Below are 115,343 nucleotides of genomic sequence, written 5' to 3'. Positions count from 1 at the left end.
CTGCTGCTATCGCATCATCGCTACCAGAAGACTTCATCTCTTTTCGGCGTTGATCGGCAGCTTTCTTGAAGCGATTTTCACGTTCTGCTTTTTCGCGTTCCATACGCGCTTTTTTCTCTTCAAAACGCAGTTTTGCTCGCTCTGCAGCTTCCGCTTCTTGTGCTCTAGTTCTAATTTCTGCTTTCGCTTGGCGGTAGTACTGTACGAGCGGAATTTCACTTGGACATACAAACGCACAAGCGCCGCACTCGATACAATCCTTTAAGTTTAATTCTTCGAGTTTGTCATACTCTTCAGCTTTCGCATGCCATTGCAGTTGTTGAGGCAGCAGCGAAGCAGGGCACGCTTCGGCACATTGGCTACAGCGAATACATTCCATCTCATACTGGTGCGGAGAGATCTCACGACGAGTCGGAGCAAGGATACAGTTTGCTGTCTTGGTAATCGGCACTTGGGAGTGAGGAAGGGTAAAGCCCATCATTGGCCCACCCATAATTAAACGCTGTAACTTCTTATCTGCTTTATAGCCAAACTCATCCAACAGTGCTTGTACTGGTGTCCCTAACAATGCCCAAACGTTGCGTGGTTGTTTGAAGGTTTTACCAGTGAGAGTCACGATGCGCTTTATCATCGGTTCACCGTCGATGACTGCGCGTTTTATAGCGTAAAGAGAACCAACATTCTGAACCAAAATACCAATATCGGCTGGAATCGCGCCACTTGGTACTTCTTTATTGGTTAAAATTTTGATCAGCTGTTTTTCACCGCCAGAAGGGTATTTAGTCGGGATAACGCGAATAACGATATCTTTGTTTATAGCCGCAGCTTCTAGCGCTTTGATTGCTTCTGGCTTGTTGTCTTCAATGCCAATAATCGTGAGCTTTGGTGTCAGGATATGTTCGACAATTTCGATACCTTGAATAAGCTCTTCGGCATGTTCTTGCATGAGCTTGTCATCAGACGTGATGTATGGCTCGCACTCTGCTGCATTAACGATAAGAATCTCGGTACGAGCAAAACCTGATTGGATTTTTTTTGCAGTAGGGAAGCCAGCGCCACCCATACCAGAAATACCAGCGAGACGAATAATATCAATCAGTGCGTCAGGGGTTTCTTGTTGGTAATCTGCGACGGGGTTTCTTTCACACCATGCATCTTTCCCATCAGGCGTGATGACTGCGCACAACTCACTTAACCCAGAAGGGTGCGCGACAGTTCGTGGCTCAATCGCGGTGAGCGTACCTGATGTTGGAGCATGCACTGGAACCGTAAAGCCGGTCTCCGATTGCGTTAATGGCTGACCTTTTAATACGTAGTCACCTTCGGCAACCAATAGGTTACCCGCTTTACCAATGTGCTGTTTTAGCGGCAATACAATTTCTGACGGGATAGCCGCATGAGCGAGTTCAGTTTTGTTGGACTGCTTTTTATTTTCTGCCGGATGCACACCACCTGGGAAATCCCAAAGCGCGCCTGTACGAATTTGTTCAATCAAAGACAACATGTGAAACCTTACTTAATTGAATCTTTCACGTTCGCTGCATTGTCGGCAGCATCCGTAATGTTAAGTACCGGAATGGAGTGAAGTTGCCACTTCCAGCTTTCTGTGGTCGTTGCCACAGGAATCATTTCAATACAATCAGTCGGACATGGGGCAACACACAAGTCACAGCCCGTACATTCGTCTTTGATTACGGTATGGACCGCCTTTGTTCCGCCTACAATTGCATCCACCGGACACGCCTGAATACACTTAGTGCAGCCAATACACATGTCTTCATGAATAAACGCAACGGTTGGAATTTTGCTGTCGAGATCGTGCGCAGATTCTTCTGGCTCAACACCCATTAAGTCGGCGAGCTTTTCGATTGTTGCCTGACCACCAGGGGGACATTTGTTTATGTGGTCGCCATTTGCAATTGCTTCAGCATAAGGGCGGCAACCAGGGTAGCCACATTGACCGCATTGAGTTTGCGGTAAAATGGCGTCGATTTGATCCACAATAGGGTCCGCTTCAACTTTAAAGCGAATAGAAGCAAAACCAAGTATCGCGCCGAAAATCGCAGCCAGAACCGCTAACGCGATAATCGCAATTAAAATCGTACTCATCGCTTACTTCACCAAACCTGTAAAGCCCATAAAGGCGAGTGACATTAAACCTGCTGTAATCATTGCTATTGATGCACCTTTAAAAGGTACAGGAACGTCGGCGGCGGCTATGCGCTCTCGCATGGATGCAAAAAGTATCAACACCAATGAGAAACCAACAGCGGCGCCGAAGCCGTAGATGATCGATTCAATAAAGTTATGGTTTTCATTAATGTTAAGAAGTGCCACGCCCAATACTGCGCAGTTTGTTGTGATCAGCGGTAAGAAAATGCCAAGCAAGCGATAAAGCGTCGGGCTGGTTTTGTGCACAACCATTTCGGTGAACTGCACCACAACGGCTATCACCAAAATAAAACTCATGGTTCGAAGGTACTCAATACCTAGTGGACGAAGGATGTAGCTTTCCACTAAATACGCACACACTGACGCGAGCGTTAGCACAAAAGTTGTCGCTAAGCCCATACCTATTGCTGTTTCCAGTTTTTTGGACACACCCATGAAAGGACATAGGCCCAAAAACTTCACCAGTACAAAGTTGTTCACCAGCACAGTGCCGACCAACAACAAAACATATTCGGTCATAGTTATTACGTTCTTAAAATCCGATCTTGATATTATCGTGTTTTGTGACACCAATAACAACCAGTGAACGATGTGGTTTTACATACACGATGGAAAAATAGTCGTCTAATTGATGTATTTTGATGAATCAATAAGAAATTGAATCGTTTGCTGAATGTATTGTTAGCGAGAGGATACTACCTATTAATTTTCATCTAATGTGTGATTTTAAAAAAAGCCCGCCTCTCCCAGGTAGAAGAGAAGCGGGCAATGCATATTTACAAGCTAATTATTTAAATCTTCTGAGTGCTTGATGGACTATGTTTATATCTTACTTGTGAAAGTACGAGTGATGACGTCTTGCTGTTGCTCTGTCGTTAGAGAGTTAAAACGTACCGCATAACCAGACACTCGAATCGTCAACTGAGGGTATTTCTCTGGATGTTCAACCGCATCCAATAACATCTCTCGGTCTAGAACGTTGACGTTAAGGTGTTGACCACCTTCAATCGCAATGCCCTCGTTGCTTGCTTCGTGATGGAAGTAACCATCCATTAGCGCGGCTAGGTTTTTCTTCTGACTTAATTCATCTTTACCCAATGCGTTCGGCACAATTGAGAAAGTGTAAGAAATACCATCTTTAGCGTAAGCGAACGGTAATTTAGACACCGATGCCAGAGACGCAACCGCCCCTTTTTCATCACGACCGTGCATTGGGTTTGCACCCGGCCCAAAAGGCATACCTGCGCGACGGCCATCAGGTGTATTACCCGTTTTTTTACCGTAAACCACGTTAGATGTGATTGTTAAAATCGATTGAGTTGGCACTGCTTCGCGGTAGGTGTGCATCTTCTGAATTTTCTTCATGAAGCGCTCAACTAGATCACAAGCGATGTCATCAACACGGGCATCATTGTTACCAAATTTTGGATAATCACCTTCGATTTCAAAATCAACGGCGATGCCATCTTCATCACGAACAGGCTTTACCGTTGCGTATTTAATTGCTGCCAAAGAGTCTGCGACAACAGACAGACCTGCAATACCACACGCCATCGTGCGGTGCACGTCGCGATCCATCAGTGCCATCAGTGACGCTTCGTAGCTGTAACGGTCATGTGAGTAATGGATGATGTTCAACGCTGTGACGTATTGCGTTGCTAACCATTCCAACATGTTGTCGAAACGAGGCATCAAAGCGTCAAGGTCGAGAATTTCATCTTGAACTTTGTCCACTACCGGACCCACTTGCGCTTTCGATTTTTCATCGATACCACCATTGATGGTGTAAAGCAGTGCTTTTGCAAGGTTGGCACGTGCACCAAAAAATTGCATGTGCTGACCAACAATCTGCGGGCTCACACAACAGGCAATCGCGTAGTCGTCATTGTCGAAATCAGGACGCATTAGATCGTCGTTTTCGTATTGAACCGAAGAGGTATCAATCGACACTTTTGCAGCATATTGTTTGAACGCTTCAGGCAATTGCTCTGACCAAAGAATCGTCATGTTTGGCTCAGGAGCAGGGCCCATAGTATGTAGCGTATGTAAGTATCGGAATGTCGTTTTAGATACTAGCGTACGGCCATCAACACCCATACCTGCCATGGCTTCTGTTGCCCAGATTGGGTCGCCAGAGAACAATGAATCGTATTCTGGTGTGCGTAGGAAGCGAACCATGCGTAGCTTCATGATGAAGTGGTCAATCATTTCTTGCGCTTGTGATTCATCAATCAAACCGTTTGCGATATCGCGTTCTAGATAGACGTCTAGGAAAGTCGAAGTACGGCCCAGTGACATTGCTGCGCCGTTTTGCGATTTAACCGCCGCTAGGTAGCCAAAGTAGGTAAATTGGATCGCTTCTTGTGCTGTTTTAGCAGGTAGCGACATATTAATGCCGTATTTCAGACCCATTTGACGAATGTCTTCAAGCGCTTGAACTTGATCGGCTATTTCTTCGCGAAGACGAAGTGTTTTCTCAAGATCGTTGCCTTGTTCTAAGAACGTTTGTGTTGAGTTGTATTGTTCTTTTTTGTCTGCTTTTAAGAAGTCGATACCGTATAGGGCGAGACGGCGATAGTCACCAATGATACGACCACGGCCATAGGCATCAGGAAGACCCGTAATGATGCCGGATTTACGACACGCTAGGATTTCTTTGGTGTAAAGGTCGAAACACGCTTTGTTGTGAGTTTTACGGTATTCAGTGAAGATTTTTTCAACCGTTGGATCCAGCTCGCGGCCATAAACTTCGCAAGAGTTTTTGACCATGCGAATCCCGCCATTGGCGATGATTGCACGTTTTAGCGGTTGATCAGTTTGTAAGCCAACGATCTTTTCCAGATCTTTGTTGATGTAGCCTGCATCGTGGGAAGTGATTGTTGAGGGCAAGTCTGTGTCAAAATCAATAGGGGCGTGTGTGCGGCTTTCTTGTTTTATGCCTTCAAGCACTTGGTTCCATAATGCTGAAGTGGATTCGCTAACTTCAGCTAAGAAAGTCTCGTCTCCCTCATAGGGTGTATAGTTTTTTTGGATGAAGTCACGAGTGTTGACAGAGTTTTGCCATTCACCAGCAGTAAATCCAGCCCATGCATCTAGCATGTCAGTTGTCGGAATAGTCATAAGTAAATCCCTAAGTTATTGATAATTAGAATGGAGGCGACGAGTAGGACGGAACCATTCTTAACCCTTTTAATCGTATGGATTTATTTGGTATGAGTAAAATGAATGCTTTTCATTTTTTCAATGATTAAATTGCATTAATAATAGATTCAATTGGTTATGATTGTTTTTTGCTAGAAAAGAGACAGAATTAAATGTGTGGTGCTGTGAGAACACTATCTATGACAATGTTATGAGTTCTGTAATTTGAACTTATTTCGGTGTGATTTTATGGCGCCTAGATTGGCTTAGATTTCCTGGCGATTAAGATACAAAAAAAGCCGTGTCTTGCGACACGGCTTTTCTATAATCTGGCTCCTCCTGCTGGGCTCGAACCAGCGACCTGCGGATTAACAGTCCGTCGCTCTACCAACTGAGCTAAGGAGGAATTGCTTTGTTTGAAAGCGGGACAAATCTTACCGAGCACTCAAACTACTGTCAACAGTAAAAAAATACATTTTTAGCAAAAAATATTGAGTTAAGGGCTTTACTTTTCTGTATGGCTTGCCAGTAAAGGCTCGAGGTTAGTTATCCACTAAATTTGTGGATAAGTATGTTGATGAGATCTGGGTAAAGAAAGTTGATATGCAACTAAGTTTTTATTTAATGAATTTTTAGTCGGCGTTATGCGTAAAATAAGCAAATAAAACAGAGATTTATCGATCTTAATCAAAAGGTATTCAAAGTGGATAAAAATCAATCTTTTGGGGATAAGAAAGTTTTAAGCTAATTTTTGGGGAAAAGTTGTGGAAATTATAATGTGAAGAATGTGTGTAGCTCTTCAACTAGGGCGAAGTACTATATCAGAGTCACTTTTGTATGGCTATAGCATTCTAGACAAACAAGAAAATTTATTAACAATGATGGTTAAATTCTCGATAGACGTAGATTTCATTAGCTAAGGTGTATATATATACAGCCAAAGCGCAGTAAAATTGAGGAAGGGTATGAGTAAAGTCTATGAATTGGTCTCCGATTATCAGCCGTCGGGCGATCAACCAGGAGCGATCAATCAGTTGCTTGAGGGGCTCGATGCTGGGCTAGCACATCAAACATTGTTGGGGGTCACAGGCTCAGGTAAAACCTTCACACTAGCGAATGTGATTGCTCAAGCCCAACGACCTGCAATATTACTTGCGCCAAACAAAACGCTTGCTGCTCAGTTATATGGTGAGATGAAGTCATTCTTTCCTAATAATGCGGTTGAGTATTTTGTTTCTTACTATGATTACTACCAACCTGAAGCATATGTTCCCACAACAGATACTTTCATTGAAAAGGACGCTTCGGTTAACGCCCACATTGAGCAAATGCGACTGTCTGCCACTAAAGCTTTATTGGAACGGAAAGACGCTATTATCGTTGCTTCGGTTTCAGCTATCTATGGTTTGGGTGATCCGGAATCCTACTTACAAATGATGCTTCATTTGCGACGTGGAGATGTGATTGATCAGCGTGATATGCTTCGTCGCCTAGCGGAGCTCCAATACTCACGCAATGATGTTGCTTTTGAGCGAGGACAGTTCCGTGTCCGTGGCGAGGTGATTGATATATTCCCTGCTGAATCAGACCAAGACGCTGTGCGCGTTGAGATGTTTGACGATGAGGTGGATTGCATCAGTGTGTTCGATCCATTGACAGGCGTGGTGAAACAACGAGACTTGCCGCGCTATACCATCTATCCCAAGACGCACTATGTGACGCCAAGAGATCGCATTCTTGAAGCGATTGAAAATATTAAAGTCGAACTAGAAGTGCGCAAAAAGCAGCTTCTAGATAACAACAAGCTACTGGAAGAGCAGCGAATTAGCCAGCGCACTCAATTCGATATCGAAATGATGAATGAGTTGGGCTTTTGCTCCGGTATCGAAAACTATTCTCGTTATCTCAGTGGACGCTCGGAAGGTGAGCCGCCACCAACCCTGTTTGACTACTTACCTCATGATGGCTTGTTGATCATCGATGAATCTCACGTGACAGTACCGCAGATAGGTGCCATGTATAAAGGCGACCGTTCGCGTAAAGAAACGCTGGTGGAGTTTGGTTTCCGGTTACCTTCAGCTTTGGATAATCGTCCACTGAAGTTTGAGGAGTTTGAAGCACTAGCGCCACAAACGATTTTCGTCTCTGCTACTCCTGGAAATTACGAACTAGAAAAATCGGCGGGTGATGTAGCGGATCAAGTCGTTCGTCCTACAGGCTTGCTTGACCCTGAGTTGGAAGTTCGCCCAGTAGCGACCCAAGTCGACGACCTATTGTCTGAGATTCGTATTCGCGCTGCTAAAGATGAGCGAGTTCTGGTTACAACACTGACCAAACGAATGGCTGAAGATCTCACCGAATACCTTCACGAACATGATGTTAAGGTACGTTATTTACACTCAGACATTGATACTGTTGAGCGTGTGGAAATTATCCGTGACCTTCGCCTTGGAGAATTTGACGTGCTGGTGGGAATCAACTTATTGAGAGAGGGCCTGGATATGCCAGAGGTCTCGTTAGTTGCAATTTTGGATGCGGATAAAGAGGGCTTCTTGCGGTCTGAACGCTCACTCATTCAGACCATTGGTCGTGCTGCACGAAACATCGAAGGTAAGGCGATTTTATACGCTGACCGAATCACCAACTCAATGAAAAAGGCGATGGATGAAACTAACCGTCGTCGCGAGAAGCAGGAAGCGTACAACGAAGAAATGGGTATTTCGCCACAAGCGCTCAAACGAAATATCAAAGACATCATGGAACTTGGCGATATCACTAAGTCTAAACGCCAGCGTAACACTAAACAGGTACCATTATCGAAAGTGGCGGAGCCTTCGCAAACTTACGAGGCACTGTCCCCTCAGCAGCTAGAAAAAGAAATCAGTCGACTGGAGGCGGCGATGTATCAGCATGCGCAAGATTTAGAATTTGAGTTAGCGGCACAAAAGCGTGACGAGATTGAAAAACTACGAGCGCAGTTCATCGCAAATAGTTGAACAAACTTACCGATTTAACTATCCAAGCATTTTAGGTCGCTTGTAAAAAAAGAAGCCAATAGGCAGTCGGGTCTATTGGCTTGTTTTGTGAACATATCGTTCACTAACAACGTCAGTTGGCTAGGTGACCCGAGGGGTCACTATCGTTACAGCATGGTTTGTGCCACTTTTTAAATAATTGATATTATTTTTGAATTTTTTCCTTTGCCCATAATTTAGCTAATGTTATTTGCAAAATGCAAAGCGTAATGCGATTATTGTTTAAAACACAACAAAATAATAGCTAGGTTATGCAACAAAAACCCGAAGGCCCAAAGTCTCGTTACCTTTTAATGGTCGAGGACACCGCATCTGTTGCGGCTCTGTACCGCTCATACCTGACACCGCTTGGCATAGATATCAATATTGTCGGCACAGGTAGGGATGCCATTGAGAGCCTAAATCATCGAATTCCAGATCTTATTTTACTCGATCTCCGTCTGCCAGATATGACGGGGATGGACGTTTTACATGCCGTTAAAAAGAGTCATCCCGACGTACCTATAATTTTTATGACCGCTCACGGTTCTATCGATACCGCTGTCGAGGCCATGCGTCATGGCTCACAAGACTTTCTAATTAAACCGTGTGAAGCGGACCGTTTACGTGTCACGGTTAACAATGCAATTCGTAAAGCGACCAAGCTAAAAAATGAAGCCGATAATCCAGGCAATCAGAGCTATCAGGGGTTTATCGGCAGTAGCCAAACCATGCAGCAGGTTTACCGTACGATAGATTCAGCGGCGAGCAGTAAAGCGAGTATTTTTATCACAGGTGAAAGTGGTACTGGTAAAGAGGTATGTGCCGAGGCTATTCACGCAGCAAGTAAACGTGGTGACAAACCTTTTATTGCAATTAACTGTGCTGCAATTCCAAAAGATTTGATTGAGAGTGAACTGTTTGGTCACGTAAAAGGGGCCTTTACTGGCGCTGCGAATGATCGTCAAGGGGCAGCTGAGTTAGCGGATGGCGGCACACTTTTTCTAGATGAGCTTTGTGAGATGGACTTGGATTTACAAACCAAGTTGCTACGATTTATTCAAACGGGCACATTCCAAAAAGTGGGTTCCTCAAAAATGAAGAGCGTGGATGTGCGCTTTGTTTGTGCCACTAACCGTGATCCCTGGAAAGAGGTACAAGAAGGTCGATTCCGTGAAGATTTGTACTATCGTTTGTATGTCATTCCTTTGCATTTACCGCCTTTACGCGAACGAGGCGAAGATGTTATTGAAATTGCATACTCACTGCTAGGTTACATGTCACACGAAGAAGGAAAAAGCTTCATACGTTTTGCGCCTGATGTCATCGAGCGATTCAACAGCTATGAGTGGCCGGGTAACGTTCGTCAGTTACAAAACGTGCTACGCAACATCGTTGTTCTAAACAACGGTAAAGAGATTACGTTGGACATGTTACCGCCACCGTTGAATCAACCGCTTGACCGTCCGTCGTCTGTGGCTAAATTAATTGAGCCGAAAGCGATGACCGCATCTGAGATTATGCCATTATGGATGACGGAAAAAATGGCAATCGAGCAAGCGATTGAAGCATGTGATGGCAATATTCCTCGAGCGGCGGGATATCTTGATGTCAGTCCGTCGACGATTTACCGCAAGTTACAGGCATGGAACGGCAAGGAAGAGCGGCAAAAAGTATGAGTGTAAATGTATTAAATCAGCAAAAAATAGATGAACTGTCGATGGAAATTGGCAGTGACAACGTACCTGTACTGTTCGATATCTTCCTAGGAGAAATGGATACCTATATCGAGAACTTATCCCAACTGCAGGGGGCAGAGCGATTAGCTTACTCAAAAGAAATCAGCCACGCGTTGAAAAGTAGTGCTGCGAGCTTTGGGGCAGATCGCCTTTGTGAACTGGCTATGTCCATAGACAAAAAAGCGAAAGCCGGTGAGTTGACTGCGGAGTCTGAGGAGTTAGAGGCTATGTTCGATCTTTTGCACGAAACTCGAGATGCTTATCGCTCTTGGCGACAGTAGCTATTTTTTCTATTAACAATTTTTTCTTAGTAAACATCTGTTTTTACTGGATGCCTGAACTAAAACCCTTCGATGACAGAAGGGTTTTCATTATCAATAAACACCTTAAAAGAGGGCGCTAGCCAGGTAACGTGCTCTTAAATAGAAAGTTGTAGCTGATTTTCAATCGCTAGTTTGAGCTTGTTTCTATCGTGACGCCAGTCTCGGTTAGAGGAGGCGAGTGACTCCGTCACTACATTCCATTGACTTAAGACGTCTTGCTCGGTTTTCTCTGCTAGAACCACGTCTATTTTTCTTCCTTGACAGGCACGTTCACACCATTCTAATTTTTGAGCCATCGTCATTCGTCCCGCTGGGCCGTATTCTGGACTCAGGTTAGCAACAAAAATGACTTTTGCTTTTGTGTTTGCTGCAATCGCTTTGCCGAGTTCAGGCAGCAATAAAGGAGGCATGATACTAGTTAAAAAACTGCCAGGGCCAAGAATAATCGCGTCAGCTTCCGCCAAAGCTGTGATGGCTTCTTTGGTAGCAGGCACTTCTGGTGAAAGATCCAAACGTCTCAAGTCTGCTTTCATTTCGTCGACATTTGTTTCTCCCGTAACCCACTTCCCATCTACGGATAACGCGGAAAGATCCGAAGGGTGTTCGGACATAGGAAGGATGTTAACGTCGACTTTTAACATATTGCGAATCAGATTAATGGCATCTAAAGGTCTGACCGATAAGTTATCGAGTGCAGTAAGCATCAAGTTACCAAGATTATGACCATCAAGTTCGCCAGTGCCTTTGAAGCGATATTCAAACATCATCGAACTGATTGAAGGCTCTGTAATGAGCTGATTAATACAGTTACGTGTGTCTCCCCAAGCGATTCCTCCTTGGCAGTGACGAATTCTTCCTGTTGAACCACCATTGTCAGTCGTGGCAACAATCCCAGTTGCATTGCTGCCAAAATCTCGTAATGCGGCCAGCATTCGACCTAAGCCATGACCACCGCCAACAGCGACCACTTTTTTATCTGTGTAGATATTCATTATGTTCTTCTAATAATCTAATAAAAAACGGCTACAATTTATCTTAAGGAGTGTCTTAAAGGTACTCACTTAGCGGTAAATTGTGTCTCTAGAGAGTTTTTTATCACTCAAGTCTGGATTCCATTACAAATATTAAGTATTTTACACCGCAAAGCTATCAGAGATTTCATATCTCTGGTTGCCATAACTCCGAGCTCACTATTGCTAAGTCCTTGGATAGGCGTTTTGAGCCAGTGGCATACTGTCACAAGGGCATGATTGGAAATGGCCATGCCTCCCGTGTTTGGAAAGGTGTTCCGTGGCGCAACAATTCGAAGACAAATTTCATCGTAAGTTTTATTACTTGCGTCTGTCTGTGACCGACGTATGTAATTTCAAATGTACCTATTGCCTTCCTGATGGCTATAAGCCTTCGGGCAATAAAAACTCGTCTTTTTTATCTCTCCCTGAAATCAAACGGGTCGTAAAAGCATTCGCTGATTGTGGCACGTCAAAAGTGCGCATCACTGGTGGTGAGCCTAGCTTACGCAAAGATTTTACCGACATTATCCATTCAGTAGCGGCGACGCCTGGCATTCAAAAAGTTGCAACGACAACCAATGGCTATCGCATGGCAAAACAAGTCGCAGATTGGCGTGAAGCGGGTTTAACCCACATTAATGTCAGTGTGGATAGCCTTGACCCGCGTATGTTTCATCAAATCACAGGTGAAAATAAGTTTACTGAAGTCATGAATGGTATCGAACGTGCGTTCGAGGTCGGTTATGAGCAAGTAAAAGTTAATGTGGTGTTGATGAAAGATCTGAACCATCACGAGCTGCCAGCGTTTCTTAACTGGATAAAAGATCGTCCAATCCAACTGCGTTTCATTGAGTTGATGCAAACGGGTGAGATGGATGAGCTATTTAATAAGCACCATGTATCCGGAGTGGCAATTCGTAACCAGCTAATTGCAAATGGTTGGTTGCTGAAAGTGCGCTCGCATAATGATGGTCCTGCGCAAGTATTTGTTCATCCTGATTACAAGGGTGAAATAGGTCTTATCATGCCTTATGAAAAAGACTTTTGTGAAAGCTGCAACCGACTGCGCGTTTCTGCGATGGGTAAGCTGCACCTATGTCTGTTTGGAGAGCACGGTGTAGAATTGCGTGATCTTTTGGAACGTGATGAGCAAGAGAGTGAGCTTATTGAACGTATCCAGGCGCAGTTACAAACCAAGTCGGTAAGCCATTTCTTGCATGATGGCAATACTGGTATGACGCCACACCTCGCGTCTATCGGCGGCTAACTTCATTCAATTTTTAGAGCGAGTTCACTGATAAGCTGGCTCTAACTTTTTCCGAATCGATACCAAGCGTATCAAAGCTAATTAAGAGAATAGGTGAACAAATGGGTCACGCTGAAAGCAAATTCCAACCTGCAAATATTGCCGTTCTAACGGTATCTGACACTCGTACTGAAGAAAACGATACCTCTGGTCGTTACCTTGCTGAACATGCTCAAGAAGCGGGTCACAACGTAGTAGACAAGCAAATTGTTATTGATGATATGTACAAGATCCGCGCGATTGTTTCTCAATGGATTGCTGATGAAAGCGTACAAGCGATCATGATTACTGGCGGTACAGGTTTCACCTCACGTGATAGCACGCCAGAAGCACTTAAGCCTCTATTTGATAAGGAAGTTGAAGGTTTTGGTGAGTTGTTCCGTATGGTGTCGTACGAAGAGATCGGTACGTCTACGATTCAGTCTCGTGCGATTGCAGGTTTTGCTAACCACACCGTGATCTTCGCAATGCCAGGTTCAACTGGTGCGTGCCGCACAGGCTGGACAAAAATTATTAAACAGCAGTTGGATGCAAGTCATCGCCCTTGTAACTTCATGCCACACCTATCTGTATAACCTTTCCTAAAAGCGAAGGAAAAACAATGACCCAATTTACACATATCAATGCTTCTGGCGAAGCAAACATGGTTGACGTGTCAGCAAAAACGGAGACGGTTCGTGAAGCTCGTGCTGAAGCATTTGTTCACATGGCCCCAGAAACACTTCAACTGATTGTCTCTGGCCAGCACCACAAAGGTGATGTATTTGCGACGGCTCGTATTGCTGGTATTCAAGCTGCGAAGAAAACCTGGGATTTGATTCCACTTTGTCATCCGCTACTACTCTCTAAAGTTGAAGTTCAACTGGAAGCTATCGAAGCAGAAAACAAAGTTCGCATCGAATCAGTATGTAAACTTGCGGGTAAAACTGGTGTGGAAATGGAAGCGCTCACGGCAGCTTCCGTTGCTGCTCTAACGATTTACGATATGTGTAAAGCAGTACAAAAAGACATGGTCATTGGTCAAGTTCGTCTACTAGAGAAAACGGGTGGTAAATCTGGTCACTTTAAGGTGGAATCATGATTAAAGTACTTTTCTTTGCTCAAACTCGCGAGCTGATTGGCATCGACAGTGTCGAGTTAGACGGGCCGTTTGAAACGGTTGAATCAATTCGTGCACATCTAGTGGAAGAAGGCACTAAGAAAGATGGCAAGTGGGATTTAGCGCTCGAGCCAGGAAAGCTACTTGCTGCAGTGAACCAATCCATCGTCCCTCTGGATACACAAGTAAAAGCAGGTGACGAAGTTGCGTTTTTCCCGCCGGTAACTGGGGGTTAAGATGGATTCTCGTGTATCTGTACAAATTGAAGACTTTTCGGTTGAGCAAGAATATCAACGTCTATCTGAAGGGACGGCTGCCGGCGCTGTCGTTACATTCGTTGGTAAAGTTCGAGATATGAACCTTGGGGATAATGTCATTGGTTTACATCTAGAGCACTATCCGGAGATGACAGAGAAGAGCTTGAGCGACATTTGCGATCAAGCTGAGTCTCGCTGGCCACTATTAGGTGTACGCGTGATTCATCGTGTCGGAGACATGGATAGCGGTGATCAAATTGTATTTGTGGGCGTTTCCAGTGCGCACCGCGGCGCGGCATTTGATGCGTGCGAGTTCATCATGGATTATCTGAAAACCCAAGCACCATTTTGGAAAAAAGAGCGTACGACGAATGAAGATCGTTGGATTGAGTCGCGCGACACCGATCATCAAGCTGCACAGCGTTGGGAAAAATAGAACTAACCCGCATTCTAGTGAAAAAAGCTAAGTGCTAATGGCACTTAGTTTTTTTTGTATTTATCTTCATTGTATTGCTCACTTTGTTTCGATATTTCCTATCTTTTGTCGGGTGATATTCTTCACAATAAAAGTTTTTTGCCCAATATATAAACAATTATTTGTTAGACTTGATTTGTCATAAATGTTAAATGATGTGTAAATATCTAGCATAAGATGCTAGTAAATGGTTTAAACTCAGATTAATCGAAAGTTTCGCCTGTTAAATGTCGCTTCTGGTCTTTATTTGGCTGGTGAATGCTTTGGGGTTAGAGTTTACTGCTAGATATGTGTGGTTTAGTCAGCATTATTGGTTTTTTTGCTACATTTTTATGGCAAATTACTTCAATGATTGCTAATGTGTGCCGCAGTCTTTGTAAGGTTTTAGACTTTTGTGCTCAGAAAGTGCACTAAAAAAATCTAAAACTCTGACCGTTCCAGGCCCTTACAAAGAAGTCATGGATGCTAACGAAAAAATTTGGAGTTTTACGCATGTATAAGAATAAAATCACGCGCGCTTTATTTATTGGTGCTGGTCTTTCTCTCGCTCTAGCTGGTTGTGGTGAAAAGCCTGCGGAGAAACAAGCTGCTGAGCCTGCTCCGGCTCCAGCCCCTGAAGCTAAATCTGATTCTAAAGAGCCAAAACTTGCTGCTGTTCAAGAATTGGTGCGTGGTAACGGTACAGAAGTTGCGACAATAGACCCTCATAAATCTCAAGGTGTTCCAGAATCCCACGTGATTCGCGATCTTCTTGAAGGCCTTGTAAACCAAGATGCGGACGGTAACACTATCCCTGGTGTTGCAGAATCTTGGGAAACTGAAGACAACAAAACATACACTTTCCACTTACGTGAAGACGCAAAATGGTCAAACGGTGATCCTGTCACTGCAGGTGATTTCGTTTACAGCTTCCAACGTGCAGTCGATCCAGCAACCGCCTCTCCATATGCTTGGTACATGGAATACACCAAGATGAAGAACGCAAAAGACATTGTTGCGGGTAAAAAAGATAAGAGCGAGTTAGGTGTTAAAGCGGTTGACGATCACACGTTAGTGGTTGAGTTAGATACTGCAGTACCATATTTTGTAATGATGATGGGCCACACGACAGTGAAACCTGTTCATCAAGCAACTGTTGAAAAGTTCGGCGATCAATGGACGAAGCCAGAGAACTTTGTAGGTAACGGTGCTTATGTTGTTGACAACTGGGTTGTAAACGAGCGTTTGGTTCTAAAACGTAACGAACAGTACTGGGACAACGAAAACACGACGCTTGACCAAGTTACTTTCCTACCAATCGAGAACCAAGTAGCGGAAATGAACCGCTTCCTAGCGGGTGAAATCGACTTCACAAACGAGCTGCCTACAGAGCACTTCAAGCGTCTGAAGAAAGAGCACCCACAAGAAGTGTCTGTAACCGGTAACTTATGTACTTACTACTACATCTTCAATACGAAGAAAAAGCCGTTTGATGATGTTCGCGTGCGTAAAGCGATTTCTTATGCGATTGACCGTAACATTGTGACTGATGCGATTTTAGGTCAAGGTCAAAAGCCAGCTTACTTCCTAACACCTGAAATTACGGCAGGTTTCAACCCAGAAATCCCTGCATACGGCAAAATGACGCAAGAAGAGCGTAACGCAGAAGCTGCGCGTCTATTGGAAGAAGCGGGTTACGGCGCAGACAACCCTCTTGAATTTAACCTTCTATACAATACATCAGAGAACCACAAGAAACTTGCGGTTGCACTGGGTTCAATGTGGAAGAAGACGCTTGGTCTAGACGTTACGCTAGAAAACCAAGAGTGGAAAACTTACCTATCTACTAAAGATTCTGGCAACTTTGAGGTTGCTCGTGCAGGTTGGTGTGGCGACTACAACGAAGCTTCATCTTTCCTAACGCTGATGATGAGTAATAACACTACTGGTGGTATTCACTACGACAGCAAAGAGTACGATGCGATCATGAACAAAGCATTTGCTTCAACTTCTGACGAAGAGCGCCAAGCACTTTACCTAGAAGCAGAGAAGTTGATGGCAAAAGATATGCCAATCGCACCTATCTACCAGTACGTGAAATCACGTCTACTATCACCGAAAGTTGGTGGCTTCCCAGTAAATAACGCGGAAGACAAGATTTACTCTAAAGATCTCTACATCACAGAGTAATTCGTAACTCGATAGAACTATAAAAATGAGGCCCTACATGTGAGAAATTGCATGTAGCGCCTATCTTTAGTCCAAAAGAATTGGACGACTTCTTTAATTTAACTGTCACAGACTGAAAGAGTGAGTTTATGCTTAAATTCATCGCAAAAAGGATATTTGAGGCGATCCCAACAATGTTGGTTTTGATCACCGTATCTTTCTTTCTTATGCGCTTTGCACCGGGAAACCCTTTCTCGACAGAGCGTCCATTGCCACCCGAAGTAATGGCAAATATCGAAGCTAAATATGGCTTGGATAAACCTGTATTTGAACAATACACCACGTATTTGACCAATGTTATCCAAGGTGATTTCGGACCGTCATTTAAATACCTTGATTACTCAGTAAACGAGCTGATCGCGGTTGCCTTACCTGTTTCGGCTAAAGTGGGCTTCATCGCCTTTATCTTTACTTTGATAATGGGGGTTACCGTCGGTACCATTGCTGCGCTCAAGCAAAATACTTGGATTGATTACACCATTATGTCGACTGCGATGCTTGGTGTCGTAATGCCATCCTTTGTATTAGCGCCTGCGCTTATCTACATATTCTCGCTTCACTGGAATATCTTCCCTGCGGGCGGTTGGCAAGATGGTAGCTGGCAGTATTTAGTGCTTCCTGTTATTGGTATGTCGCTACTGTATGTTGCTACCTTTGCTCGTATCACGCGTGGTTCGATGATCGAAACCCTAAACAGTAACTTTATTCGTACGGCACGTGCTAAAGGTCTAAGTTACCGTTACATCATTATCAAACACGCTCTGAAGCCGGCACTTCTCCCTGTTGTTTCTTACATGGGGCCAGCTTTCGTAGGTATCATCACCGGCTCCGTTGTTATCGAAACCATTTTTGGTCTGCCTGGTATTGGTAAACTATTCGTTAACGCTGCATTTAACCGTGACTACTCGCTAGTAATGGGGGTAACCATTCTGATTGGTTTCCTATTCATTCTATTCAACGCGATTGTAGATATTTTACTTGCAATGATTGACCCGAAAATTCGCTACTAACAGGGACGTTTGGTTATGTTAACGAAAAAAGAAAACCTAGAAGCGATTGAGAAATTCTCCGAAAACTTGGAGATTGAAGGTCGCAGTCTTTGGCAAGATGCTCGTATCCGTTTCATGCGCAACAAAGCGGCGATGGTGAGCTTATTCCTTCTTGTTCTAATGACGTTGGCGGTTATTATTCTGCCAATGATCGCACCGTACACATTTGATGATACTGACTGGTACGCGATGCACGTTGCACCGAATGCTGACCATTGGTTTGGTACTGACAGCTTAGGCCGTGATTTATACGTGCGTACGCTAATTGGAGGTCGTATTTCGTTGATGGTAGGTGTTATGGGTGCATTTGTAGCGGTACTGATTGGTACGCTCTACGGCGCAGCATCTGGTTTCATCGGCGGTAAAGTTGACCGCGTAATGATGCGTATTCTAGAAATTTTATACGCGGTACCGTTTATGTTCCTGGTGATTGTACTGGTAACATTCTTCGGTCGTAACATCATGCTGATCTTCGTTGCGATTGGTGCTATCGCATGGCTAGATATGGCGCGTATCGTACGTGGCCAGACTCTTAGTCTACGTAGCAAGGAGTTTATCGAAGCGGCACATGTGTGTGGTGTAAGCAACTGGAAAATCATTACTCGTCATATCGTACCGAACGTACTGGGTATTGTAGCGGTATACTCTACGCTGCTTATCCCAAGTATGATTCTAACGGAATCATTCCTATCATTCCTTGGTCTTGGTGTTCAGGAACCAATGACAAGTTGGGGCGCTCTTCTACAAGAAGGTGCACAGACAATGGAAGTAGCAATCTGGCAGCTGGCATTCCCAGCAGTGTTCATGGTTGTGACGCTATTCTGCTTCAACTACGTTGGTGACGGCCTGCGCGATGCGCTGGATCCAAAAGACAGATAATTAAAAGATAAGATTAAGGAAGCAATGATGAGCTTATTAGATGTCAAAGATCTGCGCGTCGAATTCACCACGCAAGATGGTATCGTAACCGCAGTAAACGATTTGAACTTCTCTCTCAACCAAGGCGAAACCTTAGGTATCGTTGGAGAGTCGGGATCAGGTAAATCTCAAACCGTATTCGCAATCATGGGCCTTTTGGCTAAGAATGGTATTATTTCTGGTAGCGCAAAGTTTGAAGGCAAAGAAATCCTAAACTTACCAGAAAAAGAACTGAACAAAGTGCGTGCGGAACAGATCGCAATGATCTTCCAAGACCCAATGACATCACTGAACCCTTACATGAAAGTCAGTGATCAGTTGATGGAAGTGCTTATGCTGCACAAAGGCATGGGCAAAGCGGAAGCATTTGAAGAATCAGTACGCATGCTGGAAGCGGTAAAAATCCCTGAAGCGCGTAAGCGTATCACGATGTACCCGCATGAGTTTTCAGGCGGTATGCGTCAGCGTGTAATGATCGCGATGGCGTTGTTATGTCGTCCTAAACTGCTTATAGCCGATGAGCCAACAACAGCACTTGATGTGACGGTACAAGCACAGATCATGGACTTGTTGAATGAGCTGAAATCTGAGTTCAACACAGCGATCATCATGATCACTCACGACCTTGGTGTGGTTGCAGGTTCGTGTGACAAGGTGCTGGTGATGTATGCAGGCCGTACCATGGAGTACGGCAACGTAAACGAAATTTTCTACAATCCAAGCCATCCTTATGCGGAGGGTCTGCTGAAGGCGATTCCTCGCCTCGATACTGAGGGTGAAATTCTGCCGACCATTCCTGGTAATCCACCAAACTTGCTTCGTTTACCGCCGGGCTGCCCTTATCAAGAGCGCTGTCACCGTGTGATGGATCGTTGTAAGCGCGAGGCGCCAATTCTGACACCATTTGGTGATGGTCGTCAGCGTGCATGTTTTTCTGAATGGGAGGCTTGGAACAAATGAACGCAGTAGACAAAAAACTAATTCTGGACATTTCTGAGCTGAAAGTTCACTTCAGCATTGCCTCAAAGTCGGCATGGCCGTGGTCAAAGCCTTCGAGCCTGAAAGCGGTAGATGGCGTGAATGTTCGACTATACGAAGGGGAAACGCTTGGTGTAGTAGGTGAATCAGGTTGTGGTAAATCGACGTTTGCTCGTGCCATCATTGGTCTGGTTGAAGCTACTGACGGCCAAGTAGTGTGGTTGGGTCAAGACCTTACTAAAATGAAAAGCGTTCAGCGCCGTGAGACGCGTAAAGAAATTCAGATGATTTTCCAAGACCCATTGGCATCGCTGAATCCGCGTATGACTGTTGGTGATATCATTGCTGAACCTCTTGAGACATTCTATCCAGAACTGTCTAAGCAGGAAGTGAAAGATCGCGTTAAAGAGATGATGGCGAAAGTTGGCCTATTACCTAACGTGATTAACCGTTACCCACACGAGTTCTCGGGTGGTCAGTGTCAGCGTATCGGGATAGCGCGTGCGCTTATCCTTAAGCCTAAGATGATCATTTGTGACGAGCCAGTATCGGCGCTTGATGTATCTATTCAAGCTCAGGTGGTTAACCTACTTAAAGAGATTCAAAAAGAGTTAGGGCTTTCTCTGGTATTCATTGCGCATGACTTGTCTGTCGTTAAACACATTTCAGATCGCGTTTTAGTTATGTATTTAGGTAATGCCGTTGAGCTTGGCGAGGCCGAGGCTCTGTTTGCTGATCCTAAGCACCCATATACGCGTGCGCTGATGTCTGCGGTTCCGATCCCGGACCCGGATATTGAGCGCAATAAGAAAATCCAAATGCTAGAGGGTGATCTTCCTTCACCTATCAACCCACCGTCGGGTTGTGTATTCCGCACTCGTTGCCCACAAGCAACCGAAGAGTGTGCGAAGACGAAGCCAACCATTTTAGGTAATGACGTTCACGCGGTATCTTGTTTACACGTTAGTGTATAAATTCAGCCTGTGACGGGCTTAAGCGCGACACCTTCATCGGGTCGCGCTTTTTTTATGTGTCTGATTTATACATTCGAATTTCTTGAACATGATGTCCTAAGTTCGATGATTCTCTGTTTGATAGGAAACGCTAATATAAACACAAACAGAACGAGAGGAGAGCAATCATGGGTAAGTTGGTTGAAGGTGTTTGGCAAGATGTCTGGTATGACACAAAATCAAATGGTGGCAAATTTGTGCGCGAAGATGCCGGATTCCGTAACTGGGTTAAAAACGATCCTGATGCGGAGTTTACACCAGAGTCTGGTCGATACCATTTGTATGTCTCTCTTGCTTGTCCTTGGGCACATCGAACCCTCATTTTCCGCAAGCTGAAAGGTTTAGAACCACATATTGATGTCACGGTCGTTTGCCCTGATATGCTCAGCCAAGGTTGGCAAATGGGGCTTCCTGAGCCATTGTTTGGTCACACGCGCATGTACCAAATTTACACGCAGGCCAAACCCGATTACACGGGCCGCGTAACCGTGCCTGTACTTTGGGATAAAAAGACCAATACTATTGTGTCGAACGAGTCGTCAGAGATCATTCGCATGTTCAATTCGGAATTCAATGCGTTAACAGGGAATCACGACGACTACTATCCAGATCATCTAAAACACGTTATTGATGAGTGGAACGATTTTGTTTATCCGAATGTCAACAACGGAGTGTATCGTTGTGGCTTCGCGACTACACAAGAGGCATATGAAGAAGCGTTTGATTCTTTGTTTAATGCGTTAGATAAAATCGATGCTCACTTAGCGACGCATCGTTACTTAGCAGGGAAAACAATTACTGAGGCTGATTGGCGTTTGTTTACGACTCTTATTCGTTTTGATGCGGTGTATGTGGGGCATTTCAAGTGTAACAAGCAGCGCATCGCAGACTACGAAAATATACAAGGCTACTTAAAAGAGTTGTATCAAGTTGAAGGCGTCGAAGACACGACGGATTTCTATCACATTAAACGCCACTACTACTTCAGCCACACTGGGATTAATCCGACGCAAGTTGTACCAAAAGGGCCTGATTTAGACCTAAATACTCCTCATGGAAGAGAAAGTATTGGCTAGTTTGCTGCTTCCATCGCAAATGAAAAAGTACTTAACGGTTAGCAATGCCGTTAAGTACTTTTGTGACATCTAAATACCGGGAGTAGAAAGTTTACTTTTTCATTCATCGCCACCTTACTTAGCGCGTACGATGTCCATCACTAGCTTTCCGTCCACTTTTACAGGACCGTCCTCTTTAGCGCCGAGCGTATACTCAAACACACCAGTCTTCATGCCACCTTGCTCTCCGTGGACCATTAACATCAGCATATCGCCTGATTCTACTGGTTCCATCAAAATTGCATTTACGTTTTCATTCTTTCCCATTTTTAACGGAGCGTAGCCGATAACAGGACCAGGCTTCATTGATTCGTCTGTTCGGTGGACAACCATCCACCCATTGTCATCAGCATGAGCCATTTCAGCGGTCACCGTTCCTCCGGACATATCTTGATCGACGCCTTTAATACTCGGGGCGGAAAAGCTGAATGAAGAAAAACTAATCAGAAACGCAGCTAAACCAAACTTTATCAGTGATGTATTGATGAAATCCTTCATATATATTCCTTAGCAGTCAATGAGTTTGTGCATTGCAGTAGCTTTTACGTATTTCCTAGCAAAAAAGTTTAGCTAAAACGTAAATAATGTCGATAAATTGAACAGGGACCGTGCTGCTTTGGAGCCAATGCATTTTTGGGAGTGGGTCAATCGGTGTAAGAACAAGCACGAGCAATATCGACTAGGTATGGGGGGGCGATAGGGAGAAAAGCTTTGTGCACCAGTAATTATAGGTTGTGCAGTGATTGGTATAAAAAACAAATAAGTGTTCTGGCCAGCAATAGAAAAAGCCCTCGACGAATCGAGGGCTTTGTATCTATATCCAACTGGATGTCAGAAGCGATTATTTAGCTTCTTGGTCTGCTTGGATAGCTGTTAGAGCGATGGTGTACACGATGTCGTCTACTAGCGCGCCACGAGACAAGTCGTTTACAGGCTTACGCATACCTTGCAGCATTGGACCGATAGATACTAGGTCAGCTGAACGTTGTACCGCTTTGTAAGTTGTGTTACCCGTGTTTAGGTCTGGGAATACAAATACTGTCGCTTTACCTGCAACTGGAGAGTTTGGTGCTTTAGAAGCAGCAACGTTTTCCATAATAGCAGCGTCGTACTGTAGAGGACCGTCAATGATAAGATCAGGACGTTTCTCTTGAGCCAGTTTTGTTGCTTCACGTACTTTATCAACGTCTGCACCCTTACCAGATTCACCAGTAGAGTAAGAGATCATTGCAACGCGTGGTTCGATACCAAATGCTGCTGCAGAGTCAGCAGATTGGATAGCGATTTCAGCAAGCTGTTCAGCAGTTGGATCTGGGTTGATTGCACAGTCACCGTAAACCAGTACTTGATCAGGCAGAAGCATGAAGAATACTGAAGATACGATAGACGCATTTGGTGCCGTCTTGATGATTTGGAACGGAGGAACGATAGTGTTCGCCGTAGTGTGAACAGCACCAGAAACTAGGCCGTCAACTTCGTCGTTCTCAAGCATCATTGTGCCTAGGAATACTGAATCTTGTAGCTTCTCACGAGCCACAACTTCAGTCATGCCTTTAGCACCGCGCAACTCAACTAGGCGAGCAACGTAGTTTTCACGAACAGCATCTGCATCAATGATGGTTACACCAGTACCTAGCTCAACGCCTTGTTGAGCCGCTACGCGACGGATTTCATCTGGGTTACCTAGAAGTACACAGTCTGCAATGCCGCGTTCAGCACAGATTGCCGCTGCTTTAACTGTGCGTGGTTCGTCACCTTCTGGAAGAACGATACGCTTACCTGCTTTACGAGCAAGTTCAGTTAGCTGGTAACGGAACGCTGGTGGGCTTAGACGACGAGACTTCTGAGTGCCTTCAGTCATAGACTCGATCCAGTTACCGTCGATGTGGCCAGCAACGTGTTCGTTGATGAACTCGATACGCTCTTTATCGTCTGCAGGTACTTCGATGCTGAAGCTCTGTAGGTTTAGAGACGTTTGCCAAGTGTTACCTTGTGCTTTGAAGATAGGTAGACCAGTGTCGAATGCTGGTTTACATAGGTCTTCGATTTCGCTAGGGATATCGTAACCGCCAGTTAGCAGTACTGCACCAATATCCACACCGTTCATTGCAGCAAGAGAAGCAGCAACGATAACATCAGGACGGTCTGCAGAAGTAACAAGTAGAGAGCCCGGTTTGAAGTGCTCAATCATGTTTGGCAGAGAACGTGCACAGAAAGTGATGCTCTTGATGCGACGAGTGTTGATGTCACCTTCGTTGATGATATCTGCTTTCAGGTGTTTAGCCATGTCGATTGCACGAGTCGCAATCAGATCAATGCTCCATGGCACACAACCTAGTACACGAATTGGAGAAGTGTTAAAAATTTCCATCACTTTCAATTCGTTTTGTTTCGCGCTGTCTGCATCGTCAAAGATTTCAGATAGGTCAGGGCGAGTACGGCCAGCTTCGTCAACAGGAGCGTTTAGCTTGTTGATGATAACACCAGAGATGTTTTTGTTTTTAGTGCCGCCGAAGTTAGAACATGCTACTTCGATACGCTCTTTCAGTTGCGCAGGGTTATCAGTACCTGGAGTCGCAACTAGCACGATTTCTGCACCAAGTGTTGCCGCGATTTCCGCGTTTACTTGGTTTGCAAATGGGTGCTTACGAGTAGGTACAAGACCTTCGATTAGCGTAACGTCTGCGTCTTTGTTGATTTGGTTGTAACGTTCAACAACGGTTTCTAGCAGCTCGTCCATGTTGTCGTTACCGATTAGGCTTTCAGCAACAGACATCGCCATTGGTTCACCGATCTTCATATCGCTGTTACGACCAACGATAGTTGAAGTCAGATCTGGCTGATCACCACCTGAACGTGGCTGACAGATTGGCTTGTAGAAAGAAACTTTAACGCCTTTACGCTCCATAGCGCGAAGAACACCCATGCTAACGCTTGTTAGGCCAACGCCTGCGCTAGTAGGGATAAGCATAATAGTACGAGACATTCGTAGAGTACCTTTAGCTATTTGGGGGATAAAAGCTCAACTCTTATTCCATGAAGCTCGAAGAATAGGAGTTGAGCCCCTAAGAAATTCGTTTGAATGAAAACTGGCTAGCCGAGTGGCTAGCCAGGAATTCAATTAAAGACCTGTCAGGCGAGCAGTGTCTTCAGCGATGACTAGCTCTTCGTTAGTAGAGATAACCATTGCAGGGATACGGCTGTTTTCAGTCGTGATAACGCCTTCGCCGCCGAAGCGAGCTTTAAGGTTAGCTTCGCTATCTACTTCGATACCGAAGATGCCAAGACGGTTTAGAACCATTTCACGGATAGGGCCAGAGTTCTCGCCGATACCGCCAGTGAAAGTGATTGCGTCTAGACGGCCTTCCATTGAAGCAGTGTAGCCAGCAACGTATTTAGCTAGACGGTGGCAGAACACGTCCATTGCGCGTGTTGCTTCTTCTTTTTGACCGTAGTTGTCTTCAACGAAACGACAGTCAGAAGTCACTTCAGTTAGACCTTGAAGACCAGACTCTTTAGTTAGCATCGTGTTGATTTGATCAACAGAGTAACCTAGAGCGTCGTGTAGGTGGAAGACGATAGCAGGGTCGATGTCGCCACAGCGAGTACCCATTACCAGACCTTCAAGTGGAGTAAGACCCATAGAAGTGTCTACAGATTGACCGTTCTTGATCGCACATACAGATGCGCCGTTACCTAGGTGACAGTTGATGATGTTTACTTCTTCAACTGGTTTGTTTAGTAGGCCTGCAACTTCACGAGTGATGAACAAGTGAGAAGTACCGTGCATGCCGTAACGACGGATACCGTGTTCTTTGTATAGGTTGTATGGAAGAGCGTATAGGTAAGACTCTTCAGGCATAGTTTGGTGGAACGCAGTGTCAAATACAGCAACGTTTTTCAGCTCTGGGAAGTTTTTCTTAGCCGCTTCGATACCGATGATGTGAGCAGGGTTATGAAGAGGTGCAAATGTTGCAGCGTCTTGAATACCTTTTAGAACTTCATCAGTAATTAGTGCAGATTGAGTGAACTGCTCGCCGCCGTGAACGATACGGTGACCGATTGCGCCTAGGTTAGCTTTAAGCTCTGGCTTAGAAGCAAGAATAGTTTCTACCATAAACGCTAGTGCTTCTTCGTGAGCTGCACCATTGCCTAGTTGAGCTTCGTGCTTGCCATCAAGTTTCCACTTGATGCGAGCTTCAGGAAGGTGAAGACACTCAGCAAGACCTGACAAGTGCTCGTCGCCGTTCTCGGCATCAACAACGGCAAATTTAAGAGAAGAACTACCGCAGTTTAAAACTAAAACTAGCTTAGACATGTATGACTACCTGTTATTCGTCTGATAAAAAATCAGTTAAAGAATGAAAAATTAATCACAAGAATAGCCGATACCCAGAAGGCTGCGTACTAATCCTGGTCAAAAATTGTTCTAATTCCATATAAAGAAATAGTGATGAACCCTTCCATCACTATGATGCGATCCGTGCAGATAGATATCTCGGAGTTGCTTAAATTGTAAATAACAGCAACAATGAGATTGAGGGTCTGCAAAGGATAGCGATAATAAGCAATGATAACAAAAAAAATTTGAAAGAATATTAACTTTCATCAATTTTTTGTACCTTCAGTTGAAATGTTCAACTATTTTTTAGTGAGAGAGCGGTATGAGTAATAAAGTCGGATTGATCCATAGCCTGAAAGATGGCCAGAATTACATGGAGATCTGGCCAGTTCGTAAAGAGCTAAGCGCCATATTTCCGGAACAGCGTATCATTAAGGCGACTCGCTTTGGCATTAAAGTCATGCCGGCCGTTGCTGCGATCAGCGTACTCACTCAAATGGCATTCAACAATTACCACGCGTTACCTCAATCCATTGTTGTTGCCTTGTTTGCGATTAGCTTGCCACTTCAAGGCATTTGGTGGCTTGGTGCTCGATCCAACACGAAATTGCCGCCTTCTTTGGCATCTTGGTATCGGGAGTTGCATCAAAAAATTGTGGAAACAGGTTTTGCATTAGAGCCTGTCAAAGCTCGCCCTCGTTACAAAGAGCTTGCGATAATATTGAACCGAGCGTTTCGCCAGCTCGATAAATCGTCATTAGAGCGTTGGTTCTAATTTAAATTGTTTGAAATGGAGTGTGCACTGGCCGCTCCATTTTTGATCCTGCCTCTATTACCTACTTTGACGGTCGTTGATGAAGCGAGCGAAGCTTTGTTTACCAAAGATTCTTTCCGGATGAAGAAGTCCCCCCGATCACAAATGTTGCTTTAGTGTTAAATCTTTCTTTTCTTTACTAAGACTTAGTAGTAATAATAAAAACAAGATGCGCAAGAAGTGCACAGTTATACGAACACAACAATACCGCCTTCAAACATTTGAATTCACGAGTCGATACACCTATTGAAAGCTCGTGAAACAAGGACGAAGTCACATCAAGGAGTTATGATGAAAACGAAACGTTTATTAGCCACCGCCGTTCTATCTGCTACTGCTATTTTCTCTTCTACCAATGTACTGGCCGCCACTGCAACTGTCGCAGTTTCACAGATTGTCGAACACCCGGCGTTAGACGCGACGCGCCAAGGATTACTTGATGGTTTGAAAGCGAAAGGCTACGAAGAAGGCAAAAATCTAGAATTTGATTATAAGACCGCACAGGGTAATCCAGCGATTGCGGTGCAAATTGCCCGTCAGTACGTCGGTGAAAATCCTGATGTGTTAGTTGGCATCGCGACACCTTCGGCACAAGCTTTGGTGTCGGCTACTCGCTCTATTCCTGTTGTCTTTACTGCGGTAACAGATCCGGTTGGTGCGAAATTGGTTAAGTCGATGGAACAACCAGGCAAAAACGTAACTGGCCTGTCTGATCTTTCACCCGTTGCTCAGCATGTCGATCTCATCCAAGAAATTCTTCCTCAGGTGAAAAGCATCGGGGTTGTATTTAATCCCGGTGAAGCTAATGCCGTGACTTTGGTTGAATTACTAAAAGAAAGCGCAAAAGCAAAAGGCATACAAGTGGTTGAAGCGACCGCACTAAAAAGTGCTGATGTTCAGTCTGCGACTCAAGCGATTGCAGCGAAATCAGACATTCTTTACGCCCCAACAGACAATACAGTTGCAAGTGCGATTGAAGGAATGATTGTGGCAGCGAATCAAGCGAAGAAACCTGTATTTGGTGGCGCGACGTCATATGTCGAAAAAGGTGCAATTGCAGGCTTAGGTTTTGACTACTACCAGGTCGGTGTACAAACCGCGGATTACGTGGCGGCGATTCTTGATGGTCAAGAACCAGGCAAGCTGGATGTAAAAGTCGCGACGGGCTCTGACCTTGTAATTAATGAAAGCGCAGCATCTAAGCTCGGTATCAAGCTGCCAAATTCTGTGGTTGAACGTGCGACAAGCATGCAATAAGTAACGCTTTTTGGGGTTAAGCCTGTCACGTTGGTTGGTAGACGCTTGCCCCAAAATTGATACTCGCCGGATTTCTCGTGTAGAGCATTCTGCTAGAGAAGAAGGGGAGTATACGTTAGAAGTCTTAAGTTCAGGTTGGTATTAGCCAGCCTGAGCATGCAGAAAGGAGCAGTTATGTCTGCATTTGCTTTTTTTGGTGCACTCGAAATTGGCTTGATTTATGGCCTAGTCGCTCTGGGTGTGTATCTTACGTTCCGTGTTCTCGATTTCCCCGATTTGAGTGTGGATGGCAGCTTTCCAATGGGAGCGGCGGTGGCTGCAACGGCGATTGTCGCAGGTATTAATCCTTGGCTTGCGACAATAATGGCGATGATAGCTGGTAGTATGACGGGGTGGGTAACCGCTTTTCTGGCTGTTCGGTGTGGTATTTTACACCTGTTAGCTTCCATTCTTACCATGATCGCTGCATTTTCAATTAATATTCGTATTATGGGCAAACCTAATATGGCGTTGCTTGGAGAGGATACGATTCTCACTCCGTTTGAAGCATTGGGCGATGCGATGTTTATTCGCCCTCTGGTTGTTGGGGTCTTAGTTCTTCTGTCCGCTTTCTTTGTCATTCGCCTGCTGAACAGCGACTTTGGTCTTGGTTTACGAGCCACGGGTGTGAATGCGCGTATGGTTTCTGCGCAAGGGGCGAGCACTGGCTTTTATACCTACTTTGGCTTGGCTTTATCCAACGGGTTTGTGGGATTCGCAGGCGCGTTGTTTGCACAAACGAACAGCTTTGCGGATGTGACCTCTGGCGTGGGCACCATTGTCGTTGGTTTGGCAGCTGTGATTTTGGGGCAGACCCTTATTCCCGGGCGCAAGATTTGGGTTGCGGTATTTGCGGTCATCATCGGTTCGGTACTTTATCGCCTTGCAGTGGCTTTCGCTTTGAGCTCTGGCATGTTTGGTTTACAAGCTTCAGACCTCAACCTTGTTACCGCAGTATTGGTGGCTGTGGCGCTTATTGCTCCAAAGCTAAAACAGAGCATGAGAGCGAAACAACGCGTTACTGATGCTAAACAAGCGGCATCAAAAAATGGTTCTGGGGAGGCATTATGATCGAACTAAATAATATTCAGGTCACGTTCAACCCTGGGACGATTTTGGAAAATCGTGCATTGAAAGGCGTCTCTTTAGAGGTTCCAGAGCATCAATTTCTTACCGTGATTGGTTCTAATGGCGCAGGAAAATCCACGTTGCTTGGTGCGGTGACAGGTGAGACGCCGATGATAGGTGGTCAGGTGATCATTGATGGCAAAGACGTCACCAAGCAGACGGTAGCCCAACGTGCGACGCAATGTGCCCGAGTGTTTCAAGATCCATTGGCCGGGACTTGTGGTGAACTGACGATAGAAGAGAACATGGCTCTAGCGCACATGCGTGGTAAAAAACGCAGCTGGGGGTTGGCGCTCTCTACTAAACGTCGCAAGCTGTTCCAAGAGCGAATTAGCATCCTCGGTCTTGGTTTAGAAGACCGCTTGGGCGATAGCATTGGGTTACTGTCTGGTGGACAACGACAAGCCGTTAGCCTTGTGATGGCGACGTTATCGGAGAGTAAGTTGTTATTGCTTGATGAACACACGGCTGCGCTTGATCCTCGTATGGCGGCGTTTGTTATCGACTTAACTAAACGTATTGTCGATGAGTTCGATTTAACAGTGATGATGGTGACGCATTCGATGAAAGACGCATTAGCATGTGGCGATAGGACCGTAATGCTTCACCAAGGTGAAATTGTGCTTGATGTGGCTGGAGAGCAGCGCACTAACATGCAAGTACCAGACTTGTTGGATATGTTCTCCAAAGTGCGTGGTGAAGAGCTGGCAGATGACAGTCTCTTGTTGAACTAAGCGGTATCCGACAAGTCACTACGCCTACTAAGTGTGATCCTCCTTGAGAAAATTGGCTGATATGTCAACTCGCAAGGAGGATTTCTTGTCTCTAATTCTTCAATAACATAGTGGCATATCCGATGACGAGGAGTGCCCATAATGAACCTGCCATTTATTTTTCATAGTCAAACTATTGATGGTTTAGCTTTTAATGACGAGCAAATTACAGTCAGACTGAAAACCGAGACATTGGATTTTGATTCCGTCTATGTGCGTATTGAGCCGGACAATGAAGAATATCTGGTCGACATGGCTCAAATTGGAACAGTTGGGGAATTGTTACTATGGGAGGCATCGTTTCGACCAAATCGAGATCGAGATGTCACACATTATGTGTTTAAGCTCCTCAAAGACGGACAACAATACTGGCTCGATGCACGAGGCGTACAAAAGCGTATTCCACCCAAAGAGTTCCACTTTAAGTTGAATGTAAACCATCAACCACCAAGCTGGGTCCAAGAGCAAGTTTTCTATCAAATCTTTCCTGACCGTTTTTCTGCTAGTAAAAGTGAGTCCGATATTCGCCACGCTTATGCTCAGTATGATTCTGCATCGATCGTCAAGGCGTGGGGAGACGCGGTAGGCTCTCACCAAAATACCGGGGCACGTGAATTCTTTGGCGGCGACCTCAAAGGTGTGGAGCAAAAGTTGAACTATCTTGAACAGCTCGGCGTTACTGCGCTTTATTTTAATCCGATCTTTTCTTCACCAAGTAATCATAAATACGACACCACCGATTACTTCACTGTTGACCCTATGTTCGGCACCAATGATCAGTTTGCTGAACTGTGTGAGAAAATCCGTGGTAAGAATATGAAGATTGTCTTAGACGCGGTGTTTAACCACACATCAGTGCATCATCCTTGGTTTGATATAGAACGAAAAGGAGAAGGAGCGTATGGTAATCCGCAGTCAAAGTTCCGTGATTACTACTTTTTCGAAGGCGAAACCAATCACTACATGGGTTGGAAAGGCATTGGTAACTTACCGGTTCTGAACTTTGAAAATGAACAGGTGCGCGACTACATCTACCAAAGTGAAGAGTCTGTCATCAAGTATTGGCTGAAGCCACCGTACTTGGTTGATGGCTGGCGGTTTGATGTAATCCATATGCTTGGCGAAGGGGAAGGCGCGAAAAACAATGCTCATTATGTGGCAGCGTTTCGTCATGCAACTAAGTCAGTAAACCCGAATGCTTATGTGTTAGGTGAGCACTTTTTTGAAGCAACGCAGTGGTTGCAAGGTGATCAAGAGGATGGGGCGATGAACTACTACGGTTTTGCTCATCCAGTCCGAGCTTTTATCGCACGACAAGACATTATGTACGATCCAATCAACATTGATGGTTTGGAGTTTAAAGTATGGTTGGACGAAGCCAGAGCAAAAATCCCATTTTCGAATCAGCTATCGCAGCTGAATCAACTCGATAGTCACGATACTGCTCGGTTTATCACACTGGTTGATGGTGATAAGCGTAAAATGAACATCGCGCTAGCAATGCTTATGACTTACGTTGGCACGCCTTGTATTTACTACGGGAGTGAAGTCGGTCTAGAAGGAGGTCTAGACCCGGATAATCGTCGCTGTTTTCCTTGGAATGAAATCGAAAGTTCACAATGGCTATCGCTTTACCAACAATGGATCAAGATACGTAAACAATGTAAGCCTTTACAGTCGGGCTGTATTCAATGGCTGCATTGCACTAACAACCAGTTGGCGTACGCACGTGTACTAGGTCGTGAAGCAGTCGTTGTTATGATTAATCTCAGTGGTAATGAATGTTCAATCGATTTACCTATGTGGCAACTGGGCTTGGAGGTTAGCCAAGTTATATCGTTGTTAGATGACACAGAACAGCTTGATTATAAAGGTCATATCTCTGTCAATATGTCGGCACAGAGCTGCAAATTATGGCGACTAAAGTGACACCACACTCTATATTGATTAAACTCCTTTAATATATAAACGGTCTCAAACAGCGCGCACACATTTGTTTGGTCTCTTGTTATCTGGTGCTGCATTGCATGCGTCACCAGATAACGAGTATCAATTTAATAGCAGTCATAAGAGACTATTGACCTTTCATATGCATGGTACTCAATGGTAAACCAAAGGCGATTTAGCCTCTCATTTGTCATCTTTTTTCCTCTGGCGTTATTTGTAGTGGTTTTACTCGTGACAACGAAAAATTACTATGATGCGGTTAACCGCTATATCGATTCTGAGTATTCGCGTATCGAGCGTGCAATGTCTCGCGGTATTAAAGTACTCACGGCTTTAGATTACAGCTTCACCAACTATACCAATTACGCTAACCCACTGTTTGAAGAACATAATTCTTTAGTCAAAGAAGGGCTTTGTTATCTTTGGCCTATAGATGTGTTATTACTCGAAAGTGTTTATAGTGAAGGGTTACCTGCGGTTGACCTTGATTATATGATCGTAGGGGACGAAAGCTTATGTCAGCAAGGTTCAACGATTAACCAGTTAGCTGAACAAAAGGCGGGTTTTGCGCCGTCATTGTCATTTCTGCACGATATTGAATCGCACATTGTTGGAATCCATTACATTGACAAGCGCGGTTACGTTATCTCCTCACCCGATACCTACGCAAAAAATTTCACAAGAGAGCTTTTGTCAACGCTAAAAGCCCGACCTTTTTGGCAAAAAACCGCGCAAGATAAAGTGAACATTACCTTGGCTGGACCAGGGCCTGTGTTGGACTCGATGGAAGGTCAAGTCATTAGTATGACGGTACCCGTCTATGAGAAAGGAGAACATCAAGGTGTTTTGTCTATTGATTTCGACATCAATACGCTCATGGCTTCGTCGCTAGGTCTTGTTGGTCAGTTTCATTTGGTTTCCAATTTACAATCCATTCCTTCAAACAGTACACGAATCAAACCAGTCGAATTAGAGCGATTGAGTGCGAGTCACAGCATGTACTACGAGTACAACCTTTGGGATGAAGCTAAGAACCTAGCGGTTTTTGAAAAATACAGCCTTATTGTCGCACTATTTATTTACGTGCTGAGTACCGTCGTCTTGTTCTATGTGAATATGCATAGCGAGCGACGTTACTTTAAAGAACTGGCAGCAAGAGACCCAATGACCAGTTTATTGAATCGTCGAGGTATGCAAACCGTGTGGCGTAATAAGATGACAAAAAAACAGGTTGCTTTGGCAGTGTTCGATATTGATAACTTCAAGAAGATCAACGACACCTATGGTCATGATGTCGGTGATTCTGCAATTCAGCTTGTTGCAAAATGTATACGTGAAAATATTCGCCATACCGATGTTGCCTCAAGGTTTGGTGGCGAAGAGTTCGTTTTAGCTATTTATGACGAAGATTCAGAAGGCATTAAACTCATTTTAGACAGAGTAAAAAAAGCCATAGATGAGCGCTCGATACGCGTAACGAAAGAAGGCTTTACGATCTCTGGCGGTGTGGTGTTTAGTAAAGAGAGCCGAGTAGAAAACTTTGATGAATTGTTTAAAGCGGCGGATGAAAAGTTATATCAAGCCAAAAGTACCGGCAAAAATAAGATCTGTTACTAGGATTTAGGTACAAAAAGGACGAGATATTCGTCCTTTTTGTGTTCGGGAATTATGCAACCTGAGAGTTTAAGTCATCGCGGTAGCGTTGAATATGCTCAACAATTGGTGCGGCTTTATTGAACGTTCTGATTTCTCTAAATAGGTCTTTTGCTTCAGGATAAGCCTGACGCAAATAAGAGAACCATTGTTTTACGCGGTTTGGGTAATACAAGCCTTTATCGCCTTTCATCTCAAACTTGGAGTAATAGATGAGCAACTCAACCACCTCGGGCCATGACATTGGCTGGTGGTTATGTTTTACCATATTGCCTAAGTTAGGGATATTGAAAGCGCCTCGGCACACCATCAAAGAGTTAACGCCAGTCGTTTCAATGCAACGTTGACCGTCTTCATAATTCCAAATCTCGCCATTCGCAATCAGTGGGATATCAAAACGTTCGCGAATTTGGTTGATGTAATCCCATTTTATCTCAGAAGCTTTATAACCACCTTGTTTAGTACGTGCGTGTACGGTCAATTCATTTGCGCCAGCAGACTGAATGGCATCGACAATTTCAAAGCAATCTTCAGGGTTCTCCCAGCCAAGACGAATTTTTGCAGTTACGGGAATGGCTTCTGGAACGGCTTCTCGACAAGCTTTAACCACACGGTGAATGAGCTCAGGATGCTGAAGTAGAGCAGCACCACCCTTACTTTTGTTGACCATTTTGGCTGGGCAACCAAAGTTTATATCAATACCTCTGGCGCCAAGATTTGCCGCTTTAATTGCGTTCTCAGCCATCCAGTTTGGTTCTTGTCCCAACAATTGCACATGTACTGGCACACCAGATGCAGTCTGAGAACCTTGCAACAGCTCTGGGCATAAACGGTGAAACACATGATCGGGTAATAGCTGGTCGATTACGCGAACAAACTCCGTAACACACAGGTCATAGTCGTTTATCTCGGTCAGGATTTGGCGCATCAAATGATCTAAAACGCCTTCCATTGGGCCTAGTACAACTCGCATAGCTTGCCTAATACAGTTTGGTGGTAAAAAGGAGGGCGATTGTAGCGATGTAAGTTAAGTTTGTCATTAAAAGAGTCGAAGCGCCCAATGCAGTCAAACACACAACGTTAGGTTACGTGCTTTTGAGCTCTGAGGTATAATGCCGCCAAATTTATGGGAAACCAGATGTCATGCAATACACATTGATTGAAAAAGGTGAAGTTCACGTCGATGAATCTTGCCTATTTATCGAAGGCGCAGTGTTAGCTGCGAATCTGACGACAAAACCACTCGCTCCTGAAAAGTGGTTAGAGCCGCTATTAGGTGAGGGATTCAAAGCGATTCAACCAGCTGTGGAAGAGCAAATTCACAAGCAGCATAACCGAATTCAACGAAACGAATATTCCGTGCTAGAGCTAACAGGCAAAGAACCTGAACAACTTGCTGATTTTGCCGAAGGCTTTATGTCTGTTTGGCCAATGATTGAAGAACAGTGGCAAGACGTTGAGCTCAATGATGGATTACAGCGTATGCTGCAAGCATTACTGACCACTTTGATGCTGGCGATCGATGAGCCAGCAACGCAGCAACAGATGCGTGACGCAGGTATTGAAACGCCACCGGCCCTGACAGATTTAGTCGACCAGCTTGATTTAATGGTCGGTGAAGTCGCGCTGGGCGCGGATGAGTTGATGGTAGGCAATAAAGCTCAAAGCCTAAACCCATTCAAAGGTATCGGGCGCAATGATCCCTGTCCTTGTGAGAGCGGAAAAAAATTCAAGCAGTGCTGTGGTCAATCACGCGGCTAAAGCGAATCGCCGCGCTATCCACTTAACAAAAAGCCGACCAGATGGTCGGCTTTTTGTTAATTTTTACGCGTCAGTAGGATTAACGAATTGGATTAACGCGTTTTGCAGGGAAGAATTGTGCAATTACAATTAATGCCAAAGCGATTAAATTGCCTGCAAAAATTACTACTAACCATTGTGGCATTGATAAATCAAGGAGCTGCCACACAACCTTAGAGCAATCACCATATGCTTCAAACATCCAAGGAACCCACTGATTGAGCGGAGCCCAGCTAGGGAATGTGACGAATAAATCGCAAGTCGCGAATGGTGATGGATTAAACTGGTAGTCCACGTGCTGCATCGCAAGTAACAAACCCTTGTAAGCACTTAATCCCCAGCCTATCAAACCTAGCCAGCGGAAAATTGGGTTCTTGGGTGCCAATATACCAACTATTGCAGCGACGCCCACTCCCATCATCGCGACTCTTTCATAAATACACATGACACATGGTGCAAGCATCATGACGTGCTGAAAATAGAGGGCACATGCTTCAAAGAAAACGACGAATAGCAGAAGCAGTAGCCACGATAAACGTCCCTTTGAAAACTGGTTAAGTGAATTTAAAATAGTCACGTTTTTGTTCCTGTCTGAAATAGAAAAAGCTCTGAATACTCAGAGCTTTTTATCGTGGATAAGTTTCCTAATCAACTCAAATTTTAGTGACCACCGGATACTACGGGAGTCAGATCACCACTATGAGGTAAAATCCAACCAGCTTCGTAGAAAGAAGCGGTTGCAGGCTCTAGGAAGAACATGATTCCCATCAGACCGACAATCGCAAGAACGACGGTGTAAGGCAGCGCCATGATAACCATTCGACCGTAAGACAGGCGAATTAATGGAGCGAGAGCCGATGTGAGTAAGAATAGGAATGCCGCTTGACCGTTTGGCGTTGCAACAGAAGGCAGGTTAGTACCAGTATTGATTGCCACCGCCAGTAAGTCGAACTGATCACGAGTAATGAGGCCTTCGATGAGTGCAGTTTTTACTTCATTGATGTAAACCGTACCAACGAACACGTTATCCGACACCATAGATAATAAGCCATTCGCCACATAGAACAGAGCTAGCTGAGTACCTTTATCTTCAACGGCAAGCACCGCATCAATGACTGGTTTAAACAGCTCTTGGTCAATGATTACAGCAACGATCGAGAAAAACACTGCAAGCAGTGCAGTGAAGGGCAGGGCCTCTTCAAACGCTTTCCCCATGGAGTGCTCTTCAATGACACCAGTAAATGCGGTCGCTAAAATGATCACAGAAAGGCCAATTAAGCCGACAGCCGCTAAGTGCAAAGCGAGTGCAACGATCAACCAAACCGCAATAAGACCTTGAACCCATAGTTTTGCGACATCTTGATTTGTTCGCGTTTTACGCTCTTCACGGTCAAAATCGACGAGGATCTGACGAACGTTGTTAGGAAGCTTCGCGCCGTAGCCAAACACTTTAAGCTTTTCAACTAAAGCACAAGTGATGAGACCACAGAAAAATACAGGGAGTGTCACTGGAGACATACGGATTAGGAATTCACCAAACAACCAACCCGCTTGGTCTGCAATAATTAAGTTTTGAGGTTCACCAACCATCGTGGTTACGCCACCTAAGGCAGTACCTACACCAGCATGCATCAACAAAGAGCGCAAAAAGGCACGATAGTTTTCTAGGTCATCACGCGTTAGTTCAGTGATCGTGTCATCTTGTGTATGGTCATGGTCACCGATAGGGTTACCAGACGCCACTTTGTGATAGATAGAGTAAAAGCCGATCGCCACGCTGATAACAACGGCGATAACCGTCAAGGCATCCAAAAACGCAGACAAAAATGCCGCAGCAAAGCAGAACGCGAGTGATAGTAGGGTTTTAGAGCGAATGCCAAGTAAAATTTTGGTAAAAATGAACAGCAATAGCTGCTTCATGAAGTAGATGCCCGCAACCATAAATACCAGAAGTAGCAGTACTTCGATATTTGCTACTAATTCGTGCTTAACTTGCGCAGGGCTAGTCATGCCGATAGCAATGGCTTCAATAGCAAGTAAACCGCCAGGTTGTAATGGGTAGCATTTTAATGCCATTGCTAGCGTGAAAATAAATTCAGCGACCAACAACCATCCAGCTACAAATGGGTTTATTAGGAAGAATACAATCGGGTTAATTATTAAGAAGGCTATAATGGCAACTTTGTACCAATCAGGCGCTTTACCAAGGAAGTTCTTGATAAAAGCGTTTCCGAGCGATATCGGCATGATAATTCTCTTTATAACAAAATTATGAATAGACACTACAATAGTGCTTAAGTATCTGTTTGTTAGACTTATTAACTAGTCTTTAAAAACAATAACTTAGTAAAACAACAATCCTTTGTTTATTGTAGTCTTGCCAAGTTACTTCCCCTGAACTCAAGCACCGCTCACTTTCGACCGCAAACTCTACACTCAGGCATTTATTAGTCAATAACAAAACGTGATGCTACCGACTAAAATGACTTTTTAAATGTAATAACGCGATCAAAACGGCGTTACTATACCATGAAAGTCTTAAAAAAATCCTCTTGGATTTTAAATGACGGTCAGTGACGAGAAAAGGCAAATTAAGAAAGAATATTAACTGTGATATACAAAGTAATTTTTCATATTTTGAATATAAAAATGTGACACGGTTGTCTTTATTTCTCCGAGATTTGTGAGCTGTTTAATTAAATGAAAATTCATATTTTACTGCTTTCGCTCGCATGTTAGAGCCTCTTAAATTGACACAACATATAGAGTATTAACTCTATGTTATGGTGTCGTTTCCACTATTGATCGTAAATTTTCTCAAACCGCTAAGTAGTGGTATGATGAGTAGTATCGACCCTCAGAAATCAATATTGGATAAAAAGTAGAATGGTCATAAAGGCGAAAAGCCCTGCGGGATTCGCAGAAAAATATATTATCGAGAGCATTTGGAACGGCCGTTTTCCTCCAGGCTCAATTTTACCTGCTGAGCGCGAGCTGTCCGAACTGATTGGTGTTACTCGAACGACTTTAAGGGAGGTTCTTCAACGACTAGCCCGTGACGGATGGTTGACTATCCAGCACGGCAAACCTACGAAAGTTAACCAATTTATGGAGACCTCTGGTCTGCATATTTTGGATACTTTAATGACGCTAGACGTTGATAATGCGACAAACATTGTAGAAGATCTGCTTGCGGCACGTACCAACATCAGTCCTATCTTTATGCGCTATGCATTTAAAGCGAACAAAGAGAGCTCTGAGCGTACAATTAAGAACGTAATCGAATCTTGTGAAGCTTTAATGAATGCGGCTTCCTGGGACGAATTCATCGCTTCCTCGCCGTATGCTGAAAAAGTTCTGCAGAATGTGAAAGAAGATAACGAGAAAGATGAAGCGAAGCGTCAAGAAATCTTGATTGCTAAAACGTTCAACTTTTACGATTATATGCTTTTCCAGCGCCTAGCATTCCATTCAGGAAATCAAATTTACGGTTTGATCTTTAATGGTTTGAAGAAGCTCTACGATCGTGTCGGTAGCTACTACTTCTCAAATCCAGCTTCTCGTGAGCTAGCTCTGAAGTTTTACCATCAATTGCTCGAAACTTGTGAAAGTGGCCAGCGTGAGCAACTACCAGTAGTGATTCGTCATTATGGTATGGAAAGTGCGTTGATCTGGAACGAAATGAAAAAGCAATTACCAACGAACTTCACGGAAGACGACAGCTAAGCGCTGACAAGTTGAATAAACGAAAACCGCAGTGCCTTAGGCCTGCGGTTTTTTTGTTTTTATTTATAAGTCGGCGACGGACCTAGCACCAATAATAAGGCATGGAACGTTTATCCTGCTAGTGAGAGTCTGGGTAACGGTAGATATAATGACTCTACGACATCTGAAAGGACATGGTCGTAAGTATTGAAGATGGTCAATGACAAGTCCGATGTGACGCCATAAAGCTCTGCTTCTGTTAAGTCGACATGACTCCCTGTCACGTATTCATTTAGCGTCTGTATTGAGCGCGTGGAAGCAGGAGAGGTAATGCTAAGTGGAGCGATAACCGCTAGTTGGTTTAGCTTACGCATCATGACCGATGCATAATTTTTGAAACGCTCATTTCCGCCTTGCTCTCCTAAATCTTGAATGCTGATTCGTAACTGAGTCAGGGTCTCCAAGCTATCCATAATGTTTTGCCAGTTCATGTGATACTCATTATGCAAGTCATCTCTTTGCTCAACCGCTAGCCATGCGATGGTTACTTCATCCATCAAAAACAAGCAATGACGAATTAACTTACCATGCTCCATCTGGTTTCTTGCAACACTATGGTCATTCCATTGTTCAAGTAGTTTCCCTACTTTAATCTGTAATACGCGATACATGGGTTTGTTTTCAAACCGTGATGTTTCGACTAAAAGATGCAGCTTGTTAGTCAGAGCATCATGAAGAGCGTCCAATTTTTGTTGATCGTTTTGTTGGAATTGAAGCGAGTAGTGAGTAGCAGCTCGGTGGTGTCTCAGAAGGTGAACAACATCTCGCAACAATGTTAACAGCTGATATTTGCGCGCATGTTGCTGCTCTCGTTTAGAAGATAAGTGATATATTCCAGCTAAAATAGCGATGGACAATAGTGTGGAAATCAAAACAAACATAACCAACTCCTTGTTAGTGTTTGGACCTAACAAGGAAGATTGCAGTTTTGATGCCACTAATTAAATTCTATTAAAACAGTAAGTTAGGATTGTGATGGGAGATGTGCTGTACAAGTTTGGTGCACAAATTCCCCAAAAGTGTGAATTCAGTCAAAAAAAGTCCCCGCTGAACTGGCGAGGACTTTTTAAATTTGATTGTAAAGCTACAACTTACATTACGCGCATACCAGGTTGAGCGCCTTCGTGTGGCTCAAGGATCCACAGGTCACTACCACCAGGGCCTGCCGCTAGGATCATACCTTCAGACATACCAAACTTCATCTTACGAGGTTTTAGGTTTGCTACCATTACCGTTAGCTTGCCTTCTAGCTCTTCAGGTTTGTAAGCTGACTTGATGCCAGAGAATACCTGACGAGTTTCACCACCGATGTCCAATTGGAATTTAAGCAGTTTGTTGGCTTTTGGTACTTCTTCACAAGAGATGATACGAGCGATACGCATATCTACTGCAGCAAAAGCATCGAACTCAATCTCTTCAGCGATTGGTTCTTTGTCTAGCTCGGTTTGGCTAGCCTTGTTCTTTTCCGCTTCAGCTTTCTCTTTCGCCGCCATTTCTGCCGCCGCATCTTCTTTAGACGCTTCGATCATCGCTTCAACATTCTTCGGATCGATACGGTTGAACAGTGCTTTGAACTTAGTGATCTCGTGGCCTGTTAGTGGAGCAGCGATGTTTTCCCAAGTTAGCTCTTGGTTTAGGAACGCTTCAGTACGCGCAGCTAGCGATGGCATTACTGGTTTCAGGTAAGTCATCAGTACGCGGAACAGGTTGATACCGACAGAACAGATGTCTTGTAGTTCCTGATCTTTGCCTTCTTCTTTTGCTACAACCCACGGTGCTTTTTCATCAACGTATTGGTTAGCTTTGTCTGCCAATGCCGTGATTTCACGGATTGCACGACCAAACTCACGCGTTTCGTAAAGCTCAGCGATACGGTCAGCAGCAGCAACAAATTCGTTGTAAAGTTCAGGCTCTGCAAAGTTGTCAGACAGTTTGCCTTCAAAACGTTTCGCGATGAAACCTGCGTTACGAGATGCCAGGTTAACGATCTTGTTAACAACGTCAGCGTTTACGCGCTGAGTGAAGTCTTCAAGGTTAAGATCTAGATCGTCGATACGGCTGTTTAGCTTCGCAGCGTAGTAGTAACGTAGACACTCAGGGTCTAGGTGCTCTAGGTAAGTGCTTGCTTTTACGAACGTACCTTTAGACTTCGACATTTTTGCGCCGTTTACGGTTACGTAACCGTGTACGAATACGTTGTTAGGCTTGCGGAAGCCAGAACCTTCTAGCATTGCTGGCCAAAATAGGCTGTGGAAGTAAACGATGTCTTTACCGATGAAGTGGTACAGCTCTGCTGAGCTGTCTTTTTTCCAATACTCGTCGAAATCTAGGCCGTCGCGCTTGTCACATAGATTTTTGAAAGAGCCCATGTAGCCGATAGGCGCGTCTAGCCATACGTAGAAGAATTTGTTCTTCTCACCAGGGATCTCGAAGCCAAAGTATGGTGCATCACGTGAGATATCCCATTGCTGCAAACCAGATTCGAACCATTCTTGCATTTTGTTCGCTGTTTCAGCTTGTAGCGAGCCAGAGCGAGTCCACTCTTTTAGCATGCTTTCAAACTGGGGCAGGTCGAAGAAGAAGTGCTCTGAATCTTTCATTACTGGCGTCGCACCAGAAACCGCAGATTTAGGATTGATCAGTTCTGTTGGGCTGTAAGTCTCACCACAGTTGTCACAGTTGTCACCGTACTGGTCTTCAGACTTACATTTTGGACAGGTACCTTTTACGAAACGGTCCGGTAAGAACATCTCTTTTTCTGGATCGAACAGCTGAGAGATAGTGCGGCTAGAGATAAAGCCATTTTTCTTCAACTCAAGATAAATGTGTGACGCTAGCTCACGGTTCTCATCTGAGTGCGTGCTGTGGTAGTTATCAAAGCTGATATCAAATCCAGCGAAGTCTTTTTGGTGCTCTTCGCTAACTGCGGCAATCATTTCTTCAGGAGTAATACCCATCTGTTGCGCTTTAAGCATGATTGGTGTGCCGTGAGCATCGTCAGCACAGATGAAGTTTACAGTGTTGCCGCGTAGGCGTTGGTAACGAACCCAAATGTCCGCTTGGATATGCTCAAGCATATGACCAAGGTGGATCGAACCGTTAGCGTACGGAAGGGCACAAGTTACCAGCATTTTCCTTGACGGAAAGTTTTTTGGATCGTTTGCCATACTTAATATTCGCTTTTCTTGATAGGTATAAATAAATTTTGATGGATAATACTACCCCATGAACTGACTAACTCCAAGGTGTCAAACTGCGGAATGCCTTAGTTTTTTTGGGGTTCTGGTTGAGCCTGGACGGTGGTAGCATGACATCTAAAAGGAGGGCTTATGCATCAGTTCACTTCAAAACAAGATTTTTGTCACTGGTTTAACCAATTCCAACATCCACAGTTGGTGGAAAACTGGGCAGATACTCATGGCGCAATTTCGATTACGACAAAGGGTTCTATTGATATAACGTTGCCATTCGCAAGTAATGAGCTTCAAACCGTACTGCATGACTGGATCAAACAGCAGCGAGCCTCGGGTAAAGTGGCTGAATTCCCATTTAATATTCGCCTTGGAGTTAAAGCTTTAGAAACTCAAGTGGCTAACTCGGTTAAGGGTGTTAAGAACATCATTGCTGTCAGTTCTGCGAAAGGTGGCGTTGGTAAATCTACTACCGCAGTTAACTTAGCGTTGGCGATTGCTCAATCTGGGGCGAAAGTGGGATTGTTGGATGCAGATATCTATGGTCCGTCTGTACCTATGATGTTGGGGCAAGAAGATGCTAAACCAGAAGTTCGTGATGGCAAGTGGATGGAACCCATTTTTGCTCACGGCATCTATACTCATTCTATCGGTTATTTGGTGGATAAATCAGAAGCGGCGATATGGCGCGGTCCAATGGCTTCAAAAGCATTGTCGCAGTTATTAACTGAAACAGATTGGCCAGATTTGGATTATTTGGTGATTGATATGCCGCCAGGTACGGGGGATATTCAATTGACTCTGTCACAACAAATTCCGGTAACAGGTAGCGTGCTAGTCACAACGCCGCAAGATTTAGCCCTTGCCGATGCAAGGAAGGGAGCGGCAATGTTTAACAAAGTCCATGTCCCGGTTATTGGTGTTGTGGAAAACATGAGTTATCACATTTGTAGTCAATGTGGCGCGAAAGAGCATATTTTTGGTATGGGCGGAGCTGAAAAAATGTCGCAAGAATTTGGCTTAGCATTGTTAGGACAAGTTCCGCTTCATATCTCTATGCGAGAAGATATTGACGCTGGCGTGCCAACGGTAGCAAGACGCCCAGAAAGTGAGCATGCAGGGTATTATAAGCAACTTGCCGATCGCGTATGTAGCACGATGTTTTGGCAAGGCAAAGCAAAACCAGATGCGATTAGCTTTACAATGGTGAACTAAGTTTACTATGCCTGTTGGTTGATAATTGCACATTTTAACGTTTGCTCGGAGGTTAATCCTCTGAGCAGGCAGAAACTTATGACTAAACCCTAATTCCAACTAGTAACTATGGGGTGAACTCCCTATAATCAGGCAGTTTATCTTTTTATGTGACTAGAAATCATCATCGGGTGCAAACTAATGTCTGATAATAATCAATGCGTCATCGTAGGTATTGCTGGCGCTTCTGCTTCTGGAAAAAGTCTGATCGCGAGCACTATTTATAATGAGCTTCGCGCGAAAGTAGGCGATCATCAAATCGGTGTCATCACGGAAGATTGCTACTACAACGACCAAAGCCACCTAAGCATGGAAGAGCGAGTAAAGACGAACTACGATCACCCGAGTGCGTTGGACCACGACCTACTGTGTGAGCACCTAGAAAAATTGGTACGTGGTGAAGCAGTAGAAGTGCCTGAGTACAGCTACACTGAGCACACAAGAACAATTAACACCACCACAATGACACCTAAAAAGGTGATCATTCTAGAAGGTATCCTTCTTCTTACAGACCCTCGTCTTCGTGATTTGATGCATGCGACAGTATTTATGGACACACCGTTAGATATTTGCTTGCTTCGCCGTGTTAAGCGTGATGTGGAAGAACGAGGCCGAACTATGGAGTCTGTTCTTAAGCAATACCAACAAACAGTACGTCCGATGTTCATGCAGTTTATCGAACCTTCTAAGCAATATGCGGACATTATTGTTCCTCGCGGTGGTAAAAACCGTATCGCAATTGATGTATTAAAAGCTCACATTGCAAGACTTTTGAAAGCTTAAGCCTATAGACGGCTATATCGCTTTATTTTTAAGAGAAGAAGTGGCACCTTAAGTGCCACTTCTTTTTTTGTTTTTAAATTAGTCAGTTGCAGGTTAAAACCAGACATTTTTCACGCTTTTGTGGAACTGTCAGCGGTAAATGGAGTCTGCGCTTATAATTGTAAAAACACTCGAGCAAGGAAAAACAAATGAAGAAACTGCTCTTAATTCTAGCAATACCGATTGTGGTCATTTTGGTCGCAATTTTAGCGTTAACCATCTTCGTCAATCCGAATCAGTTTAAACCCCTTATTGTTGAGCAAGCGCAAAAGCAAACGGGATTAGAGTTGGTGATTGAAGGGGATATCAGTTGGCAATTTTTCCCATCGATTGGCTTTGAGTTGGGACATACAGAGTTGCGAAACCCACAAGGCTTTAGTAAACCCAATTTATTCAAAGTTGATACCGTTGGTGTAGACATCTCTGTTATGCCACTTTTTAGTCAACAGCTTGAAATTGGAAACGTCACGCTTGATGGTGCTGAGTTCTACATTGAAACCAAGAAAGATGGCAGCAAGAATATTGATGCATTGACGAAAGCCCAAACACAACAAGCAGAACAAGAGAACAATGCTGCGCCTACGCAAAATGGTGAAACGCAAACTTCTGGTTCTGATTGGAGTATTAATCTTGCTGGCGTTACGGTTTCTAACGGTTCATTAGAAATGCAGGATAAGCAAGCCGGTAGTTACACCAAACTTTATGATATTTCATTAAACCTTTCCGAATTCGCTTTTGACAACTGGACAACGGCTGATTTTGGCGTGAAGGGCGAAATGAACGACCAAAAGTTCACCGCGAAAGGTCAGGCAGACTTTAAGCTAGAAAAAGGTTTGGCAAACTACGCGCTAAAGAACATCAACTTTGATGCGACATACTCTGACCCTGCCAATAAAATTGAATCGGCAACGATCGGTTTAGACACGTTTGAATTCGATAAAGTAAATAACCTGACTTATGCCATTAAGGGTGACGCTGGTGGTATGAAGTTAGATATGCAGGGTGCTGGTCAACTTAGCGTGGACAAGGCTATCAGCAAAGTACAGTTGGATAAGTTAACTCTTAAATCGACTTTTGAGGGTGATGCTTTACCTCAGTCCCCGATGAAAGTCGACATGGTGTCTGATCTGTCTTTCGACCTAACGAAAAACCATCTGAGTTTTGTTCTAGAGAAGTTAACAGCGAATGCTATCGCCCTAGATGGTAAGGCAGATGTGACACTCGGTGATATTCCTAAAGTACGCTTTGCTCTCCATAGCCCCAATATCGATCTTGATGAGTTTTTAGGGTTAGATAAGCAAGCTGCCGAAGGTAATAAGCCTGCTTCTGGTGGCGAGAGTGCTCCTGCTGGACCTGAGGTTGAGCCTGATTTGTCTGCGTTGAAAACGTTAGATGTAAAGGGTGACATTACCATCGACAAATTCAAAGCGGCAAATGCGAAGATGGAAGCGGTAAAAACGAGCTTCACTGTAAATCGTGGCGTGTTTGAGCTTACATCTTTTAGTTCGAAGTTGTACCAAGGCTCAATCTCAGCGACAGCGAAGCTAGATGCACGCCAATCACCAGCGACTTACAGTGTTAAAAAGTCAATCAAAGGCGTGAAAGTTCAACCGCTACTTATAGACGTTGCTGAAAACGACAAACTTGAAGGGACAGGTAACATTGATGTGAATGTTACAGGTAAGAGTCTCACGCCTACCGGTATCAAGAAGAATCTATCTGGTACGGTTGTTATCAATTTTGCTGACGGTGCGGTGAATGGCATCAACGTTGCTCAGTTGATTCGTGAAAACTATGCGAAATTTAAAGGGCAAAAAGTTGAAGGCACCAATGAAGCTAAGAAAACAGACTTCAGTGCGATGACGGCGACATTGAAACTCAACAAAGGTGTTGTATCAACGGATAATATGCAAGCTCAGTCTCCATTGTTACGTGTTCGTGGTAAAGGTACCGCAAACTACATCAATGAAACAGTCGACTTTACTATCAGCACGTCAGTTGTAGGCAGCCTAGAAGGCCAGGGCGGTAAAGATATAGATGAGCTGAAAGACATCACGATTCCAATCAATGTGTCTGGTAAGTGGGCAGATCCTAAATTCAAGCTCGTATTCGATGATGTTCTGAAGCAGAAAGCTCAAAAAGAAATCGATCGTGGCGTGGAGAAGCTAACGGACAAAATCAAAGACGAGAAAACCAAAGATGCGGTCGATGGTTTATTGAAGAATCTTTTCAACTAACCGTGCGTGAAAATCAAAAGGGTTGGCATTTTGCCAACCCTTTTTAAATTACTCTGCGAGTGTTACCAATCGACGCCTTTGAGGGCTTTTACGCCAGATTCAAATGCGTGCTTTACATTTTTCACTTCAGAAACGGTATCGGCCATTTCAATCAGGGTTCGATGTGCGCCACGCCCAGTAATAATAACCGACTGCATTTTAGGTCTGTTGCTCAGTGCTTCGACCACTTCGTCTAAGTCGATGTAGCCGTAGCTCACCATATAAGTTAGCTCGTCAAACAAGATGACATCGATAGAGTCGTCTTGCAGCATGCGCTTACATTCTTGCCATACGCCTTGCGCTGCTTCGGTATCAGCGGCTTTGTTTTGAGTTTCCCACGTAAAGCCGGTTGCCATTACTTGGAATTCAACGCCGAGTTTCTCAAGTAGGTTGCGCTCACCGTTGTCCCAAGTACCTTTAATAAACTGCGCGACAGCACAATTCAAACCATGACCCACTGCGCGTGCGATCGTACCGAATCCTGATGTCGATTTACCTTTACCATTTCCGGTAATGATCAGTAGCAGACCTTTTTCCTCTTGAGCAGCAGCGATTTTTGCGTCTACCTGTTCTTTGACTTTTTGTTGGCGAGCTTTATGGCGTGCTTCTTTATTTTCTTCGATAGACATAATACTTCCTTAATTCCTTTTCGTGCTGTGCCCAAGCTAATTTGGGTTCATTGATTTATCTCGCTATGATAGACCAACATATCGTGAAGAAAAACCACCGATAATTCAGGGAATAAAATGAAGAAAATACTTGTTGTTTGTATGGGAAACATTTGTCGGTCACCAACTGGAGAGGCAGTGTTAAGAGTGAAAGCTCAAAAGCTAGGCGTTGAAGTAGAGGTTGAGTCGGCAGGTACAATTGGCTACCACGCAGGAAACCGACCGGATTCAAGAGCGATGGCAGCAGGAAAGCAGCGAGGCTATTCTTTTAAAGGAATGCAAGCGCGCCAAGTCACCATTGATGACTTTGAAAAGTTTGACCTTATATTAGCCGCAGATAAAGCAAATTTGGCCGATTTATTGGATATTTGTCCGTTGAAGTATCGACACAAAGTATCGTTATTTTTAAGTCATTCTGAGTCAGTTTACGACGAAGTCCCGGACCCATATTATGGTGGGGAAGATGGCTTTGAACTGGTGCTTGATTTAATCGAAGAGGCATCAGACGCAATTTTGAAGAAGCTATAATCGCCGTGCTTGAAGACAATAGAAAAAGGGATGAGCTCAGCTCATCCCTTTTTATTCGTGTTAACCCGCTAGTATGTCGGTTGCGACTTTGTAGCTTGGGTCTTCCTTCACGTTAATTTCAACCAAGCTGCCAGCTTTGTCCAAAAGTTTACGACAATCTGGGCTTAGGTGACGAAGGTGTAGCGTTTTACCTTGAGCATTGTAACGCTCAGCCAGTGTTTCAATGGCTTCAATTGCAGAGTGATCTGTCACGCGAGAGTCTGCAAAATCGACAATCACATCTTTTGGATCTTCAGGCGCGTTAAACAACTCCAGGAAGTTAGCCGCAGAGCCAAAGAAAATAGGGCCGTGAATCTTGTACTCTTTTGAACCTTCCTCGTTTAAGCACGTGTCGGCATAGATGTGCTTAGCGTGTTGCCATGCAAACATTAATGCAGAAACGATAACACCAACCGCTACGGCAACAGCAAGGTCAGTAAGAACAGTAACAACGGTCACAAGAACAATAACGAAGAAGTCTTGCTTCGGTACGCGGCGTGCTAGCTTAAATGTTGCCCATTCGAATGTGCCAATGACAACCATGAACATCACACCAACCAGAGCAGCGAGTGGGATCATTTCAATTAGCGAAGAAGCGAATAAGATAAACATCAATAGAGCGATAGCCGCAACGATACCAGATAGACGGCCGCGACCACCTGAGTTTACGTTGATCATCGACTGACCAATCATCGCACAACCACCCATTGCGCCAAACACAGAACACGTCATGTTTGCCATACCTTGACCGATACATTCGCGGTTAGATTGACCACGAGTATTCGTCATCTCATCTAAAACTGTCAGTGTTAGTAGAGATTCAATTAGACCAATGGCCGCTAGAATGATCGCGTATGGAAGAATGATTTGTAGAGTTTCTAGCGTAAATGGCACCGCCGGAATAGAGAAGGTCGGCAGTGAACCTGCGAGTGTTGCCGCTTCATCACCAGACATTGTACGCAGGAAGTCAACAACAGTACGAGTTTCCAGATCCAAACCAACCACTAAAGCAGTCACCGTTACGATTGCAACAAGTGAAGAGGGTACAGCCGTTGTGATTTTTGGTAGAAAGTGAATGATTGCCATAGTTAGCGCAACCAAACCAAGCATTAGTAGCATTTGGTCTTGTGGTAGCCAAGTAAGCATGCCGTTGATATCTGGCGCTTTAAACTGACCCAACTGAGCTAGGAAGATAACAATAGCCAGACCGTTCACAAAACCAATCATCACAGGGTGAGGCACGATACGGATGAACTTACCCAATTTAAACATACCAGCGGCAATTTGAAGTATACCAGCGAGCATGATGGCTGCGAATAGGTACTGGACACCGTGAGTCGCGACAAGCGAAACCATTACGACTGCCATGGCACCTGTTGCACCAGAGATCATGCCAGGACGACCACCGAAAATGGAAGTAATAAGACCAACGATGAATGCAGCGTAAAGACCGACCATCGGATCTACGCCTGCGACGAACGCAAATGCGACAGCTTCAGGAACCAATGCTAGCGCAACGGTTAAGCCTGATAGCACATCATTTTTTACGGAGTGCTTAGAAAATTGGGGAAATTCGAACATGTTTGTTTTTAAGTTCTCTTTGCAATGAGTTAAACCCGACACATATTCGTATTTGCACAAGCCACTGAGTGGTTGATTTCTAATCAAACATTGCAGTGTAAACCGTAGTATTAAAAGAGCAGCATCAGAATGGTGTCGAAAACTTGAGTCGGCGCATGCTACCGAAAAGTGTGATTAAGTTCAAGAATGATACGAATAATGGCGTACAAATGTGATCACGAATTGGTATTTATATGAACAATTTATTGGGCAAATATGAAGATAAAAAAGGCTACCAGATGGTAGCCTTTAATTTATTTATGCCGTTAAGCAGTTGAACGTAATGATTTAGCCTAGTTAAAGTTAGGCTTTGTCATCTCTGCTGATGCGCGGTTTTTAGCCACTTGGCTACCCGCACCTTTAGCTTGGTAACGTTCGGTTTTGAACGGTGCTGCTGCAACCGTGATTTCGCGTAGCTCTTGAGGGCCAGGTGCTTTCGTCATCGGTGCGCTAGCGTTTAGCTTAGCAGCAACTTTAATGGCTTCGACTTTAGGCTCTGGTTTATCTACTGGCGCTTCGGCTACAATCTCTTTTGCTGCTTCAACGATAGGCTCTTCAGTAGGTGCCGTTTCTACAATGGCATCAACCGGTTCAGCATGTTCAGTTACAGGAGTTTCAACGATAGGCTCTACCGATGCTGTTTCTACTACTGCCGATTCAGCTTTTTCTGCGATTACTGTTTCAACAACAGGTGCTTCTACTACTGGAGCTTCCACTTTCGCTTCAACGGTTTCTTGAACCTTGTGTTCAACAACTGGCGCATCTGTTACGACAGGTTGCTCGCGACGAATAATCACTTTACCCATTGCCATTTCTGGACACGCAAAGCCACCTTGGATTGTAGGTACTGCTGCTACAGCTTCTTCCTTAACTCGCTCTTCCTTCTTAGGTGCTGGTTTCGGAATGTAACGTGGCATTACTTTACCCATAGCCATTTCAGGAGAAGCGACACCTCCCTTACGTAGGCGGAACGGGTTAGGGCGGCGATCACGGCCACGGCGACGACGCTGGCCGCTTGCACGCAGGTGACGTGGCGAACGACGATTACGACGTTGCTTAGACTCTGCTTGCTTGTTGTCTTGCTGTGCCTCTACCGCTGCTTCTGTTGGCTTTTCAACTTTAGCTTCAACCGTTTCTTGAGTCTTAACCGCTGTTTCTTCGGCTTTCTTCTCAATCGCTTCTTGGTCCTTAACGCGTACAGACTTGTTCAATTTGCGACGTTGGCGGCGCTCTTTCACTTTTTCTGCTTTCGCATTTTGCTGCTTCGGTTTGCTCTCTTCTGGTTTTGTTTCAGTACGAGCTTCCGCTGCTAGCTGCAGACCTTTTTCCGCTACTTTTGCGTTTGCTTTCTGCTCTTGGGCTTTATCTGCCTGTGGAGCTTTAGGTTTACGCTTTTGGTTACGGTTTTGCGGTTTATTTGTTTGTTGTTGAGCTTCGTTTTGCTCATTAGCCTGCTCATCACGAGGCTTACGACGACGTCGGTTATCGCGATTGTCGCGGTTATCACGATTATCGCGCTGGTTGCTATTGCGACGACGATCGTTACGATCACGTTTGTTACGTCGATTATCGCGATTTGGTTTTTTCTCTTCCTGAGGTTTCTGTTCTTCTTTTGTTTCTTCAGAACCACCGAATAGGAAGCTACCAAGTGCTTTAAACAGACGGCTGAACAATCCAGGTTTCTCTTCTTGTTCAACGTTTTGTTCTTTCTTCTTCGCCTCAGGAGCTGGTTTAGCTGCTGGTGCAGGTGCGGTTTGAGACGGAGCCGCAAAGCCTTTAAGAACTGGCTCTTCAATTCGTTTTGGTTTTACGTCAACATCCGCTGGCTCTTTACCTTCTGCTTCTTTCATTGCTTCCAGTTTCTTAGGAAGTAAGTAAGAAATCAGATCGAACTCTTCGCCTTCACGAACACGGATAACTTCAAAGTGCGGTGTTTCCATATCAGAGTTAGGAACAACCGTAATTTTCACTTCTTGAATGCGTTCGATATGGTTTACTGAACGACGTTTTTCGTTCAATAAGTAAGAGGCGATTGGCACAGGTACGACTGCAAGTACTTGTGCTGTGTTGTCTTTTAGCGCTTCCTCTTCAATTAAACGAAGTACAGAAAGTGCTAGAGATTCGTTGTCGCGAACGACACCAGTTCCGCTACAGCGAGGACAGATGTGATGGCTTGCTTCTGCAAGAGAAGGGCTCAAGCGCTGGCGTGACATCTCCAACAAACCAAAGCGAGAAATACGACCGATTTGTACACGAGCGCGGTCAAGGCGAACGGCTTCACGTAGACGGTTTTCTACTTCTCGTTGGTGACGAACTGGGGTCATATCGATAAAGTCGATAACCACTAAGCCACCTAAGTCACGTAGACGCAATTGGCGAGCAATTTCGTCGGCTGCTTCTAGGTTCGTGTTTAGAGCTGTTTCTTCAATATCGCCGCCCTTGGTTGCACGAGCAGAGTTGATATCGATAGACGTTAGTGCTTCAGTCGGGTCAATAACAATAGAACCACCAGATGGCAGACGCACTTCACGTTGGAAAGCCGATTCAATTTGGCTTTCGATTTGGTAGTGGCTGAATAGTGGAACTTCGCCTTCATATTTCTTAACGCGGTTAAGGAAATCAGGGCGCACCAATTGAATGTGCTCTTTTGCACGTTCGTAGATGGTGTTGCTATCAATTAAGATTTCGCCAATATCACGACGCAAATAGTCACGGATTGCACGAACGATAACGTTACTTTCTTGGTGGATTAAGAATGGAGCAGGGTTAGAGTCCGCTGCACCTTTGATTGCACCCCAGTGGTTAAGTAGTACATTCAAATCCCACTCAAGCTCTTCAGCACTCTTGCCAACGCCAGCAGTACGTACGATTAGGCCCATGCCCTGAGGCAGTTCCAAAGTACTTAATGCGGCTTTTAGTTGAGTACGCTCGTCACCTTCGATTCGACGAGAAATACCGCCAGCACGAGGGTTGTTAGGCATTAGAACAAGGTAACTACCAGCAAGAGAAATGAAAGTAGTAAGAGCTGCGCCCTTGCTTCCACGTTCTTCTTTTTCCACTTGAACGATAACTTCTTGGCCTTCCGTTAGCACTTCTTTGATGCTTGGACGACCTTGGTAGGTGTAACCTTCAGGGAAATATTCGCGGGCAATTTCTTTGAGAGGGAGGAAACCGTGACGCTCGGCGCCGTAATCAACAAATGCGGCTTCTAAGCTTGGTTCGATACGTGTGATACGTCCTTTGTAGATATTCGCTTTTTTAGATTCATGACCTGGACTCTCGATATCAAGATCGAAAAGTCGCTGGCCATCAACCAGAGCGACACGCAACTCTTCTTTTTGAGTTGCGTTAATTAACATTCTTTTCATTGAAAATTCTCGTTGTCTTTTCTTTTATATCTTTCTTGTCGACTTGCCACTGTTTTTTCGCTCTTTCACGGTGCCTGATCCCATGGCTTGTATTTTGCAGCCTCCCGGCTGGAAGGGGATGCTCTCGGGCACTTCAGTCATCACAAGCCTCTTGTGGTTTCTGTTGGAAACGTAGACTTGTGACCCGCTATTTGGGCGGTAGGTACTCAACGTGAATATGCGAGGAGTAGGGTGGCAAGAGTGTTGAATTCGATGTGTCTCACGCCAATGCTGCACTCGACCTTCAACGATCTACTCACATTGCTTGAGGATAAATGATTGGTAATGAATAAAATGTAACCAAACCTTCCTTAGCAGCTGTGAACTATAGCAGTGCGCGTGGCTATCAGCAATCTGCTTTCACGCAAACGATAGAAAATTTGCCGCTAAACTCAAAATTTCTATTTTATAACTGGCTGTTTCATAAGCAATTGAGATGTGCAAACTGTTCAAGACAGAAAACAAATTGAGAACTTGATTGAGAGTTTTAATAATTTAAACAAAAGCTTGGCGAAATTTAGACCAGTATGTGCCACCGAGTGTTTCTTTTACGACAAGAATAATGTGAAGTCGCACGAAATTGAGTTTACAATACCGCCCATGAACGAAATAAGAACAAAAGTCCAGTTCGTCGATATCGACGAAGATATGGCGGGTCAGCGCATTGATAATTTTTTGCGCAACCAATTAAAAGACATTCCTAAAAGCATGATTTACCGAATTGTGCGTAAGGGCGAAGTGCGCGTAAATAAAAAGCGTATAAAAGCAGAGTACAAGTTAAAAGCAGGCGATCTCGTTCGTATTCCACCGGTGACCGTCGAGAAAAAAGATGACGATGTCGCACCAAGTACGAAACTTAACAAAGTCGCTGAGTTGGAAAATATGATTATCTTCGAAGATGATCATATGTTGATTCTAAACAAACCATCTGGCACCGCTGTGCATGGTGGCAGTGGTTTAAAGTTTGGTGCGATTGAAGCGCTTAGGGCTCTGCGACCTCAAGCTCGCTTTCTTGAACTTGTGCATCGTATTGACCGTGATACTTCAGGGATTTTGCTGGTTGCTAAGAAGCGTTCTGCACTTCGTCACTTGCAAGCCCAGTTTCGTGAAAAGACAGTAAAGAAGTTTTACTTAGCTCTTGTCATGGGGCAATGGAAAAGCAGTTGTAAGGTTGTGAACGCGCCACTGCTCAAAAACGAAGTGAACAGTATTGTTCGTGTTAACCCTAATGGTAAGCAGTCAGAAACGCGTTTTAAGATTTTGGAAAAGTTCGAACAAGCTACATTGATTCAGGCGAGTCCGATTACTGGTCGAACTCACCAAATCCGAGTTCATACGCAATACACTGGTCACCCAATCGCTTGGGATGATCGCTACGGTGATCGCCGCTTTGATGCTTATACAGGTCAAGTTGGTTTAGATCGTTTGTTCCTACACGCGGCAAACATTAAGTTCCAACACCCATCAAATGATGAGTGGATGGAAATCAACGCACCGATGGAACCGAAACTAGAAAAAGTGTTGGCGGGTTTAAGAAACGCGTAACCATGTTTTCCTCGCGGATGCAAAAGGGAGCCACAGGCTCCCTTTTATCGTATTTGGGTTAAAGGACATCGAGTCCTTGAACATGCAACATATCAATCAAATCAATCAATGGTAGTCCGACAAGTGTGTTCGGGTCTTTACCAACTAATTTCGTAAACAAACAAATTCCCATGCCTTCGGCTTTAAAGCTGCCTGCGCAGTAAAAAGGTTCTTCCCTGTCGACGTAGCGTTCGATTTGTTCAAGCGTTAAATCTCTAAAGTGCACCTCGAAAGAATCAAAGCCGACTTCTGTATGGTTTGTGACGGTGTTATGTACTGCAAGACCAGTATAGAAAGTGATGACTTTTCCACTTTGAGCCAAAAGTTGATTTATCGCGTTATCTCTATTTAAAGGCTTGCCAACGATTTCACCATTAATGACACAAACTTGGTCACTGCCGATAACTAAACTTGCTGTATCCGTCTGGCAAGATATTGCTTTCTCTTGGGCCAGTCTCTGCACAAGTTCAGTTGGCGTTTCTTGGTCAAAAGGTGTTTCATCGCAATCAGGTGATAAACAAACGAATGGTAGTGAGAGCTTTTCAAGCAGTTGTTTACGAAAAGGGGAAGTTGAGGCTAAAACCAGTTGGTAATTTTTCATTTTGAATTACAATTCGTGGGAGCATTTCCAATAGGATAATCGATCAAAAATGATTCTGGCTAATGCTCTGTATGTTAAGCGTAAAAAAGTACAACTTTTTTGCCTTTTTCTTTGACTAATTTTGATTTGGAAGATAATATTCGCGCCCTATGCAAAAGGTAAAAATACCGCGAACGGTTGACCCAGCTAAAGCTGCACAGAAACGATTGGATTACGATGGCATCATCCAAGCTAGTCTTTTCAAGCGCTTAGTGGAAACAACTGAAGGCGTAAAACGCGACGCAGAAGTCTCATTGTCATTTGGGATGGATGAACAGCGACTCGTTGTTATCTCTGGTAAAGCTAACATCGAAGTCGATTTAGAGTGTCAGCGTTGTAATGAGGTATTCGCACATGAGTGCGAAGTTGAATTCCTTTCTACTCCTTACTACGGTGAGAAAACAGAACAGGAAGCACCAGAAATTTATGATTTGGTAGATCTAAATGAATATGGTGAATTAGACCTCATACAACTTGTTGAAGACGAGTTCATCTTAGCATTACCTCAAATTGCGATGCACGATGAAGCGGATTGTAGCGTTGATTCAAATAACATGGTTTTTGGTGAGATTCCTGAAGAAATTGAGGAAGAAAAACCGAATCCATTCGACGTTTTGAAAAGTCTGAAAAAGTAATAGGTGTGGTAGCCGATTCTTCTTCAGGTTTTTAACCCAATAGTATAGGAGTAGGGTCAATGGCCGTACAGAAAAACCGTAAAACTCGTTCTAAGCGCGGTATGCGTCGTTCACACGATGCGCTAACTACAGCTGCTCTATCTGTAGACGCGACTTCTGGTGAAACTCACCTACGCCACAACGTAACTGCTGAAGGTTACTACCGTGGTCAAAAGGTTATCAACAAGTAAGGTTGAACCTTTGCAAAGTATTACCGTTGCACTTGATGCAATGGGCGGGGATTTCGGTCCACGCGTAACAGTGCCTGCCGCCGTGCAGGCACTGTCTCATTTCCCAGAGCTAAAAGTGATTCTTATTGGTGATCAATCTCTGATCACGTCTCAATTATCTCAACTCGGTACCTCGACCAGTTCCCGCTTGACTATTCTTCACAGCGAGAAAGTTATCTCGAACTCAGAAAAACCTTCATTGGCGTTACGTAATAGCCAAAATAGTTCTATGCGTATGGCTATCGATTTGGTTTCTGAGCAGAAAGCGGATGCTTGTGTTAGTGGTGGCAACACCGGTGCATTAATGGCACTATCGCGTTTCATTCTTAAGTTACTTCCTGGCATTGAACGTCCTGCTTTAGTTTCCGCTTTACCGACGATTACCGGAAAGCGCACTTGGATGCTGGATCTGGGGGCGAATGTATCGTGCGATGCTGATAGCTTGTTCCAATTTGCTGTAATGGGCAGTGCATTAGCTGAAGAACACTTGGGTCGTCCTCCTCGCGTTGCTGTACTCAATATTGGCGCAGAAGAGATTAAAGGTAACGATTTAGTCAAACGTTGCGCAGAAATGCTTTCTCAGACCGATGCGATTAACTTTGTCGGTTATATTGAAGGTAATCAAATTTTGCATGATGTTGCGGACGTCATTGTTTGTGATGGATTTGTCGGCAACGTATGCTTAAAAGCCAGTGAGGGAACAGCTCAACTTTTTATCGAAAAAATTAAAACCAGCATAATGGCATCAACGATAAAGGGTTGGATAGCTAGAAAGTTGTTTTCTAGGCTGTTTAATGAACTAAAAACACTGAACCCCGACCAGTATAACGGCGCAAGTTTGCTAGGATTGCGCGGCATTGTCATAAAAAGCCATGGAAGTGCGGATGTATCTGCGATTGTCAATGCACTTGGCGAGGCAGTACACGAGGTCAAACGACAAGTACCAAGCCGTATTAGCGATCGTTTGGAAGCGGTTTTACTCGAGAGGCATTATTAGTCTTCATGTATAGCAAAATTTTAGGTACTGGCAGCTACCTGCCATCTCAGGTGCGTACAAACGCAGATCTAGAGAAAATGGTAGATACAAGTGATGAGTGGATCGTTGCTCGCACGGGTATTAAAGAGCGTCGAATTGCTGCAGAAAACGAAACTGTAGCAGACATGGCATTCTACGCAGCTGAAAACGCTATCGATATGGCGGGTATTGATAAAAACGATATCGACCTGATTATCGTAGCCACAACGAGCAGTAGCCATACTTTCCCTTCATCTGCGTGTCAGGTGCAGGCAAAGCTTGGCATTAAAGGTTGTCCAGCTTTTGACTTAGCCGCTGCTTGTTCTGGTTTTGTGTACGCATTATCTGTTGCAGACCAACATATCAAATCTGGTATGTGCAAAAACGTACTTGTGATTGGTTCAGATGCTTTGTCTAAAACGTGTGATCCGACAGACCGTTCAACCATTATCCTATTTGGTGATGGTGCCGGAGCCGTTGTCGTAGGCGCTAGCCAAGAGCCTGGCATTATCTCTACCCACATATACTCGGATGGTCAATTCGGAGAGCTTCTAAGCCTCCCTGTACCTGTGCGGGGGCAAGATGCGGATAAATGGCTTCATATGGCTGGGAACGAAGTATTCAAAGTCGCTGTCACTCAGTTATCGAAACTAGTAAAAGATACGCTTGAAGCCAACAACATGCATAAGTCTGAGCTAGACTGGCTAGTGCCGCACCAAGCGAACTACCGCATTATTTCAGCGACAGCGAAGAAACTTTCGATGTCACTAGACCAAGTCGTGATTACACTTGATAAACACGGCAACACATCAGCTGCGACTGTGCCGACAGCACTAGATGAAGCGGTACGTGATGGTCGTATTAAACGCGGTCAAACTCTGCTTCTTGAAGCGTTTGGCGGTGGATTCACTTGGGGCTCGGCCCTTGTGAAGTTCTAAGTTTCACAAGAATTCAAAATTTAAGGTGCACTTGGTGCATCTTATTTCTTTTTACTTTGCTTAAAGGAAAACAACATGAGCAAGTTTGCTATCGTATTTCCAGGTCAAGGTTCTCAAGCTGTAGGTATGCTTGCAGAACTAGGCGAACAATATGACGTAGTAAAACAAACATTTGCAGAAGCATCTGACGCACTAGGTTACGATCTATGGGCGCTTGTTCAAAATGGACCTGCAGAAGATTTAAACGAGACTTTCCGTACTCAACCAGCTTTGCTAGCTTCATCTGTTGCAATCTGGCGTGTATGGCAGGAACTTGGCTTAGAGCAACCAGCAAACCTAGCCGGTCACAGCCTAGGTGAGTACTCAGCACTTGTATGTGCGGGTGTTATTGACTTTAAAGAAGCCATCAAGCTGGTTGAATTACGTGGTCAACTTATGCAAGAAGCAGTACCAGCTGGTACTGGCGCAATGTACGCGATTATCGGTTTGGCTGATGATGCGATTGCAAAAGCGTGTGAAGACGCAGCGCAAGGCGAAGTGGTCTCTCCAGTAAACTTTAACTCGCCTGGTCAAGTCGTTATCGCTGGTAGCAAAGACGCAGTAGAGCGAGCTGGTGCGCTATGTAAAGAAGCTGGTGCGAAGCGTGCGCTTCCTCTTCCTGTTTCAGTACCTTCACACTGTGCACTTATGAAGCCAGCAGCGGAAAAACTTGCTGTAGCTCTTGAGTCTATCGAATTTAACTCACCACAGCTGCCAGTTATCAACAACGTTGATGTGATTGCTGAGACAGATCCTGCAAAAATCAAAGATGCGCTTGTTCGTCAGCTACATAGCCCAGTTCGTTGGACTGAAACAGTTGAACTGATGCACGAACAAGGCGTAGAAAATCTTCTTGAGCTTGGTCCTGGTAAAGTTTTAACAGGTCTAACAAAACGTATCGTGAAAACGCTAACTGCAGCAGCAGTGAATGATATCGCATCGCTAGACGCTGCGAAGTAATCCATAAAGCGATAAATTTGCGATAAGAAAAGGAAACACAACATGATGAATCTAGAAGGTAAGATCGCGCTAGTTACCGGCGCAAGCCGTGGTATTGGCCGCGCGATCGCGGAACTTCTTGTCGAGCGAGGTGCTACGGTTATCGGTACTGCTACTTCTGAAAGTGGTGCGGCTGCTATCAGCGAGTATCTTGGTGATAACGGTAAAGGCTTAGCGCTTAACGTGACTGATGTCGAGTCTATAGAAGCGACATTAAAAACGATCAACGAAGAATTTGGTGTGATCGATATTCTGGTGAATAACGCTGGTATTACTCGTGACAACCTATTGATGCGCATGAAAGATGATGAGTGGAACGACATCATCGATACCAACCTAACGCCTATCTACCGCATGTCTAAAGCGGTTTTACGCGGTATGATGAAAAAACGTGCGGGTCGTATCATCAACGTAGGCTCTGTTGTTGGTACCATGGGTAATGCTGGTCAAACTAACTACGCAGCAGCGAAAGCGGGCGTGATTGGTTTTACTAAATCAATGGCTCGTGAAGTTGCGTCTCGTGGTGTAACAGTGAACACTGTTGCTCCTGGTTTCATCGAAACTGACATGACTAAGGCGCTAAATGATGACCAACGTGCGGCAACTTTGTCGAACGTGCCAGCAGGTCGTTTAGGTGACCCACGTGAAATTGCATCAGCAGTAGTTTTCCTTGCTTCTCCTGAAGCAGCGTACATTACTGGTGAAACTTTGCATGTAAATGGTGGCATGTACATGGTTTAATGCGACAGTTTATGCAAAATAAGCTATTTTACATTGTGAAAAATAGCCTATAGTTGCAGTTAACTGTCATGAACTTGTCATGCTTATGCGCAAGATTTGTGCATGATTTAAGTCAAAAATGTATTGAAATTCGGTTAAATTCGCTAATTTTGTGGTTTGACCAGCAAGGACCCCCTTGCAACTTTCAATAGTTCGAATAAACTACGGAATCATCGCATTAGGCGAAATCTGTAAAGGAAAAGAAAAATGAGCAACATCGAAGAACGCGTAAAGAAAATCATTGTTGAACAGCTAGGTGTAGACGAAGCAGAAGTTAAAAACGAAGCTTCTTTCGTTGACGATCTAGGTGCTGATTCTCTAGACACTGTAGAACTAGTTATGGCTCTAGAAGAGGAATTCGACACTGAGATTCCTGACGAAGAAGCTGAGAAGATCACTACTGTTCAAGCTGCAATCGACTACGTAAACAGCGCTCAGTAATTAGCTCTCCCAGGCGGTCTCCTAGACCGCCTGTGTTCTTTCTAACTTCTTCTATCCTCTCATAGAAATATTCAATTCCCGGAGAATTATATCGTGTCCAAGCGTCGTGTAGTTGTCACTGGCATGGGTATGTTGTCACCGGTAGGCAACACAGTAGAATCATCTTGGAAAGCCCTGCTAGAAGGTCAAAGTGGTATCGTAAATATCGAGCACTTTGATACTACGAACTTCTCAACTCGTTTTGCAGGTCTTGTTAAAGATTTCGATTGCACAGAGTACATGTCTAAAAAAGATGCTCGTAAGATGGACCTTTTCATCCAGTACGGCATTGCAGCGGGTATTCAAGCTCTTGATAACTCTGGCTTACAAATTACCGAAGAAAATGCGGCTCGAGTTGGTGTTGCTATCGGCTCAGGCATTGGCGGTCTTGACCTTATCGAAACTGGCCATACTGCATTAGTAGACAAAGGCCCTCGCAAAGTTAGCCCATTTTTTGTTCCTTCGACCATTGTAAACATGGTTGCAGGTAACCTATCTATCATGCGTGGTCTTCGTGGTCCAAATATCGCGATTTCTACCGCATGTACTACTGGCCTGCATAATATCGGCCATGCAGCACGTATGATTGCCTACGGCGATGCAGATGCGATGGTTGCTGGTGGTGCAGAAAAAGCTTCTACGCCTCTTGGCATGGCTGGCTTCGGTGCAGCTAAAGCGCTATCTACTCGTAATGACGAGCCTCAAAAAGCGTCTCGCCCATGGGATAAAGGCCGTGATGGTTTTGTTCTAGGTGATGGTGCTGGCATGATGGTGCTTGAAGAGTACGAACACGCGAAAGCACGTGGCGCGAAGATTTACGCAGAACTGGTTGGTTTTGGTATGTCTGGTGATGCTTACCACATGACATCTCCAAGCGAAGACGGCTCTGGTGGTGCACTTGCGATGGAAGCGGCGATGCGTGACGCTAACATCACAGGTACTCAAGTAGGTTATGTGAATGCTCACGGTACTTCTACTCCTGCTGGTGATGTTGCAGAAATCAAGGGCGTGAAACGTGCTCTTGGTGAAGAAGGTGCGAAGCAAGTTCTTGTGTCTTCAACTAAGTCGATGACGGGTCACCTATTAGGTGCTGCTGGCTCTGTTGAAGCAATTATCACGGTTATGTCTTTGGTTGACCAAATTGTTCCGCCAACCATTAACCTTGATGATCCAGAAGAAGGTCTAGACATCGACCTTGTGCCGCATACAGCGCGCAAAGTTGAAGGTATGGAGTACGCTATCTGTAACTCGTTTGGCTTTGGTGGTACAAACGGTTCTTTGATCTTCAAGAAGTTCGCTGAGTAACACTATCTAACCTAATTTAGATAAGCGAAACTTGTATTCTAACGGCTCGATGCTTAGCATTGAGCCGTTTTGTTTTATTTGTTGTCTGCTAATTTGAAGGTATGTGAATGTTTTGGGTAAATGGAGTTCCGCAAACGCATGTAGAGCTAGGTGATCGCTCATTCCAATACGGTGATGGAGGCTTTACCACCATCCTGACCCAAAATGGAGAGTTGGTTTACTGGCAGGAACATACTGAGCGCATGAGTGCTTGCCTTGACGCTTTGAAGATCTCTTCACCTGACTGGAAAGTTGTGCATGATTGGGCAAGCAAAGCGGTTTTATCTGACGCACGAGCGGGGGTGAAGATTCACGTTAGCCGCGGTATTGGCGGGCGAGGGTATAGCCCTAATGGGATTGAAGGCCCTATCGTGACGATTTCCAATTTTGCGTTTCCTTCTCATTATTCATCTTGGCAAGAACAAGGTGTGGACTTGGGCGTTTGCAATACTCGTCTAGGGATTCAACCTTTACTTGCGGGACATAAGCACAACAACCGTTTAGAGCAGATTCTCGCCAAGGCTGAAATCGACAATACAGAGTTTGCAGATGCAATAACGTTAAATGTGCAAAACCATGTCATTGAAACTACAATGGCCAACCTTTTTTGGGTTAAAGGTAATAAAGTATTTACGCCGGAGCTGACCTTATCAGGCGTTACGGGCGTAATGCGTCGTAAGGTGCTTGAGTTACTTAAAGTAAGTCATATTGAAGTCATCGAGGGGCGTTTTATACTTCCAGATTTGCTTAGTGCTGACGAGGCTTTCATGTGTAACTCAATATTAGGTGTCGCACCTATTCGCAGCATAGTGACATCGAACTCTAAGACTATATTTCCTATAGGAAAATTGACTCAACGACTGCAAGGGAATTTAACTACGTGATTAAAAAACTGTTGGCTTTTGTTGTGCTGATCGCAGTGATAGGCGCAGCAGCTGTTTTTTATATAATTTCACAGGCTAAACAATACGTTGAAAAGCCTATTCTATTGGAACAACCTCAGCTGTTTACTGTAGAAAGTGGTACAAGCTTTCATCATGTCATGCGCGCCTTAGTTGAAGATGAGGTGATTGAAACATCGGAGTACATCCGTTTAATTCCTCACTTATATCCAGAATTGTTGCAAGTGCGAGCGGGTACTTACCAACTTGAGCCTGGTATGTCACTTTCGCAAACATTGGAGCATCTGAATACTGGAAAAGAATACCAGTTTGCGATCACTTTTGTTGAAGGCAGCCGCTTTTCTGAATGGGTAGATCAACTAAAAAGTGCTCCTTATTTAAAGCATGATTTAACCGATCTTTCAGAAAAAGAAATGGCTGCGAAGCTCGGAATTGAGAGAGAAAAGCTAGAAGGGTTGTTTTTAGCAGAAACCTACCATTACACAGCGGGTGCGAGTGAAAGCCAGTTATTAAAACGAGCGCATCGAAAACTCAATAAAATACTGGACGCTAGCTGGGAAGCTCGTCAAGAAAAGCTGCCATTACAGGATAAATATGAAGCCTTGATTCTCGCGTCTATCATCGAGAAAGAGACGGCTATTGATTCTGAGCGTGAGCGCGTCGCTTCTGTGTTTATCAACCGATTGAACAAACGTATGCGGTTACAAACTGATCCGACAGTTATTTATGGTATGGGTGACGCCTACGATGGCAACATTCGTAAGAAAGATTTGCGTACGCCGACACCATATAACACCTATACCATCAATGGTTTGCCACCAACACCGATTGCGATGGCTGGTGAAGCTTCCATTGAAGCGGCTTTGAATCCAGAAAGCAGCAACTATTTATATTTTGTAGCAAGTGGAAAGGGCGGACATGTATTCTCGAAATCCCTTGCTGAGCACAACCGTGCTGTTCGTGCCTATTTAAGAGAACTAAGAAAGAACAAATGATGAAAGCAAACTTTATTGTCGTTGAAGGCCTAGAAGGCGCGGGTAAAAGCACTGCGATTAAAACCGTTTTAGATACGCTAAAAGCGGCCGGTATTGAGGATATCGTAAATACCCGTGAGCCAGGAGGCACACCGCTAGCAGAAAAAATGCGCGCTCTGGTGAAAGAAGAGCACGAAGGCGAAGAACTTAAGGACATGACGGAGTTGCTTCTTCTGTACGCTGCACGTGTTCAGTTGGTTGAGAACGTGATCAAACCAGCTTTGGAAAACGGTCAGTGGGTGGTTGGTGACCGACACGATATGTCGTCGCAAGCTTATCAAGGTGGTGGCCGTCAGATTGACGCATCGTTAATGAAAAATCTCCGGGATACAACGCTTGGTGATTTTAAACCTGCTCTCACTCTCTATATGGATATTGACCCTCGTGTTGGGCTTGAGCGTGCACGTGGGCGTGGTGAGTTAGATCGTATAGAGAAGATGGATATTAGTTTCTTCGAGCGTACACGTGAGCGTTATTTGGAGATTGCTCATGCCGATCCTTCCATCGTTATCATTAACGCAGAACAGACGATTGAAGGCGTGTCGCGTGATATTCGGGACGCTCTAAACGAGTGGCTAGATCGTCAATAAGTGAAACGTAAATTTAGGTGACTCATGTTAAATGATTATCCATGGCTACAGCCAATATGGGATAACCTCAAAGTAGGGTTAGAGTCGGACAGAATACCAGGTGCGCTTTTATTACAAAGCGAGCAGGGCTTGGGCATCGAAAAACTTATCGAGTTTTTTAGCCAAGCACTTCTTTGCCAAAATTACGCGAGTGAAGCATGCGGTTTTTGTCATAGCTGCCAGCTAAATCAATCTCAAAACCACCCTGATTTACACTGGATCAAGCCAGAGAAAGAAGGAAAGGCGATAACGGTGGACCAAATTCGAGCTTGTAACCGTCTTGCTCAGGAATCATCTCAGCTTAATGGTTACCGCCTATTTGTAATAGAACCGGCGGACTCTATGAACGAGTCGGCATCGAATGCGCTGTTAAAGACGCTAGAAGAGCCTGGGGCAAAGTGCTTGTTTTTGCTCGTTACCCACAATCAGGAGCGTCTGCTCCCAACGATTCGTAGCCGTTGCCAACACTGGGTTGTTGCGCCTCCGTCAGCGGAACAAGCGATGCAATGGATGCACGAACAAGGGGCGAAGCAAGTTCCTACTTATGCCTTAAAACTGAATATGGGCTCTCCAATAAAAACATTGGATGCGTTAAATAATGGCGATCTCGAAGCTTACTTGGCTTTTGAACGCAGTTTTATTAAGGCAATGTCTTCGCCTGTTTCAGACGTTTCTGAGTGTGCTTCTTTAATCGCTAAACACTCAGAGCAATCACTAGACTGGGCATGGTATTTACTGACAGATGCTCAGAAAGCGCAGTTTGGTGTATCAGAAGCTCAAATGCTTCCGGGCGCGACAAAGTTTCAACCGGACAACTATAACGGTTTGTACTCATCAGCGAAGGCGCTGATGAACCTGAAAGCTCAGGTGCAAGCCTTTCCTGGCCTGAACCTTGAGCTACTATCAATGAATTGGTTAATTGAATCACGAGAGGCATTATGTTCGTAGATTCTCATTGTCATTTAGACAAATTGAATTACGACGATCTCCACATCAATGTGGAAGACGTTATTAACAAAGCTAAACAAGCAAACGTAACTGAACTACTTTCTGTTGGAGTAACGCTGGATTCTTTCCCGAAAATGATGGAAATGATCGAGCCTTATGACAATGTTTATGCTTCGTGCGGTGTGCACCCACTTGATGTTGAAAGCGACTTTTCGATGGACGTATTGCGCCACCATGCGTCGAATGCAAAAGTCGTCGCTATTGGCGAAACGGGTTTAGATTATCATTACAAGCCCGAAACGGCCGCGTTACAGAAAGAGCGCTTTGAGCAACACGTTGATCTTGCAGTGGAGCTCAACAAACCTTTAATTATCCATACCAGAAACGCACGTGCGGATACTCTAGATATTTTGCGTAAGGGTGGGGCAGAGAAATGTGGTGGTGTTATCCACTGTTTTACAGAAGATCTTCCATTTGCTGAAGCTGCACTGGAGCTGGGGTTTTATATTTCTATCTCGGGGATTGTTACTTTCCGTCAAGCTACAGAGTTAAAAGAAGTGGTGAAGACTCTACCTTTAGAGAAGCTTCTTATTGAGACAGATTCTCCTTACTTGGCTCCTGTCCCTCATCGTGGCAAAGAGAATCAACCCGCTTACGTTGTCGAAGTCGCTTCTTATATTGCGCAACTCAAATCGTGCTCTCTTTCTGAAGTGGCACAAAAAACCACCGAAAACTTCCGAAATCTTTTTTTGCGATAAAAAAATAATAAGAGCATAAAAAAGGAGCTTAGGCTCCTTTTTTGTTGATAAAAACAACAGATACGCTCACGAGTTTAATGTTTACTAAAAATGTTGATTTAATAACATTCAAAAATCACAAATGTAATTTTGTTACTAAAAATAACATTGAGGCGTATTTTATTTACGCCTTAAAATTAATTATATAAATAATTAATTCTTTATGAAACAGCAACATAAGTGCAATGCAAACCTTTTCATCGGCTGTTTTTGGGTGTGATCCAAGACTTGTTTTGAAACTAAATTTCGTAACTGTGTGGAAAGTTTGAGGGTCATCAATATATATTTAGAGCCGGAAAATATAATGCAGTTGTGGTTACATTTTCATTGGGTGCTAACCTTTAGGCTACGGGGGTGTGCCGTTAGTGCCCAAATAATACTTATAAATTTATCAGGAGCATAAACATGTTTAAGAACCTTTTTGCTAACCTGCAAAAAGTTGGTAAGGCTCTGATGCTTCCAGTATCAGTTTTACCAGTTGCAGGTATTTTATTAGGTGTGGGTGCTGCCCATCTAAGCTTTATTCCAGAGATCGTTTCTAATCTTATGGAACAAGCTGGTGGTTCAGTATTCGGCCAAATGGCACTTCTATTTGCAGTAGGTGTAGCTCTAGGCTTCACTAACAACGACGGTGTTGCAGGTCTTGCAGCTATCGTTGGTTACGGCATCATGACGGCAACGCTAGGTGTAATGGCGGGCGTTATGGGTGTTGAGAAAATCGATACAGGTGTACTAGGTGGTATCCTTGTCGGTGGTGTGGCTGCTTGGGCATTCAACCGTTTCTTCAAAATCCAACTTCCAGAGTACCTTGGCTTCTTCGCTGGTAAGCGCGCAGTGCCAATCATCACTGGTTTTGCTGCGATCATCCTAGGTGTTATCCTTTCTGTTATCTGGCCACCAATTGGCGGTGCAATTTCTGCATTCTCTGATTGGGCTGCACACCAAAACCCACAGCTAGCATTCGGTATCTACGGTGTTGTTGAGCGTTCTCTAATCCCATTCGGTCTACACCACGTATGGAACGTACCGTTCTTCTTCGAAGCAGGTTCTTGTGTTAACGCTGCCGGTGAAGCTCAAAATGGTGTACTAACTTGTTACCTAGTTGCTGATGAAGCATCTCGTGCTGCTGGTAATGGCTTCGGTCAGCTAGCGGGTGGTTACATGTTCAAGATGTTCGGTCTACCAGCTGCAGCAATCGCAATTGCTCATTGTGCTAAACCAGAAAACCGTGCAAAAGTAATGGGTATCATGGCGTCAGCTGCACTGACTTCATTCCTAACTGGTATTACTGAGCCAATCGAATTCTCATTCCTATTCGTTGCTCCACTACTATACGGTATCCACGCTCTACTAGCTGGTTCTGCATACATCGTTTCGAACACTCTAGGCTTTGTACACGGTACTTCTTTCTCTCACGGTCTGATCGACTTCCTAGTTCTATCTGGTAACGCTCAGAAGATGGTGCTAATGATTGCCGTTGGTCTAGTTTACGCAGTAATTTACTACGTAGTGTTCCGTGGTGTAATCACAGCGCTTGACCTAAAAACACCTGGCCGTGAAGATGAAACGGAAAGTGCAGCTGTAACTTCTGGCTCTGATATGGGCGGTGAACTGGTTGCAGCGTTTGGCGGTAAAGCTAACATTACTGGTCTAGATGCATGTATCACACGTCTACGTGTAGCAGTTGCAGATACAGCTGCTGTTGACCAAGACAAGCTAAAACAACTAGGCGCTGCTGGTGTTGTAGTTGTAGCTGGTGGTGTACAGGCTATCTTCGGTACTAAGTCTGATAACCTAAAAACTGAAATGGATGAGTGGATTCGTAACCACGGTTAATCGCAGTCATTCATAGTAATGCATAAAAGGAGGCTTCGGCCTCCTTTTTTAGTTCCTATTTTATTAACTGACAGTTCCTTTTTTAGTGTGATCCTAAACTCATCTTTACTTTTGTCAGCTTTTTCATACATCGAGCTTACCCATCGTTGACATATTGATATGCCATTATGTTTGAATAGCGAATAATGTTTTTTTGAATAATTGATAACGTGTATGAAGAACAAATTCATTTTATTTTTGGGACTAGTTTCTAGTACGGCAATGGCGGCAAGCGAACCAACGGATCTATCAGTTGGTATGGCTGTCGATCAACAATTAAGTGTTGTTGTAGAGTTAGATAACAAATATCGTGGCATTATCGGAAACGATGGTATGGCGTTTGATTACATCGCTAAGCGTGGAACATTCGATCAAAACATGCCTGTGACTTGGTATGTCGGCGTTGGTGGCTGGTATGAATGGGATGACGAGTTTGGTGTGAGAGTACCACTTGGCGTGAACTGGGATTTATCACGCGGCTGGGACCTTTATGGTCAAATACACCCAGAGCTAGATCTTTACAAAGGTGCTGACTTGCAACTTGGCGGCGCCGTTGGCATCAAGTACAGTTTCTAGAATAAAAGAAACATAAAAAAACGCCGGTAAATACCGGCGTTTTTTGTTTGGAATGCAATACTGTTATTGTTTATCCATGGCTCGCTTGATGCAAACGGCAGCGCCGCCCCAAGTGATACCTAAACCAATAACCATCATAATAATTGCGCTGATTGTCATTTTGCTATCTCCTTGCGGTTCACTGCGTTGATCACTAGACCAAAGATAAAGAGTGCGGCGATAAGTGCCCAGCCTAAAGTTAGATCATAGCCACCGTAGCCTTCAGTAATTAGGGCGTATAGCTTGGTCGCTAAGATAATGGCGAGCATGATTGGTGTAACGAAGCGTAAGCAGATCTCGAACCATTGACCAACAGAGAAATCAGAGCGCTCGTTAACGTAATTACGTACTTCTGGCACGCGCTTCAATAGCCACGCCATCAAGACAATCTCAACCAGACCACCAACCATGATGCCAACGTTGTTTGCAAAGTGGTCTACTAGATCGAGTAGCAGCAGACCGCCATTGGTAGCAAACGCCATAGAGACAACGAAGCCAATACCAATCACAACATTTGCAGCTTTTTTACGGCTCCACTTCAGCTTGTCGATAATGGCTGAAGTTACGGCTTCCATAATTGAAATATGCGAACTTAGACCAGCAACCACCAGTGCAAAGAAGAACAGTGGACCAAGAATATATGGGGCAGGTAGTAGGTTAATTGCCGCAGGTAAAGTAACAAAAGCCAAGCCAACGCCTGCAGATACCACCTCTGTTAACGGCTTACCTTGCTCTTGAGCCATGTAACCCAATACTGAGAAGATCATGATGCCGGCTAGGATCGAGAAGCCACAGTTGATCAACACGGTCATAAACGCGTTATTCGTTATGTCCGACTTTTCTGGTAGGTAGCTAGAGTAAGCTAGCATGATGGCGAAGCCGATACTTAACGTAAAGAAGATCTGACCATATGCCGCTGCCCATACTTTAACATCCCAAATTTTGCTGAAATCGGGTTCGAACATGTAGTTCACGCCATCTAGAGCTCCTGGCAAGAAAATCATACGTCCGATTAAGAAAATCACCATCAAGAATAGGATTGGCATCATAATTTTAGATGCTCGTTCAATTCCTGATTTCACGCCTTTGGCAATGGCGGTGTAAGTAATTGCCCAAGCAATTACCATGGATAAAGCAATCTTCCATTGAATACTGCCTAAGTCTGTTGGTGAGTTGTCACCTAGCTTTAGGTATTCACTAAAGAAAAATGCGTTGGTATCGGTTCCCCAACCTTGAGTGAACGACAACCCAAAGTAAGAAATCGACCAACCGATAACAGCCACATAGTAAACGGCAATAACTGCAGCCACACCAACTTGGAACCAGCCAAGCCATTCAAATTTAGAATGAATTTTCGCAAGTGTTTTTGGTGCCGAGCCTCGGTATTTTTGTCCCATACTGAACTCAAGGATCATAAATGGAATACCGGCAGTGATCATGGCAAAAATGTAAGGAATAAAAAATGCGCCGCCACCGTTTTCATAGGCCATGTATGGGAAACGCCAAATGTTTCCCAAACCGATAGCAGACCCAACTGCTGCTAAGATGAATCCCGCCCGGGATCCCCATTGTTCTCGCTTCATATTTGACTCCTATAAGACTCCCTGAGGAATGAAGCTCTCTACGTAACACAGTAATAATTGCGCCAACAGTTGGAAGAAAGGACCGCTGTTATCCATCAGCTTTTCTATCCTTAATTCTAACTTCTTATAATTTTATAGAGCTATATTCTGGCTACTGTAAGAGAAAGTAGATTATTAATCTTAAAATTTTGATGTGTGTTTGATAAAACTGAAATATTTATCTGTTTTCACTGATCAGACTAACTTCTAATAATACTTAGCGCAATAGAATCTAAATGTTAATTCAGATGCGTTGTCTGGTTTTAATCTTGTTAAATTTGAGTTTGATTGTGGTTTTGTGTGGGTGGGTGGTTGTTTGTCTGGAATAAATGACTGGGATCTAATAATTGCTTTGGTATTTAAGACTATTTTGATTAATTAGGGCGTACGGCTATCTTTTGTGCACCTATCTAGATGATGCTTCGTTACTTTGCCAAACAATGGTGTTTAGACGATATCCTTTATCGGCTCTGTGCAGGACTCGTTCAGCGTTCTTTGTGACGAGCCCTACAGAGGAACATGCATAAAAATTAGAAGCGGAAACTAAAACCAACATTTGATTGGAATTGGTTCATCCAATCAGTATCGAACTTAATGATACAGTTTGAGCCGTCATTAGGTAGATTACAGGCGCCAGATGTATCGTTATCAACGACCGTTCCTAACCATCTCAGTTGGGCTGTTAATGCAAAGTTCTTTGAAAATTCATATTCCAGCCCTGCAAAAGCGCTAGCCGAAAATCCGTATTTTTTGTCTACCCAATCCACATCGGCATAAGAAGCGCCCAAACCTACACCGATATAGGTTTGCCAATTTTCTGCGACAGGATAGTACATGCTGCTTTGGAAGTGCAGATAATGGATATCTGCTGAGTTGGACAGCTTTTCAAGTTCCGTCGATTGATTGGAGTAAAACAATCCGATCCTTCCTTTTTCTAAGGGAGTCTCGACTGAAAGAGCGTAGTTCACTGCGGGGGCGAGATCGTATGTATTACCACTTTCATCCTCTACTTGGCCGCCTCCTGTATAGCCTATGTATGGTGTAACGATGATATTCGCTTGTGCATTGATAGCAGTACTCATCATCATGATTCCTACTAGCCAGCTGAGTTTTTGGTTCATGCCCTATCTCCTTATTATGACTAAGCTAATTGTGATGGGTTAGTCAAAATTGCGCGACTAAATTAAGCAAATCTTGAACATATTTCACACCGGTGTTATTAATTTGTTACATATTAAGGAGGTGTTTATGGAACACGATCTAAAATCCGCATTAATCATTGTGGTGACTGTTTTTGCAGTGCTTTTGTCATTTGGCATAATTGCTATTACAACAGCTTAAGATAACCACTTTTACCAAACGTTTTAACAAAATGGCGTGAGCCTATGATACGTAACAGCGGTATAATCACAGAAAGCCATGCAGAGCTTGATGTAAAAGTTTATGAGCACTTTAGGCATGGTAAAACTGCTTTAGTCACGCAAGGTGGAGGGCAGAGAGGGATTTTTACCGCTGGCGTTTTAGACGCCTTTTTACTTTCCAACTTCGATCCTTTCGATGAATTCTATGGCACCTCTGCCGGAGCACTTAACTTATGTTCTTACTTGTGTCGTCAACATGGCATGGGCAAAGCTTTTATTACCGAGCTGACAACGTCTCCTGAATTTTTTAATCTGTTTCGCTATATCCGAAAGCAGCAGTACTTAGGTTTAGAGTGGGCATTAGAACGGATTCAAGATTTCCCATACAAGCTTGACCTTGATTTAGGTCGCAGTGCATTGGGAAAACGAGGAGCGTTTGCTGCGGTAACGAATATAGAGACGCTATCAGATCAGTATCTACCAATCTTGGATGACTCGTGGTTTAACACTATGCTAGCGACATGTGCGATTCCCAAGTTGTACCACGGACCTGTCGACGTAAATGGCAATAAGTTTGTTGATGGCGGCGTGTCTGCCTCTATCCCTGTTCAAGAAGCGTGGCGTCAGAATGCTCGCAACATTATTGTCATTCGCACAGAGCCGTTTTCAGAGATTGAAGCGAGAGCCCAAAGTGAAGTGGGGGATGTGCCTGTCGAATGGTATCGAGAGTCTATCAACTCAGTACAGCAATCATGGCAGCAAAAAGTGAATCAGTGGAAGCTGGATTGGGCGTCGTTCTTCCAACAAAAAATTAATGCAGCACATCAATCGAAGCTTGCAGGGAAAATGCTGTTAAATGGAGGTCGTTGGTTGTTCGGTGCCGATAACTTGTATCGTTTAAGTCATCTGATTGGTGAGAATTTTGATTCAGGTTTAGCCGACATGCTGATGATTCATTATCAAACATTTGAGCTCACTCAGGCCTTTATATCTGCTCCACCTGACGACACTTTTATTTTACAAGTTGCGCCTAAAGAGGGACTTCGTTCTTCTTCTTTGTTAAGTGACCAAGAGTCACTAGAGCATGACTATCAACTTGGGCTTCAAGCTGGGTTTAACCTAGTTCAACTCTATGACCAGCTGGATGTTGAAATTGATGGTAGAGAGAGTGCATAAACCTTCTTACGTTCACGATGTGCGCAATATACAAAGCATATAAATAAGGCTCCATTTTCGGAGCCTTATTTGCGGGTTCTTGTGGTTAACTCCGGTTAGGTATAACTACTACGCTTGTAGAATGCGCATGCAGTTGGTTGAGCCAACAACATCCATTACATCGCCTTGAGTAATAATGACTAAATCACCTTTGTGCAAGAACCCTTGCTCTTTAAGGCTAGTAATAGCTGCTTGAGCCGTTGGTAAACCCGCATCACTTTTTGACTCGAAATATACAGGTGTCACGCCTCGGTATAATGCTGCTCGATTTAGTGTCGATTCATTCCGTGATAAGGCAAATATTGGCAAGCCAGAGCTTAAGCGAGACATCATCAACGCAGTCCTGCCGGACTCAGTTAACGAGATCATCGCTTTAATTCCTTCCATGTGATTCGCAGAGTACATGGTTGCCATTGCGATGGTTTCTTCAGCGGTTTCGAAGGTTCTATCTAAGCGATAGGTTGATAGACTTGCCTCCGACATTTTTTCTGCCCCCACACATACTTCGGCCATGGATTTGACCGTTTCTACAGGATATTTACCTGCAGCGGTCTCTCCAGAAAGCATCACCGCGTCAGTGCCGTCTAGAACCGCATTGGCCACATCCATCACTTCAGCACGCGTTGGCATTGGGCTAGTAATCATGGATTCCATCATTTGTGTCGCAGTAATCACGATACGGTTTAAACTGCGTGCGCGGCGAATCAGTTTTTTCTGGACACCTATGAGCTCAGGGTCACCGATTTCTACACCAAGGTCACCACGTGCAACCATCACTACATCGGATGCGAGAATAATGTCGTCAATAGACTCATTGGTCGCGACGGTTTCTGCTCGTTCGACTTTAGCCACTAACATGGCTTCAAGGCCTGCATCTCTGGCTAAGCGTCGAGCGTAATGCATGTCTTCGCCGTTACGCGGGAATGAAATAGCAAGGTAGTCTACTTGAATTGCTGCGGCGGTAAGAATGTCGGCTTTATCTTTCTCTGTGAGCGCATCGGCTGACAATCCGCCGCCTTTTTTGTTGATCCCTTTATTGTTGGACAGTGGACCACCGACAATCACACGGGTATGAACTTTATTACCCTCTACTTTGGTAACTTGCAGCTGAACGCGTCCATCATCGAGTAATAAAATGTCATTTGGTGAAACATCTTGCGGTAGTTCTTTATAATCTAACCCTACAGATTCTTGATTGCCTTCACCTTTTGGTAAATCACTATCTAATGTGAATTTATCGCCCACATTCAAAATGACTTGGCCGTCTTTAAACGTTGATACACGGATTTTAGGGCCTTGTAAATCACCAAGAATTGCAACCTGACGCCCAAGTCTTGCTGCAATGGTACGGACTTTGTTCGCACGTTGAATGTGGTCTTCACTGGTTCCATGTGAAAAATTCATACGGACAACGTTTGCACCGGCTTTGATGATCTCCTCAAGTATATTGTCCTTATCCGTTGAAGGACCCAGCGTAGTGACAATTTTTGTTCGTCTTAATTTGGAAGTCATAGATTCTCCGATGAATGTGTGTGTAAAGGTAACTTGAACTCTATCCTTACTTTACGCAATCGCTCTCAAGGTTAGCCTCGCTTAGCCCACACCTTAAAGCTACTTGAATATAAGTATATGCACAGAATGTTTACATTAAGAGTAACCCCGGTAAAACAGACAGATATTCGACAGGCAATGGCCTTATTGATAAAAATACGCTGCTTTAAAGGCATTACTTCATAATTTAGTGAATAAAAATAAGTTATTTTTCAAACAATTTAACAGGAGTAGATTCTTCGTTATTTGATTGAATACACAAACAAACAGGTTTATACGTGATGCTTGTCACGGGGATTTATTAATTCACTTCACAATTAGTTCGCAAAGTAAAAAAATTGTCCCGTTATAGAATTTCGGAGTGCAAGATGTACATGGCTCAACCGGGCCATATTGATCATATCAAACAGGTCAATGCTGGTCGTGTATATAAACTAATTGACCTAAAAGGTCCTATTTCTCGAATTGATTTGTCCAAGCAGAGTGAGCTTGCTCCTGCTAGTATCACCAAAATCACTCGAGAATTAATTGAAGCGCACTTGATTCATGAAACGACAGTACAAGAAGCGACGAGTCGTGGTCGACCTGCTGTCGGTTTGCAGGTCAATAATGAAGGCTGGCAATTTTTGTCAATGCGTTTGGGGCGAGGTTATTTAACCATTGCTTTGCATGAGTTAGGCGGTGATGTACTGATCGATACTAAAATCGAGATACACGAGCTTGATCAAGACGATGTGCTTGAGCGCCTGCTTTACGAAATTGATGAATTCTTTCAGACTTACGCGGATCAACTTGATCGTGTTACCAGTATTGCCCTTACGCTGCCTGGTCTCGTGAACTCAGAGCAAGGTGTCGTTTTGCAGATGCCTCATTACAATGTCGAAAATCTTGCTCTTGGACCAGAGATATACAAAGCAACAGGCTTGCCAGTTTTCATTGCCAATGACACGCGAGCTTGGGCATTAGCAGAAAAGCTTTTTGGTCATTCTCAAGATAATGACAACTCCGTTCTTATCTCTATCCACCACGGTTTAGGTGCGGGCATCATTCTGGATGGGCGCGTTTTGCAAGGCCGTCACGGTAACATTGGTGAACTCGGGCATATTCAAATTGACCCAAATGGAAAACGTTGTCATTGCGGCAATATTGGCTGTTTGGAAACCGTTGCCAGTTCTCAGGCAATTCGTGAAGAAGTCGTAAGACGAATCGCTGATGGCGAAGACTCTATTCTTGCTAAACAAGAAGAAATGAGTATTGAGAGCATTTGTGAAGCCGCTGCAAACGGTGATCCTTTGGCCGTCGATGTGATTGAAAAACTTGGAGGCTACTTAGGCTCTGCAATTGCTATTGTGATCAACTTATTTAACCCTGAGAAAATCTTGATCGGTGGTGTGATTAACCAAGCAAAAGATGTGCTTTATCCTGCGGTTCGTCGCTGTATCGAAGAGCAGAGTTTACCTGTTTATCACCAAGATCTTGAGCTGGTGGAGTCTCGTTTCTATAAGCAAGCCACAATGCCTGGTGCCGCGTTGATTAAGCAAGCGTTGTACGATGGTCAACTATTGATGAAGGTTGTGGAAGGTTAAGTACTTTTTAACATGATGATGTGCCTGGCTGTTGAGACTGCATTTGTAGGTGATTTAGGGTGAGACTTAACGGCTCACCCTTTTTGATCGCCTATTACTAGAATGGGAATTTGAGTTATGTTGCATTGCTATATCTGCGCCATTCATGTAATTTCCTAAAAAGCTCAAGTAAATAAACAAAATGGCTTTCAATGTGCTGCGTGACTTTGCGTCTGATGCAAAGAGAAGTAATACGCTAAAACTGTTGTACTTTAAAGCTGTGCTCGAAAAGCCAAATATTTTAAGGTTATTTGGTTATATAACCTTGCTGTGTCTGTACTGATTTCGAGTAAAATAAGAATTATCCATAATTTAGGTAGTAGTATGTCCGGAGTGTTAAATACGGTTGACCAGCGTACAAACTTGGTTGGTGAAAATCGACTAGAGCTTCTGCTGTTCACTTTAAATAGTCGCCAATTATTTGCGATTAATGTGTTCAAAGTGAAAGAGGTCATCAAGCTTCCACCGTTAACCAAGCTCCCTGGATCGCACTACAATATTCGTGGGGTTGCTTCTCTACGAGGTGAAGCGGTACCAGTGATTGATTTACGAGGCGCAATTGGTTTTCCTGCTTTACGTGGTGAAGCGGAAGAAGAAAATTTGATCGTGACAGAGTACAACCGCACGGTGCAGGGCTTCTTAGTCGGTCCGGTTAAAAACATTATTAATACGGCATGGACTGAAATTCAGCCGCCTCCTTCTACGTCTGGTCGCTCGAATTACCTCACGGCTATCACGCAAATCAAAGAGGGGGATGCCTCTCAAATTGTCGAAATTATTGACGTTGAAAAAGTTTTAGCAGAGATCGTGCATTACGACGTGACTATTTCGGAGGACATTCTCGATCAAGAACTGGCCCAAGCAATGGTCGGGCGTAATGTTCTGATTGTAGATGATTCCTCTACAGCTCGTAATCAAGTTCGCGATACGCTTTCTCAATTGGGTATGAATATCATCGAGTGTCGTGACGGGCTAGAAGCGCTAACGGTTTTAAAACGTTGGTGTGATGAAGGTAAAGATGTAGAAAAAGAGCTGTTGATGATGATTACGGATGCTGAAATGCCTGAAATGGACGGTTATAAACTGACCCATGAAGTGCGCCAAGATCCACGTATGTCTAAGTTGTTTATCACATTGAACACTTCTCTGAGCGGTAGTTTTAATGAAGCCATGGTGCAAAAAGTAGGCTGTGATCGCTTTATATCTAAATTCCAACCGGATCTGCTGGTTGAAGTTGCTCAAGACCGATTACGCCAGATGCTTTCTAAAAGTGCATGATTAGATCTAGTGAAATCAGAGGGAGCGCACCTCTCTCTGTTTTTTAACATCTCTCTCCTTAATTCCTCTGTACTAATGGAAATCCCGAGATTTACTTTGTAGATTGTTCAAGTAGTGCGTGCAATCAATCAACTTACCAGCAATGACGTGCGTGACTTCTCCCTCTCTTTCAAGAATGCCTTTCACCATTAATACTTTAGCGCCTAAATACGCTTGCTTTTGGGCTCGTGCTGTCGCTTGCCAAACGACCACATTAATGTTGCCCGTGTCATCTTCTAACGTAAAAAATGTCACGCCAGCGGCGGTGCCTGGAGATTGTCTTCCTGTTACCACACCTACCACTGTGACCAGTGACTTATGCGGTTTCTCTGTCAGTTGCCTCATGCGGGTAAAGTGAGGGAGTTTGCCCGTTTCTTCTAATAATTTAATTGGATGGCGGCTAAGAGATAGTCCCGTGCTTGCGTAATCCTCAATTAAATTTTCATATTCAGAAGGTTGAGTCTGGTAGCTAACATTGGGTTCTTCGACCTTGTGAAACAATGGTAGGTCAGATAAGGAATCCATTGCTGCCCAGCGAGCGTTATAACGATTTCCCGATAAGGCCTGAAATGCATTGGCTGAAGCCAATAATTCAATGTCACTTCGGCTTCTTAATATCTGCTTTACTTCTTGAATCGATCGGTAACCATTAAGTGGTTTGCGCTCAATAAGCCTTTGTGCGCTTTCTGCGTTAAAGCCTTTCACCAAGCGAAAACCAAGTTGCACGCCGAGCCTGCCATTCGGACGTGAGACGAGATGATGTTGATATTTTGAATGATTGACGCACACCGGCAATACTTCGACGCCATGTCGGCGAGCATCTTGTACTAATTGCGATGGGCTATAAAATCCCATTGGTTGGCTGTTCAACAATGCAGTGTAAAATTCGGCTGGGTAATAATATTTTAACCATGCAGAACAATATGCCAGCACTGCGAAAGACGCTGAATGACTTTCAGGGAAGCCGTACTCACCAAAGCCGCAAATCTGATCGAAAATGCGCTCAGCAAACGCTAAGTCATAACCTCTCTCTTGCATACCATTGATCAGTTTTGGTCTGAATTTAGCGAGATCGCCATTCTTTTTCCATGATGCCATTGCTCGACGGAGTTGATCGGCCTCGCCGCCGCTAAACCCTGCGGCTACCATGGCTAGCTTGATGACTTGCTCTTGGAAAATAGGGACGCCCATAGTCCGCTCAAGAACGCTTTTTACTTCTTCCGATGGATAACTGACAGGCTCTTTGTGATCTCGTCGTTTTAAAAAAGGATGCACCATATCACCCTGAATAGGGCCTGGACGAACAATTGCAATTTGAATCACTAAGTCGTAATAACAAGCAGGCTTTAGGCGAGGAAGCATGCTCATTTGTGCACGAGATTCAATTTGGAATACGCCTATCGTGTCAGCTTTTTGGATCATGCGGTACACGAGTGGATCATCTTGTCGGCGAGTGATCTCGGAAATCGAGAGGGATCGCTGGTGATGTTTCTCGACCAGTTGAAAGCACTTTTTGATGGCGTTTAACATGCCGAGTGCGAGTACATCGACTTTTAGTAGCTTCAAGCTTTCTAAATCGTCTTTATCCCATTGAATGATAGTGCGCTCTTCCATCGAGGCATTTTCAACAGGTACCAACTCATATAAAGGGCCAGATGAAATTACAAAGCCACCTACGTGCTGAGATAAATGGCGTGGGAAGCCAATGATCTCGTTGACCAATTGGATGAACTGCTGCCCTTTGAGAGATTCTGGTTGTAAGCCAAGTTCAATAATTTGAGCTTGCCAGCCTTGGCTGCGATCTCGGCGATTAACGTTCTTAATGAAAAAATCTAATTGGGTCTCTTCAATCCCTAGTGCTTTACCGACTTCACGCACGGCACTTTTAAAGCGATAGCTGATCACTGTTGCAGCAAGTGCTGCACGCTCACGGCCATATTTTTTGTAAATATACTGGATAACTTCTTCACGGCGCTCGTGTTCAAAGTCCACATCAATATCCGGCGGTTCCTTACGTTCTTTACTGATAAATCGTTCGAATAAGACAGCGATTTGTCGAGGATCGACGGCGGTAATTTCCAGGCAATAACACACCACAGAGTTTGCAGCGGAACCTCGCCCTTGGTAAAGAATGCCTTGCTGTTTCGCGAACATTACGATGTCGTGAATAGTAAGGAAGTAGTAGTGGTATTTCAGCTCTTGAATAAGCGCCAGTTCATTCTCGATGGTTTGATTGACTTCTGCTGGCACGCCTTCAGGAAAACGCAGCCTTTTACCACGTTCGACCAACATACGTAAGTAAGAGTCGGGTGTATAACCATCTGGGATCAGCTCGGTAGGATATTCGTATCTTAAATCGGAGAGCTTAAACTCGCATAAATCGGCGATGTAAGTACTTTCTTCCAGCCATTCTGGTTTGTAAATCCGAATCAACTTTTTAAAAGGACGAAGCGCTCGCTCAGTATTCGAAATACGGTCAAAACCGAGTTTATCGACGCTACACCCATGCTTTATAGCAGTAAGTACATGCTGTAATGGCAAGCGTTCAACATCATGCATGAGAACGCCTCCGCAGGCAGTTATAGGTAATTGAAATTCATGTGCTAACTGCTCGCAGTGCGCAATGTACTCAGTATCGTTGTTACTCAAATGGCGCTGAATCGCTACCCACAAACGATTAGCGTGGTGTTGATTGAGCCAGCACCCCCAATAGTGATCACTCTCTTGATGTGTGGGCAGCCACAATACCAAACAATGTCGAACTGACATCAAATCCCATTCGAACAGTTGATAGTTGCCTTTTTCACTGCGTCTCCTTGCGTTTGTGATGATACGACACAACTCGGCATAAGCCTTGCGACAAGGGCAAAGCAGTACGATTTGGCATTCATCATTTAACCAAAACATACTTCCAACGATTTGTTTGATATCGAGTTTATGTTGTTCGATGGTCGCATGGGCTTTGACAACGCCCGCGACTGAACATTCATCCGTTATAGCTAGAGCTTGATAGCGATAGAAAGCAGCTTGGAGTACCAGCTCTTCTGCATGAGAAGCCCCAGTCAAAAAAGAGAAGTTAGACTGACAAAATAGTTCCGCGTAACTCATAATGACCCAACAAAAATAACTGTCGATTTAACAAAAATAGCCATGAAGAAACCAGTGCTTGTGCTGATCGCGAAATATCCATAACCAGCGGCCTTGCTTGGTGTGTGCAATGTAGTAATCACGCATGATCTCATCACCATCCCACCACCCAGAAACTATTCGCTCAGGTCCGTGGACCAAAGAAACTTGCTCTTGCAATACAATGGGAGTCGGTAATTGCATTGCTGGGCGTAGTATGGATGGTATGGCGTGCCCCTTTTCATCCGGAGCATCAGCAGGGCGATACTGACTGGCCTTTTCTGGTCTAGGATCGCAAGCAATATTGGGTTTTAAAACAGCACTTTTTCCCAATTTAGCTTGCAGTAAAGAGAGCAGCTCTAAAGCATTCATGTTTCCTTTCTGCCCAGCAAAGAGATCGCGTGATGCACTAAGAGGCTCACCTTGACGGATGACTTTTAACGTTAGCCCTGTGACTGGGCCATTAAGCGAGAGTGATTCTAAGCTTAAACTCGCTAACTGTTGCCAACGCTGACATAGGTAATCACCTTGCGCAGAAGTGAGTTGAAGGTGTTGCTCTTGTTTCTCACGCTGGTGGAGTGTTAAACACAGTTCAAAAGCGACCTTATCTCTTAATTTAAGAAAGGTTTCGAGTTGACGAAGTAATTTGGCCAACGGCTTTTCAATCCACTGAACGTTTTCGATCTCAAACAACAGCTCTAAATAAACTTGGAAGGATTCGGTAGGGTGATAAAAGTCGACAGGGTGTTTAAACTGCCCAGTCAGTCGACCAACGTAGTTCACCAAATCGATATCAAAGCGTCGTGCGATGTCTTGCAATGGCAGTTCAAGCAGGTTTTGCAATGTGGTGACGCCTACACGTTGTAACTTCTCTACGGTAGCGTTTGATAAATCTGTCAGTTTTAACGGTAGTGGTGATAAAGCTTTTTGTATGGCAGATTTGTCTTCACTGATGACGTTCGCTCCTGATATTGCCATCAATTTGGCAGCAAAAGGCGAAAAACCACATCCGAATTGAAAACTCAGTTTCAGCTCCGATAAGTGAGCTCTGACTTTATTCCAATAGTTTTCAAGCCCTTCATACAGAGCGAGCATTGGAGTAGCACGCAGTAAAATACCTTGGTTTGGCATCAACACAACGTCAGATGTGATCAAATACAACCACTGAGCTACCTCTTGTAATTTATTTAATTCGGTTTGTGGATGATAAGGATGCACTTGTAAATCTCGACACAAGGACGCAGCACTGCCTAAGCCCATACCTGGCTTAATGCCTTGTTGTTCGGCAATCTCGTTGTATTGAAGAATCTGGCAACGTTGGCTTTCGACAATCACCACGGGTTGTTCTTGGTTATCACCAAAGAGTGCGTCTAGCTGCAGGCGAGGGAAGTGCAAGTAAATCCACAGAGCCATATCACTAACCTTGGTTCGCCAGTGGGAAATTGACCACAGTCGAGTGCACAGTTTCAGATGATGGTTTCACCAGTTGCGGGTAATGGTGTTGGAATCCGATACTAACGCTACCTCTATTCCAGCCTCCTTTCCTTTTCAGCACTTCAACATGAATCCCTTGCTCGTCGCCTTTCAGTTTTAAACTGAGTGACACAGGCAAAGACAAGCGGTTGATAGTATCTGTTTTAAGCATAAAGAGAGGGCAAGTACCTTGTTCACTCGCTACCTGTAAGCGTTTCACTTGATGTATTTCAAGCTCTTCTTGCCATAACAAAACATTACTGCATACCCCACTTTTCAGACATTGCTCTGCAGCCCAAAGAGCATCTTTGGGATGAGCTGGATTAACGACCCACACTTGGTTTATATCCAAACCGATGTAGTGTAAGAACAGAGAATTCACTAACGCGGGAGGTTGAATAAATGCAGTCACACCATTGGTCTGGGTGGCTTTTAAATAAGGAGCGAGCAAACGCAATTCACCAATACTACCAATAGATTCCATCTCCACTACGCCATGAGGTGGAAAGCCTCCGCCGAGCAAATCATCTAATTCAGAAAAACCGGAACTAGTCTGCAACTGCTGAGGATCTGCTTTCGTTAAATTTGCTTGCCAAACAAGGTGTTGGCTTTTTAAGTTCTGAATAATATCTTGCATAATAAATACCTGTATATACATACAGTATATTTCTGTGGGAGAAAGTCGCAAGATTTTTATGAAGAGAGAAATGAAAAAAGGCAGCGTTTGCTGCCTTTTCAATCGATTATGTGAGGTAACCTGAATGAGTTATTTACGCTTCGGTTGAGCGTCGATGCACTGACCGTTCACATCGGTAACCGCAGGATCCATTAAGTGCAAATATAGCGGCATGATATCCAGTGGCGTTTTGAGAGTATTCGCATCTTCACCCGGATATGCTTTTTCACGCATGCGAGTACGAGTGGCACCAGGGTTAATTGCGTTAACGCGGATCGGTGTATCACTCAGCTCGTCAGCTAAAACTTGCATCATGCCTTCTACGGCAAATTTAGAGATAGCGTATGGCCCCCAGAATGCGCGGCCAGAGTGGCCGACGGTTGAAGAGGTAAAGATAATACGCCCAGCTTCTGATTTACGCATCACAGGCAGTAATGCTTGAGTCATTAGCACTTCGGCTTTCACGTTGATCTGCATGATATCGTCGAAGTCTTCCTCTTTGATTTGATCAAATGGACACAGCGAACTCAAGACACCTGCGTTGTGTAATAGACCATCCAAGCGACCAAACTGTCCTTCGATTGTCTCTGCCATATCAATGTAATTCTGCTGAGTTGCACCCTTGAGATCCAATGGAATGATAGCAGCTTGTGGATAGCCAGCAGCTTCAATCTCATCATAGATAGATTCAAGGTTTTGCACATTTCTACCCAAGAGAATAACAGTTGCACCGTGCTCGGCATAAGAAAGCGCGGCTTGACGGCCGATGCCATTACCAGCGCCAGTAACAAGAATGACTTTACCTTTTAGAGCATCAGCTGAAACGGAGTAGTTCACGGCGATAAATCCTTATTATTGTAAGAGGGTCCATGATAGTTAATTGACGCTAAAAAACGCCTGTTTCTCAATGGAAAATCTTGGTAATCGTGACAAGATGGTTACAATACACCAATTCATGTGTTATACCAATTCCAGAACTTTCGTTAGGTATGCTATCAATCAGAACAAGTGGTTACAAACCGCGCTGCCTTCTCGCTGATGTTTCTGCGTAACATACTAACGTCATCTGAAATGAGATAAAGGAGCTCTCGTTGGAATTTTTATTAGATTATGGTCTGTTTCTGGCCAAAATTATCACGGTGGTTGCTGCGATAATTGTTCTGCTCATTATTGCAAAATCGGCTGGTGGCAAATCGGGTGCGGCGAAAGGGGAGTTAGAGATTACCAACCTTTCAGATCAACACAAACAATCTGTTGAGCAGTTAGAGCATCATTTGCATGACGATGCTTTCATCAAGGCTCGAGATAAAGCCGTCAAGAAAGAAGAAAAAGAGAAGAACAAATCTCGCGAGAAAGAAATCAAACAAGCGAGCAAAGACGGTTCATTAGATAGCAAGCGTGAACCACACCTATTTGTTCTTGATTTCAACGGTAGCATAGACGCAAAAGAAGTCGCGTCTCTACGTGAAGAAATCACCGCTATTTTGGCTGTCGCACGTGAAGGTGATGAAGTGTTACTTCGCTTAGAGTCTGGCGGTGGTATGGTTCATGGTTACGGCCTTGCCTCTTCTCAACTGGACCGAATCAAAGCTGCGGGTCTTCCTCTGATCATCTCTGTTGACAAAGTTGCGGCAAGTGGCGGTTACATGATGGCATGTGTAGCAGATAAGATTGTTTCTGCACCATTTGCAATTGTGGGGTCTATTGGCGTTATCGCACAAATTCCTAACTTCAACAAACTGTTGAAGAAACATGACATTGAGTACGAACAACTAACAGCGGGTGAATATAAACGCACGCTAACGATGTTCGGTGAGAATACCGATAAAGCGCGCGATAAGTTTAAGCAAGAACTTGAAGAAACACATGTCTTGTTTAAAGACTTCATCCGTGAGCGTCGTCCTAGTTTGGACCTAGACAAAGTAGCCACTGGTGAGCACTGGTTCGGTACACAAGCGAAAGAGCTTGGTTTGGTGGATGACATTAGTACATCTGATGATATCGTTGTTGCAGCATGCAAAGATAAAACTGTACTTTCTGTGCATTATGTACAAAAGAAAAAACTGGCCGACAAGCTAGCAGGTGTGGCGGGTAAAGTCGCTGATAGTGTGATTTTAAAGTTAGCTGAGCGTGGTCAAAAGCCGATTGTTTAATCGAGCTTAAGTTCATGACATTTAAAACGGCGAGGGCGGAAGCTCTCGCCGTTTTTGTTGAACTTTATGTTTATTGATGAATCCAATTACGCATTAGGTGTAATGCTTTACACGACATTTTTCCTCGCTCCAAAGACTGATTACCCGTATAATGTGCGCCTCGAAAACCGAGCAAATTGCTGAAAAGAAACTATTGGTGGAGAAGAACATGTCCTCTCAAACTCCGGTTGTAACCGTAGATGGACCTAGTGGTGCAGGTAAAGGCACTTTATGTATGTTGCTGGCGAAAAAGTTGGGTTTCCAACTCTTAGATTCTGGCGCAATTTATCGTGTACTTGCACTCGCTGCGATTCACCACGGTGTCGACACCGAGTCAGAAGATGCTCTTGTCCCACTAGCAACCCACCTAGACGTTCAATTTATCGCGGAAGGTGACTTAGTTAAGGTCATTCTAGAAGGCGAAGACGTGTCAGGGGAGCTTCGTAAAGAAGAAACGGGTATGGCAGCATCTAAAGTTGCGGCTTTGCCACGTGTTCGTGAAGCATTACTACGTCGTCAGCGTGCATTTGAGACCGCTCCGGGTCTGGTTGCTGATGGTCGTGATATGGGCACAATTGTATTCCCGAGTGCGCAAGCAAAAATCTTCCTTGATGCGAGTGCTGAAGAGCGTGCAAATCGACGCCTTAAACAGTTGCAAGAGAAAGGGTTAGATGTTAGATTTGCTGACCTTTTAAGCGAGATCCAAGAGCGTGACGACCGAGATCGTAACCGCCCAGTGGCGCCATTACGCCCTGCTGAGGATGCGCTTGTGCTAGATTCTACGTCGATGACTATCGACGAAGTAGTAGAAAAGGCACTACAATATATCGAATCGAAGCTAGCTGAGTAATAATACTCGACTAGGCTAAGAGCGTTGGTCGCAAGGATGATGACTGGCGAATTTAATAACCCCATGCGGTAGGATACCCGTGGAAGTTTAATTTATTGAAGATTAATTAAATGACTGAATCTTTTGCTCAACTCTTTGAAGAGTTTCTAAACGAAACAGAATTCCAACAAGGCAGCATCGTTAAAGGTACTGTAGTAGCTATCGAGAACGGTTTCGTTCTTGTTGACGCTGGTCTTAAGTCTGAATCTGCTATCCCTGCTGAACAGTTCAAGAACGCTGCTGGCGAACTTGAAGTTGAAGTTGGCGCTGAAGTAGACGTAGCTCTAGACGCTGTTGAAGATGGTTTCGGTGAAACTCAACTTTCTCGTGAGAAAGCTAAGCGTCACGAAGCTTGGATCGTACTTGAGAAAGCTTACGAAGAAGCTGAAACTGTTGTTGGTATCATCAACGGTAAAGTTAAAGGCGGTTTCACTGTTGAACTAAACGGTATCCGTGCTTTCCTTCCTGGCTCTCTAGTAGACGTACGTCCAATCCGCGACACTGCTCACCTAGAAAACAAAGAGCTAGAGTTCAAAGTTATCAAACTTGACCAAAAACGTAACAACGTAGTTGTTTCACGTCGTGCAGTTATCGAATCAGAGAACAGCGTTGAGCGTGACGAGCTTCTAGAAACTCTACAAGAAGGTTCTGAAGTTAAAGGTATCGTTAAGAACCTTACTGACTACGGTGCGTTCGTTGACCTAGGTGGCGTTGACGGTCTTCTACATATCACTGATATGGCTTGGAAGCGCGTTAAGCACCCATCTGAAATCGTTAACGTTGGTGACGAGATCCAAGTTAAAGTTCTTAAGTTCGACCGTGAGCGTACTCGCGTATCACTAGGTCTTAAGCAACTAGGCGAAGATCCATGGGTAGCAATCGCTAAGCGTTACCCAGAAGGTCACAAACTAACTGGTCGCGTAACTAACCTAACTGACTACGGCTGCTTCGTTGAAATCGAAGAAGGCGTTGAAGGTCTAGTTCACGTTTCAGAAATGGATTGGACTAACAAGAACATCCACCCTTCTAAAGTTGTTAATGTTGGCGACGAAGTTGAGGTTATGGTTCTTGAAATCGACGAAGAACGTCGTCGTATCTCTCTAGGTCTGAAACAGTGTAAAGCTAACCCATGGCAGTCATTCGCTGAAGCACAAGCTAAAGGCGACAAAGTTACTGGTAAGATCAAGTCTATCACTGACTTCGGTATCTTCATCGGTCTAGAAGGCGGCATCGACGGTCTAGTTCACCTATCTGACATTTCTTGGAATGTTGCTGGCGAAGAAGCTGTACGTGAGTACAAGAAAGGCGACGAGATCTCTGCAGTTGTTCTAGCAGTAGACGCTGAGCGTGAGCGCATCTCTCTAGGCATCAAGCAAATGGAAAATGACCCATTCAATGCTTACGTTGCTGACAACAAGAAAGGTGTTCTAGTTAACGCTACTGTAACTGCTGTTGACGCTAAAGGCGCTACTGTTGAAATCGCAGAAGGCGTTGAAGGTTACATCCGTGCTTCTGAAGTATCACGCGATCGCGTAGAAGATGCTTCTCTAATCCTAAGCGCTGGTGATGTTGTTGAAGCGAAGTTCACAGGTGTAGACCGTAAGAACCGCGTAATCAACCTATCTATCAAAGCTAAAGACGAAGCTGACGAGCAAGAAGCAATGGCATCTATCAACAAGCAAGATGACAATGCATTCGGTAACGCAATGGCTGACGCTTTCAAAGCTGCTAAAGGCGAATAATATACTCGCTTAAGCAAAAAAGGAGCCGCAAGGCTCCTTTTTTATATTTGGTCATATTTAAGTAGTAATACTAATGACAGTAAACTATCTTAATAAAAGGCATTTCTTCATTGCGCATTTTGCATAAAATTTGTCTAGAATTGTCAGCAAGTGTTTGTTGGAATTAGTATTACTTACTATAATAAGTGATAAAGATACTCAAAGAGGGCAACTATGACTAAGTCTGAACTGATTGAAAGACTCTGCGCTGAGCAAACACACTTATCAGCGAAAGAGGTAGAGGATGCTGTAAAAGATATTTTAGAGCACATGGCCTCTACACTAGAGAGCGGTGACCGTATCGAGATCCGTGGCTTTGGTAGTTTTTCTCTTCATTACCGCGAGCCTCGCGTAGGTCGTAACCCTAAAACGGGCGATAAAGTGGAATTGGAAGGTAAATACGTTCCACATTTCAAACCTGGTAAAGAACTTCGTGAGCGTGTAAATATTGGTTAATGCACTCTTATTAGTTTGAAAAAAGCGGCATACGTTTGTGTATGCCGCTTTTTTGTAATGTATCCAAGTTAGTCATACATCCAAGATCGTTTACTAATCTAATTGTGGATTCAGCTGTTTTCTATACCCAAATAACTTTAACTTCTAAGCATGTCTACAAACTAAGCATCTTGAGGTTACTTGGGTATAGATTATTGCTAATATACGTAGTCTGAAGAAGCATTTTCCTGCATAATCTTACCGACTTACTCCTAGAAGGGTGATGTAACATGAAAATTATAAAAATCGTTGCTGTTTTAGCTCTCTTTTTAATTGCATTGGCGTTAGGTTCCCAAAACCAAGAGCTCGTGACTTTTAACTATCTTCTAGCAAAAGGAGAGTTCCACTTATCTACGCTATTAGGTGTAGTATTTGTGGTTGGCTTTGCTTTAGCGTGGGTTATCTTTGGTAGCATCCAACTGAAAACTCAGCTACAGGTCCGTCGTTTAAAGAAAAAACTGAAAAAGTACGAACCAACTGAATCAAACAACGCTGCTGATAAGCCAGCCATTGAAAAACAGGCATAAGGATAAGGCTTAACTTTAATGCTTGAACTACTCTTCTTGTTGTTGCCTATAGCTGCTGCGTATGGCTGGTATATGGGGCATCGCAGCGCTCAGCAAGACAAGCAGAAGCAATCTCATCAAATCTCTCGTCAGTATATGACGGGTCTTAATCTGTTGCTCTCTGACCAATCAGATAAGGCTGTCGATCACTTTATTGAATTGCTCCAAGTTGATAACGAGACCATCGATACTCACCTTGCGTTGGGTAACCTGTTCCGGTCTCGTGGTGAAGTCGACCGCGCAATCAGAATTCACCAAAATCTTATTTCTCGTTCAGGCTTAACACTGGACCAAAAGAACCTCGCCCTTCAACAGTTAGCGAAAGACTACATGGTCTCAGGTTTTCTTGATCGTGCAGAGAAAATCTTCGAACAGTTAGTCGAAGAGCCAGATTACAAAGAGGCGGCTCTTCAACAATTAGTGACCATTTATCAGCAAACACGAGAATGGGAAAAGGCGATTTATTACGCGAACCAATTGGCTAAGTTAGGTAATAAACGCTCAAGGATGCGTGCAAATATTGCCCATTTTTGGTGTGAAATAGCCATGCTCGACCAAGCTGATGGGAATACTAATAAGGCAATACAGCATTTTAAAAAAGCGTTAGCGGAAGACCCGAAGTGTGTTCGAGCAAGTATTGCTTTGGGACGAATTTACCTAGAGTCTGAAGACTATAAGCACACCATCAAATATCTGACGGGGGTACTTGAGCAAGATAAAGACTTTATCAGTGATGTCTTGCCAACTATTGCAGAATGCTATCATCATCTGGGTCAGGAAGATGAACTTGTCGAGTTTCTGAGAGCTTGTATTGATAAGAAAGCAGGCGTATCAGCCGAGTTGATGTTGGCTCAATTAGTTGCTCATCACGAGAACGTTGGGGCTGCTCAAGAGTTACTGACGAAACAATTGCTGAAAAACCCAACCATGAAGGGCTTCTACCGTTTAATTGACTACCACATTGCAGAAGCAGAAGATGGTCGAGCGAAAGACAGCCTATCAACACTACAAGCGATGGTGGGTGAACAGTTAAAAGTGAAACCGCATTACCGATGCCGGAAGTGTGGATTTTCTACCCATTCCCTTTATTGGCATTGTCCGTCCTGTAAAGGATGGGGGACGATCAAGCCAATCCGCGGATTGGATGGTGAATAATTCTTAATGCAGCTGGCAGAGTTTCTGTCCGCTGCATTTTTTTAACTTTTTATTTAATAAGAACCAAAACAGTTAGGAGATGAAATGATCGACCAAAAAGTTATTGTCGCACTGGATTATGATAACCAAGCAGATGCACTTGCGTTTGTAGATAGAATTGATCCTGCGTCATGCCGACTAAAAGTTGGCAAGGAGATGTTTACGCTATTTGGTCCTGATTTTGTACGTGAACTCCATAAACGTGGTTTCTCGGTATTCCTAGATTTAAAATTTCACGATATTCCAAACACCTGTTCGAAAGCAGTTCGCGCTGCGGCTGAAATGGGTGTATGGATGGTGAACGTACACGCGAGCGGTGGTGAGCGTATGATGACGGCATCACGTGAAATTCTTGAGCCATATGGTAAAGATCGTCCACTTCTTATCGGTGTAACGGTACTAACCAGTATGGAACAAAGTGATTTAGCTGGTATTGGTTTGAATGTTGCGCCTCAGGAGCAAGTTATTCGTCTAGCAACCTTGACCAAAAACGCAGGTTTAGATGGCGTGGTATGTTCAGCGCAAGAGTCCTCACTACTGAAGAGCGAACTAGGCCAAGAATTTAAATTAGTGACCCCTGGTATTCGACCTGCTGGCTCAGAACAAGGTGACCAACGCCGTATCATGACGCCAGTAGACGCTATCCAATCAGGTTCAGATTATCTTGTGATTGGTCGCCCTATCACTCAAGCGTCAAATCCTGCAGAAGTGCTGAAGTCGATCAATGAGAGCTTATCTAACATGTAAGCACTGTCTCGATTGTATGGAGAAAAGTGAGGCTAAGATGCCTCACTTTTTACATCGAATGAAAATACTGATCGCGGTAAACAACCATTCCTTTTAACCAGCTATGTCTGATCATTTACTCGCTTTAACCGGTATATCGGGGCCAATTGAGATCAAGGTTCTGCGGTTTATTCTGAGTAAAGTAGGGCTTGGTACTATGTCGATCACACTTTTGTAACATAACTCACTGTGATGCCTCGAAAATGCAATCATGTGTTATTGATGGCTTGCGTTACAAATATCTAAAGAATACTATGGCGAAGATGCATTCACTGCGTTGTAAGGTCTAGGATGACCTAGTGAAACTCTTTGAAATTAATATAGAAGCTGGCAGGACGTCACTTCATATTACGTTCCTATTATTTCCTATCTGCGTATTTTAAATCGCAGCTTTCTGTGAGCTTTCACACGCTGTCTTCCTTGTTACGACCTTAGTGCGCAAACACAACAAGGAAGAAACATGACTAAAAAACTGCCATTTTCAGTACTAGCAACACTGACCGCTGCCAGTTTTCAACTGAGTGCGGCAGAATTGCCAGCTGATATCGAATGGATTTCAAACAACAACGAACCTCTATTTGCCTCTGAAGAAGCGGTACGAGGTGGCACCTATCGCACTTACATTCAGAGCTTTCCGCAAACATTACGAAGTGTTGGTCCAGATGCGAACTCAGGTTTGCGCCAATACTTAATGGATGGTTCACCAAAACTGGCTCAGCGTCATCCAAATACTGGCAAATGGATCCCTCAACTTGCTAAGTCATGGGCGTTTGGAGAGGACAACAAAACCGTATTCTTTAAACTCGACGAAACGGCCGAGTGGTCAGATGGTGAAAAAATTACAGCAGATGATTACGTCTTTATGATGAAGTACTACACGTCAAAAGACATTATCGACCCGTGGTATAACGACTTCTTCACAAACAGTATTGTGAGTGTTGAAAAAATTGATGACTACACGATCAAAGTCAATCTTGCTGTAGCTCAAAGTCATGACTCACTTATGGTTATGATTAACATGCCAAGTAATGGTTTTCAGCCTCGTCCTGAACACTTCTTTGAAGGAGAAAAGGACGCAAATAACGATGGCATGCCTGATAACTTCGTCAGAAAGTTTAACTTTAAATCTGAGCCAACCGCAGCGCCTTACTACATTGATCAAGTGAAGAAAGGTAAGAGCGTAACATTCAAACATGTCGGTGAAGATTGGTGGGGATACAACAACCGCTACTATAAAAACCGTTATAACGTTGAAAAGGTTCGCATTAAGGTAATTCGCGATCCTGATATTGCCATGAAGCACTTTGAGAAAGGCAACTTAGACTACTTTGAGATGGTGCTACCAAGCTTTTGGCATGACAAAACCAATAGTGATGTGTACAAAAAAGGCTATATCCAAAAGTACTGGGGCTTTAACGAAGCACCGCAAGGAGCTGGTGGTCTTTGGATGAATACAGCGATGCCGATGTTGGATAACCTAGAAGTGCGTAAAGGTGTTATGGCAGCCACTGACTATGACGGCATGATTGAAAACATCATGCGTGGAGATTATTCACGTAAACCGCATGGACTCGGCTTTGGTCATGGCGAATACGATGATCCTAACAATACACCGCCAAAGTTTGATGCTGATGCGGCGGTTAAACACTTCGAAAAAGCGGGCTTTGACAAAGTGGGCGCAGATGGTATTCGTGTTAACGACAAGGGCCAACGCTTGAGCTTTGCTATCACCTACGGATACAACTCTTGGACACCGCGTATTGCATACCTGAAAGAGCAAGCGAAACTTGCTGGTCTTGAGTTCACGTTAAACTTGGTGGATGGCTCATCTGCGTTTAAATACATTCTTGAGAAAAAGCATCAGCTAGCGTTTTTGAATATGGGCTCTGGTGAGATCCCTGCGTATTGGGAATACCTACACTCGGATAATGCAAATCGACCACAAACGAATGCTCACACCAACTACAGCAGCCCTGAGCTAGACAAGTTAATTGAAGCGTATGACTCTGAGTTTGATCAGGAGAAGCGTTACGACTTGTCGCATCAAATCCAAAACTATGTCAGCAAAGCAAATATCATCGTTCCTGGCTACATGGTGCCTTATTCTCGAGTTGCTCATTGGCGCTGGGTTAAAATTCCTAAAAACGGCATGACAAAAGCGACAGAATGGGTGCTTCATCCAATGGATATCGGTAATTTCTGGATTGATAACCAAGTAAAAGAAGAGACAGAAGAAGCGATGGACGAGGGTAAAACCTTCCCAGAACTAACGGTAATTGATGATCGTTACAAATTGTAAAGCAGTAGTTTAGATAGAAAATGATAGCCCCGATAATGAATTTTATCGGGGCTTTCTTTTTTACTTAATAAGGTAAGACACTTCTAAAAGGTAGGTTTTTGCATCACCAAGCAAAGAGAACGCTCTATCGATGGTTTTAAATCGATCATCAAGCGAGTCGCTGGATATCAGCTGGCTGAATGTTTGCAACGAAAAAGCTTCGTTTGCTTTGAAGAACTGATGTACGTTTTCAAGCTGAACTTTATGAATATGCTCCACCTTATTTAGGGCGGTGGTTAAATCGGAAATGTTAATCGACATTGCTACTCGGGAACCTTATCAATAAGACCTATATGAGGTCATAGAGTGGGGTTTTATATTTTGCGACAGAGAGTAACACCGAAGAGCAATTTATAGTCTGATGAAGATCAATTTGCCTTATTTAAGCATCTGTAACGCGGCACTAGACGTGTACCTAGAGCTAGTACACGTTACAACGCTTGAATATAGGCTAGGGTTTCACCTGATCAAAAGTAAAAGCCAAGTCCGACTAAAAGCCCTTGAGAAGCTGTATCATATTCAAATACTCCCTCATTTTTGTAATCAACCCAGGTCGACTTGTAAGCTAAGTTGAGATCAGACCATTCGTTAAAACGATAACGAACACCAGTTTGAATGGCATAAGTGAAGTGAGTATCGTTGCCAAGTCCGGCGTCGATGCTGGCATGAAATCGCCAGTTTTCGCTCAATTCATCAATGAGTCGCAAGCCAACTAAAAAATCGACCCAATCTTCTTGTAATGACAGTCTATTTTCTAGTACCCGGTTATCATTACGATACAGCTTGCCGGTGATGTCATTGTCCCACCAACGTAATCCAAACATATAATCCAGTTTACCAAATGAATATTGTTCGCGTTGGAATGCCTTTGCTTCTAGAACACCTTGCCGTATTTCGATGTCCGCACGATAACGAGCGTTAGGCAGAGCGCCCTTGATATTATTAACATCACCACTTAAGTTCATGAAACTATAATCTATGTAGTAGCCCCACTTACTTTGGTAAATACTCTCGAATCGCAACATCGCCCCAATATCGAGGTGGTCTACGATGAACTTAGGATCGACATCCACCTCTGATGAAAAGCGACCAATACTGGTATCCCCGTGGATATTCAGTCCTAGCATGTACACTTCTATGCTATTTCGCCAACGAGATTCTTGTGTCTCGGCTGAGAGCGCTACTGATGTAGGTAATACAAGAATGAGTGAGGAGAGTGATAGCAGGTTACATGGTTTCATCCAATTTCCTTTTCGGCTTTTCGGCTTTTCGTCAGCTTTCAGCTTAGTAGAAGTCGCTACACTCTGCATAAAAAAGGGAAGCAACTTGCTTCCCTGTAATTAACATTGACTTAGAGTTGTTTGGCAATGTCTGAGGTTAGGCTTTCTAAGCCTATGGATAAAGCGTTGACGAGCGCTTCATAGCCTTCATCTTGAAGCGGCTTTGAGATTTGTATTGGCGCACTGTTTTCGACCTTACCTTCGGCATTAATGAGTAACCATTCTCCCTCAATTTCGATATTACCTTTGTAGCTGCCATTAAATTTATTTAACGTAAGCTGTAGTTTGGCTTCACCGCTTTGATCCAACAGATTATTCATTTCAGTCGGCCAGTAATGACTTTGCTTGTGGCGTAGTTCCGCGACGACTCTCTGAGTGATTTGCTCAGAAATACTGTGCGCCCATTGATTGTGTTTCGCCTGAATAACTAGGGTCTCAGAGGTTCGATAAACAATGCCATTATCATTCAAATAACTCGCCAATGTCACTGGACGAACAACTAAAGTTGGGCGCTGAGCGATATCAGAAGAGCTCAGCGTCACTGGTTCCACCTTAGGTAGAAGGTACATAGCTCCTTTAGTTTGCGGAGCGCTACTGCAACCCGTTAGACCGACAAATAGCGCGATAGACAGAAAGAATACTCGTTTCATTAGTTTTGGCCTTTAATTGGTATTGGGTCACTGATTTCATCTTCTCCAAACACAAGAGAGTTTGGCTTTTCGTTTAGCTGTTTAAGTACGGGTTTAAACTCTGTCATCACGCTTTCTAATTCTTTTAGCGTGGCTTCCATTTCGCTGTACATGGTTGAGTTGGGCCCATAACCATCGAGTGTTTTTTGTAATTGCTGTAAGCTTTGGCGAATATCTGTTGGGATCTCTTGCGTCTCTTTTTGATTCAAAAGTTTATCAATACTGTCCGCCACGCGTTCTGCTGAAGCTAACGTTTTTTCAGACGTTTTTAACGTTGAATTGAGAGAATCTAGCGTTTCTTCCATCGGTAAGTTATTAATCTTATTTAGGAAGTCGTTCACTTGGCGCTGAACCTGCGCAAAACCACCACGCATGGTTGGGAAAACATCTAAATCAGCAAACTTACTCGGGACGTAAGGCTCGTCATTTGGATAGAAGTCGGCGTCAACATACAGTGCGCCTGTTAATAAGTTACCTGTTTTTAAAGTACCACGTAGGCCTTTAGCAAACTCACTCTTCAATTTATCTTTTAACATTGGTAAAGATTGGGATTGGAAATCGCCATAAACACGGCCGAGCTCGATACGTACCAATACAGGGATTTTTTTCGCAGAAAAGTTCTCTTCTGGGGTTGGAAGTCGCATTGGTACACGCATCACAGTACCAATTCTCAAGCCTCGATATTCGACAGGTGCCTTACGTTTAAGTCCTCGTACCGATTCATCAAAAAGCATAACGAATTCAATATAATCATCGTACATGCCTTCTCGAAGTTGTTTAATATCATCGTACAAGCGGAAGTTGACCATATTTTCAGTGAGCTGTTCACCGGATTCAAGACCTGGAACGGTATCGAAGGTAACACCACCCGTTAGCATGCTCTCTAATGAGCCAAACTTGACTTCGAACCCTTCAGCGTTGAGCTGTAAATCTACGCCAGAATTCAGCCAGAACTTGGTACGAGTGCGCACTAAGCTGTCATAAGGCTTGAAAATAAAGAGTTGGTATAACGCTTTGCGAGTGTCAACATCAAAGCTGGTTTTCTCTACACGACCAACCGTAAAGCCTTTATAAATGACGGGGTCACCAACGCCTAGTTTACCGGCCTCGCGATGTGTTAACACAAGGCGTAGCCCCTCCGCATCAGGAGAGGCGACTGGGGGAACATCTAAGACCGTAAAGCGCTCTTTCTCTATTTTAGATTTACCCGGCTGAAGTTGGATATAAGCGCCAGAGAGCAAGGTCTCTAAACCTGAAACGCCATCACGGCCAATACGAGGCTTCACCACCCAAAACATGGTGTCATCTCGCAGCATGCGTTCTGCATCCTTGTTCATTTGTGCCTTAGCGATGATGTGATCGTAATTTTCACTGAGAGTGACTTCAGTAATCAGCCCGACTTTTACATTCAATGCTCGGATTTCGGTTTTGCCAACCTCAATCCCATCTGCGGTTGGCAGTTGGAGAGTAATTTGTGGGCCTGTACTGTTGATATATTGGAACAGCATCCACGCTCCCATGGCTAGCGCAAGGATCGGGACAATCCATATCGCGGAAATCTGCTTTTGCGGTTTTATTTGAGCGGTTACGTTGTTCTCATCACTCATATTTGGCTTTCTCGTTTAAGTTGTCAGAAATCGGCTCCTGCACTTCGTTTTGTGGCAATTGCCACAACAAACGTGAGTCAAATATCATTGCAGAAAGCATAGTAAAAATGACCACTGCCGCGAAAGAGAGCGCAGCAGGACCTGGATAAATCGCCATTAAGTTTTGCAGCTGAACCAGTGCAACTAAGATCGCGACGACGAAGATATCGATCATGGACCAACGACCAATAAACTCAGTTATGCGGTAGATCTTTAAGCGTGAAATACTCTCTTCGTGCGGAAGATATCGCGCTTTTTGCGCATTGTAATACAGCCACGCGAGTGCCAGCATTTTCGCCATTGGAATAAATACGCTAGCAAAGAAAATTACCATCGCAATAGGGTAAGAACCTAAATGCCAAAGCAATATTACCCCCTCCATGATAGTTGAACCTTCTGCATGTCCAAGGCTTACGGTGTACATCATAGGGTAGAGGTTCGCAGGGATATAGAAAATGACTGAAGCAAACAAAAGTGCCCAAGCTTTTTGTAAATTGTCTGCGGGGTTGTATTTGTGAATAGGGCTTTTACAACGAATGCAGTGTTGGTGTTTTTTAGCTTCAATAGGGTTGAGCTGGTGACACGTATGACAACCAATATGGTTGTGGTTATGGTGCGTATCACCCTCTTTTACATCAGATAGCTCGATAGCTGGAATAAAGTGCCCCCAGAGCCAGCTTTTGTCGACCATTGATATGCATTTGACTACCAGAACGGTATATACACAAAACGCCCAGAATGAAGTGCCCATTCCTATGTCTGCGAGGGAAGCGATTTTAATTAAGCTGACCAACACGCCAATCAAAAAGACATCCACCATTAACCAGGGTTCGACTCGAAACAGAAGACGGCATAAAACTTTTGCCATTCGTTGCTGCTTTCTAGAGGGGGTATGTTTACGTGCTTTTAATGCTTCAAGGTGAAGAAAGAGAATGAGACCAACATAGATTGCAGGCAAAACGATAACTGTTGCGAGTAGCAGCACACCCAAAAGCACATTTTGAAACTCAGCCAGCATTTTGGCAGCGTGCAACAAGGTGATTTCTTGCGACAACCCTTGCACGCTGAACGACATAAAAGGGAAAGAAATGCTTAGCACTAACATGATCAAACATGCCGATGATATGGCGATCACGCTTTGGTAAGGCTTGGCATTCACTTTAGTCAGCGAATGCGAACATCGAGGACATTGTGCTTTTTGCCCCTGTTCGATATCGGGAATGCGAACAACAAGGCCGCACTCTTCGCATGAAATTAACTGACGGGAATTAGGTTGAATACTCATCGGGTAGGTTTTAGATTCATTTGCTTTAAGAATACTCTTTTTTCACTAGGCACGCTTGTTTTGATTCAGGAGTTTACGAGTTTCTTACTTTTGGCATTAGAGCATATGGGAGATCTAAGACATAAACGAAGTCGCGTTTGGTACAAGATTTTACGGCGAAGATGAATATGTTGGAAGCCGAAAGTAATATGATGTTGCTTGTTTATTGGAGGGGGTAACTACTTGTTTTTAAGGGTAAGTAACCCTGCCCAGATAATCTGAGCAGGGAAAAAGAGCATTTTATTTAAGGTGCTTAGTTGTACTTTACTTGACCGTTCCGCTCTTAAAGGCATTGGAGCCGACTTGCGTACCGTTGAGCGTTTTGCCGTAATAGCCTTGGTGCTGGTGATATTTCTCCGCGTTTGCGGTGACATTGCCTTTGAATCGAGGATCTTGTGGACGCTCATGGCTGTTAACGTATGCTGCGACATCCCAAGCTTCTTGCTCTGTCAGCTGCACACTTTTCCCAAGCGGCATGTTTTCGTAAATAAAATAGGCCGCTGTGTTAATCCGGTGCATACCTGCGCCCCAGTTATACGCATATTCGCCCCAAAGTGGTGGAATGTATGAGTGGCCGTTGGTGTCTTTGATGCCAGAACCGTCGGCGCGATGGCAAGTTTCACAGTTCTTTTCGTAGACCAATGCGCCTCGCTCTATTGATGGTTCTTGCTCAGGGGCGGCGATTTTTGGGTAGCCACGCCCAGAGAGATTACCTCGCTTTTCAACTGGTAATGCTTGTGCGATGGCTTCGGGCAACGGAAAGTCTTTTGCTTTTCCACCAATTTGCAACGCTTTTGCGTCTAGCTCTGGAATGGGTTCATCCGCCATACCATGTTTGTCAAGCAAACCGCCCATCGCTAACCAGTAGGCGTAAGCACTAAGGGCAACAATTTCTGGCGAATCGTAAGCGGGCGCTTTACCGTTCATGGAATACTCGAAACAACCCTGGATACGGTCAGCATAGCTGTTTACGCGATCGTTTTTCTTACGATATGCCGGGTATGCCATGTAAGCTGCCCACAGTGGCGCAGCGTTTGCTTTTCGTCCTGCCTCCATATGGCAGTTCACACAGTTTTGTTCGTTGCCAACGTATTTTCCGCGCATTTGTTGTGAGTTAACAAAGAGCGAGTAACCGCGTTTTACTTGCTCACCAAATGCGGTGTTTGGGATTGTGCTGAGATCACGCGGTTTTAAGTATTCACCGTGATTTTCTTTTTCTATCGCAGGTAGCTCTTTCTGGCGGTCCGGTAATGGATCGTTAGCTAGTACGAGCGTAGAAATGAAAGGCAGTGCGAACAAAGAATAGAAACGTTTCATGACTGCTCCTAGTAACGTAATGAGGCAAAGTAGTAAGCAAGATTTTCGATCTCTTTGTCAGTGAGATTTTTTGCGATGGTCCCCATCATATTGAGCGGGTCGCCACTGCGAGTGCCGTTTTTCCATGCCATCAATTGCGTTTTTAAGTAATCAGCATGTTGGCTTGCGAGGCGAGGGAACTTGTCGACGCCCATACCGCTGGCTCCATGACAAGTTGCGCAAGCTGGAATGTTTCTATCCCAATCGCCTTGGAAAATTAATTTACGATACGGGTTACGAATATCAGCTTGGTCGCCGCGTTGTTCTGGATTCGTGAACTCATAGCTCGGGAGGTTAGCAAAGTACTCCATCACTTCCTTCCGATCTGCGGGATCGCTGAGTTCCTTCGCCATGCCTTGCATGACCACATTTTGGCGTTCGCCACTAAGGAATAGTTCGATTTGAGTGTTGAGATAATTCATGTTTAAACTTGCGATCATCGGCGCGATATTTGGCTGTCCCATGCCATCTTGGCCGTGACAACCGCTACATACGCTGGCTTTTTCCGGAATAGACGAGGCGCTTGCGCCCATAGTGGTTGCTAACAAACAGGCCACCACCACTGGAAGAATTTTTGACATGCTGACTCACTTTAATTTTTATTAATATGTCTAAGTGCTACTTGGTAGTCACTTGGACAATATTGTCGGCCTTGTCAATAATGAAAGGTATTGTGGATTTCCACATATTTAATAAGTGTAAATGGCCGTATTTGTTTTTATTGGTTGTTCTATAAGCGATAAAAACAAAGTGGTGAAGAGCTGCACAAATCGGCAGCTCTAAGTGGTAGAGACGTCTTAACGTGCGGCGTTACGCTTTGCGGATTTTGGCCGGCAGGGACTGACGTGCCGCCGCGCCCACGACCCAATCCAACAACACGCCTTTGCCTTCTCGAGTAGGGTCAATTAAGCCAATGTCGTTAATATTGACGCCATCTTGGCTGCGCGTTTTTACGGGTTGTTGTTTATCGCCGATCCAGTGCGAGCGTTGTCCTAGCTCGGTATGACCAAACCCATGTTCAAATCCGAGTGTACTAGGGCGAATCCCGCTGACTATCATCGCAAGTGCTTTGGTGCTTGCAGATGGTGTCTCGATAACAAACTCATCACCCGTTTTAATGCCTGCGCGCTCGGCATCGATTGGATGGATGTACACTGGGTTTACGCCTTTAATCGAGTTCAACCTTGGCGATAGGTTGGATACCGCACTGTGAATGTTGGATTTAAAGTTCGTTAGGCTGAAAGGCCATTCTGAGCTTGGGAACTGGTCTTCCATTGGTGTGCCATCGGCAAGTTTTTGTGGATGCCATGTTGGGCAACCCGTGTAGAAATCACCGGTCATGGTGTTTCTTGCGCTGCCGACACGTTCATTCCATATCGCGACAGGTCGTGTCCATTTGTGCTTCATTTGCTCACCTTGATACGCTTCGGTTGCATTTTCAAAACGTCCACCGCGAGCAAAAATAAACGCCACACGTTTCATCTCATCCGCTGTCAGCGTCTTCTGCATAGCTGGCATTAAACGCTCTAGGCCGGACCACGCAATGTCTTCTGCCGAAACTTCAGGCACCCCGCCTTTCACATAAGCCAAGTTTGCCGCGGAACGTAAGTAGAAATCTTCAGCGCTGTGGAGAGCGTGCCAATTCCCTTGCGCATCTTGAATCGCGTTGTCACCAAAGCCGCCTAGTTGCATTTTCTTGGCGACATCAATCAAAAAGTTTTCTAAGCAAATCGAACGACCATCGGCGGTTTTCTCTGTTCGCGCTTCCACAATCGGCCAACGAGCGGTGACGGTTTTCACCGGAACGTCGTGCCAAGGCGTTGCCATACCCCAGCTTTCGTAGGTGACCGTGTCAGGTACAATATAATCCGACAACGCGGTGGTTTCGTTAATGAACGCATCAACAGACACAATCAAACCGAGTTGTTTTGGATCTTTAAGCTTGTCTTCCAGCAGCGTTTTCAAACCGGGTACACCATACATCGGGTTCGCCATGTGGTTGATCCACGCTTTAACGCGGTATGGATACCCATCAATAGCCGCAGACAGATGCTCTGTCAGCAGTGGCGCGGCAAACGGATACCAAGGGGCGCGAGTTGGGTAAGGTGATTCACCTGCCTCAACGCGACGTTTGTATTCGCTGGTTTTGTGGTAGGGGAATTTACTACGCGACAAAAAGACGCCTTTCGGGCCGACTTTGCCAGCAAATTTGGTGAAGTCGTAACGAGGACCCGCAGCGGAAGTTGGGTAGCCACCCGCTTTGGCCATCGCGCCGCCTTTCATATTTATGTTACCAATCAACGCATTGAGCATCATGATGGTAAACGAGTTATAGAACCCATTGGTGTGCATGTTGCCACCGTGGGTATCGACCACCGCTTTTGTTCCGTGACTGGTGAAGCGCTTTGCTAGTTCAACAACTTGTTCGACAGGGATTTCACATTGTTGGCTGTAGAACTCAAGACTGTATTTGAACGCCTCTTCTTTGAGTCTTTGTAGAGACGATTTTACGCGCACTTCGCCCGATGCAAGCGAAACCGTTTTATCGATAAACAGTGCCGCTTCCTCAGCTTGGGTATGAACACCAAATTCGCCGCTTTGCTCATCCACGATGACGTACGGGTCGGAGTCAGACAACGCTTCGCCCTCGAATGGCAGATTCAAGTCGGACGCGCGTAAAAACGTGCCGTTTCTCGGGTGCTGATTATCGCTTATCACGAGATGCGTAGCATTACACCAGTGCGCGGTGCCGGCTCGTTTCATCGCGTTTGCCCCCGGCTGCGCCAAGAAGGTTTTGTTGTAGCGTTGGTTTTCGATGATCCACTGGATCATGCCAAGCACGAGGGCAGAGTCGGTGCCTGGTTTGATTGGTACCCAGCGGTTGTTGTCACCGGCAGCCAAGCTCGATGAACCAGCAGGCAAACTTGGTGTGATGATGGTGTATTCCAAGCTACCTTCTGTTCGCGCATTGGCGAGTTGGCGCGCCTGACGCTTAAAAGGGTTACCCGCTTGAGCTGGTGACATACCGATGAAGATGATGTATTCCGCGTTATCAAAGTCTGGCTTCAAGTGCGCGTTCTTATCTAAATCGTTCATGAATGCGCCGCTGCCAGCACGAAATGCGTAGCCGCAGTAAGAGCCATGATGCCCAAAGTTACGCGTACCATAGCTGTTGAACGCGAAGCGTTTGAATATGTCGTCTCGGCCTTCGTTACCGGCGTTGGTCATTAACAGTTGGTTGGCTTTCGGTCCATATTCTGGGTTTTCAGGATCAACGGGCGTTGTTAAATCGCGCATGTCGCGTAAGCCATCAACATGACCTTCACCAAATAAATCACCGCCCTCGACGACTTCTTCTATCAGTTGTTCGTAACTGATCGTAATCCATTTTCCTTCGCCGCGTTTTCCAACTCGTTTCAGTGGCTGAGTAATGCGGTACGGGCTGTTGCGAATTTCTAACATCCCATTGCCACGTGCGCATGCTGTTGAACGACCGTCAAGGCCCGCTTCTCCTGCCAAACTTAAATAAGCATCTTTGACTGGCGTTTCGAACGGCATGTGTTGCTGATGAGAGAGTGGGTGATATGGGTTGCCAGTAATGCGCAAAATCTCGTCGCTGCGGTTATCAATGCGTACACGCAATCCGCACAGTGACCAACAACCAAAACACATCGATGGCGCAACGCGCTGATTTGGATTCGGGATTAGGTTGCCTTTGCTGTTGACCGTGTACTCTGGTTCAAGCGAGTTACCGTGGTGAATATCACGCGTTTTTTCTCCCGCAGTGCCTTCGAGCGCACCCTCGACTATGTGTTTGGTGGTGGTAGCGTAACCCGCAGCGAATGCGCCAAGCCCACCCACTGCAATGCCTGATTTCAAAAACTGACGGCGTTTGTTATCCATGATGAAATCCTCTTTGATTAGCGTTCAGTTAAGGTGAGTGATGAGGCTTTTACTTCGATCTTTTGTTTTGACTGAACCAGCTCCGAACCGAGCAGTGCCAGTGCAAGCCATAATCCGAGCATGCCAATAATGCCTATCCAGCCATTTCCATCCATAGTGAGTTGGTATGGATACAGCCCTGCATCGAACTTGGCGATGATTTGCACTTCCATGATGGTAAACCAGCGAATCAGCCATGCACTTGCCAGTGCGGCAGCAGACACAAAACTGAGCCCTATGACGTGACGAAATCTGGCTGATGCGGACTTTTGGGTATCGCGCAAGAAGATGAAAGCGAGCAAAACACAACCTAAAACGACAAAAGTGAGCAGGGCAATGTTGTGCATCCACTGTTCGCTAGAATAGAGCGAAAATGCGGAATTGTTGGATGCCCAAATCGGTAGCAGTATCAGCGTTAATACACCGCTGGTAACCACTGATTTTTTAAGTAAATTAGTATCGCCAGATGTCAGTGTCTTTGACTGACTAGGCAGCAAGAGCCAAATCAACAGAGAAAATCCGACCGCGCTCATAAATGCAGTGACAAACCAAAGAACCGGCGACGCGGGTTGGTGCCATAAAGAGCGCGATTTAACGACTGCAATTTCAGCGCCTGTGTAGACTGCAATGGTGATGCCTGATAGCACCGTGATAACAGATACCATAAGCATGACTCTACGAGAGAGCACCCAGTCACCCAGTGACAGCTTTGAAATTAGAGGCAGTACTTTCCCTGGCTGATTACGTAAGTTGATCAGATCCTCGCGGAGATACAGCCATGCAGTCACTACCGCTAAACCTGAGAAAACAGGCAGGAACAGCGAGCCTAGAGACATCCATGACCACGGCGTGATGTGCGCGTAAAAATGCCAAGCTCGTCCCGGCTGGTGAAGGTCGCCAGTTAACGCCAACGGGCCTACGATAGCGCCGATGGCCATCGTTAGCACCAGCGCGGCGCGTAACCGATGACTGGTGTGTTGCTCAAATAACAGTGCGATTAGGAACAAAATAGCGGCAGCGTAAGCAGAACCGATGTAAAAGAAGTACTGCACCGCCCACGGGAGCCAAGCCATTGCTTGAGGTTGGACTAACACTTCGGTGATGTTCATGCGCGCTTTCCTTGTGGGTCGTAAATAGCTGGCTGCCCGTCGATGTGGCTGGTGAAGCGTTCATCCATGCCGATGTAAAACACATGCGGCTTGGTCTCTTCATTGGGCTTTAGCACTTTGATATCGTCTTGGTGCTTCGCAATTAAGCGGCGAACTTCACTTGATGGATCATTCAAATCACCAATTACACGTGCTCCGCCAACACAGGTTTCCACGCAGGCAGGTAATAGGCCTTGTTCTAGACGGTGAGCGCAGAAGGTGCATTTGTCTGCGGTGAGGGTGTCCTCATTGATAAAACGCGCATCGTAAGGGCAAGCCTGTACGCAATACGCGCAGGCGACGCAGCGACTGTTATCCACCATGACGATGCCATCTTCGCGCTGAAAGGTCGCTTGAACCGGACACACAGCCACGCAGGGTGGGTTTTCGCAGTGGTTACAAAGGCGAGGGAGCATAAAGGCTTTCGCTTCTCGCGTGGCTGTAGAGCCATCATCTAACGTAACTTCGTATTGCTTTACGGTGGTTCGGAATTGACCGATAGGCACTTGGTTCTCGATGCTGCAACCCACAGTGCAAGCCTGGCATCCGACACATTTACGCAAATCCACCACCATGGCATAACGCTTGCCGACTTGTCCTTTTCGGTCAGCGGACTGGTTATTTCGAATAATGTTTCCCGCAGTTGCCGTGCCAATGCCTGCGACTGGAATTAACGCGGCTCCGGCTGTGACCGCGCTGAGAAAGCGACGTTTGGTGGAATCCATAACTCACCTGCTTTTTTGTTGTATTTGAATTGACTGATTCCATTGTGAGAAATGCGCCGCGAGGCTTATATTGTGGATTTCCACATACCCAGATCAAACTTGATCTAAAACAAATGTGGTTTAGGGAAGGTAGCTGTTATTCTTGTCGTACTCTCTTGACGGAACGATTCGACTCATCATGAAAAAAGCACTGTGGCTTCAGCTTTGGATTCTTTGCTTAGTTGCCTTTGCATCTTTGGCTCAGGGCGCAGTTTCTGAACAAGCAGATCTGCAAGGAATGCAAGAGCAAAAAGCAGAGCAGCCACAGGCCAAGCAAAAAGTCGAAGTGGGCGTGTTAGCGATACGTGGTCATCTTTATGCTGAGCAGAGATGGCAACCGACCATTGATTGGCTCAATCAGCAAATTTCCGATGTGCATTTTGTCCTTCATCCCCTTAACTTGGATGAAATGGGCGAAGCGGTGAAGTTTCAGAAGATAGATTTCATCTTAACCAACCCAGGTCAGGCAGTGCGATTGGGCAGGCAATACGCGCTGTCGTGGATGGCAACGCTAACCAGCAGAGCACCACAAAACTCGAATTACGGCATTGGTTCGGCGCTTGTGGTTCGAGCCAATTCAAGTTATCAAACGGTGCAAGATGTCTCAGGACGTCCCGTTGCAGCGGTATCAGAAAAAGCCTTTGGTGGTTATCTCACGATGCGCTATCAAATAGTCAAAATGGGTCTTAATCCAAACGATTTCTTTTCTGATGTCCGCTATCTTGGTTTTCCTATTGATGCCAACCTGTATCAATTACGTGATGGCAATGTGGAAGCGGCCGTTGTCCCTGCTTGTTTATTGGAACAGATGCTAAGCGAAGGGCTTTTACAACCGAGTAATTACCGAGTTTTAAATCAACAGCCGAACGAGCGTTCGTTATGCGCTGTTTCCACACCGCTTTATCCGAACTGGTCATTTGCCAAAACAGAGCGCGGCTCATCTCAGATTGCCAAACAGATTGCGCAAGTATTGTTAGCGATGCCACCTGAACACCCTGCGGTTATTGCGGCAGGCGCGTCAGGTTGGACGTCCCCCGTCAGCTTGCTGAGTATCGACAAACTGTATCAGGCGTTGGATCTCCATCCGTTGCAACAACCTTGGTGGAGTGAGGCTCTACGCTGGCTGCGTAGTCATCAAGAATGGGCATGGGCGCTGTTCATGTTTGTGATTGTGTTGAACGCGTACCACTTTTGGCTTGAGTATCGATTTAGCAAGAGTAAGCAAGCGTTGGAGCAGACATCGTTACGATTAAAAGAGAAAAGTGAACAGTTAGAACATTCACAAAGGGTCGCGATTGTCGGAGAAATCGGCACTAGTCTTGCTCATGAACTCAATCAGCCATTGGCAGCCATTCGCAATTATAGTGAAGGCGGTTTACTTCGCTTGGCCAAAAAACGCCCACATGAAGATATTGTCCCTGTACTTGAGAAAATACAGGGCCAAGTTGAAAGAGCCGATGCAATTATTCAGCGATTAAGAACGTTGATTCGCAAGCGCAGTGTCGACAAAACGTCGTGTGATCTTCAAGTACTCATTGATGACACGATTGAGTTGCTCCATTTTAGAATGCAGAAGCAAAACATTTCGATTATGGCCAGTACAGAAGGGAACATTCGTCCGTTACTTGTCGATGCAGTTGGCGTACAACAGGTTTTAGTTAATGTGATCAGCAACGCGATTGATGCGTGTACTTTGTTCCAAGAGAAATATCACTCATCAGGCTATCAAGGTAAAATTGCCCTGCATTGCGATTACCAAATCAGTCAACTCTCTATTCGAGTGTTAGACAATGGTACAGGGTTGCAGCAAGAGAATCCGACTCAAGCGTTTGTGAGTAGCAAAGAAGAAGGGCTTGGGCTGGGGTTAGCCATTTGTCGCGATGTGATGGAAATGCATTGTGGCGAGTTTGTCATCAGCTCGACAGCACCACATGGTTGTTTGGTTGAGCTTGTGTTTCCATATCAAAACTAATCTGAACTAGGCATAGGAGCATTCAATGAGCAGCGGTGAAAAGCAGCTACCTGTTTTTGTAGTCGATGATGATGAATCGGTGCGTGACTCGCTCGCTTTTATGCTGGAAGAGCATGACTTCAACGTGACGACTTTTGCTGATGGGCAATCTTTTCTCGATAAAGTGGACATTCATCAAGCCGGATGCGTGATCCTTGATAGCCGAATGCCCAACTTTCGTGGTCAGCAAGTGCACCAAATTTTAAATCAAGCCAACAGCCCGTTGGCCGTTATTTATCTGACAGGGCATGGTGATGTCCCGATGGCGGTCGATGCATTACAAGCTGGGGCGGTCAATTTCTTCCAAAAACCAGTCAAAGGCGATGAACTGGCACGAGCTATTTTGCAGGGACAGGCGCAGTCTGCCACAAACCTCGATATGGCAGCAGCTAAATCGGCTTATGAATCGCTCACACCTAGAGAAAAAGACATTTTACGTTTGATCATTGAAGGAAAGCGCAACATTCGTATTGCTGACGAACTTTGCATAGCAATGCGAACGGTTGAAGTACACCGAGCCAATCTATTGAAGAAGTTCTCGGCAAAAACCGTCGCAGAGTTGGCATATATTTATGGCAAGTTAGATTAAAGCTTAGCGAGTGAAGCCTCTTAAGGCTATTTAGAGGATACAACTTGAGCTTTATGACGACTCGCGTATTATCTTCTTCGTTCTTACTTTATCTGAATTCTTATGAGTTTGTTGACTAAACGACATCACACGCCACATAAGCGGGCAAAATGGCTACTGGCGATTATTGGCTGGGTGGTGGTTGTGTGTCTGATGCAAAATTCAGGCTTTGCATCGTCATGCTCTATGAAATATGAGACGGAATCGCCCGCGGTTTCATTTGCTGATGAGCGTTCGAGCGTCAAGTCGATTGATACTAAAGAAACCAGCAAGTGCGAATTGTCTGAAAAGTTAATTCAGTTTTCTCAACATCAACTCGATGTATTTATTGTTGTTCTGTTTGTCGGTCTTTTTGCTTCGGCAATTTGGTTGTGCAGTGCCTATATTGGTGCGCAACATTGGACGGAACCGATAGGCCGTAAGTATCGAGTCCATCTGACTTTCTGTGTGTTCCGAGAATAAAAGTGTGCTTTCTGACCACTAGCGTCAGTTATTTAGCACCTTTGTCTTTATAACTAGGAATCACTATGAATCAAATTACTAAACTGACTCAGTTTGCGTCCATGTTTTTTATGACGCTTGCTTTGAGTTTGCTCTCTCTGAGTATTTCAGCTCAAACTACTGATACAGGTTGGCTAACCAACCCACAACATCCTCCAGTGCAAACGCGCTTTGTGCTCACTGGTCAACAAGATCCGCAAGCCAAAACAATCACTGGTTATCTGGACGTCAAGTTGGCTGGGGACTGGAAAACTTACTGGCGTTCACCTGGTGAGGGCGGCGTAGCACCATCTATTGATTGGCAAAATTCACAAAATTTATCCAAAGTGGATTGGCAATGGCCGCACCCACAAAAATTCGAACTATTAGGTATCGAGACTCTTGGGTATAAAGGCGATACTTTGTTCCCCATGACGCTGCACGTCGAAGACATGTCCAAACCTGTCACGATTGATGCGGTACTGACACTTTCCTCTTGTACGACGATTTGTGTGCTGACCGACTATCAAATTCAATTGACGTTCTTGCCTTCTGATCTAAAAGTCGATGAAGACGTGATGTTCAGTTACGCTCAAGCAGTGAGTAACGTGCCGCAGCCATCGCCGTTTATTGATGTTACTCAGGCGAGTTGGGATGCGAACCAATCGAAACTGCAAATCAAGCTAAAGAACAGTCAGGGTTGGCAACAACCACAAGTGCTGGTGGATGGTGTCGATGAAGCAACGCGAGACTATAGCTTCAAGTTTGAAGGAATGCTTCAAGAAGGAAACATCGTCACCGCGAGCTATATCGTTGATACTTGGCTAGGCGATGTGGAGTTAGATGGTCAGTCGCTGTTTGTGACCATCAAAGACACCAATTTACTAGCAGAAGAAACCACTCAAGCAACTGCTGAGGCAATAGTTGAACCGTTGCCGAGCACGTCTCTAACGAGTGTTTTTCTATTCGCGTTGCTCGGCGGTTTAATTCTTAACATCATGCCTTGCGTTCTTCCGGTTTTGGGGATGAAGCTAAGTAGTATTGTTGCCGCTCAAGGTATCGAGCGTCGTCAAATTCGCGCTCAGTTTGTTGCCTCGTCACTTGGTATATTAACGTCGTTCTGGATTCTCGCTGGTTTTATTTTGGTGCTCAAGCTAACAGGTAATGCCATTGGTTGGGGCGTGCAATTTCAAAGCCCCTGGTTCTTAGGTTTGATGGTGTTGGTCACCACTTTGTTTGGGGCCAATATGCTGGGGCTGTTTGAAATCCGTCTATCATCGGGTACCAATACATGGCTGGCCTCGAAAGGCGACAACTCGTTAGCTGGACACTATGTGCAAGGGATGTTTGCAACCTTGCTTGCTACGCCGTGTTCTGCGCCTTTCCTAGGAACGGCCGTGGCGTTTGCTTTGGGTGCCGATGTGGTTACGCTGTTTGCTATTTTCACCGCCTTAGCGTTGGGGATGGCGTTGCCTTGGATTATGGTGGCAATTTTCCCAAGTATTGCGCTTAAATTGCCGAAGCCGGGTCAGTGGATGAACGTGGTCAAAAACGTATTTGGTGTGATGATGTTGGCCACCAGCGTTTGGCTACTGTCTTTGATGGCCAATCACCTCCCAGTGTTTTGGGTCATTTTCGCCGGTTTAGTCGCGTTTATTGTTCTGATGATTCGCGTTAAACGCGTTCATGGCGATAAAGCACTCGTGCTATCCGGCTCTGCATCGCTTATCTTAATTGCTGGCGGGCTGCTACTTGGTAGTATCACTGCCGACCAATGGGCGACACCGCTTCCTGAGGACTTAGCGTGGCAGAAGCTTTCTAACTCGGCGATAGAACAGCACGTCAATAATGGGCGAGTGGTGTTTGTGGATGTCACTGCGGATTGGTGTGTCACGTGTAAAGCGAACAAGATCGGCGTGATCTGGCAAGATCCTGTCTACTCATTGCTGCAAAGCCCTAATGTGGCGACGTTAAAAGGGGATTGGACACATCCGGACGGCTCGGTAACGGACTTTTTACGAGCTCATGGGCGTTACGGTGTGCCGTTTAACATCGTCTATGGCCCGGCGGCGCCACAAGGTATCCCGTTACCTGTTATTCTGACTGATGATGTTGTTTTAAGCGCGGTGAAACAAGCGAGTGGGGGAACCATTCAATGAGTTCGACAAAGCAGCGTAGAACATTCCGATATTGGCTCGTTCAAATCGTACAGATGGTGCTCATTGTCACCGTTATTTCTATCGCGATGGATTGGTATCGCACCAAAGATATTCCCAAACAGGAGGCACCACCATTGAGCTCCGTATTGAGCGATGGTGAATACTTCGATGCAATCGCACAAAGTCATGAACAACCTGTCGTTGTTTACTTTTGGGCGACTTGGTGTCCCGCTTGTAAATTTGTAAGTCCAAGCGTGAGCTGGCTGAGTGATGACTATGCCGTAGTTGGCGTTTCTGGCTCATCAGGGCCAAATGAGCGTGTGGCGCAGTTTATGCAGGCAAAAGAATATCGTTTTGAAAACATAAACGATCCTTCAAGCGATATTATGCGTGAATGGAAAATTAGCGTGACCCCAACCATTTATGTTTTAAGAAATGGTGAAATTTCCTCTGTCACAACTGGCGTTACCACTCCGATAGGAATACTAGCGAGAATTTGGTTAGCTCGATAACGCTATAAAAATCCGATATTCAAAATATTGAGTATCGGATTTTTTTGTTGTCCTAAACAACCAGTCGGTCACATACCATAAAGAACTAGTTAACCAATAAGTGTCTAGATGCTTATTGCGTGCTACATTCGAGCATCGTTCTGGTTATCAAGGAGGAAACGATGAACGTAGCAAAAATGTATGATGATGTGTCGGATCGCTATCAAAAGTTGGTGGATGACAGTCACTACGTCGGTCCACGTTGGATTTCTGAGAAGTTAAAAACCTTTCCCATCGAGCAAGGCTCGGTTCTCGACCTAGCCTGTGCGACTGGCAGTATCGGCCATGTCGTAAAAAGTCACTATCCAGAACTCGCCATCCATGGCTTAGACATCTCGTCCAAAATGGTTGATAAAGCGCGCCAAACTAACCTCTATCAAAGCGTCGCGGTTCATAATCTCGATGAGCCATTTTCCCCTTTGTTTGAACAAACCTTCGACCTTATCACCGCACTTGGTTTTACTGAGTTTCTAGCAGAGCCTCAACAACTTCTGGAGTGCATTTCGCATAAGCTAACTGCGAATGGACGATGTTTTATCAGCTTTCAATACCACGATCCGGATGGACAAGATTTGCCTCGAAATACTTATAGTGGATCGGTCGTGCATACGGCATATACCGAAAGTGAAGTTGAGCAACTCTGTCAGCAAGCGGGGTTGGAAGTGGTTTCCCTAGAAAATGTGATTGGTTACGTATCTGGTGTTGGTTATGTGTGTCGATACTTGATGCTAGAGCTGAAAAAGTCACACCGCTGAAATAAGTAACAAACAAGGATTGTTTTTGAAAACACAAGATTTAACCGAATTCGGGTCTGGCATTGAATACGATGCTCAATACGACCAGCATTACCATCACGACATTGCTTTTATCACAAGGTTAATCGAAGAAACCAATGCTCGAAGTGTACTGGATGTCTGTTGTGGTTCCGGCATTGTCACGATTCCAGTCTCTGAGCAACTCAACGAAGCCATTGGCATTGATATTTCTGAAGGGATGCTCAAACACGCAAAGGACAAAGCCAAAAGCAGGAGTAACTTGCGTTTTCTTCATCTCGACGCAACCCAGTTTTCGTTAGGTAAGAAGTTTGACCTAGCCATAATGACAGGGAATGCATTCCAAGCCTTTTTAAGTGATGAGATGCTAGCAGGTGCACTGAGCTCAATATCAAGACACCTCGAAAAAGGTGGGCGATTTGTCTTCGATACGCGGTTACCAACGCCAGAGAATCTAGAACTGGATAATGAGATGGCACTGTGGCAAACCTATGTTTCTCCTACTTATGGTGAAGTGAATTATTTAGGTATGAAGGCCGAGTATGACTTGCAAACATCCATCCTGTATTTGAAGAAAGAGCGCCATTTTGAAGGTGGAACGATTGAGTATTCCAGCATTGATTTAAAATATCGTCCGCTGGAAGACATAGAGGTTTTCCTTGAACAAGCGGGATTCAGAATCATAGAGAAGTACCAGTCTTGGTCAGCGCAAGCATTTGAGGCGAATGCCAACTCGCTTGTCTGTGTGGCTAAGAAAATATAAATCAATGTTGAGGGATACAATGCAAGGATTTCAAATTACTACGTCGTTAGATGACATGGATTTAGACGTTATCTACGAGTTCATTTCAAACAGTTACTGGGGAAAGGGCATTCCAAGAGAACGCCTTGAGAAGTCATTGCGCCATTCGTTCTGTTTCGCGGTTTTGGATGATGAAAATCAACTCGTTGCTTTTGCTCGGTTAATTACCGATCGTACCACGTTTGCGTACCTTGCCGATGTGTTTGTTATGGAGGTACACCGTGGTAAAGGCATCAGTAAGTGGTTGATCTCAGAAATTGTTGCTCATCCAGAACTACAAGGCTTACGCCGTATGATGCTTGCAACCCGCGATGCTCATGGGTTGTACGAACAGTTTGGGTTCACTCCTATTGCTCCAGTAGAAAACTTTATGCAAATCTGGAAACCGAATGTTTATCAGAGCTAAATCATGATGAGAGTTGAATCTCAACAAGTGGCAATCAGATACCTCAAAACAACAGACGCTGCTCCCCTGTTTGAAAACTATTTAGGCGATGAGAAAGCATGCCGCTTCCTCAATCGCCAAGCCCACCAAAATGTTAATCAAACCCTTGAAGCTATCGAAAGATGGTGTGCTCAATATGATCAAAAGTCTCCCAATCTCTTAGTCTTCGCTATTGAAGAACTCACTTCTCAAACTCCTATTGGTTGTCTGGTGCTGATACCTGAGCAAGACAGCAGTGAAATCCATTTTGGTATTTCTGCTCGCTATCGGGGAAAAGGCTATGCAACCCAAGCCTGCAAACTTGGCGTTGTCTACCTGCAAAGCTTGGGTATAACGCGCATTCGCACCGCCCCGCATATTGGCAACCACGCGAGTATCCGTGTGTTGGAGAAATGCGGCTTTATCAGCCAAGGCATTTTAAAAGCGCATGCAGTTTTTCCTGCTCTAGGACGTGAGGCGCAAGACTGTATGGATATGCGATTGGAGGATATCGAACAGCGCCATTTTGCACATTGTTCAGAATGAAATTGATAGCGGTTGAAACGAGCGGTTACAGATCTTGTCAGTCGCCATCGTAGACAGCGTCTTCGCTGAATGATTCCTCGAGATTTTTTTAGTCTTTGATTGTCAGAGGTGACTGACAAAACCATACCAACTGTGACAACCAAACCGCTATTAAAGCAGGATATTATTCCTTCAACTTTGTGTTTTAGGAGTAGTCATTAGACTACCCAATAATTGTTGGAATAAATAATGACGAAACGTTGGCTTGTCTCCGCAGTGAGCATTGCGCTGCTCGGCGGTGGTACGTACTTCTATCTCCAATCTGCTGCTCAACCAGAATTGCTGCCTACATTGATTGTGGAAAAAGGCACGATTGAAAAACAAGCGGTGGCTGTTGGTAAAATTGTCCCTGCACACTCCGTGTCTATCAAGTCACAAATCGACGGTATCGTCGGTGAAATTTACGCGAAAGTTGGTGAAAAGGTGAAGCAAGGCCAGCCGCTGATCAAAGTGCGTCCAAACCCAACCCCCCAAGCATTAACGGATGCATCGGCAGAACTCATGCGTAGTGAAGCCGATCTGGAATCCGCCAAACAAAAACTGTCCAACTTAGAAAGCTTGGTCAAGCAGGACATTATTCCAAGTAACTACGACGAATACGTAAGTGCGCGCTCGGCAGTCAAATCTGCGCAAGCGGACGTATTGCAAAAGCGCCAGAATCTCGAACTCATCCGCAGTGGTGAGGCGTCTATCGGTGATGCGCGTTTAACGTCGACGATCTACGCGCCAATTGATGGCACGGTACTCAACCAGAAAGTTGAGGTCGGAGAGCCGATCATCTCGACTCAATCAAGCCAAGCCGCGACTGAAATGATGTCATTGGCCGACATGAACAGTCTGATTTTTAAAGGTAGCGTCAGTGAGCATGATGCTGCGCAGTTGTCTCCGGGAATGCCCGTTATGTTGACGGTTGCGCCTTATCCTGATGTGGTGATTTCTGGTGTGCTAACCAAAGTAGCGATTCAATCTGAGAACCTTAACTCACCAGAAGGCAACGCTTCGGCTAAAAGTTTTGATAACGGTTTTGAGGTTGAAGTGGGAGAACTCAAGATCCCACAAGATGTGTTGCTTCGTTCTGGTTTTTCATCGACGGCTCAAATCATTCTGAAGACTTCTGAAAACGTGCTCACGCTACCGGAGCGCGCTCTGCAATTTGATGGTGACGCACCGAATGTTCTGATCCCCGATAGCTCAGAACAAGGGTTTCATAAACAACCTGTGAAACTCGGTCTGTCAGATGGCATCAATGTCGAAGTGCTTGACGGCGTGGAGCTTGATGAAGAGGTTATCGACAACAGCATGATGGGAGCGGCGCATGGTTAAGCTGCAACGATCAACAATCGCCTTTGCATTGTTGGCTGCCACGCTCAGTTTGCCGACCTACGCAATTTCTATTGAACAAGCTTGGCAACAAGCAAAGCAGAACGATCCAAATTACGAAAAAGCGAAAATCGGCGTCCAGCTTGGCGAGGTTGGCGTACAGAGTAGCCGCAGTGCGTTATTGCCGGGTTTAAGTGCCAGTGCGTCAGCGGATTGGAATGAGTCCTCAAGCCATTCGAACAGTTACGGCGCTACCTTATCTCAAACTATTTGGGATAGCAGCTTGTGGTCGGAACTGGATCAAGCGAATGCCAATTATCTCAAAGCACAGTTAGAGCTATCTCAATCGCATAACGAGCTTGCGCAGAAGTTTCTCACTGCTTACCTAGATGTGGCAAGCGCACAGGGCGACCTCAAATTGGCGCAGTCCAAGCTGGAGGAGGGGAAAGAACTTCTCAACATCATCGAGAAACGCTATCGAGCAGGCAAAGTGAAGTCGGTTGATGTTGAAGAGATGCGAGCGAATCAAGTCTCTGAGCAAGCAAGTATCCTCAATGCAAAAGCCGATCTCGAAGTGAAAAAAGCAGA

Annotated in this window: 100 protein-coding genes, 1 tRNA gene and 1 riboswitch (2 of these 102 only partly in view); of the genes, 65 read left to right on the top strand and 36 right to left on the bottom strand. The window is 44.6% G+C overall.

Annotated elements, in window-relative coordinates:
• From rsxC to R7Q48_RS07770, 5 genes are all read right to left on the bottom strand, one after another.
• On the bottom strand, positions 1–1,504 hold the 5' portion of the coding sequence (rsxC, locus tag R7Q48_RS07790) for an electron transport complex subunit RsxC (protein ID WP_213903986.1). 1,247 nt of this gene lie to the left of the window's left edge; 1,504 of the gene's 2,751 nt are visible here — the first part of the coding sequence; the start codon lies at positions 1,502–1,504; its stop codon lies off the left edge, out of view.
• 8 nt (positions 1,505–1,512) lie between these two features.
• Positions 1,513–2,109, bottom strand: a complete 597-nt coding sequence (rsxB, locus tag R7Q48_RS07785) for an electron transport complex subunit RsxB (protein WP_005380760.1) — start codon at positions 2,107–2,109, stop codon at positions 1,513–1,515.
• A 3-nt stretch (positions 2,110–2,112) separates the two neighbouring features.
• Positions 2,113–2,691 (bottom strand): electron transport complex subunit RsxA, encoded by a 579-nt coding sequence (rsxA, locus tag R7Q48_RS07780; protein WP_005380762.1) that lies wholly within the window; start codon positions 2,689–2,691, stop codon positions 2,113–2,115.
• 303 nt (positions 2,692–2,994) lie between these two features.
• Positions 2,995–5,292, bottom strand: a complete 2,298-nt coding sequence (pflB, locus tag R7Q48_RS07775; protein WP_318132225.1) for a formate C-acetyltransferase — start codon at positions 5,290–5,292, stop codon at positions 2,995–2,997.
• A 351-nt stretch (positions 5,293–5,643) separates the two neighbouring features.
• Positions 5,644–5,719 (bottom strand) — tRNA-Asn (locus R7Q48_RS07770).
• A gap of 559 nt (positions 5,720–6,278) precedes the next feature.
• Between R7Q48_RS07770 and uvrB the strand changes: the two genes are divergently transcribed.
• From uvrB to luxU, 3 genes are all read left to right on the top strand, one after another.
• Positions 6,279–8,309 carry an excinuclease ABC subunit UvrB gene (uvrB, locus tag R7Q48_RS07765; RefSeq protein WP_017636056.1) on the top strand — a complete coding sequence of 677 codons (2,031 nt, stop codon included), beginning with the start codon at positions 6,279–6,281 and terminating at the stop codon, positions 8,307–8,309.
• 290 nt (positions 8,310–8,599) lie between these two features.
• Positions 8,600–10,006 carry a quorum-sensing sigma-54 dependent transcriptional regulator LuxO gene (gene luxO / locus R7Q48_RS07760; RefSeq protein ID WP_005380768.1) on the top strand — a complete coding sequence of 469 codons (1,407 nt, stop codon included), beginning with the start codon at positions 8,600–8,602 and terminating at the stop codon, positions 10,004–10,006.
• Positions 10,003–10,347 (top strand): quorum-sensing phosphorelay protein LuxU, encoded by a 345-nt coding sequence (gene luxU / locus R7Q48_RS07755; RefSeq protein WP_017636054.1) that lies wholly within the window; start codon positions 10,003–10,005, stop codon positions 10,345–10,347. The genes luxO and luxU overlap by 4 nt, the downstream gene beginning before the upstream one ends.
• A gap of 137 nt (positions 10,348–10,484) precedes the next feature.
• On the opposite strand, the gene R7Q48_RS07750 is transcribed toward luxU, so the two are convergent.
• The gene (locus tag R7Q48_RS07750; protein WP_005388931.1) at positions 10,485–11,381 is read right to left on the bottom strand and encodes a YvcK family protein; all 897 of its coding nucleotides are present in this window, start codon (positions 11,379–11,381) and stop codon (positions 10,485–10,487) included.
• A gap of 175 nt (positions 11,382–11,556) precedes the next feature.
• Positions 11,557–11,691: riboswitch (molybdenum cofactor riboswitch) on the top strand.
• Here R7Q48_RS07750 and moaA point away from each other — a divergent pair.
• From moaA to R7Q48_RS07695, 11 genes are all read left to right on the top strand, one after another.
• Positions 11,680–12,669 (top strand): GTP 3',8-cyclase MoaA, encoded by a 990-nt coding sequence (gene moaA / locus R7Q48_RS07745; RefSeq protein WP_005388933.1) that lies wholly within the window; start codon positions 11,680–11,682, stop codon positions 12,667–12,669. It overlaps the preceding riboswitch by 12 nt.
• Before the next feature lie 101 nt (positions 12,670–12,770).
• On the top strand, positions 12,771–13,283 hold the full coding sequence (gene moaB, locus R7Q48_RS07740; protein WP_005388935.1) for a molybdenum cofactor biosynthesis protein B: 513 nt from the start codon (positions 12,771–12,773) through the stop codon (positions 13,281–13,283).
• A 26-nt stretch (positions 13,284–13,309) separates the two neighbouring features.
• Entirely contained in the window at positions 13,310–13,789 is a 480-nt protein-coding gene (gene moaC / locus R7Q48_RS07735; protein ID WP_005380779.1) for a cyclic pyranopterin monophosphate synthase MoaC, read from the top strand.
• On the top strand, positions 13,786–14,043 hold the full coding sequence (gene moaD / locus R7Q48_RS07730) for a molybdopterin synthase sulfur carrier subunit (RefSeq protein ID WP_005388938.1): 258 nt from the start codon (positions 13,786–13,788) through the stop codon (positions 14,041–14,043). Before moaC ends, moaD begins: the two co-directional genes overlap by 4 nt.
• Position 14,044: 1 nt before the next feature.
• Positions 14,045–14,500 carry a molybdopterin synthase catalytic subunit MoaE gene (gene moaE, locus R7Q48_RS07725; protein WP_256902946.1) on the top strand — a complete coding sequence of 152 codons (456 nt, stop codon included), beginning with the start codon at positions 14,045–14,047 and terminating at the stop codon, positions 14,498–14,500.
• A gap of 531 nt (positions 14,501–15,031) precedes the next feature.
• A complete protein-coding gene (locus R7Q48_RS07720) occupies positions 15,032–16,708 on the top strand; it encodes an ABC transporter substrate-binding protein (RefSeq protein WP_017633862.1) in 1,677 nt (558 codons plus the stop codon).
• Positions 16,709–16,836: 128 nt separating this feature from the next.
• Positions 16,837–17,757, top strand: a complete 921-nt coding sequence (gene oppB / locus R7Q48_RS07715) for an oligopeptide ABC transporter permease OppB (RefSeq protein WP_005380786.1) — start codon at positions 16,837–16,839, stop codon at positions 17,755–17,757.
• A 15-nt stretch (positions 17,758–17,772) separates the two neighbouring features.
• On the top strand, positions 17,773–18,675 hold the full coding sequence (gene oppC / locus R7Q48_RS07710; protein WP_017633861.1) for an oligopeptide ABC transporter permease OppC: 903 nt from the start codon (positions 17,773–17,775) through the stop codon (positions 18,673–18,675).
• A gap of 27 nt (positions 18,676–18,702) precedes the next feature.
• Positions 18,703–19,674 (top strand): ABC transporter ATP-binding protein, encoded by a 972-nt coding sequence (locus tag R7Q48_RS07705; protein ID WP_005380792.1) that lies wholly within the window; start codon positions 18,703–18,705, stop codon positions 19,672–19,674.
• Positions 19,653–20,666: a murein tripeptide/oligopeptide ABC transporter ATP binding protein OppF gene (gene oppF / locus R7Q48_RS07700; protein WP_005387265.1), complete on the top strand. Its 1,014-nt coding sequence runs from the start codon at positions 19,653–19,655 to the stop codon at positions 20,664–20,666. The genes R7Q48_RS07705 and oppF overlap by 22 nt, the downstream gene beginning before the upstream one ends.
• A gap of 167 nt (positions 20,667–20,833) precedes the next feature.
• On the top strand, positions 20,834–21,781 hold the full coding sequence (locus R7Q48_RS07695) for a glutathione S-transferase family protein (protein WP_256902945.1): 948 nt from the start codon (positions 20,834–20,836) through the stop codon (positions 21,779–21,781).
• A gap of 114 nt (positions 21,782–21,895) precedes the next feature.
• Here the strand turns inward: R7Q48_RS07695 and R7Q48_RS07690 are convergent, their stop codons facing one another.
• From R7Q48_RS07690 to R7Q48_RS07680, 3 genes are all read right to left on the bottom strand, one after another.
• On the bottom strand, positions 21,896–22,318 hold the full coding sequence (locus R7Q48_RS07690; RefSeq protein WP_130545882.1) for a hypothetical protein: 423 nt from the start codon (positions 22,316–22,318) through the stop codon (positions 21,896–21,898).
• A gap of 343 nt (positions 22,319–22,661) precedes the next feature.
• Positions 22,662–24,806, bottom strand: coding sequence for a phosphate acetyltransferase (pta, locus tag R7Q48_RS07685; protein ID WP_256902944.1), 2,145 nt, complete (start codon positions 24,804–24,806; stop codon positions 22,662–22,664).
• A 135-nt stretch (positions 24,807–24,941) separates the two neighbouring features.
• Positions 24,942–26,138, bottom strand: a complete 1,197-nt coding sequence (locus R7Q48_RS07680) for an acetate kinase (RefSeq protein ID WP_005380807.1) — start codon at positions 26,136–26,138, stop codon at positions 24,942–24,944.
• A 346-nt stretch (positions 26,139–26,484) separates the two neighbouring features.
• On the opposite strand from R7Q48_RS07680, the gene yfbV reads away from it, so the two are divergent.
• From yfbV to R7Q48_RS07650, 6 genes are all read left to right on the top strand, one after another.
• Positions 26,485–26,937, top strand: a complete 453-nt coding sequence (gene yfbV / locus R7Q48_RS07675; RefSeq protein WP_005380809.1) for a terminus macrodomain insulation protein YfbV — start codon at positions 26,485–26,487, stop codon at positions 26,935–26,937.
• A gap of 330 nt (positions 26,938–27,267) precedes the next feature.
• Positions 27,268–28,233 carry an ABC transporter substrate-binding protein gene (locus tag R7Q48_RS07670; RefSeq protein ID WP_053349612.1) on the top strand — a complete coding sequence of 322 codons (966 nt, stop codon included), beginning with the start codon at positions 27,268–27,270 and terminating at the stop codon, positions 28,231–28,233.
• A 174-nt stretch (positions 28,234–28,407) separates the two neighbouring features.
• Complete coding sequence (locus tag R7Q48_RS07665; RefSeq protein WP_012841584.1) at positions 28,408–29,343, top strand: ABC transporter permease; 936 nt, start codon at positions 28,408–28,410, stop codon at positions 29,341–29,343.
• Positions 29,340–30,134: an ABC transporter ATP-binding protein gene (locus tag R7Q48_RS07660; protein ID WP_213868080.1), complete on the top strand. Its 795-nt coding sequence runs from the start codon at positions 29,340–29,342 to the stop codon at positions 30,132–30,134. The genes R7Q48_RS07665 and R7Q48_RS07660 overlap by 4 nt, the downstream gene beginning before the upstream one ends.
• Before the next feature lie 141 nt (positions 30,135–30,275).
• Positions 30,276–32,102: a maltodextrin glucosidase gene (gene malZ / locus R7Q48_RS07655; protein ID WP_318132224.1), complete on the top strand. Its 1,827-nt coding sequence runs from the start codon at positions 30,276–30,278 to the stop codon at positions 32,100–32,102.
• 174 nt (positions 32,103–32,276) lie between these two features.
• The gene (locus tag R7Q48_RS07650) at positions 32,277–33,737 is read left to right on the top strand and encodes a sensor domain-containing diguanylate cyclase (RefSeq protein WP_256902942.1); all 1,461 of its coding nucleotides are present in this window, start codon (positions 32,277–32,279) and stop codon (positions 33,735–33,737) included.
• A 49-nt stretch (positions 33,738–33,786) separates the two neighbouring features.
• Here R7Q48_RS07650 and dusC read toward each other — a convergent pair whose 3' ends face one another.
• Positions 33,787–34,746, bottom strand: a complete 960-nt coding sequence (dusC, locus tag R7Q48_RS07645; RefSeq protein WP_017633856.1) for a tRNA dihydrouridine(16) synthase DusC — start codon at positions 34,744–34,746, stop codon at positions 33,787–33,789.
• Positions 34,747–34,916: 170 nt separating this feature from the next.
• Between dusC and R7Q48_RS07640 the strand changes: the two genes are divergently transcribed.
• Positions 34,917–35,534, top strand: coding sequence for a YecA family protein (locus R7Q48_RS07640; RefSeq protein ID WP_005380818.1), 618 nt, complete (start codon positions 34,917–34,919; stop codon positions 35,532–35,534).
• Between the two features lie 79 nt (positions 35,535–35,613).
• Here R7Q48_RS07640 and dsbB read toward each other — a convergent pair whose 3' ends face one another.
• Both dsbB and nhaB read right to left on the bottom strand, forming a co-directional pair.
• The gene (gene dsbB / locus R7Q48_RS07635) at positions 35,614–36,150 is read right to left on the bottom strand and encodes a disulfide bond formation protein DsbB (RefSeq protein WP_239938635.1); all 537 of its coding nucleotides are present in this window, start codon (positions 36,148–36,150) and stop codon (positions 35,614–35,616) included.
• A gap of 83 nt (positions 36,151–36,233) precedes the next feature.
• On the bottom strand, positions 36,234–37,820 hold the full coding sequence (gene nhaB, locus R7Q48_RS07630) for a Na(+)/H(+) antiporter NhaB (protein WP_005380822.1): 1,587 nt from the start codon (positions 37,818–37,820) through the stop codon (positions 36,234–36,236).
• A gap of 639 nt (positions 37,821–38,459) precedes the next feature.
• Between nhaB and fadR the strand changes: the two genes are divergently transcribed.
• Complete coding sequence (gene fadR, locus R7Q48_RS07625; protein WP_005380824.1) at positions 38,460–39,299, top strand: fatty acid metabolism transcriptional regulator FadR; 840 nt, start codon at positions 38,460–38,462, stop codon at positions 39,297–39,299.
• A 110-nt stretch (positions 39,300–39,409) separates the two neighbouring features.
• Here fadR and R7Q48_RS07620 read toward each other — a convergent pair whose 3' ends face one another.
• Both R7Q48_RS07620 and metG read right to left on the bottom strand, forming a co-directional pair.
• A complete protein-coding gene (locus tag R7Q48_RS07620; protein ID WP_017821380.1) occupies positions 39,410–40,219 on the bottom strand; it encodes a hypothetical protein in 810 nt (269 codons plus the stop codon).
• Between the two features lie 210 nt (positions 40,220–40,429).
• The gene (gene metG / locus R7Q48_RS07615; protein ID WP_318132223.1) at positions 40,430–42,505 is read right to left on the bottom strand and encodes a methionine--tRNA ligase; all 2,076 of its coding nucleotides are present in this window, start codon (positions 42,503–42,505) and stop codon (positions 40,430–40,432) included.
• A 162-nt stretch (positions 42,506–42,667) separates the two neighbouring features.
• Here metG and apbC point away from each other — a divergent pair, with 162 nt between their 5' ends.
• The 3 genes from apbC to R7Q48_RS07600 all read left to right on the top strand — a co-directional run bounded on the left by apbC (position 42,668) and on the right by R7Q48_RS07600 (position 46,842).
• Positions 42,668–43,744, top strand: a complete 1,077-nt coding sequence (apbC, locus tag R7Q48_RS07610; protein ID WP_262606901.1) for an iron-sulfur cluster carrier protein ApbC — start codon at positions 42,668–42,670, stop codon at positions 43,742–43,744.
• Between the two features lie 180 nt (positions 43,745–43,924).
• Positions 43,925–44,566: a uridine kinase gene (udk, locus tag R7Q48_RS07605; protein WP_005380833.1), complete on the top strand. Its 642-nt coding sequence runs from the start codon at positions 43,925–43,927 to the stop codon at positions 44,564–44,566.
• 188 nt (positions 44,567–44,754) lie between these two features.
• Positions 44,755–46,842: an AsmA family protein gene (locus tag R7Q48_RS07600; protein WP_318132222.1), complete on the top strand. Its 2,088-nt coding sequence runs from the start codon at positions 44,755–44,757 to the stop codon at positions 46,840–46,842.
• A gap of 62 nt (positions 46,843–46,904) precedes the next feature.
• On the opposite strand, the gene cobO is transcribed toward R7Q48_RS07600, so the two are convergent.
• Positions 46,905–47,510, bottom strand: a complete 606-nt coding sequence (gene cobO, locus R7Q48_RS07595; RefSeq protein ID WP_005380837.1) for a cob(I)yrinic acid a,c-diamide adenosyltransferase — start codon at positions 47,508–47,510, stop codon at positions 46,905–46,907.
• A 117-nt stretch (positions 47,511–47,627) separates the two neighbouring features.
• On the opposite strand from cobO, the gene R7Q48_RS07590 reads away from it, so the two are divergent.
• Positions 47,628–48,077, top strand: coding sequence for a low molecular weight protein-tyrosine-phosphatase (locus tag R7Q48_RS07590; protein WP_033905751.1), 450 nt, complete (start codon positions 47,628–47,630; stop codon positions 48,075–48,077).
• 60 nt (positions 48,078–48,137) lie between these two features.
• Here the strand turns inward: R7Q48_RS07590 and R7Q48_RS07585 are convergent, their stop codons facing one another.
• Both R7Q48_RS07585 and rne read right to left on the bottom strand, forming a co-directional pair.
• Complete coding sequence (locus R7Q48_RS07585; RefSeq protein WP_005380840.1) at positions 48,138–49,697, bottom strand: SulP family inorganic anion transporter; 1,560 nt, start codon at positions 49,695–49,697, stop codon at positions 48,138–48,140.
• Between the two features lie 332 nt (positions 49,698–50,029).
• Entirely contained in the window at positions 50,030–53,104 is a 3,075-nt protein-coding gene (gene rne / locus R7Q48_RS07580) for a ribonuclease E (protein WP_318132221.1), read from the bottom strand.
• Between the two features lie 639 nt (positions 53,105–53,743).
• Between rne and rluC the strand changes: the two genes are divergently transcribed.
• On the top strand, positions 53,744–54,688 hold the full coding sequence (gene rluC, locus R7Q48_RS07575) for a 23S rRNA pseudouridine(955/2504/2580) synthase RluC (protein WP_054576337.1): 945 nt from the start codon (positions 53,744–53,746) through the stop codon (positions 54,686–54,688).
• Positions 54,689–54,746: 58 nt separating this feature from the next.
• Here the strand turns inward: rluC and R7Q48_RS07570 are convergent, their stop codons facing one another.
• Entirely contained in the window at positions 54,747–55,328 is a 582-nt protein-coding gene (locus tag R7Q48_RS07570) for a Maf family protein (protein WP_170893526.1), read from the bottom strand.
• Positions 55,329–55,477: 149 nt separating this feature from the next.
• On the opposite strand from R7Q48_RS07570, the gene yceD reads away from it, so the two are divergent.
• The 15 genes from yceD (at position 55,478) to R7Q48_RS07495 (ending at position 68,627) form a co-directional block, all read left to right on the top strand.
• The gene (yceD, locus tag R7Q48_RS07565) at positions 55,478–56,002 is read left to right on the top strand and encodes a 23S rRNA accumulation protein YceD (protein WP_005387307.1); all 525 of its coding nucleotides are present in this window, start codon (positions 55,478–55,480) and stop codon (positions 56,000–56,002) included.
• A gap of 59 nt (positions 56,003–56,061) precedes the next feature.
• The gene (rpmF, locus tag R7Q48_RS07560; protein WP_005396978.1) at positions 56,062–56,232 is read left to right on the top strand and encodes a 50S ribosomal protein L32; all 171 of its coding nucleotides are present in this window, start codon (positions 56,062–56,064) and stop codon (positions 56,230–56,232) included.
• A 10-nt stretch (positions 56,233–56,242) separates the two neighbouring features.
• On the top strand, positions 56,243–57,268 hold the full coding sequence (gene plsX / locus R7Q48_RS07555) for a phosphate acyltransferase PlsX (RefSeq protein ID WP_017633846.1): 1,026 nt from the start codon (positions 56,243–56,245) through the stop codon (positions 57,266–57,268).
• 5 nt (positions 57,269–57,273) lie between these two features.
• Positions 57,274–58,224, top strand: a complete 951-nt coding sequence (locus tag R7Q48_RS07550) for a beta-ketoacyl-ACP synthase III (RefSeq protein ID WP_017821385.1) — start codon at positions 57,274–57,276, stop codon at positions 58,222–58,224.
• A gap of 75 nt (positions 58,225–58,299) precedes the next feature.
• On the top strand, positions 58,300–59,223 hold the full coding sequence (gene fabD, locus R7Q48_RS07545; protein WP_054574794.1) for an ACP S-malonyltransferase: 924 nt from the start codon (positions 58,300–58,302) through the stop codon (positions 59,221–59,223).
• A 45-nt stretch (positions 59,224–59,268) separates the two neighbouring features.
• Complete coding sequence (fabG, locus tag R7Q48_RS07540) at positions 59,269–60,003, top strand: 3-oxoacyl-ACP reductase FabG (RefSeq protein WP_031781117.1); 735 nt, start codon at positions 59,269–59,271, stop codon at positions 60,001–60,003.
• Positions 60,004–60,249: 246 nt separating this feature from the next.
• Complete coding sequence (gene acpP, locus R7Q48_RS07535; RefSeq protein ID WP_004406112.1) at positions 60,250–60,483, top strand: acyl carrier protein; 234 nt, start codon at positions 60,250–60,252, stop codon at positions 60,481–60,483.
• 93 nt (positions 60,484–60,576) lie between these two features.
• Positions 60,577–61,827 carry a beta-ketoacyl-ACP synthase II gene (gene fabF / locus R7Q48_RS07530; RefSeq protein ID WP_033905745.1) on the top strand — a complete coding sequence of 417 codons (1,251 nt, stop codon included), beginning with the start codon at positions 60,577–60,579 and terminating at the stop codon, positions 61,825–61,827.
• Between the two features lie 107 nt (positions 61,828–61,934).
• Positions 61,935–62,750: an aminodeoxychorismate lyase gene (pabC, locus tag R7Q48_RS07525; RefSeq protein WP_104975488.1), complete on the top strand. Its 816-nt coding sequence runs from the start codon at positions 61,935–61,937 to the stop codon at positions 62,748–62,750.
• Complete coding sequence (gene mltG / locus R7Q48_RS07520) at positions 62,747–63,763, top strand: endolytic transglycosylase MltG (RefSeq protein ID WP_005372950.1); 1,017 nt, start codon at positions 62,747–62,749, stop codon at positions 63,761–63,763. The genes pabC and mltG overlap by 4 nt, the downstream gene beginning before the upstream one ends.
• Positions 63,760–64,392 carry a dTMP kinase gene (gene tmk / locus R7Q48_RS07515; RefSeq protein ID WP_206970741.1) on the top strand — a complete coding sequence of 211 codons (633 nt, stop codon included), beginning with the start codon at positions 63,760–63,762 and terminating at the stop codon, positions 64,390–64,392. Before mltG ends, tmk begins: the two co-directional genes overlap by 4 nt.
• A gap of 24 nt (positions 64,393–64,416) precedes the next feature.
• Positions 64,417–65,379 (top strand): DNA polymerase III subunit delta', encoded by a 963-nt coding sequence (locus tag R7Q48_RS07510; protein ID WP_206970740.1) that lies wholly within the window; start codon positions 64,417–64,419, stop codon positions 65,377–65,379.
• The gene (locus R7Q48_RS07505) at positions 65,370–66,137 is read left to right on the top strand and encodes a TatD family hydrolase (protein WP_005372957.1); all 768 of its coding nucleotides are present in this window, start codon (positions 65,370–65,372) and stop codon (positions 66,135–66,137) included. The genes R7Q48_RS07510 and R7Q48_RS07505 overlap by 10 nt, the downstream gene beginning before the upstream one ends.
• 444 nt (positions 66,138–66,581) lie before the next feature.
• A complete protein-coding gene (ptsG, locus tag R7Q48_RS07500) occupies positions 66,582–68,012 on the top strand; it encodes a PTS glucose transporter subunit IIBC (protein WP_005372959.1) in 1,431 nt (476 codons plus the stop codon).
• 213 nt (positions 68,013–68,225) lie between these two features.
• Positions 68,226–68,627, top strand: coding sequence for a hypothetical protein (locus R7Q48_RS07495; RefSeq protein ID WP_053349624.1), 402 nt, complete (start codon positions 68,226–68,228; stop codon positions 68,625–68,627).
• Between the two features lie 63 nt (positions 68,628–68,690).
• Here the strand turns inward: R7Q48_RS07495 and R7Q48_RS07490 are convergent, their stop codons facing one another.
• The 3 genes from R7Q48_RS07490 to R7Q48_RS07480 form a co-directional block, all read right to left on the bottom strand.
• Positions 68,691–68,786 (bottom strand): MetS family NSS transporter small subunit, encoded by a 96-nt coding sequence (locus R7Q48_RS07490; protein ID WP_005372963.1) that lies wholly within the window; start codon positions 68,784–68,786, stop codon positions 68,691–68,693.
• On the bottom strand, positions 68,783–70,249 hold the full coding sequence (locus R7Q48_RS07485; protein WP_318132220.1) for a sodium-dependent transporter: 1,467 nt from the start codon (positions 70,247–70,249) through the stop codon (positions 68,783–68,785). Before R7Q48_RS07485 ends, R7Q48_RS07490 begins: the two co-directional genes overlap by 4 nt.
• Before the next feature lie 569 nt (positions 70,250–70,818).
• Positions 70,819–71,409 carry an outer membrane protein gene (locus R7Q48_RS07480; protein WP_213963874.1) on the bottom strand — a complete coding sequence of 197 codons (591 nt, stop codon included), beginning with the start codon at positions 71,407–71,409 and terminating at the stop codon, positions 70,819–70,821.
• A gap of 127 nt (positions 71,410–71,536) precedes the next feature.
• Between R7Q48_RS07480 and R7Q48_RS07475 the strand changes: the two genes are divergently transcribed.
• Positions 71,537–71,629 carry a YnhF family membrane protein gene (locus R7Q48_RS07475; protein ID WP_005372970.1) on the top strand — a complete coding sequence of 31 codons (93 nt, stop codon included), beginning with the start codon at positions 71,537–71,539 and terminating at the stop codon, positions 71,627–71,629.
• 44 nt (positions 71,630–71,673) lie between these two features.
• Positions 71,674–72,825, top strand: a complete 1,152-nt coding sequence (locus R7Q48_RS07470; protein WP_005372971.1) for a patatin family protein — start codon at positions 71,674–71,676, stop codon at positions 72,823–72,825.
• A 108-nt stretch (positions 72,826–72,933) separates the two neighbouring features.
• On the opposite strand, the gene pyk is transcribed toward R7Q48_RS07470, so the two are convergent.
• The gene (gene pyk, locus R7Q48_RS07465; RefSeq protein WP_005372972.1) at positions 72,934–74,376 is read right to left on the bottom strand and encodes a pyruvate kinase; all 1,443 of its coding nucleotides are present in this window, start codon (positions 74,374–74,376) and stop codon (positions 72,934–72,936) included.
• A gap of 407 nt (positions 74,377–74,783) precedes the next feature.
• On the opposite strand from pyk, the gene R7Q48_RS07460 reads away from it, so the two are divergent.
• Both R7Q48_RS07460 and R7Q48_RS07455 read left to right on the top strand, forming a co-directional pair.
• Positions 74,784–76,001: an ROK family protein gene (locus tag R7Q48_RS07460; RefSeq protein ID WP_005372973.1), complete on the top strand. Its 1,218-nt coding sequence runs from the start codon at positions 74,784–74,786 to the stop codon at positions 75,999–76,001.
• Positions 76,002–76,364: 363 nt separating this feature from the next.
• Positions 76,365–77,318: a chemotaxis protein CheV gene (locus R7Q48_RS07455; protein WP_005372976.1), complete on the top strand. Its 954-nt coding sequence runs from the start codon at positions 76,365–76,367 to the stop codon at positions 77,316–77,318.
• Between the two features lie 72 nt (positions 77,319–77,390).
• Here the strand turns inward: R7Q48_RS07455 and R7Q48_RS07450 are convergent, their stop codons facing one another.
• From R7Q48_RS07450 to R7Q48_RS07435, 4 genes are all read right to left on the bottom strand, one after another.
• Positions 77,391–80,465 carry an error-prone DNA polymerase gene (locus R7Q48_RS07450; protein WP_213866439.1) on the bottom strand — a complete coding sequence of 1,025 codons (3,075 nt, stop codon included), beginning with the start codon at positions 80,463–80,465 and terminating at the stop codon, positions 77,391–77,393.
• A 27-nt stretch (positions 80,466–80,492) separates the two neighbouring features.
• Positions 80,493–81,896, bottom strand: coding sequence for a Y-family DNA polymerase (locus R7Q48_RS07445; protein WP_213866440.1), 1,404 nt, complete (start codon positions 81,894–81,896; stop codon positions 80,493–80,495).
• A 4-nt stretch (positions 81,897–81,900) separates the two neighbouring features.
• Positions 81,901–82,593: a translesion DNA synthesis-associated protein ImuA gene (gene imuA / locus R7Q48_RS07440; RefSeq protein ID WP_017633866.1), complete on the bottom strand. Its 693-nt coding sequence runs from the start codon at positions 82,591–82,593 to the stop codon at positions 81,901–81,903.
• A 129-nt stretch (positions 82,594–82,722) separates the two neighbouring features.
• The gene (locus R7Q48_RS07435) at positions 82,723–83,469 is read right to left on the bottom strand and encodes a YciK family oxidoreductase (RefSeq protein WP_005372980.1); all 747 of its coding nucleotides are present in this window, start codon (positions 83,467–83,469) and stop codon (positions 82,723–82,725) included.
• A gap of 254 nt (positions 83,470–83,723) precedes the next feature.
• On the opposite strand from R7Q48_RS07435, the gene sohB reads away from it, so the two are divergent.
• The 8 genes from sohB to R7Q48_RS07395 all read left to right on the top strand — a co-directional run bounded on the left by sohB (position 83,724) and on the right by R7Q48_RS07395 (position 92,834).
• Entirely contained in the window at positions 83,724–84,785 is a 1,062-nt protein-coding gene (gene sohB, locus R7Q48_RS07430) for a protease SohB (protein ID WP_042523086.1), read from the top strand.
• Positions 84,786–84,993: 208 nt separating this feature from the next.
• Positions 84,994–85,674 carry a (d)CMP kinase gene (cmk, locus tag R7Q48_RS07425; RefSeq protein WP_021033981.1) on the top strand — a complete coding sequence of 227 codons (681 nt, stop codon included), beginning with the start codon at positions 84,994–84,996 and terminating at the stop codon, positions 85,672–85,674.
• Positions 85,675–85,784: 110 nt separating this feature from the next.
• A complete protein-coding gene (rpsA, locus tag R7Q48_RS07420; protein ID WP_005385817.1) occupies positions 85,785–87,455 on the top strand; it encodes a 30S ribosomal protein S1 in 1,671 nt (556 codons plus the stop codon).
• Positions 87,456–87,668: 213 nt separating this feature from the next.
• On the top strand, positions 87,669–87,950 hold the full coding sequence (ihfB, locus tag R7Q48_RS07415; protein ID WP_005385816.1) for an integration host factor subunit beta: 282 nt from the start codon (positions 87,669–87,671) through the stop codon (positions 87,948–87,950).
• Positions 87,951–88,219: 269 nt separating this feature from the next.
• Positions 88,220–88,516 (top strand): LapA family protein, encoded by a 297-nt coding sequence (locus tag R7Q48_RS07410; protein WP_005376663.1) that lies wholly within the window; start codon positions 88,220–88,222, stop codon positions 88,514–88,516.
• Positions 88,517–88,534: 18 nt separating this feature from the next.
• Positions 88,535–89,710 (top strand): lipopolysaccharide assembly protein LapB, encoded by a 1,176-nt coding sequence (gene lapB / locus R7Q48_RS07405; RefSeq protein WP_005376665.1) that lies wholly within the window; start codon positions 88,535–88,537, stop codon positions 89,708–89,710.
• 84 nt (positions 89,711–89,794) lie between these two features.
• Positions 89,795–90,496, top strand: coding sequence for an orotidine-5'-phosphate decarboxylase (gene pyrF / locus R7Q48_RS07400; protein WP_005376667.1), 702 nt, complete (start codon positions 89,795–89,797; stop codon positions 90,494–90,496).
• A 499-nt stretch (positions 90,497–90,995) separates the two neighbouring features.
• Complete coding sequence (locus R7Q48_RS07395; protein WP_017633867.1) at positions 90,996–92,834, top strand: extracellular solute-binding protein; 1,839 nt, start codon at positions 90,996–90,998, stop codon at positions 92,832–92,834.
• A gap of 60 nt (positions 92,835–92,894) precedes the next feature.
• On the opposite strand, the gene R7Q48_RS07390 is transcribed toward R7Q48_RS07395, so the two are convergent.
• From R7Q48_RS07390 to dsrO, 10 genes are all read right to left on the bottom strand, one after another.
• Complete coding sequence (locus tag R7Q48_RS07390; protein ID WP_033905728.1) at positions 92,895–93,134, bottom strand: hypothetical protein; 240 nt, start codon at positions 93,132–93,134, stop codon at positions 92,895–92,897.
• A 206-nt stretch (positions 93,135–93,340) separates the two neighbouring features.
• Positions 93,341–94,114: a hypothetical protein gene (locus R7Q48_RS07385; RefSeq protein ID WP_222712523.1), complete on the bottom strand. Its 774-nt coding sequence runs from the start codon at positions 94,112–94,114 to the stop codon at positions 93,341–93,343.
• A gap of 110 nt (positions 94,115–94,224) precedes the next feature.
• A complete protein-coding gene (locus R7Q48_RS07380) occupies positions 94,225–94,803 on the bottom strand; it encodes a membrane integrity-associated transporter subunit PqiC (protein ID WP_256902939.1) in 579 nt (192 codons plus the stop codon).
• Positions 94,803–96,449 carry an intermembrane transport protein PqiB gene (gene pqiB / locus R7Q48_RS07375; protein ID WP_213970712.1) on the bottom strand — a complete coding sequence of 549 codons (1,647 nt, stop codon included), beginning with the start codon at positions 96,447–96,449 and terminating at the stop codon, positions 94,803–94,805. The genes R7Q48_RS07380 and pqiB overlap by 1 nt, the downstream gene beginning before the upstream one ends.
• A complete protein-coding gene (locus tag R7Q48_RS07370; protein ID WP_005385807.1) occupies positions 96,442–97,773 on the bottom strand; it encodes a paraquat-inducible protein A in 1,332 nt (443 codons plus the stop codon). The genes pqiB and R7Q48_RS07370 overlap by 8 nt, the downstream gene beginning before the upstream one ends.
• 303 nt (positions 97,774–98,076) lie before the next feature.
• Positions 98,077–99,129 carry a c-type cytochrome gene (locus tag R7Q48_RS07365; RefSeq protein WP_158156709.1) on the bottom strand — a complete coding sequence of 351 codons (1,053 nt, stop codon included), beginning with the start codon at positions 99,127–99,129 and terminating at the stop codon, positions 98,077–98,079.
• A gap of 8 nt (positions 99,130–99,137) precedes the next feature.
• Positions 99,138–99,701, bottom strand: coding sequence for a c-type cytochrome (locus R7Q48_RS07360; RefSeq protein WP_373921435.1), 564 nt, complete (start codon positions 99,699–99,701; stop codon positions 99,138–99,140).
• A gap of 277 nt (positions 99,702–99,978) precedes the next feature.
• Positions 99,979–103,071 carry a tetrathionate reductase subunit A gene (locus R7Q48_RS07355; RefSeq protein ID WP_256902938.1) on the bottom strand — a complete coding sequence of 1,031 codons (3,093 nt, stop codon included), beginning with the start codon at positions 103,069–103,071 and terminating at the stop codon, positions 99,979–99,981.
• Between the two features lie 17 nt (positions 103,072–103,088).
• Positions 103,089–104,219, bottom strand: coding sequence for an NrfD/PsrC family molybdoenzyme membrane anchor subunit (gene nrfD / locus R7Q48_RS07350; RefSeq protein WP_167415344.1), 1,131 nt, complete (start codon positions 104,217–104,219; stop codon positions 103,089–103,091).
• A complete protein-coding gene (dsrO, locus tag R7Q48_RS07345; RefSeq protein WP_213870307.1) occupies positions 104,216–104,983 on the bottom strand; it encodes a sulfate reduction electron transfer complex DsrMKJOP subunit DsrO in 768 nt (255 codons plus the stop codon). The genes nrfD and dsrO overlap by 4 nt, the downstream gene beginning before the upstream one ends.
• Before the next feature lie 178 nt (positions 104,984–105,161).
• Between dsrO and R7Q48_RS07340 the strand changes: the two genes are divergently transcribed.
• The 11 genes from R7Q48_RS07340 to R7Q48_RS07290 form a co-directional block, all read left to right on the top strand.
• Positions 105,162–106,994 (top strand): sensor histidine kinase, encoded by a 1,833-nt coding sequence (locus tag R7Q48_RS07340; RefSeq protein ID WP_256902937.1) that lies wholly within the window; start codon positions 105,162–105,164, stop codon positions 106,992–106,994.
• Between the two features lie 25 nt (positions 106,995–107,019).
• Positions 107,020–107,622: a response regulator transcription factor gene (locus R7Q48_RS07335; RefSeq protein WP_170893504.1), complete on the top strand. Its 603-nt coding sequence runs from the start codon at positions 107,020–107,022 to the stop codon at positions 107,620–107,622.
• Between the two features lie 102 nt (positions 107,623–107,724).
• On the top strand, positions 107,725–108,123 hold the full coding sequence (locus R7Q48_RS07330; RefSeq protein WP_206970733.1) for a hypothetical protein: 399 nt from the start codon (positions 107,725–107,727) through the stop codon (positions 108,121–108,123).
• A 65-nt stretch (positions 108,124–108,188) separates the two neighbouring features.
• The gene (locus R7Q48_RS07325) at positions 108,189–110,300 is read left to right on the top strand and encodes a protein-disulfide reductase DsbD family protein (RefSeq protein WP_256902936.1); all 2,112 of its coding nucleotides are present in this window, start codon (positions 108,189–108,191) and stop codon (positions 110,298–110,300) included.
• On the top strand, positions 110,297–110,812 hold the full coding sequence (locus tag R7Q48_RS07320) for a protein disulfide oxidoreductase (RefSeq protein WP_256902935.1): 516 nt from the start codon (positions 110,297–110,299) through the stop codon (positions 110,810–110,812). The genes R7Q48_RS07325 and R7Q48_RS07320 overlap by 4 nt, the downstream gene beginning before the upstream one ends.
• A gap of 161 nt (positions 110,813–110,973) precedes the next feature.
• Positions 110,974–111,606, top strand: a complete 633-nt coding sequence (locus tag R7Q48_RS07315; RefSeq protein WP_170891293.1) for a class I SAM-dependent DNA methyltransferase — start codon at positions 110,974–110,976, stop codon at positions 111,604–111,606.
• 25 nt (positions 111,607–111,631) lie between these two features.
• A complete protein-coding gene (locus R7Q48_RS07310; protein ID WP_256902934.1) occupies positions 111,632–112,387 on the top strand; it encodes a class I SAM-dependent methyltransferase in 756 nt (251 codons plus the stop codon).
• A 19-nt stretch (positions 112,388–112,406) separates the two neighbouring features.
• Entirely contained in the window at positions 112,407–112,832 is a 426-nt protein-coding gene (locus R7Q48_RS07305; RefSeq protein ID WP_161440840.1) for a GNAT family N-acetyltransferase, read from the top strand.
• Between the two features lie 3 nt (positions 112,833–112,835).
• Positions 112,836–113,396, top strand: a complete 561-nt coding sequence (locus R7Q48_RS07300) for a GNAT family N-acetyltransferase (protein WP_213868106.1) — start codon at positions 112,836–112,838, stop codon at positions 113,394–113,396.
• Between the two features lie 228 nt (positions 113,397–113,624).
• A complete protein-coding gene (locus R7Q48_RS07295; RefSeq protein WP_318132219.1) occupies positions 113,625–114,758 on the top strand; it encodes an efflux RND transporter periplasmic adaptor subunit in 1,134 nt (377 codons plus the stop codon).
• Positions 114,751–115,343 carry the start of a TolC family protein gene (locus R7Q48_RS07290; RefSeq protein ID WP_256902933.1) on the top strand. Its footprint extends 679 nt past the window's final position, so 593 of the gene's 1,272 nt are visible here — the first part of the coding sequence; its start codon is at positions 114,751–114,753; its stop codon lies off the right edge, out of view. The genes R7Q48_RS07295 and R7Q48_RS07290 overlap by 8 nt, the downstream gene beginning before the upstream one ends.

Source organism: Vibrio sp. 378, from assembly GCF_033339435.1.
This window is presented reverse-complemented; position numbering and strand designations above follow the sequence as displayed.

Bases quoted from the DNA above. Each gene is read 5' to 3' on its own strand.
- rsxB (WP_005380760.1), bottom strand. From the start codon at position 2,109: ATGAGTACGATTTTAATTGCGATTATCGCGTTAGCGGTTCTGGCTGCG.
- rsxA (WP_005380762.1), bottom strand. From the start codon at position 2,691: ATGACCGAATATGTTTTGTTGTTGGTCGGCACTGTGCTGGTGAACAAC.
- pflB (WP_318132225.1), bottom strand. From the start codon at position 5,292: ATGACTATTCCGACAACTGACATGCTAGATGCATGGGCTGGATTTACT.
- uvrB (WP_017636056.1), top strand. From the start codon at position 6,279: ATGAGTAAAGTCTATGAATTGGTCTCCGATTATCAGCCGTCGGGCGAT.
- luxO (WP_005380768.1), top strand. From the start codon at position 8,600: ATGCAACAAAAACCCGAAGGCCCAAAGTCTCGTTACCTTTTAATGGTC.
- luxU (WP_017636054.1), top strand. From the start codon at position 10,003: ATGAGTGTAAATGTATTAAATCAGCAAAAAATAGATGAACTGTCGATG.
- R7Q48_RS07750 (WP_005388931.1), bottom strand. From the start codon at position 11,381: ATGAATATCTACACAGATAAAAAAGTGGTCGCTGTTGGCGGTGGTCAT.
- moaB (WP_005388935.1), top strand. From the start codon at position 12,771: ATGGGTCACGCTGAAAGCAAATTCCAACCTGCAAATATTGCCGTTCTA.
- moaC (WP_005380779.1), top strand. From the start codon at position 13,310: ATGACCCAATTTACACATATCAATGCTTCTGGCGAAGCAAACATGGTT.
- moaD (WP_005388938.1), top strand. From the start codon at position 13,786: ATGATTAAAGTACTTTTCTTTGCTCAAACTCGCGAGCTGATTGGCATC.
- moaE (WP_256902946.1), top strand. From the start codon at position 14,045: ATGGATTCTCGTGTATCTGTACAAATTGAAGACTTTTCGGTTGAGCAA.
- R7Q48_RS07720 (WP_017633862.1), top strand. From the start codon at position 15,032: ATGTATAAGAATAAAATCACGCGCGCTTTATTTATTGGTGCTGGTCTT.
- oppB (WP_005380786.1), top strand. From the start codon at position 16,837: ATGCTTAAATTCATCGCAAAAAGGATATTTGAGGCGATCCCAACAATG.
- oppC (WP_017633861.1), top strand. From the start codon at position 17,773: ATGTTAACGAAAAAAGAAAACCTAGAAGCGATTGAGAAATTCTCCGAA.
- R7Q48_RS07705 (WP_005380792.1), top strand. From the start codon at position 18,703: ATGAGCTTATTAGATGTCAAAGATCTGCGCGTCGAATTCACCACGCAA.
- oppF (WP_005387265.1), top strand. From the start codon at position 19,653: ATGGGAGGCTTGGAACAAATGAACGCAGTAGACAAAAAACTAATTCTG.
- R7Q48_RS07695 (WP_256902945.1), top strand. From the start codon at position 20,834: ATGGGTAAGTTGGTTGAAGGTGTTTGGCAAGATGTCTGGTATGACACA.
- R7Q48_RS07690 (WP_130545882.1), bottom strand. From the start codon at position 22,318: ATGAAGGATTTCATCAATACATCACTGATAAAGTTTGGTTTAGCTGCG.
- pta (WP_256902944.1), bottom strand. From the start codon at position 24,806: ATGTCTCGTACTATTATGCTTATCCCTACTAGCGCAGGCGTTGGCCTA.
- R7Q48_RS07680 (WP_005380807.1), bottom strand. From the start codon at position 26,138: ATGTCTAAGCTAGTTTTAGTTTTAAACTGCGGTAGTTCTTCTCTTAAA.
- yfbV (WP_005380809.1), top strand. From the start codon at position 26,485: ATGAGTAATAAAGTCGGATTGATCCATAGCCTGAAAGATGGCCAGAAT.
- R7Q48_RS07670 (WP_053349612.1), top strand. From the start codon at position 27,268: ATGAAAACGAAACGTTTATTAGCCACCGCCGTTCTATCTGCTACTGCT.
- R7Q48_RS07665 (WP_012841584.1), top strand. From the start codon at position 28,408: ATGTCTGCATTTGCTTTTTTTGGTGCACTCGAAATTGGCTTGATTTAT.
- R7Q48_RS07660 (WP_213868080.1), top strand. From the start codon at position 29,340: ATGATCGAACTAAATAATATTCAGGTCACGTTCAACCCTGGGACGATT.
- malZ (WP_318132224.1), top strand. From the start codon at position 30,276: ATGAACCTGCCATTTATTTTTCATAGTCAAACTATTGATGGTTTAGCT.
- R7Q48_RS07650 (WP_256902942.1), top strand. From the start codon at position 32,277: ATGGTAAACCAAAGGCGATTTAGCCTCTCATTTGTCATCTTTTTTCCT.
- dusC (WP_017633856.1), bottom strand. From the start codon at position 34,746: ATGCGAGTTGTACTAGGCCCAATGGAAGGCGTTTTAGATCATTTGATG.
- R7Q48_RS07640 (WP_005380818.1), top strand. From the start codon at position 34,917: ATGCAATACACATTGATTGAAAAAGGTGAAGTTCACGTCGATGAATCT.
- nhaB (WP_005380822.1), bottom strand. From the start codon at position 37,820: ATGCCGATATCGCTCGGAAACGCTTTTATCAAGAACTTCCTTGGTAAA.
- fadR (WP_005380824.1), top strand. From the start codon at position 38,460: ATGGTCATAAAGGCGAAAAGCCCTGCGGGATTCGCAGAAAAATATATT.
- R7Q48_RS07620 (WP_017821380.1), bottom strand. From the start codon at position 40,219: ATGTTTGTTTTGATTTCCACACTATTGTCCATCGCTATTTTAGCTGGA.
- metG (WP_318132223.1), bottom strand. From the start codon at position 42,505: ATGGCAAACGATCCAAAAAACTTTCCGTCAAGGAAAATGCTGGTAACT.
- apbC (WP_262606901.1), top strand. From the start codon at position 42,668: ATGCATCAGTTCACTTCAAAACAAGATTTTTGTCACTGGTTTAACCAA.
- udk (WP_005380833.1), top strand. From the start codon at position 43,925: ATGTCTGATAATAATCAATGCGTCATCGTAGGTATTGCTGGCGCTTCT.
- R7Q48_RS07600 (WP_318132222.1), top strand. From the start codon at position 44,755: ATGAAGAAACTGCTCTTAATTCTAGCAATACCGATTGTGGTCATTTTG.
- cobO (WP_005380837.1), bottom strand. From the start codon at position 47,510: ATGTCTATCGAAGAAAATAAAGAAGCACGCCATAAAGCTCGCCAACAA.
- R7Q48_RS07590 (WP_033905751.1), top strand. From the start codon at position 47,628: ATGAAGAAAATACTTGTTGTTTGTATGGGAAACATTTGTCGGTCACCA.
- R7Q48_RS07585 (WP_005380840.1), bottom strand. From the start codon at position 49,697: ATGTTCGAATTTCCCCAATTTTCTAAGCACTCCGTAAAAAATGATGTG.
- rne (WP_318132221.1), bottom strand. From the start codon at position 53,104: ATGAAAAGAATGTTAATTAACGCAACTCAAAAAGAAGAGTTGCGTGTC.
- rluC (WP_054576337.1), top strand. From the start codon at position 53,744: ATGAACGAAATAAGAACAAAAGTCCAGTTCGTCGATATCGACGAAGAT.
- R7Q48_RS07570 (WP_170893526.1), bottom strand. From the start codon at position 55,328: ATGAAAAATTACCAACTGGTTTTAGCCTCAACTTCCCCTTTTCGTAAA.
- yceD (WP_005387307.1), top strand. From the start codon at position 55,478: ATGCAAAAGGTAAAAATACCGCGAACGGTTGACCCAGCTAAAGCTGCA.
- rpmF (WP_005396978.1), top strand. From the start codon at position 56,062: ATGGCCGTACAGAAAAACCGTAAAACTCGTTCTAAGCGCGGTATGCGT.
- R7Q48_RS07550 (WP_017821385.1), top strand. From the start codon at position 57,274: ATGTATAGCAAAATTTTAGGTACTGGCAGCTACCTGCCATCTCAGGTG.
- fabD (WP_054574794.1), top strand. From the start codon at position 58,300: ATGAGCAAGTTTGCTATCGTATTTCCAGGTCAAGGTTCTCAAGCTGTA.
- fabG (WP_031781117.1), top strand. From the start codon at position 59,269: ATGAATCTAGAAGGTAAGATCGCGCTAGTTACCGGCGCAAGCCGTGGT.
- acpP (WP_004406112.1), top strand. From the start codon at position 60,250: ATGAGCAACATCGAAGAACGCGTAAAGAAAATCATTGTTGAACAGCTA.
- pabC (WP_104975488.1), top strand. From the start codon at position 61,935: ATGTTTTGGGTAAATGGAGTTCCGCAAACGCATGTAGAGCTAGGTGAT.
- tmk (WP_206970741.1), top strand. From the start codon at position 63,760: ATGATGAAAGCAAACTTTATTGTCGTTGAAGGCCTAGAAGGCGCGGGT.
- R7Q48_RS07510 (WP_206970740.1), top strand. From the start codon at position 64,417: ATGTTAAATGATTATCCATGGCTACAGCCAATATGGGATAACCTCAAA.
- R7Q48_RS07505 (WP_005372957.1), top strand. From the start codon at position 65,370: ATGTTCGTAGATTCTCATTGTCATTTAGACAAATTGAATTACGACGAT.
- ptsG (WP_005372959.1), top strand. From the start codon at position 66,582: ATGTTTAAGAACCTTTTTGCTAACCTGCAAAAAGTTGGTAAGGCTCTG.
- R7Q48_RS07495 (WP_053349624.1), top strand. From the start codon at position 68,226: ATGAAGAACAAATTCATTTTATTTTTGGGACTAGTTTCTAGTACGGCA.
- R7Q48_RS07490 (WP_005372963.1), bottom strand. From the start codon at position 68,786: ATGACAATCAGCGCAATTATTATGATGGTTATTGGTTTAGGTATCACT.
- R7Q48_RS07485 (WP_318132220.1), bottom strand. From the start codon at position 70,249: ATGAAGCGAGAACAATGGGGATCCCGGGCGGGATTCATCTTAGCAGCA.
- R7Q48_RS07480 (WP_213963874.1), bottom strand. From the start codon at position 71,409: ATGAACCAAAAACTCAGCTGGCTAGTAGGAATCATGATGATGAGTACT.
- R7Q48_RS07475 (WP_005372970.1), top strand. From the start codon at position 71,537: ATGGAACACGATCTAAAATCCGCATTAATCATTGTGGTGACTGTTTTT.
- R7Q48_RS07470 (WP_005372971.1), top strand. From the start codon at position 71,674: ATGATACGTAACAGCGGTATAATCACAGAAAGCCATGCAGAGCTTGAT.
- pyk (WP_005372972.1), bottom strand. From the start codon at position 74,376: ATGACTTCCAAATTAAGACGAACAAAAATTGTCACTACGCTGGGTCCT.
- R7Q48_RS07460 (WP_005372973.1), top strand. From the start codon at position 74,784: ATGTACATGGCTCAACCGGGCCATATTGATCATATCAAACAGGTCAAT.
- R7Q48_RS07455 (WP_005372976.1), top strand. From the start codon at position 76,365: ATGTCCGGAGTGTTAAATACGGTTGACCAGCGTACAAACTTGGTTGGT.
- R7Q48_RS07450 (WP_213866439.1), bottom strand. From the start codon at position 80,465: ATGAGTTACGCGGAACTATTTTGTCAGTCTAACTTCTCTTTTTTGACT.
- R7Q48_RS07445 (WP_213866440.1), bottom strand. From the start codon at position 81,896: ATGGCTCTGTGGATTTACTTGCACTTCCCTCGCCTGCAGCTAGACGCA.
- imuA (WP_017633866.1), bottom strand. From the start codon at position 82,593: ATGCAAGATATTATTCAGAACTTAAAAAGCCAACACCTTGTTTGGCAA.
- cmk (WP_021033981.1), top strand. From the start codon at position 84,994: ATGTCCTCTCAAACTCCGGTTGTAACCGTAGATGGACCTAGTGGTGCA.
- rpsA (WP_005385817.1), top strand. From the start codon at position 85,785: ATGACTGAATCTTTTGCTCAACTCTTTGAAGAGTTTCTAAACGAAACA.
- ihfB (WP_005385816.1), top strand. From the start codon at position 87,669: ATGACTAAGTCTGAACTGATTGAAAGACTCTGCGCTGAGCAAACACAC.
- R7Q48_RS07410 (WP_005376663.1), top strand. From the start codon at position 88,220: ATGAAAATTATAAAAATCGTTGCTGTTTTAGCTCTCTTTTTAATTGCA.
- lapB (WP_005376665.1), top strand. From the start codon at position 88,535: ATGCTTGAACTACTCTTCTTGTTGTTGCCTATAGCTGCTGCGTATGGC.
- pyrF (WP_005376667.1), top strand. From the start codon at position 89,795: ATGATCGACCAAAAAGTTATTGTCGCACTGGATTATGATAACCAAGCA.
- R7Q48_RS07395 (WP_017633867.1), top strand. From the start codon at position 90,996: ATGACTAAAAAACTGCCATTTTCAGTACTAGCAACACTGACCGCTGCC.
- R7Q48_RS07390 (WP_033905728.1), bottom strand. From the start codon at position 93,134: ATGTCGATTAACATTTCCGATTTAACCACCGCCCTAAATAAGGTGGAG.
- R7Q48_RS07385 (WP_222712523.1), bottom strand. From the start codon at position 94,114: ATGAAACCATGTAACCTGCTATCACTCTCCTCACTCATTCTTGTATTA.
- R7Q48_RS07380 (WP_256902939.1), bottom strand. From the start codon at position 94,803: ATGAAACGAGTATTCTTTCTGTCTATCGCGCTATTTGTCGGTCTAACG.
- pqiB (WP_213970712.1), bottom strand. From the start codon at position 96,449: ATGAGTGATGAGAACAACGTAACCGCTCAAATAAAACCGCAAAAGCAG.
- R7Q48_RS07370 (WP_005385807.1), bottom strand. From the start codon at position 97,773: ATGAGTATTCAACCTAATTCCCGTCAGTTAATTTCATGCGAAGAGTGC.
- R7Q48_RS07365 (WP_158156709.1), bottom strand. From the start codon at position 99,129: ATGAAACGTTTCTATTCTTTGTTCGCACTGCCTTTCATTTCTACGCTC.
- R7Q48_RS07360 (WP_373921435.1), bottom strand. From the start codon at position 99,701: ATGGGCGCAAGCGCCTCGTCTATTCCGGAAAAAGCCAGCGTATGTAGC.
- R7Q48_RS07355 (WP_256902938.1), bottom strand. From the start codon at position 103,071: ATGGATAACAAACGCCGTCAGTTTTTGAAATCAGGCATTGCAGTGGGT.
- nrfD (WP_167415344.1), bottom strand. From the start codon at position 104,219: ATGAACATCACCGAAGTGTTAGTCCAACCTCAAGCAATGGCTTGGCTC.
- dsrO (WP_213870307.1), bottom strand. From the start codon at position 104,983: ATGGATTCCACCAAACGTCGCTTTCTCAGCGCGGTCACAGCCGGAGCC.
- R7Q48_RS07340 (WP_256902937.1), top strand. From the start codon at position 105,162: ATGAAAAAAGCACTGTGGCTTCAGCTTTGGATTCTTTGCTTAGTTGCC.
- R7Q48_RS07335 (WP_170893504.1), top strand. From the start codon at position 107,020: ATGAGCAGCGGTGAAAAGCAGCTACCTGTTTTTGTAGTCGATGATGAT.
- R7Q48_RS07330 (WP_206970733.1), top strand. From the start codon at position 107,725: ATGAGTTTGTTGACTAAACGACATCACACGCCACATAAGCGGGCAAAA.
- R7Q48_RS07325 (WP_256902936.1), top strand. From the start codon at position 108,189: ATGAATCAAATTACTAAACTGACTCAGTTTGCGTCCATGTTTTTTATG.
- R7Q48_RS07320 (WP_256902935.1), top strand. From the start codon at position 110,297: ATGAGTTCGACAAAGCAGCGTAGAACATTCCGATATTGGCTCGTTCAA.
- R7Q48_RS07315 (WP_170891293.1), top strand. From the start codon at position 110,974: ATGAACGTAGCAAAAATGTATGATGATGTGTCGGATCGCTATCAAAAG.
- R7Q48_RS07305 (WP_161440840.1), top strand. From the start codon at position 112,407: ATGCAAGGATTTCAAATTACTACGTCGTTAGATGACATGGATTTAGAC.
- R7Q48_RS07300 (WP_213868106.1), top strand. From the start codon at position 112,836: ATGATGAGAGTTGAATCTCAACAAGTGGCAATCAGATACCTCAAAACA.
- R7Q48_RS07295 (WP_318132219.1), top strand. From the start codon at position 113,625: ATGACGAAACGTTGGCTTGTCTCCGCAGTGAGCATTGCGCTGCTCGGC.